The 112,985-nt window shown below is 70.9% G+C and carries 109 protein-coding genes, 1 tRNA gene and 1 pseudogene (1 of these 111 only partly in view); 60 read left to right on the top strand and 51 right to left on the bottom strand.

The features are described from left to right. Positions 1–246: the 3' portion of an ATP-dependent DNA ligase gene (locus NBW76_RS11145; RefSeq protein WP_056554559.1), read on the top strand. The gene continues 843 nt to the left of window position 1, outside the view; the window shows 246 of its 1,089 coding nt (coding positions 844–1,089); its start codon lies off the left edge, out of view; its stop codon occupies positions 244–246. Between the two features lie 42 nt (positions 247–288). Here the strand turns inward: NBW76_RS11145 and NBW76_RS11140 are convergent, their stop codons facing one another. Continuing rightward, positions 289–1,071 (bottom strand): GTP pyrophosphokinase family protein, encoded by a 783-nt coding sequence (locus NBW76_RS11140; protein ID WP_235492961.1) that lies wholly within the window; start codon positions 1,069–1,071, stop codon positions 289–291. Between the two features lie 62 nt (positions 1,072–1,133). Between NBW76_RS11140 and NBW76_RS11135 the strand changes: the two genes are divergently transcribed. Further along, positions 1,134–1,709 carry a YdeI family protein gene (locus tag NBW76_RS11135; protein WP_235492982.1) on the top strand — a complete coding sequence of 192 codons (576 nt, stop codon included), beginning with the start codon at positions 1,134–1,136 and terminating at the stop codon, positions 1,707–1,709. A 697-nt stretch (positions 1,710–2,406) separates the two neighbouring features. Here the strand turns inward: NBW76_RS11135 and NBW76_RS11130 are convergent. After that, positions 2,407–3,495, bottom strand: coding sequence for a DNA polymerase domain-containing protein (locus NBW76_RS11130; protein ID WP_056554565.1), 1,089 nt, complete (start codon positions 3,493–3,495; stop codon positions 2,407–2,409). A gap of 101 nt (positions 3,496–3,596) precedes the next feature. On the opposite strand from NBW76_RS11130, the gene NBW76_RS11125 reads away from it, so the two are divergent. The 9 genes from NBW76_RS11125 to NBW76_RS11085 all read left to right on the top strand — a co-directional run bounded on the left by NBW76_RS11125 (position 3,597) and on the right by NBW76_RS11085 (position 12,024). Further along, positions 3,597–4,295 carry a metalloregulator ArsR/SmtB family transcription factor gene (locus tag NBW76_RS11125; RefSeq protein ID WP_055968055.1) on the top strand — a complete coding sequence of 233 codons (699 nt, stop codon included), beginning with the start codon at positions 3,597–3,599 and terminating at the stop codon, positions 4,293–4,295. Beyond that, positions 4,292–5,716: a Fe-S cluster assembly protein SufB gene (sufB, locus tag NBW76_RS11120; protein ID WP_055968058.1), complete on the top strand. Its 1,425-nt coding sequence runs from the start codon at positions 4,292–4,294 to the stop codon at positions 5,714–5,716. Before NBW76_RS11125 ends, sufB begins: the two co-directional genes overlap by 4 nt. Then, complete coding sequence (gene sufD / locus NBW76_RS11115; RefSeq protein ID WP_056554568.1) at positions 5,713–6,933, top strand: Fe-S cluster assembly protein SufD; 1,221 nt, start codon at positions 5,713–5,715, stop codon at positions 6,931–6,933. Before sufB ends, sufD begins: the two co-directional genes overlap by 4 nt. Positions 6,934–6,937: 4 nt before the next feature. Continuing rightward, on the top strand, positions 6,938–7,291 hold the full coding sequence (locus NBW76_RS11110; protein WP_056554571.1) for a non-heme iron oxygenase ferredoxin subunit: 354 nt from the start codon (positions 6,938–6,940) through the stop codon (positions 7,289–7,291). A 5-nt stretch (positions 7,292–7,296) separates the two neighbouring features. Further along, positions 7,297–8,058, top strand: coding sequence for a Fe-S cluster assembly ATPase SufC (gene sufC, locus NBW76_RS11105; protein WP_055968063.1), 762 nt, complete (start codon positions 7,297–7,299; stop codon positions 8,056–8,058). 8 nt (positions 8,059–8,066) lie between these two features. Then, a complete protein-coding gene (locus NBW76_RS11100) occupies positions 8,067–9,353 on the top strand; it encodes a cysteine desulfurase (RefSeq protein ID WP_304438619.1) in 1,287 nt (428 codons plus the stop codon). A 3-nt stretch (positions 9,354–9,356) separates the two neighbouring features. After that, the gene (gene sufU / locus NBW76_RS11095; RefSeq protein WP_055968068.1) at positions 9,357–9,818 is read left to right on the top strand and encodes a Fe-S cluster assembly sulfur transfer protein SufU; all 462 of its coding nucleotides are present in this window, start codon (positions 9,357–9,359) and stop codon (positions 9,816–9,818) included. Further along, positions 9,815–10,189: a metal-sulfur cluster assembly factor gene (locus tag NBW76_RS11090; RefSeq protein WP_055968071.1), complete on the top strand. Its 375-nt coding sequence runs from the start codon at positions 9,815–9,817 to the stop codon at positions 10,187–10,189. The genes sufU and NBW76_RS11090 overlap by 4 nt, the downstream gene beginning before the upstream one ends. 236 nt (positions 10,190–10,425) lie before the next feature. Continuing rightward, positions 10,426–12,024, top strand: a complete 1,599-nt coding sequence (locus NBW76_RS11085; protein WP_055968076.1) for an ABC-F family ATP-binding cassette domain-containing protein — start codon at positions 10,426–10,428, stop codon at positions 12,022–12,024. Here NBW76_RS11085 and NBW76_RS11080 read toward each other — a convergent pair. Further along, a complete protein-coding gene (locus NBW76_RS11080; RefSeq protein ID WP_056554577.1) occupies positions 11,997–12,767 on the bottom strand; it encodes an SURF1 family protein in 771 nt (256 codons plus the stop codon). The genes NBW76_RS11085 and NBW76_RS11080 overlap by 28 nt on opposite strands. 69 nt (positions 12,768–12,836) lie before the next feature. On the opposite strand from NBW76_RS11080, the gene moaA reads away from it, so the two are divergent. Then, positions 12,837–13,823: a GTP 3',8-cyclase MoaA gene (gene moaA, locus NBW76_RS11075; protein WP_056554580.1), complete on the top strand. Its 987-nt coding sequence runs from the start codon at positions 12,837–12,839 to the stop codon at positions 13,821–13,823. A 30-nt stretch (positions 13,824–13,853) separates the two neighbouring features. On the opposite strand, the gene NBW76_RS11070 is transcribed toward moaA, so the two are convergent. From NBW76_RS11070 to NBW76_RS11060, 3 genes are read right to left on the bottom strand one after another with little or no spacing between them, the layout of a single operon-like run. Next, positions 13,854–14,453, bottom strand: coding sequence for a hypothetical protein (locus NBW76_RS11070; RefSeq protein ID WP_055968086.1), 600 nt, complete (start codon positions 14,451–14,453; stop codon positions 13,854–13,856). A 28-nt stretch (positions 14,454–14,481) separates the two neighbouring features. Further along, positions 14,482–14,691: a hypothetical protein gene (locus NBW76_RS11065; RefSeq protein WP_055968088.1), complete on the bottom strand. Its 210-nt coding sequence runs from the start codon at positions 14,689–14,691 to the stop codon at positions 14,482–14,484. Next, on the bottom strand, positions 14,684–15,070 hold the full coding sequence (locus NBW76_RS11060; protein WP_055968090.1) for a DUF3099 domain-containing protein: 387 nt from the start codon (positions 15,068–15,070) through the stop codon (positions 14,684–14,686). The genes NBW76_RS11065 and NBW76_RS11060 overlap by 8 nt, the downstream gene beginning before the upstream one ends. 53 nt (positions 15,071–15,123) lie before the next feature. Here NBW76_RS11060 and NBW76_RS11055 point away from each other — a divergent pair, with 53 nt between their 5' ends. After that, positions 15,124–15,339 carry a dodecin gene (locus tag NBW76_RS11055; protein WP_055968093.1) on the top strand — a complete coding sequence of 72 codons (216 nt, stop codon included), beginning with the start codon at positions 15,124–15,126 and terminating at the stop codon, positions 15,337–15,339. A gap of 13 nt (positions 15,340–15,352) precedes the next feature. On the opposite strand, the gene serB is transcribed toward NBW76_RS11055, so the two are convergent. Continuing rightward, on the bottom strand, positions 15,353–16,606 hold the full coding sequence (gene serB / locus NBW76_RS11050) for a phosphoserine phosphatase SerB (RefSeq protein ID WP_055968095.1): 1,254 nt from the start codon (positions 16,604–16,606) through the stop codon (positions 15,353–15,355). Positions 16,607–16,732: 126 nt separating this feature from the next. Between serB and NBW76_RS11045 the strand changes: the two genes are divergently transcribed. The 3 genes from NBW76_RS11045 to NBW76_RS11035 all read left to right on the top strand — a co-directional run bounded on the left by NBW76_RS11045 (position 16,733) and on the right by NBW76_RS11035 (position 19,193). Beyond that, the gene (locus NBW76_RS11045; RefSeq protein WP_055968099.1) at positions 16,733–17,539 is read left to right on the top strand and encodes an ABC transporter ATP-binding protein; all 807 of its coding nucleotides are present in this window, start codon (positions 16,733–16,735) and stop codon (positions 17,537–17,539) included. A gap of 89 nt (positions 17,540–17,628) precedes the next feature. Then, entirely contained in the window at positions 17,629–18,084 is a 456-nt protein-coding gene (locus tag NBW76_RS11040; RefSeq protein ID WP_235492963.1) for an NfeD family protein, read from the top strand. Continuing rightward, entirely contained in the window at positions 18,081–19,193 is a 1,113-nt protein-coding gene (locus NBW76_RS11035) for an SPFH domain-containing protein (RefSeq protein WP_055968102.1), read from the top strand. The genes NBW76_RS11040 and NBW76_RS11035 overlap by 4 nt, the downstream gene beginning before the upstream one ends. 60 nt (positions 19,194–19,253) lie before the next feature. Here NBW76_RS11035 and NBW76_RS11030 read toward each other — a convergent pair whose 3' ends face one another. After that, entirely contained in the window at positions 19,254–19,781 is a 528-nt protein-coding gene (locus NBW76_RS11030; RefSeq protein WP_056554583.1) for a YbhB/YbcL family Raf kinase inhibitor-like protein, read from the bottom strand. Positions 19,782–19,866: 85 nt separating this feature from the next. Between NBW76_RS11030 and NBW76_RS11025 the strand changes: the two genes are divergently transcribed. Beyond that, positions 19,867–20,670 (top strand): RNA methyltransferase, encoded by an 804-nt coding sequence (locus tag NBW76_RS11025; RefSeq protein WP_055968106.1) that lies wholly within the window; start codon positions 19,867–19,869, stop codon positions 20,668–20,670. 19 nt (positions 20,671–20,689) lie between these two features. On the opposite strand, the gene def is transcribed toward NBW76_RS11025, so the two are convergent. Next, entirely contained in the window at positions 20,690–21,289 is a 600-nt protein-coding gene (gene def, locus NBW76_RS11020) for a peptide deformylase (protein ID WP_055968109.1), read from the bottom strand. Between the two features lie 211 nt (positions 21,290–21,500). On the opposite strand from def, the gene NBW76_RS11015 reads away from it, so the two are divergent. The 4 genes from NBW76_RS11015 to NBW76_RS11000 all read left to right on the top strand — a co-directional run bounded on the left by NBW76_RS11015 (position 21,501) and on the right by NBW76_RS11000 (position 25,025). Next, positions 21,501–22,808: an acyl-CoA dehydrogenase family protein gene (locus NBW76_RS11015; protein WP_235492964.1), complete on the top strand. Its 1,308-nt coding sequence runs from the start codon at positions 21,501–21,503 to the stop codon at positions 22,806–22,808. 14 nt (positions 22,809–22,822) lie between these two features. After that, a complete protein-coding gene (locus tag NBW76_RS11010; RefSeq protein WP_055968117.1) occupies positions 22,823–24,049 on the top strand; it encodes an acyl-CoA dehydrogenase family protein in 1,227 nt (408 codons plus the stop codon). A gap of 98 nt (positions 24,050–24,147) precedes the next feature. Further along, a complete protein-coding gene (locus NBW76_RS11005) occupies positions 24,148–24,609 on the top strand; it encodes a MarR family winged helix-turn-helix transcriptional regulator (protein ID WP_055968120.1) in 462 nt (153 codons plus the stop codon). Positions 24,610–24,662: 53 nt separating this feature from the next. Next, a complete protein-coding gene (locus tag NBW76_RS11000; protein ID WP_055968123.1) occupies positions 24,663–25,025 on the top strand; it encodes an FKBP-type peptidyl-prolyl cis-trans isomerase in 363 nt (120 codons plus the stop codon). Positions 25,026–25,088: 63 nt separating this feature from the next. Here the strand turns inward: NBW76_RS11000 and hrpA are convergent, their stop codons facing one another. From hrpA to NBW76_RS10985, 3 genes are read right to left on the bottom strand one after another with little or no spacing between them, the layout of a single operon-like run. Further along, positions 25,089–28,694 carry an ATP-dependent RNA helicase HrpA gene (gene hrpA / locus NBW76_RS10995; protein ID WP_056554929.1) on the bottom strand — a complete coding sequence of 1,202 codons (3,606 nt, stop codon included), beginning with the start codon at positions 28,692–28,694 and terminating at the stop codon, positions 25,089–25,091. 23 nt (positions 28,695–28,717) lie between these two features. Then, complete coding sequence (locus NBW76_RS10990; protein ID WP_055968129.1) at positions 28,718–29,476, bottom strand: CPBP family intramembrane glutamic endopeptidase; 759 nt, start codon at positions 29,474–29,476, stop codon at positions 28,718–28,720. Then, positions 29,473–30,372 carry a neutral zinc metallopeptidase gene (locus NBW76_RS10985; protein WP_056554586.1) on the bottom strand — a complete coding sequence of 300 codons (900 nt, stop codon included), beginning with the start codon at positions 30,370–30,372 and terminating at the stop codon, positions 29,473–29,475. Before NBW76_RS10985 ends, NBW76_RS10990 begins: the two co-directional genes overlap by 4 nt. A gap of 79 nt (positions 30,373–30,451) precedes the next feature. On the opposite strand from NBW76_RS10985, the gene NBW76_RS10980 reads away from it, so the two are divergent. Beyond that, positions 30,452–31,729: a DUF445 domain-containing protein gene (locus tag NBW76_RS10980; RefSeq protein ID WP_056554590.1), complete on the top strand. Its 1,278-nt coding sequence runs from the start codon at positions 30,452–30,454 to the stop codon at positions 31,727–31,729. Between the two features lie 76 nt (positions 31,730–31,805). Further along, positions 31,806–31,891, top strand: a tRNA-Leu gene (locus NBW76_RS10975). Positions 31,892–31,960: 69 nt separating this feature from the next. On the opposite strand, the gene NBW76_RS10970 is transcribed toward NBW76_RS10975, so the two are convergent. Further along, positions 31,961–32,755 carry an SDR family oxidoreductase gene (locus tag NBW76_RS10970; RefSeq protein ID WP_056554593.1) on the bottom strand — a complete coding sequence of 265 codons (795 nt, stop codon included), beginning with the start codon at positions 32,753–32,755 and terminating at the stop codon, positions 31,961–31,963. Beyond that, the gene (locus NBW76_RS10965) at positions 32,752–33,699 is read right to left on the bottom strand and encodes an alpha/beta hydrolase (protein ID WP_056554596.1); all 948 of its coding nucleotides are present in this window, start codon (positions 33,697–33,699) and stop codon (positions 32,752–32,754) included. Before NBW76_RS10965 ends, NBW76_RS10970 begins: the two co-directional genes overlap by 4 nt. Positions 33,700–33,788: 89 nt before the next feature. On the opposite strand from NBW76_RS10965, the gene NBW76_RS10960 reads away from it, so the two are divergent. After that, positions 33,789–34,334, top strand: coding sequence for a TetR/AcrR family transcriptional regulator (locus tag NBW76_RS10960; RefSeq protein WP_055968147.1), 546 nt, complete (start codon positions 33,789–33,791; stop codon positions 34,332–34,334). A 37-nt stretch (positions 34,335–34,371) separates the two neighbouring features. Here NBW76_RS10960 and NBW76_RS10955 read toward each other — a convergent pair whose 3' ends face one another. The 8 genes from NBW76_RS10955 to NBW76_RS10920 form a co-directional block, all read right to left on the bottom strand. Beyond that, entirely contained in the window at positions 34,372–35,058 is a 687-nt protein-coding gene (locus NBW76_RS10955; RefSeq protein ID WP_156364789.1) for a GAF and ANTAR domain-containing protein, read from the bottom strand. A gap of 133 nt (positions 35,059–35,191) precedes the next feature. Continuing rightward, entirely contained in the window at positions 35,192–36,142 is a 951-nt protein-coding gene (locus tag NBW76_RS10950) for a class II glutamine amidotransferase (RefSeq protein WP_055968154.1), read from the bottom strand. Positions 36,143–36,314: 172 nt separating this feature from the next. Then, positions 36,315–36,962, bottom strand: coding sequence for a hypothetical protein (locus NBW76_RS10945; RefSeq protein WP_055968157.1), 648 nt, complete (start codon positions 36,960–36,962; stop codon positions 36,315–36,317). A gap of 2 nt (positions 36,963–36,964) precedes the next feature. Beyond that, positions 36,965–37,510 carry a hypothetical protein gene (locus tag NBW76_RS10940; RefSeq protein ID WP_055968160.1) on the bottom strand — a complete coding sequence of 182 codons (546 nt, stop codon included), beginning with the start codon at positions 37,508–37,510 and terminating at the stop codon, positions 36,965–36,967. A 78-nt stretch (positions 37,511–37,588) separates the two neighbouring features. After that, positions 37,589–38,665 (bottom strand): SDR family oxidoreductase, encoded by a 1,077-nt coding sequence (locus NBW76_RS10935; RefSeq protein WP_055968163.1) that lies wholly within the window; start codon positions 38,663–38,665, stop codon positions 37,589–37,591. A 174-nt stretch (positions 38,666–38,839) separates the two neighbouring features. Continuing rightward, on the bottom strand, positions 38,840–41,041 hold the full coding sequence (locus NBW76_RS10930) for a family 16 glycosylhydrolase (protein ID WP_156364790.1): 2,202 nt from the start codon (positions 41,039–41,041) through the stop codon (positions 38,840–38,842). Positions 41,042–41,216: 175 nt separating this feature from the next. Beyond that, on the bottom strand, positions 41,217–42,680 hold the full coding sequence (locus NBW76_RS10925; protein ID WP_082481917.1) for a VWA domain-containing protein: 1,464 nt from the start codon (positions 42,678–42,680) through the stop codon (positions 41,217–41,219). Positions 42,681–42,697: 17 nt separating this feature from the next. Beyond that, positions 42,698–43,573 (bottom strand): MoxR family ATPase, encoded by an 876-nt coding sequence (locus NBW76_RS10920; RefSeq protein ID WP_056554602.1) that lies wholly within the window; start codon positions 43,571–43,573, stop codon positions 42,698–42,700. Positions 43,574–43,609: 36 nt separating this feature from the next. Between NBW76_RS10920 and NBW76_RS10915 the strand changes: the two genes are divergently transcribed. Both NBW76_RS10915 and NBW76_RS10910 read left to right on the top strand, forming a co-directional pair. Beyond that, entirely contained in the window at positions 43,610–44,008 is a 399-nt protein-coding gene (locus NBW76_RS10915; RefSeq protein WP_156364791.1) for an SRPBCC family protein, read from the top strand. Positions 44,009–44,017: 9 nt separating this feature from the next. Further along, positions 44,018–45,328 carry a M20/M25/M40 family metallo-hydrolase gene (locus NBW76_RS10910; RefSeq protein WP_055968175.1) on the top strand — a complete coding sequence of 437 codons (1,311 nt, stop codon included), beginning with the start codon at positions 44,018–44,020 and terminating at the stop codon, positions 45,326–45,328. Between the two features lie 58 nt (positions 45,329–45,386). Here NBW76_RS10910 and NBW76_RS10905 read toward each other — a convergent pair whose 3' ends face one another. Further along, positions 45,387–45,590: a DUF5703 family protein gene (locus NBW76_RS10905; RefSeq protein ID WP_369797013.1), complete on the bottom strand. Its 204-nt coding sequence runs from the start codon at positions 45,588–45,590 to the stop codon at positions 45,387–45,389. 1 nt (position 45,591) lies between these two features. After that, complete coding sequence (locus NBW76_RS10900) at positions 45,592–46,551, bottom strand: aldo/keto reductase (RefSeq protein ID WP_056554606.1); 960 nt, start codon at positions 46,549–46,551, stop codon at positions 45,592–45,594. Between the two features lie 48 nt (positions 46,552–46,599). Here NBW76_RS10900 and NBW76_RS10895 point away from each other — a divergent pair, with 48 nt between their 5' ends. Together NBW76_RS10895 and NBW76_RS10890 are read left to right on the top strand one after the other, a co-directional pair. Further along, complete coding sequence (locus tag NBW76_RS10895; RefSeq protein WP_056554611.1) at positions 46,600–47,439, top strand: undecaprenyl-diphosphate phosphatase; 840 nt, start codon at positions 46,600–46,602, stop codon at positions 47,437–47,439. Positions 47,440–47,449: 10 nt separating this feature from the next. Continuing rightward, positions 47,450–48,142, top strand: coding sequence for an SDR family oxidoreductase (locus NBW76_RS10890; RefSeq protein ID WP_235492965.1), 693 nt, complete (start codon positions 47,450–47,452; stop codon positions 48,140–48,142). A gap of 3 nt (positions 48,143–48,145) precedes the next feature. On the opposite strand, the gene corA is transcribed toward NBW76_RS10890, so the two are convergent. The 3 genes from corA to NBW76_RS10875 form a co-directional block, all read right to left on the bottom strand. After that, positions 48,146–49,105: a magnesium/cobalt transporter CorA gene (gene corA, locus NBW76_RS10885; RefSeq protein WP_055968186.1), complete on the bottom strand. Its 960-nt coding sequence runs from the start codon at positions 49,103–49,105 to the stop codon at positions 48,146–48,148. 78 nt (positions 49,106–49,183) lie between these two features. Continuing rightward, a complete protein-coding gene (locus NBW76_RS10880) occupies positions 49,184–50,017 on the bottom strand; it encodes an FHA domain-containing protein (protein WP_056554617.1) in 834 nt (277 codons plus the stop codon). 1 nt (position 50,018) lies between these two features. Next, positions 50,019–50,288 (bottom strand): hypothetical protein, encoded by a 270-nt coding sequence (locus tag NBW76_RS10875; protein WP_055968192.1) that lies wholly within the window; start codon positions 50,286–50,288, stop codon positions 50,019–50,021. Positions 50,289–50,414: 126 nt separating this feature from the next. Here NBW76_RS10875 and mshC point away from each other — a divergent pair, with 126 nt between their 5' ends. Further along, a complete protein-coding gene (mshC, locus tag NBW76_RS10870; RefSeq protein WP_056554620.1) occupies positions 50,415–51,632 on the top strand; it encodes a cysteine--1-D-myo-inosityl 2-amino-2-deoxy-alpha-D-glucopyranoside ligase in 1,218 nt (405 codons plus the stop codon). 9 nt (positions 51,633–51,641) lie between these two features. Here the strand turns inward: mshC and NBW76_RS10865 are convergent, their stop codons facing one another. The 4 genes from NBW76_RS10865 to NBW76_RS10850 all read right to left on the bottom strand — a co-directional run bounded on the left by NBW76_RS10865 (position 51,642) and on the right by NBW76_RS10850 (position 58,608). After that, positions 51,642–52,349 (bottom strand): DUF2786 domain-containing protein, encoded by a 708-nt coding sequence (locus NBW76_RS10865; protein WP_056554623.1) that lies wholly within the window; start codon positions 52,347–52,349, stop codon positions 51,642–51,644. Between the two features lie 76 nt (positions 52,350–52,425). Further along, positions 52,426–53,271, bottom strand: coding sequence for a PAC2 family protein (locus NBW76_RS10860; RefSeq protein WP_235492966.1), 846 nt, complete (start codon positions 53,269–53,271; stop codon positions 52,426–52,428). Positions 53,272–53,388: 117 nt separating this feature from the next. Beyond that, the gene (gene metH, locus NBW76_RS10855) at positions 53,389–57,036 is read right to left on the bottom strand and encodes a methionine synthase (protein WP_235492986.1); all 3,648 of its coding nucleotides are present in this window, start codon (positions 57,034–57,036) and stop codon (positions 53,389–53,391) included. A gap of 273 nt (positions 57,037–57,309) precedes the next feature. Further along, positions 57,310–58,608, bottom strand: a complete 1,299-nt coding sequence (locus NBW76_RS10850; protein ID WP_082481918.1) for an MFS transporter — start codon at positions 58,606–58,608, stop codon at positions 57,310–57,312. 53 nt (positions 58,609–58,661) lie between these two features. Between NBW76_RS10850 and NBW76_RS10845 the strand changes: the two genes are divergently transcribed. From NBW76_RS10845 to NBW76_RS10825, 5 genes are all read left to right on the top strand, one after another. After that, the gene (locus tag NBW76_RS10845) at positions 58,662–59,309 is read left to right on the top strand and encodes an HAD family phosphatase (protein WP_055968211.1); all 648 of its coding nucleotides are present in this window, start codon (positions 58,662–58,664) and stop codon (positions 59,307–59,309) included. Between the two features lie 28 nt (positions 59,310–59,337). Continuing rightward, the gene (locus NBW76_RS10840; RefSeq protein ID WP_056554626.1) at positions 59,338–60,291 is read left to right on the top strand and encodes a site-2 protease family protein; all 954 of its coding nucleotides are present in this window, start codon (positions 59,338–59,340) and stop codon (positions 60,289–60,291) included. Next, on the top strand, positions 60,288–61,175 hold the full coding sequence (locus NBW76_RS10835; protein ID WP_055968217.1) for a tRNA (adenine-N1)-methyltransferase: 888 nt from the start codon (positions 60,288–60,290) through the stop codon (positions 61,173–61,175). The genes NBW76_RS10840 and NBW76_RS10835 overlap by 4 nt, the downstream gene beginning before the upstream one ends. 109 nt (positions 61,176–61,284) lie before the next feature. Continuing rightward, the gene (gene arc / locus NBW76_RS10830) at positions 61,285–63,006 is read left to right on the top strand and encodes a proteasome ATPase (RefSeq protein ID WP_055968220.1); all 1,722 of its coding nucleotides are present in this window, start codon (positions 61,285–61,287) and stop codon (positions 63,004–63,006) included. An 89-nt stretch (positions 63,007–63,095) separates the two neighbouring features. Then, positions 63,096–63,518, top strand: a complete 423-nt coding sequence (locus tag NBW76_RS10825) for a GNAT family N-acetyltransferase (RefSeq protein ID WP_055968223.1) — start codon at positions 63,096–63,098, stop codon at positions 63,516–63,518. Here NBW76_RS10825 and NBW76_RS10820 read toward each other — a convergent pair. Then, positions 63,508–64,683, bottom strand: coding sequence for a glycosyltransferase family 1 protein (locus tag NBW76_RS10820; RefSeq protein WP_056554629.1), 1,176 nt, complete (start codon positions 64,681–64,683; stop codon positions 63,508–63,510). The genes NBW76_RS10825 and NBW76_RS10820 overlap by 11 nt on opposite strands. 152 nt (positions 64,684–64,835) lie before the next feature. Between NBW76_RS10820 and dop the strand changes: the two genes are divergently transcribed. The 5 genes from dop to NBW76_RS10795 all read left to right on the top strand — a co-directional run bounded on the left by dop (position 64,836) and on the right by NBW76_RS10795 (position 69,928). Continuing rightward, the gene (dop, locus tag NBW76_RS10815) at positions 64,836–66,338 is read left to right on the top strand and encodes a depupylase/deamidase Dop (RefSeq protein WP_056554632.1); all 1,503 of its coding nucleotides are present in this window, start codon (positions 64,836–64,838) and stop codon (positions 66,336–66,338) included. 105 nt (positions 66,339–66,443) lie between these two features. Next, positions 66,444–66,650 carry a ubiquitin-like protein Pup gene (locus tag NBW76_RS10810; RefSeq protein WP_055968231.1) on the top strand — a complete coding sequence of 69 codons (207 nt, stop codon included), beginning with the start codon at positions 66,444–66,446 and terminating at the stop codon, positions 66,648–66,650. Positions 66,651–66,661: 11 nt separating this feature from the next. Then, a complete protein-coding gene (gene prcB / locus NBW76_RS10805; protein WP_055968610.1) occupies positions 66,662–67,477 on the top strand; it encodes a proteasome subunit beta in 816 nt (271 codons plus the stop codon). Between the two features lie 21 nt (positions 67,478–67,498). Continuing rightward, positions 67,499–68,194: a proteasome subunit alpha gene (gene prcA, locus NBW76_RS10800; RefSeq protein WP_056554634.1), complete on the top strand. Its 696-nt coding sequence runs from the start codon at positions 67,499–67,501 to the stop codon at positions 68,192–68,194. A 114-nt stretch (positions 68,195–68,308) separates the two neighbouring features. Next, entirely contained in the window at positions 68,309–69,928 is a 1,620-nt protein-coding gene (locus tag NBW76_RS10795) for an alpha/beta hydrolase (RefSeq protein ID WP_056554637.1), read from the top strand. A 31-nt stretch (positions 69,929–69,959) separates the two neighbouring features. Here NBW76_RS10795 and NBW76_RS10790 read toward each other — a convergent pair whose 3' ends face one another. Beyond that, on the bottom strand, positions 69,960–70,940 hold the full coding sequence (locus NBW76_RS10790; RefSeq protein ID WP_056554640.1) for an aldo/keto reductase: 981 nt from the start codon (positions 70,938–70,940) through the stop codon (positions 69,960–69,962). Between the two features lie 114 nt (positions 70,941–71,054). Between NBW76_RS10790 and pafA the strand changes: the two genes are divergently transcribed. From pafA to NBW76_RS10750, 8 genes are all read left to right on the top strand, one after another. After that, positions 71,055–72,416, top strand: coding sequence for a Pup--protein ligase (pafA, locus tag NBW76_RS10785; protein ID WP_055968239.1), 1,362 nt, complete (start codon positions 71,055–71,057; stop codon positions 72,414–72,416). A gap of 103 nt (positions 72,417–72,519) precedes the next feature. Continuing rightward, positions 72,520–73,440, top strand: a complete 921-nt coding sequence (locus tag NBW76_RS10780; RefSeq protein WP_055968240.1) for an FKBP-type peptidyl-prolyl cis-trans isomerase — start codon at positions 72,520–72,522, stop codon at positions 73,438–73,440. A 20-nt stretch (positions 73,441–73,460) separates the two neighbouring features. Continuing rightward, the gene (locus NBW76_RS10775; RefSeq protein WP_055968242.1) at positions 73,461–74,429 is read left to right on the top strand and encodes a YafY family protein; all 969 of its coding nucleotides are present in this window, start codon (positions 73,461–73,463) and stop codon (positions 74,427–74,429) included. Next, positions 74,426–75,391: a YafY family protein gene (locus tag NBW76_RS10770; RefSeq protein ID WP_235492967.1), complete on the top strand. Its 966-nt coding sequence runs from the start codon at positions 74,426–74,428 to the stop codon at positions 75,389–75,391. Before NBW76_RS10775 ends, NBW76_RS10770 begins: the two co-directional genes overlap by 4 nt. A gap of 25 nt (positions 75,392–75,416) precedes the next feature. After that, positions 75,417–75,695, top strand: a complete 279-nt coding sequence (tatA, locus tag NBW76_RS10765; RefSeq protein WP_055968245.1) for a twin-arginine translocase TatA/TatE family subunit — start codon at positions 75,417–75,419, stop codon at positions 75,693–75,695. A gap of 3 nt (positions 75,696–75,698) precedes the next feature. Continuing rightward, on the top strand, positions 75,699–76,541 hold the full coding sequence (gene tatC / locus NBW76_RS10760) for a twin-arginine translocase subunit TatC (RefSeq protein WP_235492968.1): 843 nt from the start codon (positions 75,699–75,701) through the stop codon (positions 76,539–76,541). A gap of 35 nt (positions 76,542–76,576) precedes the next feature. After that, positions 76,577–77,446 (top strand): YegS/Rv2252/BmrU family lipid kinase, encoded by an 870-nt coding sequence (locus NBW76_RS10755; protein WP_056554643.1) that lies wholly within the window; start codon positions 76,577–76,579, stop codon positions 77,444–77,446. 23 nt (positions 77,447–77,469) lie between these two features. Then, positions 77,470–80,256: an RNA helicase gene (locus NBW76_RS10750; protein WP_056554646.1), complete on the top strand. Its 2,787-nt coding sequence runs from the start codon at positions 77,470–77,472 to the stop codon at positions 80,254–80,256. Here NBW76_RS10750 and NBW76_RS10745 read toward each other — a convergent pair. Continuing rightward, a complete protein-coding gene (locus NBW76_RS10745; protein ID WP_056554650.1) occupies positions 80,246–81,187 on the bottom strand; it encodes a 5'-3' exonuclease in 942 nt (313 codons plus the stop codon). The two genes, NBW76_RS10750 and NBW76_RS10745, sit on opposite strands and share 11 nt — an antisense overlap. 283 nt (positions 81,188–81,470) lie before the next feature. On the opposite strand from NBW76_RS10745, the gene NBW76_RS10740 reads away from it, so the two are divergent. Beyond that, on the top strand, positions 81,471–81,806 hold the full coding sequence (locus NBW76_RS10740) for a hypothetical protein (protein ID WP_156364792.1): 336 nt from the start codon (positions 81,471–81,473) through the stop codon (positions 81,804–81,806). A 414-nt stretch (positions 81,807–82,220) separates the two neighbouring features. Here NBW76_RS10740 and NBW76_RS10735 read toward each other — a convergent pair whose 3' ends face one another. Next, positions 82,221–83,768 (bottom strand): M20/M25/M40 family metallo-hydrolase, encoded by a 1,548-nt coding sequence (locus tag NBW76_RS10735; RefSeq protein ID WP_056554653.1) that lies wholly within the window; start codon positions 83,766–83,768, stop codon positions 82,221–82,223. Between the two features lie 106 nt (positions 83,769–83,874). Between NBW76_RS10735 and NBW76_RS10730 the strand changes: the two genes are divergently transcribed. The 3 genes from NBW76_RS10730 to NBW76_RS10720 are packed head-to-tail and all read left to right on the top strand — an operon-like array spanning position 83,875 to position 87,291. Next, positions 83,875–84,951 (top strand): Xaa-Pro peptidase family protein, encoded by a 1,077-nt coding sequence (locus NBW76_RS10730; RefSeq protein ID WP_056554656.1) that lies wholly within the window; start codon positions 83,875–83,877, stop codon positions 84,949–84,951. Positions 84,952–84,964: 13 nt separating this feature from the next. Further along, complete coding sequence (gene lnt, locus NBW76_RS10725; protein WP_056554659.1) at positions 84,965–86,464, top strand: apolipoprotein N-acyltransferase; 1,500 nt, start codon at positions 84,965–84,967, stop codon at positions 86,462–86,464. Between the two features lie 14 nt (positions 86,465–86,478). Further along, entirely contained in the window at positions 86,479–87,291 is an 813-nt protein-coding gene (locus tag NBW76_RS10720; protein ID WP_082481942.1) for a polyprenol monophosphomannose synthase, read from the top strand. Positions 87,292–87,304: 13 nt separating this feature from the next. Here NBW76_RS10720 and NBW76_RS10715 read toward each other — a convergent pair whose 3' ends face one another. The 6 genes from NBW76_RS10715 to NBW76_RS10690 all read right to left on the bottom strand — a co-directional run bounded on the left by NBW76_RS10715 (position 87,305) and on the right by NBW76_RS10690 (position 93,095). Beyond that, a complete protein-coding gene (locus NBW76_RS10715) occupies positions 87,305–87,679 on the bottom strand; it encodes an RNA polymerase-binding protein RbpA (RefSeq protein WP_055968259.1) in 375 nt (124 codons plus the stop codon). Between the two features lie 62 nt (positions 87,680–87,741). Then, the gene (locus tag NBW76_RS10710) at positions 87,742–89,082 is read right to left on the bottom strand and encodes an MFS transporter (protein ID WP_055968261.1); all 1,341 of its coding nucleotides are present in this window, start codon (positions 89,080–89,082) and stop codon (positions 87,742–87,744) included. Beyond that, on the bottom strand, positions 89,079–89,855 hold the full coding sequence (locus NBW76_RS10705; protein WP_055968618.1) for a glycerophosphodiester phosphodiesterase: 777 nt from the start codon (positions 89,853–89,855) through the stop codon (positions 89,079–89,081). The genes NBW76_RS10710 and NBW76_RS10705 overlap by 4 nt, the downstream gene beginning before the upstream one ends. 44 nt (positions 89,856–89,899) lie before the next feature. Then, on the bottom strand, positions 89,900–91,435 hold the full coding sequence (locus NBW76_RS10700) for a UDP-N-acetylglucosamine 1-carboxyvinyltransferase (RefSeq protein ID WP_056554661.1): 1,536 nt from the start codon (positions 91,433–91,435) through the stop codon (positions 89,900–89,902). Positions 91,436–91,480: 45 nt separating this feature from the next. Then, entirely contained in the window at positions 91,481–92,410 is a 930-nt protein-coding gene (locus NBW76_RS10695) for a DMT family transporter (protein WP_056554938.1), read from the bottom strand. A gap of 25 nt (positions 92,411–92,435) precedes the next feature. Beyond that, positions 92,436–93,095, bottom strand: coding sequence for an MBL fold metallo-hydrolase (locus NBW76_RS10690; protein WP_055968265.1), 660 nt, complete (start codon positions 93,093–93,095; stop codon positions 92,436–92,438). A 55-nt stretch (positions 93,096–93,150) separates the two neighbouring features. Here NBW76_RS10690 and NBW76_RS10685 point away from each other — a divergent pair, with 55 nt between their 5' ends. After that, on the top strand, positions 93,151–94,059 hold the full coding sequence (locus NBW76_RS10685) for an alpha/beta hydrolase (protein ID WP_056554665.1): 909 nt from the start codon (positions 93,151–93,153) through the stop codon (positions 94,057–94,059). A 45-nt stretch (positions 94,060–94,104) separates the two neighbouring features. Next, positions 94,105–94,899 carry an alpha/beta fold hydrolase gene (locus NBW76_RS10680; RefSeq protein WP_056554669.1) on the top strand — a complete coding sequence of 265 codons (795 nt, stop codon included), beginning with the start codon at positions 94,105–94,107 and terminating at the stop codon, positions 94,897–94,899. A 4-nt stretch (positions 94,900–94,903) separates the two neighbouring features. Here NBW76_RS10680 and NBW76_RS10675 read toward each other — a convergent pair whose 3' ends face one another. From NBW76_RS10675 to NBW76_RS10665, 3 genes are read right to left on the bottom strand one after another with little or no spacing between them, the layout of a single operon-like run. Next, positions 94,904–95,290 (bottom strand): low affinity iron permease family protein, encoded by a 387-nt coding sequence (locus NBW76_RS10675; RefSeq protein WP_055968271.1) that lies wholly within the window; start codon positions 95,288–95,290, stop codon positions 94,904–94,906. A gap of 9 nt (positions 95,291–95,299) precedes the next feature. Then, positions 95,300–96,463, bottom strand: a complete 1,164-nt coding sequence (locus NBW76_RS10670; protein ID WP_055968273.1) for an MFS transporter — start codon at positions 96,461–96,463, stop codon at positions 95,300–95,302. Next, positions 96,460–96,888, bottom strand: coding sequence for a hypothetical protein (locus NBW76_RS10665; protein WP_056554675.1), 429 nt, complete (start codon positions 96,886–96,888; stop codon positions 96,460–96,462). The genes NBW76_RS10670 and NBW76_RS10665 overlap by 4 nt, the downstream gene beginning before the upstream one ends. Before the next feature lie 87 nt (positions 96,889–96,975). Between NBW76_RS10665 and NBW76_RS10660 the strand changes: the two genes are divergently transcribed. Together NBW76_RS10660 and NBW76_RS10655 are read left to right on the top strand one after the other, a co-directional pair. Further along, the gene (locus tag NBW76_RS10660; RefSeq protein ID WP_056554677.1) at positions 96,976–99,330 is read left to right on the top strand and encodes an excinuclease ABC subunit UvrA; all 2,355 of its coding nucleotides are present in this window, start codon (positions 96,976–96,978) and stop codon (positions 99,328–99,330) included. Continuing rightward, the gene (locus NBW76_RS10655; protein WP_055968279.1) at positions 99,323–100,276 is read left to right on the top strand and encodes a DMT family transporter; all 954 of its coding nucleotides are present in this window, start codon (positions 99,323–99,325) and stop codon (positions 100,274–100,276) included. The genes NBW76_RS10660 and NBW76_RS10655 overlap by 8 nt, the downstream gene beginning before the upstream one ends. Here NBW76_RS10655 and NBW76_RS10650 read toward each other — a convergent pair. Beyond that, entirely contained in the window at positions 100,260–102,020 is a 1,761-nt protein-coding gene (locus NBW76_RS10650) for a GNAT family N-acetyltransferase (protein WP_056554680.1), read from the bottom strand. The two genes, NBW76_RS10655 and NBW76_RS10650, sit on opposite strands and share 17 nt — an antisense overlap. A gap of 143 nt (positions 102,021–102,163) precedes the next feature. On the opposite strand from NBW76_RS10650, the gene NBW76_RS10645 reads away from it, so the two are divergent. Continuing rightward, the gene (locus tag NBW76_RS10645) at positions 102,164–102,967 is read left to right on the top strand and encodes an alpha/beta fold hydrolase (RefSeq protein ID WP_056554683.1); all 804 of its coding nucleotides are present in this window, start codon (positions 102,164–102,166) and stop codon (positions 102,965–102,967) included. Between the two features lie 525 nt (positions 102,968–103,492). Here the strand turns inward: NBW76_RS10645 and NBW76_RS10640 are convergent. After that, positions 103,493–103,999: pseudogene (locus tag NBW76_RS10640) on the bottom strand (hypothetical protein); the annotation flags it as partial. A gap of 296 nt (positions 104,000–104,295) precedes the next feature. On the opposite strand from NBW76_RS10640, the gene NBW76_RS10635 reads away from it, so the two are divergent. Then, on the top strand, positions 104,296–104,964 hold the full coding sequence (locus NBW76_RS10635; protein WP_055968287.1) for a TetR/AcrR family transcriptional regulator: 669 nt from the start codon (positions 104,296–104,298) through the stop codon (positions 104,962–104,964). 27 nt (positions 104,965–104,991) lie between these two features. On the opposite strand, the gene NBW76_RS10630 is transcribed toward NBW76_RS10635, so the two are convergent. Further along, entirely contained in the window at positions 104,992–105,999 is a 1,008-nt protein-coding gene (locus NBW76_RS10630) for an AraC family transcriptional regulator (protein WP_055968289.1), read from the bottom strand. 89 nt (positions 106,000–106,088) lie between these two features. On the opposite strand from NBW76_RS10630, the gene NBW76_RS10625 reads away from it, so the two are divergent. From NBW76_RS10625 to NBW76_RS10615, 3 genes are read left to right on the top strand one after another with little or no spacing between them, the layout of a single operon-like run. Then, positions 106,089–106,451: a 2Fe-2S iron-sulfur cluster-binding protein gene (locus NBW76_RS10625; protein ID WP_250246797.1), complete on the top strand. Its 363-nt coding sequence runs from the start codon at positions 106,089–106,091 to the stop codon at positions 106,449–106,451. A gap of 25 nt (positions 106,452–106,476) precedes the next feature. Then, positions 106,477–107,865 carry a cytochrome P450 gene (locus NBW76_RS10620; RefSeq protein ID WP_055968293.1) on the top strand — a complete coding sequence of 463 codons (1,389 nt, stop codon included), beginning with the start codon at positions 106,477–106,479 and terminating at the stop codon, positions 107,863–107,865. Next, the gene (locus tag NBW76_RS10615; RefSeq protein WP_055968294.1) at positions 107,862–109,064 is read left to right on the top strand and encodes an NAD(P)/FAD-dependent oxidoreductase; all 1,203 of its coding nucleotides are present in this window, start codon (positions 107,862–107,864) and stop codon (positions 109,062–109,064) included. Before NBW76_RS10620 ends, NBW76_RS10615 begins: the two co-directional genes overlap by 4 nt. A gap of 44 nt (positions 109,065–109,108) precedes the next feature. On the opposite strand, the gene NBW76_RS10610 is transcribed toward NBW76_RS10615, so the two are convergent. The 4 genes from NBW76_RS10610 to NBW76_RS10595 all read right to left on the bottom strand — a co-directional run bounded on the left by NBW76_RS10610 (position 109,109) and on the right by NBW76_RS10595 (position 112,395). Beyond that, positions 109,109–109,714, bottom strand: coding sequence for a 1-acyl-sn-glycerol-3-phosphate acyltransferase (locus NBW76_RS10610; protein WP_256468967.1), 606 nt, complete (start codon positions 109,712–109,714; stop codon positions 109,109–109,111). Positions 109,715–109,820: 106 nt separating this feature from the next. Further along, positions 109,821–110,276 (bottom strand): PaaI family thioesterase, encoded by a 456-nt coding sequence (locus NBW76_RS10605; RefSeq protein ID WP_055968624.1) that lies wholly within the window; start codon positions 110,274–110,276, stop codon positions 109,821–109,823. A 137-nt stretch (positions 110,277–110,413) separates the two neighbouring features. Beyond that, positions 110,414–111,481: a BtrH N-terminal domain-containing protein gene (locus tag NBW76_RS10600; protein WP_055968297.1), complete on the bottom strand. Its 1,068-nt coding sequence runs from the start codon at positions 111,479–111,481 to the stop codon at positions 110,414–110,416. Between the two features lie 188 nt (positions 111,482–111,669). Beyond that, positions 111,670–112,395: a transglutaminase family protein gene (locus tag NBW76_RS10595; RefSeq protein ID WP_055968299.1), complete on the bottom strand. Its 726-nt coding sequence runs from the start codon at positions 112,393–112,395 to the stop codon at positions 111,670–111,672. Between the last annotated feature and the right edge of the window lie 590 nt (positions 112,396–112,985).

The following is a 112,985-nucleotide window of genomic DNA, read 5'->3' as shown; positions in this document are numbered from 1 at the left end:
GCCGACGGACGGCTGCCCGGTGGCCAGAGCCGCTGGACGGGCACCAAGGACCTGTCGTTCGTGCCGTTGCGGCCCGAGCGGGTCGTCGAGGTCGGGTACGAGCACATGGAGGGTCGGGGCGAGCAGGGTCGCTTCCGGCACACCGCGCAGTTCAAGCGGTGGCGCCCCGACCGCGAGCCCGGCTCGTGCACCTACGAGCAGCTCGAGGAGGTCGTGGCCTACGACCTCGGTGACGTCCTGACGTAGCCGCGGTCGTCTGCTGTCGTCCCGGTGTCGAGCCCGACCGGATCAGTCCGCGGCCAGACGGCGCAGCTGCTCGAGCAGCGCCTCCGACGGGACGAGCTCGTCGCCGGTCAGCAGGTCCTCGCGCACCTGACGAGGGAGCGTCTCCACCCCGTCCTCGCCCAGGTGGCGCACCTCGTCGTGGAGTGCCTCCATGCGTGCGTCGAGCGCGTGCGCGGAGTCGGCGGCGTCGCACAGTCGCTCGGCCAGGTCGTCGGGCACGGCGCCGCGGTACTTGTAGTGGATCTTGTGCTCGAGGCTGGCCCAGAAGTCCATCGCGATGGTGCGCAGCTGCACCTCCACCGTCACCGGCACCGGGCCGTCGGACAGGTAGACCGGGACCTCCAGGAGCGTGTGCAGGCTTCGGTAGCCGTTCTTCTTCGGGGCGGCGATGTAGTCGCGGACGTCGAGCACCGTGAGGTCGTCCTGGGAGGTGAGCAGGTCGTGGACGCGGTACACGTCGGAGACGAAGCTGCAGGTGACGCGGACGCCGGCGATGTCGGTGATGGTCTCGCGGATCGAGGCGTAGGTGGGGCGGGTGCCCTTCCGCCGCATCTTCTCGGCCAGGCTGTCGGGCGACTTCAGCCGCGAGGCGATGTGCTCGATCGGGTTCGTGTCGTGCATGAGGTCGAACTCGTCGCGCAGGATCGTCAGCTTGGTGACGACCTCCTCCATGCCGAAGCGGTGGCGGAGCATGAAGCGGCTGAAGTCCTGGCGGAGGAGCTTCGGGTCGCCGACGTGCAGGACGTCGTCGTCCAGGGGCAGGGTGGCTCGGCTGCTCAGCTCCACCCGGTCAGCGTACGTCCACGACCTCGTCGGGCTCCGTGGCTAACCTGTGAGTCGTGGGAGTCATGGACGACGCCGAGCGTCTCGCACCGGGGTCGAGGTCGCGCTGGGGTGCCTGGCTGGCCGACCACCACGCCGACACGCGCGGGGTCTGGCTCGCGGTGCCGGACCGGCTCGCCGACGGTGACGACGCCCTGTCCTACGAGAACGCGGTCTGCGAGGCGCTGTGCTGGGGCTGGATCGACGGCCAGGCCCGCTCCGGCGGTGGCGTCGGCGGCTCGGTCATCTGGTTCTCGCCGCGTCGGCCGGGCAGTCCGTGGGCGGCGTCGAACCGGGCGCGTGTGGAGCGGCTCGAGGCGGAGGGCCGGATGAGACCCCCGGGGCGGGCGCTGGTCGACGGAGCACGGGGCGACGGCTCGTGGACGGTCCTCGTCGGTCCGGAGAACGGTGTGGAGCCCGACGCCCTGCGTCGGGGTCTGGACGCCGACCCCGCGGCCCGGACCTTCTGGGACGCCTTGCCCCGCAGCGCGAGGCTCTACGCCCTCACGCAGGTGGCCACCGCCAAGCGCGAGGAGACACGGCTCTCGCGCATCGAGAAGCTGGTGGCACAGTGCGTCGCGGGGGAGCGGCCGGACCGCTGAGGCGGCGGGATCGTGGGTGGGCTTCGTGCTGCTCTCGCTTCCGTGATCCCTTGATGCCACGTGGGCTCGCTGCTGCGCTGCCTCGGCTGGGTCCGGGCGTGGTCTCCGAGAGGGCCTCGACGGAGCAGCGGGCATCGCCGGCGGCCGAGCACGCCGACTCCGGTCCGGGCGGTGGATCCTCCACCGGATGGGCCACGGCGCGGTGCGTTCTCCACCGTGTGGCGCTGCAATCGGTGGAGAACGCACCGCCCGACCCCATCGGTGGAATCTCAACCGCAGACCCGCTCCTGACGTTGAGGATCCACCGATGCCCCGGCCGGCTCGACCCATCGGTGGAATCTCAACCGCAGGCCGGCTTCTGGCGTTGAGGATCAACCGATGCCCCGCCGGGCTCGACGCATCGGTGGAATCTCAACCGCAGGCCGGCTTCTGACGTTGAGGATCAACCGATGCCCCGCCGGGCTCGACGCATCGGTGGAATCTCAACCGCAGGCCGGCTCCTGAGGTTGAGGATCAACCGATGCCCCGGCCGGCTCGACCCATCGGTGGAATCTCAACCGCAGGCCGGCTCCTGAGGTTGACGATCCACCGATGCCGGCGGCGTGGCTCACCCACGGCGCGTCCGCCCCGTCGAGGCCCCACCCAGACCGCCTCCAGCACCGGCCGGAGCAGCGCAGCGGTGGCTGCAGGGGAGTCGTCAGCCCTGCTTGTTCCGCCTGTCCTTGCTCGGCTGCACGCGCTTGGGCTCGCCCGGCATCTTGGGGTACTCCGGCGGGTAGGGCATGTCGCCGAGCCCGCGCTCGAGGTCGGCGCGCCAGAGGTCGAGCAGGGGCTCGAGGGAGTGTGGCTGGGTGTCGATGTCGGCCCAGGCGTCGCCGCCCTGGGACGCCAGCAGGTCGGGGACGGTCCGGAGCGTGAAGGCCATCGGGTCGTCCACCGCGGCGAGTCCGTCCCACGAGAGCGGGAAGGAGACGGGTGCGCCCTGCTTCGGGCGCAGGCTGTACGCCGAGGCGATCGTGCGGTCGCGGGCGTTCTGGTTGACGTCGACGAAGATGCGGTCGCCGCGCTCCTCCTTCCACCAGGCGGTGGTGAGCCGATCGCTGCGGCGCTCGAGCTCGCGGCCCAGCGCGATCGCGGCGTGGCGCACGTCGGTGAAGGTCCAGCGCGGCTCGATGCGCAGGTACACGTGCACGCCGTTCTTCCCGCTGGTCTTGGGGAACCCGCGCAGGCCCAGCTCCTCCAGCAGGGCCCGCACCTGCTCGGCCTCGCGGACGGCGTCGGCGAAACCGGTGGCGCCGTGCGGGTCGAGGTCGATGCGCAGCTCGTCGGGCCGGTCGACGTCGGCACGACGCACGGGCCAGGGGTGGAACGTGACCGTGCCCATCTGTGCGGCCCAGGCGACCACCGCGACGTGGTCCGGGCACAGCTCGTCGGCGACCCGGCCGGACGGGAAGTGCACCCGGACCGAGCGGGCCCACTCGGGCATGCCGCGCATGAGGCGCTTCTGGTAGAACGCATCACCCTGCGGCCCACGACCGTGGGTGGCGTCGCGCGCGGTGAGCGTCATGCCGGGCAGCACGCCCTTGGGCCAGCGCTCGAGCGCCGTCGGACGGTCCCGCAGTGCTCGCACGATGCCGTCGGCGACCGCGACGTAGTACTCGACGACCTCGCGCTTGGTGATCTCCGGGCCGTGGTCGGAGGCGGGGAAGATCACGCGCTCCGCGCTCGAGACGCGTACCTCTCGTCCGTCCGCGTCGACCATCACGGCCGTGGCCTTCGCTGCCATGCCGGCCAGCCTAGGGCTGGAACGTCACGGATGCGCGGAAGTGAGGTAGACCTTGCTAGAAGTAGGGGAATCATTAACGGCACACTGGTGTTGTGAAATACATGCGTGCGGAGGAGATGTCGGCAGTCGTCGATGACGCCCCCACGCGCGAACGCGTGGCGACGTCGATCCTGGAGCACGGTCCGTCGACCGCTGCGGACCTCGCACGGCGCCTCGGGCTCACGCCCGCAGCCGTACGTCGCCACCTCGACCTCCTCCTGGCCGACGGGGTCGTCGCCCAGCGCCAGCCCCGTGCCACCACGGGCCGTGGGCGAGGTCGTCCGGCCAAGGTCTTCATGATCACCGATGCCGGCCGCGACACGTTCGCGCACGCCTACGACGACCTCGCGGTCGACGCCCTCGGCTTCCTCGCCGAGACCGCCGGTGACGGCGCGGTCGTCGAGTTCGCCGCACGACGTCTACGTGGTCTCACCGAGAAGTACCGCCCCCTCGTCGACGCCGCGCCGGTCGACGAGCGCCCCCGCGTGCTGGCCGAGGCGCTCAGCGCCGACGGCTTCGCCGCGTCGGCCGGCACCACGCCGGCCGGCGCCCAGATCTGCCAGCACCACTGCCCGGTCGCGCACGTGGCCGCGGAGTTCCCCCAGCTGTGCGAGGCCGAGACGGCGATGTTCGCCGAGCTGCTCGGCTCGCACGTGCAGCGGCTCGCCACCATCGCCCACGGCGACGGTGTGTGCACGACCCACCTGCCCCATCCCCCTTCCCAAGCCACTGGTCCCACCACAGAGAGGGTGTCGTCATGACGACCAACTCGATCGAAGAGCTCAACCCCGGGCTCAAGGACGTCGGACGCTACGAGTTCGGCTGGTCCGACGCCGACGACAAGGGCGCGAACGTCCAGCGCGGTCTGTCCGAGGAGGTCGTGCGCAACATCTCCGGCCTCAAGGACGAGCCCGAGTGGATGCTCGCGCAGCGACTCAAGGGCCTGCGCCTGTTCGGCCGCAAGCCCATGCCCGTCTGGGGCGCCGAGCTCGACGGCATCGACTTCGACAACATCAAGTACTTCGTGCGGTCCACGGAGAAGCAGGCCGCCACCTGGGACGACCTGCCCGAGGACATCAAGAACACGTACGACCGGCTCGGCATCCCCGAGGCCGAGAAGCAGCGTCTCGTCTCCGGCGTCGCCGCGCAGTACGAGTCCGAGGTCGTCTACCACTCGATCCGCGAGGACCTCGAGGAGAAGGGCGTCCTCTTCCTCGACACCGACACCGCGCTGAAGGAGCACCCCGAGCTCTTCGAGGAGTACTTCGGCACCGTCATCCCCGTGGGTGACAACAAGTTCTCGGCGCTCAACACGGCCGTGTGGTCCGGCGGCTCGTTCATCTACGTGCCCAAGGGCGTCCACGTCGACATCCCGCTGCAGGCCTACTTCCGGATCAACACCGAGAACATGGGCCAGTTCGAGCGGACGCTGATCATCGCCGACGAGGACTCCTACGTCCACTACGTCGAGGGCTGCACCGCGCCGATCTACTCCAGCGACTCGCTGCACTCGGCCGTCGTGGAGATCGTCGTCAAGAAGGGCGCCCGCGTCCGCTACACGACGATCCAGAACTGGTCGAACAACGTGTACAACCTGGTCACCAAGCGCGCGGTCTGCGAGGCCGGCGCCACGATGGAGTGGGTCGACGGCAACATCGGCTCCAAGGTCACCATGAAGTACCCGGCCGTCTACCTGATGGGCGAGCACGCCCGCGGCGAGACGCTGTCCATCGCCTTCGCCGGCGAGGGTCAGCACCAGGACGCCGGCGCCAAGATGGTGCACGCCGCGCCGCACACGTCGAGCTCGATCCTGAGCAAGTCGGTGGCACGCGGTGGCGGTCGCACCTCCTACCGCGGCCTGCTGCAGGTCATGGAGGGCGCGCACGGCTCGGCCAGCACCGTCAAGTGCGACGCGCTGCTGGTCGACCAGATCAGCCGTTCCGACACCTACCCGTACGTCGACGTCCGTGAGGACGACGTGACGCTCGGGCACGAGGCCACCGTCTCGAAGGTCAGCGACGACCAGCTCTTCTACTTCATGCAGCGTGGCATGGAGGAGGACGAGGCCATGGCGATGATCGTCCGCGGCTTCGTCGAGCCCATCGCGCGCGAGCTCCCCATGGAGTACGCGCTCGAGCTGAACCGTCTCATCGAGCTGCAGATGGAGGGAGCCGTCGGATGACCCTCACCGACACCGACCGCACGGTCGAGAACATCGAGCAGGCGCTGGAGCTCGACCACGTCCAGTCTCACCTGCACCCTGTCCCGTCCTACGACGTCGCCACGCACCCGGTGCCGACGGGTCTCGAGGAGATCTGGCGCTTCACGCCGCTCAAGCGGCTGCGCGGTCTGCTCGAGGGCTCGCCGTCCGACGCGTCGCTCACGTGGGACGAGCAGCTGCCCGAGGGCGTCACGCTCACCCGCATCAGCACGCAGGAGGCGCAGGCGCTCGCCGTGAACGCCCCGTTCGACCGTCTGGGTGCGCTGGCCGTGGCCAACGCCGGGGGAGCGGTGCTGCTCGACGTCCCCGCCGACACCGAGCTCAGCGAGCCGGTGCGTCTGCGGCTCACCGGTGACTCGGTCGAGTCCACGGTGTGGGGCCACGTCGTGGTCCGGGTCGGCGCGCACGCCAGGGCCACGGTCGTCATGGACCACGCCGGCAGCGCCACGTACGACGCGTTCACGCAGGTCGTGGTCGCCGACGGCGGGTCGCTCGACCTCGTCACGGTCAACGACTGGGCCGACGACGCCGTCCACGCCGGCCAGTACAACGTGCGGGTCGGGCGCGACGCCTCGGTGCGCGCCTTCGAGATCTCCCTCGGCGGAGACCTCGTGCGCACCAACGTCAACGTCGACTACGCCGGTCCTGGCGGCAGCGCCGAGCTGCTCGGCGTGTACTTCGCCGACGCCGGTCAGCACATCGAGCACCGCCAGTTCATCGACCACACGGCGCCCCGCACGCGCAGCAACGTCGAGTACAAGGGCGCGCTGCAGGGCCAGGACGCCCACACGGTGTGGGTCGGCAACGTGCTGATCCGCAAGGTCGCCGAGGGCATCGACACCTTCGAGCAGAACGACAACCTCGTCCTGACCGACGGCGCCAAGGCCGACTCCGTGCCGAACCTGGAGATCGAGACCGGTGACATCGCCGGTGCCGGTCACGCCAGCACCACGGGTCGCTTCGACGACAACCACCTGTTCTACCTGCAGAGCCGGGGGATCGAGGAGTCCGAGGCCCGTCGTCTCGTCGTCCACGGGTTCTTCAACGACATCATCCGTCGGATCGGTGTGCCCGAGCTGCAGGAGCGGCTCGTCGCGGCCATCGAGGACGAGCTGTCCGGTGCGGACCTGTCGAAGCTGGACCGCCGCCCGGAGGCCCCGACCGAGGCAGGTGCCTGAGCCGATGAGCGAGCAGCAGACCGACCAGCAGGTCGGCGGACCGCGGTTCGCCGCACCCCTCGACGTCCTCGTCGAGGGGACGGCGACCCCGGTGACCGTCGACGGCGTCGACATCGCCCTCGTGCGCGACGGCGACGACGTCTACGCCATCCGCGACGAGTGCTCGCACGCCGCCATCCCTCTCTCCGAGGGGGAGGTGGAGGGCTGTGAGATTGAGTGCTGGCTGCACGGGTCGCGGTTCGACGTGCGCACCGGCTCGCCCCTGAACCTGCCGGCCACCGAGGCCGTGCCCACCTACCACACGACCATCACCGACGGACGCGTCCTCGTCGACGTCTCCGCCCCCACCAGGAGCTGAACCACATGAGCACCCTCGAGATCAAGAACCTGCACGTCACCGTCAAGACCGAGGAGGGCGACAAGGAGATCCTCCGCGGCGTCGACCTCACGATCAACAGCGGCGAGGTCCACGCCATCATGGGCCCGAACGGCTCGGGCAAGTCCACGCTGGCCTACTCGATCGCCGGTCACCCCAAGTACACCGTCACCGAGGGCGAGGTGCTGCTCGACGGCGAGAACATCCTCGAGCTCAGCGTCGACGAGCGTGCGCGGGCCGGGCTCTTCCTGGCCATGCAGTACCCCGTGGAGGTCCCGGGCGTGTCGGTCGCGAACTTCCTGCGTACCGCCAAGACCGCCATCGACGGCGAGGCTCCCAAGCTGCGCACGTGGGTCAAGGACGTCAACGCCGCCCTGGAGCGCGTCACGCTCGACCCGACGTTCGCGCAGCGCAGCGTCAACGAGGGCTTCTCCGGTGGTGAGAAGAAGCGGCACGAGATCGCCCAGCTGGAGCTGCTCAACCCGAAGTTCGCCGTGCTCGACGAGACCGACTCCGGACTCGACATCGACGCCCTGCGGGTCGTCTCCGACGGCGTCAACCGGTACACCGGCCAGGGCGACCGCGGGCTGCTGCTCATCACGCACTACACGCGCATCCTGCAGTACATCAAGCCCGACCACGTGCACGTCTTCGTCGCCGGCCGCCTGGCCGAGTCCGGCGGCCGCGAGCTGGCCGACCAGCTCGAGGCCGAGGGCTACGACAAGTACGTGAAGGCCGCGGCGGTCTGAGCATGACGGTGAGCACTGCCGTGTCCTCGGTGGCGAACGGTGCGGGCTACGACGTCGAGGCGGTCCGCAAGGACTTCCCGATCCTCGAGCGCACCCTCGCCGGCGGTCTTCCGCTGGTGTACCTCGACAGCGCCAACACGTCGCAGAAGCCGCGCCAGGTCGTCGACGCCATCGAGCAGCACTACCTGCAGCACAACGCCAACGTCGCCCGCGCCATGCACCAGCTGGGTGCCGAGGCGAGCGAGGCGTTCGAGCTCGGCCGCACGAAGGTGGCCGACTTCATCGGTGCGCCCCGCCGCGAGGAGGTCGTGTTCACCAAGAACGCGTCCGAGGCCCTCAACCTGGTGGCGCGCGTGCTCGGCGACGCCGGTCCGGGCCACGAGCACGGTGTCGGGGAGGGCGACGAGGTCGTCATCACCGAGATGGAGCACCACTCCAACATCGTTCCGTGGCAGCAGCTCACCCAGCGCACCGGCGCCACGCTGCGCTGGTTCGGTGTCACCGACGAGGGTCGCCTCGACCTCGACGACCTCGAGTCGCTCGTCACCGAGCGCACCAAGGTCGTCTCGCTCACGTGGGTCTCGAACATGCTCGGCACCATCAACCCCGTCGACCGCGTCGTCGCCCGCGCCCACGAGGTGGGTGCCCTCGTCGTGGTCGACGCCTCGCAGGCGGTGCCGCAGATGCCGGTCGACGTCGCCGCGCTCGGGGCCGACCTCGTGGTCTTCACCGGCCACAAGATGGTCGGGCCCACCGGCATCGGCGTGCTGTGGGGCCGCTACGACCTGCTCGCCTCGCTGCCCCCGTTCCTCGGCGGCGGCGAGATGATCGAGACGGTCACGATGGCCGGCTCGACGTTCGCCGCTCCGCCGCACCGCTTCGAGGCCGGCACGCCGCCGATCGCCCAGGCGGTCGGCCTCGGTGCCGCGGTCGACTACCTGTCGTCCCTCGGCATGGAGAACGTGGCCGCGCACGAGCAGGCGATCACGGCGTACGCGCTGCAGCGGCTGCAGGAGGTCGACGGCCTCACCGTCGTCGGTCCCGCCGAGGCGGTGCAGCGTGGGGGAGCGATCAGCTTCACCCTCGACGACGTGCACCCCCACGACGTCGCCCAGCTGCTCGACTCCCGTGGCGTGGCGGTCCGCGCCGGGCACCACTGCGCCAAGCCGGCGCACCAGAGGTTCGGTGTCCAGTCGACGACCCGCGCGTCGTTCTACCTGTACACGACCGAGGCCGAGGTCGACGCGCTCGTCGACGCGGTCCGGCACACCCAGCGCTACTTCGGAGGGCGGTGACCCATGAGCGACGCCACACAGGTCGACTCGCTGTACCAGGAGATCATCCTCGACCACTACAAGCAGAAGCACGGCGCAGGACTTCGTGACCCGTTCGAGTCCCAGGTGCACCACGTCAACCCCACCTGCGGTGACGAGGTCACGCTGCGGGTCCACCTCGACGGCAGCACCGTCACCGACGTGTCCTACGACGCCGTCGGCTGCTCCATCAGCCAGGCCTCGGCCTCGGTGATGAACGACCTCGTGGTCGGCAAGCCCGTCGACGACGCCCTCGCCGTGCTCGACGCGTTCCAGGCCCTCATGCAGGGCAAGGGTGCCGTCGAGCCCGACGAGGACGTGCTCGAGGACGGCATCGCCTTCGCCGGTGTCGCCCAGTTCCCGGCACGCGTCAAGTGCGCGCTGCTCTCGTGGATGGCGTTCAAGGACGCCACCAGCCAAGCTCTCATCACGCAGGAGGACGCATGAGCGACCCCGTCACCACCCCTGACCACTCCGACCTGCCCGACGTGTCCGCGCCGGCCGGTGCCACCACGGCCGAGGACGTGCTGGAGGCCATGAAGGACGTCGTCGACCCCGAGCTCGGCATCAACGTGGTCGACCTCGGCCTCGTCTACGGCGCCGACGTCGACGAGCACAGCAACACCGTGCTCTCCATGACGCTCACCTCGGCCGCCTGCCCGCTGACCGACGTGATCGAGGACCAGACGCGCGCCGCCCTCGACGGGATCGTCAACGACTTCCGCATCGAGTGGGTCTGGATGCCGCCGTGGGGTCCGGACAAGATCACCGACGACGGCCGCGAGATGCTCCGCGCGCTCGGCTTCAACGTCGGCTGAGGCGCACCGCTCGTTCCTCGCGGCACCGGCGGTTCGTTCGTCACCGCCGCCGGGCTGGCGCCCGGGCGCCAGCCTCGCTTCGCTCGGCCCGTGGTCGGGGTCATGCATGTCACGTCCTCACCATGCCGCAGGGCCGGGCCGACGCCGTAGACTCCTCGGGTGAGCTACTACCAGCGGGAGTGACGACCGGACCATGTCCGGCGTTCTCGCACTCCCTCTGACCTGTAAGGCTCCCCATGATCACCGTCCACGACGTGACGCTGCGCTTCGGCGCCCGCGTCCTCATGCAGAACGTCTCCTTCCGCGTCGACAAGGGCGACAAGGTCGGTCTGGTCGGGCGCAACGGCGCCGGCAAGACCACCCTCACGCGGATGCTCTCGGGTGACGGCCAGCCCGCCGAGGGCTCCATCACCAGCTCCGGGAAGATCGGCTACCTGCCGCAGGACCCGAAGTCCGGCGACCTATCGATCACCGCACGTGACCGCATCCTGGGTGCCCGTGGTCTCGACGAGGCGCTCTCGACGATGCGCAAGGCCGAGCTGGACATGGGTTCGGCCGATCCCGACGTCGCCGAGCGCGCCATGAAGCTCTACGGCCGTGCGCAGGACGTGTTCTCCGCCGGAGGCGGCTACGCGGCCGAGGCGGAGGCTGCGACCATCTCGAACGCGCTCGGCCTTCCCGACCGCGTCCTGGACCAGCAGCTCCAGACCTTGTCGGGCGGTCAGCGTCGACGCATCGAGCTCGCGCGGATCCTGTTCAGCGACGCCGACACCCTGCTGCTGGACGAGCCGACCAACCACCTCGACGCGGACTCCGTCACGTGGCTGCGCGGCTTCCTCAAGACGTTCTCCGGCGGGCTGGTCATCATCAGCCACGACGTCGAGCTGGTCGAGGAGACCGTGAACAAGGTGTTCTACCTCGACGCGAACCGCGCCACGATCGACATCTACAACACCGGGTGGAAGCACTACCTGCGCCAGCGCGAGGCCGACGAGGCCCGTCGCAAGCGGGAGCGCGAGATCACCACCAAGACCGCCGAGCGACTCGTCGCCCAGGGCAACCGGATGCGGGCCAAGGCCAGCAAGGCCACCGCGGCCCAGCAGATGCTGCGCCGCGCCGAGCAGATGATGTCGGGCCTCGACGACGTGCGCCAGGCCGACAAGGTCGCCAAGATCGACTTCCCGAAGCCGGCCGCGTGCGGCAAGACCCCGCTCATGGCCGAGGGGCTCAGCAAGTCCTACGGCGCGCTCGAGATCTTCGCCGGCGTCGACCTGGCGATCGACAAGGGCAGCCGCGTCGTCGTGCTCGGCCTCAACGGTGCCGGCAAGACCACGCTGCTGCGCATGCTCGCCGGGACCCTGGAGTCCGACACCGGCAAGATCCTGCCGGGCCACGGACTGAAGATCGGGTACTTCGCGCAGGAGCACGAGACGCTCGACATGGACCGCACGGTCCTCGAGAACATGCAGCGGACGGCTCCGGAGCTGACCGACACCCAGGCACGCAGCGTGCTGGGCGCCTTCCTGTTCTCCGGCGACGACACCGCGAAGCCCGCCCGGGTCCTGTCCGGTGGCGAGCGGACGCGACTGGCCCTCGCCGGCCTCATCGTCTCGAGCGCCAACGTGCTGCTGCTGGACGAGCCGACGAACAACCTCGACCCCGCGTCCCGCGAGGAGGTGCTCGACGCGATCCGCCGCTACGAGGGCGCGATCGTCCTCGTGTCGCACGACGAGGGTGCCGTCCGCGCGCTCGACCCCGACCGGGTGCTGCTGCTGCCCGACGGCGACGAGGACCTCTGGAACGACGGCTACGCCGAGCTCGTGTCCCTGGCCTGATCGTCGGTCCTGGCATCGGGCCGGCGCCGTTCGAGCCACTCGGCGCGGGCGAACCAGCCGAAGCCGCCGATCGCCAGTGCGGCGAAGAACCACCACTGCAGGCCGTAGAAGAAGTGCGGCCCGCCGCCGAGATCGGGCTCCGGCTCCAGCTCCAGGCCCCCGGTCCCACCGGTCTGGCCGCGCAGGTTCAGGTAGCCCGAGCGGACCGGGTACGGCAGCGTGCTGCCCACGCCGACGCTCGAGATCGACCGGACCTGTCCGTCCACGGGCACCACGGCCTCGTCGCCGGCGCCGTTGTCCGGACGCAGCCAGCCCTCGACCTCCACCCGGCCCGTGGGGGGCGCAGGGACGTCCTCGGGGGCGGCCGAGGTGTTCGCGGTCGGCACCCAGCCGCGGTCGACCAGGACGGCCGTCCCGTCGTCGAGCAGGAGCGGCGTGACGACCTCGGCACCGGGCCGGCCGTCACGGGTGCGGAACTTCACCGTGACCTGGGACGTCGGGTCGTACCGGCCCTCCACGAGGACCCGGGTCCACTCCTGGTCCTTCGCGACCTTCCCACCGGCCGGGACCACCTCGTCGAGCGGGACGGGGTCGATCGCGAGGTGCTTCTCGACGAGCTCGTTGGAGGCGTGGCGCACCTCGCGCTTGTGCCACTGCCAGTCGCCCATGAGCACGCAGACGACCGCGAGAGCCAGCACGGCGAGGAAGAACCCGATCCATCGGGGTGTGAGCAGGAACCGCACGACCCGAACCTAGCCGGGCGGACCGAACGCCCACCGGCAGGGCTGGGCTGCGAACCCTAGGATGGAGCGATGGACCTCGGTGATCGGCACGGACGTGTGGCCACGGACCTGCGCGTCTCGCTCACCGACCGGTGCAACCTGCGCTGCCAGTACTGCATGCCGGCCGAGGGGCTCGACTGGATGCCCACCGCGGAGGTGCTCACCGACGACGAGGTCGTGCGCCTCATCCACGTCGCGGTGACCAGGCTCGGCGTCACCGACGTGCGCTTCACCGGCGGCGAGCCGCTGCTGCGACGCGGCCTCGCCTCGATCATCGCTGCCACCAAGGCCATGCCCGGCTCGCCGCGCACCGCGATCACGACGAACGCGCTCGGCCTGACCCGCACGGCGAAGTCCCTGGCCGCCGCCGGGCTCGACCGGGTCAACGTCAGCCTCGACACCACCGACCCCGAGATGTTCTCGAAGATCACCCTGCGCGACCGGTTCCGCGACGTGGTGGCCGGCCTGGAGGCCGCGGCCGAGGCCGGTCTCGCACCGGTCAAGATCAACGCCGTGCTGCTGCGGGGCCTCAACGAGGACGAGGGTCCCGAGCTGCTCCGCTGGGCCATGGAGCGGAACTACCACCTGCGCTTCATCGAGCAGATGCCGCTGGACGCCCAGCACGGCTGGGACCGCAGCCGGATGATCACGGCCGACGAGATCCTCACACGACTGTCCGAGCACGTCACGCTCACGCCGCTCGACGGACGCGGGAGCGCTCCGGCGGAGCGCTTCCTCGTCGACGGCGGCCCTCACACGGTCGGCATCATCGGCTCGGTCACCCGCCCGTTCTGCTCGGAGTGCAACCGCGTGCGGCTCACGGCCGACGGCCAGGTGCGCACCTGTCTGTTCGCCCGCGAGGAGTCGGACCTGCGGGGCCCGCTGCGCGACGGCGCCGACGACGAGGAGCTGGCGCGGCGGTGGTCGGAGGCCATGTGGGGCAAGCGGCCCGGGCACGGGATCGACGACCCGACCTTCCTGCAGCCGACGCGACCGATGTCGTCGATCGGCGGCTGAAGCAGCACGAGCGACCAGGGATCGGACGACTCAGTCGAAGCCGCGGCCCTTCGTCCAGGTGATCGTGCCGCCCGACCCGTCGAAGTCGACGCGGCTGCCGTCGCCGGCCACCGTCACCGACTCGAAGTCGTCGACGTCGTCGATCGTGCGCACGTCCCACACGTCGGTGACGCCCGCGAGCGCCGCGGCCACGACCTGCTGCGGGGGCTCGCCGTCGTAGCAGTAGAGGCCGAACCCGGCGGTCAGGGCCACCGTGCCGCCGGCCTGCTGCAGCTCGACGCCCTGGCACGGGTCCTCGGACGACTCGACGAGCGTGGCCGGTGCGCTCCAGTCGTCCTGGCCGGCGGGCCGCACCTGGACCACCAGACCGGTCCCAGCGACCAGGTAGGCGGCCACCCGCGCGCCGTCGTCCAGTGCGACCTCGGCGCGGAAGTCCTGCGGGTCCTGCCCCTCGGGAACGACCGGGGAGCCCAGCGGCTCTCCCGCTCCGGGGCTCGAGGTCTGCGACGGAGCGGCGGACGACGTGACAGGCGACGTCGGCGCGGCTGCGGGATCGTCGTCGCCGCCGCACCCGGCGGCGAGGGCGGCGATCAGCAGCAGGGCCGCGGCACGGTGGGGGAGCGGACGCATGCTCCGACCCTAGGCGACGTGCAGCGGGTCACCCGGGGGTGACGTCGTCCTGCAGCGGCAGCGTGTCGCGGTAGAAGTCGCGCGCCGACAGGAACGACCTCAGCGTCGGCTCGTGCTCGTCGCACGCCAACCAGGTCTTGCGCCGGTCCGGCGTGTGGATCTTCGGGTTGTTCCACTCGATCCGGTGCACCGCTGCGGCCGTGCATCCCTTGGACGAGCAGATCAGCTCCTCACTCACGCGGGGCGCCGTCGCCGATCTCGCCGAACGGGGACGGCTTCATCAGGTCGCTCCCGTCGGCCTTGCTGCGCACGCCGGCGTTGGCGAGGATGACCGAGGTGTACGGCAGGAAGACCGCACCGACGAACAATAGGACGCCGAGCCACAGCACGTGGTTCCAGACCAGGACGCCGCCGATGAAGCACAGCGTGCGGAAGCCCATGCTCAGCGCGTACCGCAGCTCGCGTGCGCCGAGCTCGTCGCTGTGGCCCGTGCTCGCCGACGTGATGGAGTAGACCTGCTCACCGCGGCGCTCGGCCGCCTCGTCGCGGCGCTGGGCAGCATCACCGCGGCGCTGTCCTGGGCCTGCTGACGAGGAGTCCGACGGTGTCTGGTTCACTCCTCCAGCGTACGTCGGTCCCGGTCGTCCCGCCGGGCAGGCATGATGTCCCCATGAGCAACCGCACCTACCGCGTGACCGAGATCGTCGGCACCTCCCCGGACGGCGTCACCGAGGCCATCGAGAACGGCATCGAGCGGGCCGGAAGGACGCTGCGCCACCTCGACTGGTTCGAGGTCGAGGGCATCCGCGGCCAGATCACCGACACGTCCGTCTCCCACTACCAGGTGACGATGAAGATCGGGTTCCGGCTCGAGGACGACGAGTAAGGTCCGAGACCCTTCAGGAGCCGTCGGCGTGGTCCTCGTCCGCGTCGGCGGCCTCGACCTCCTCGCGCGTGATGCCGAGCAGGTAGACGATGGAGTCGAGGTACGGCGAGTTGACCGACGTGCGTGCCTGGTCACGCACGACGGGCTTGGCGTTGAACGCGATGCCGAGGCCCGCGGCCGCCAGCATGTCGAGGTCGTTGGCGCCGTCGCCCACGGCGACGGTGTTCTTGATGCCGATCCGCGCCTCCGCGGCGAAGCGTCGCAGTGCCTCGGCCTTCCCGGCGCGGTCGACCACCCGGCCGACGACCCGGCCGGTGAGGCGCCCGTCGACGATCTCGAGCTCGTTGGCCGCCACGTAGTCGATGCCGAGGTCCGCGGCGATCCACTCGATGATCTGCGTGAAGCCGCCGCTCACGAGGGCGAAGCGGTAGCCCAGTCGCTTGAGGCTCCGGATCATCGTGCGCGCGCCCGGCGTGTAGGTGAGCGCGGCGTGGACCTCCTCGAGAGCCGAGGCGGGCACGCCCTCCAGACGCGCGACGCGCTGACGCAGCGACTCCTCGAAGTCGATCTCGCCGCGCATGGCCGACTCGGTGACGGCGGCGACCTCGTCGGCGCACCCCGCGTGCTCGGCCAGCATCTCGATGACCTCACCCTGGATCAGCGTGGAGTCCACGTCCATGACGACCAGCCGTTGGGCATGGCGCAGGATCCCGCGCTCCTCGACCGCGATGTCGACGCCGTGCTCGTACGCAGCGGCCGCCAGGTCGGCCTGCAGCACGTCGGGGTCGGCGCCCGAGACCTCGAGCCGCAGGGCGGTCACCGGGTAGCGGGCGAGGCGCAGGATGCGGTCGATGTTCCCGTCGGCGGCCTTGATCCGGCTGGTCAGGGCCGTCATGGCAGCCGGCCGCAGCGGGTGGCCGAGCACCGTCACCTGGCTTCGCCCGACGCGGCGCGGGCGGTTGTCACCCACCCCGTGCTCGAGCTCGACGTCCATGCCGAGCTCGGCCGCCACCTCACGCAAGGACCGCTCCATAGGTGCGGGGTCCTGTTCCACTGGCTCGTTCCCTGCCGCCTCGCTCGCCAACGAGACGAGGACGCTCAGCACCAGGCGTCCTCGCACGACCAGCTGCTCGACGTCGACGACCTCGACGTCGAACGGCTCCAGGCACGCGAAGAGCCGGGTCGAGACGCCGCTGCGGTCGGGGCCGGTGAGCGTCACGAGCAAGGTCGGCGAGGTCAGGTGCACGGCTGGCACATGGGGCGTCATCGAGCACGAGGCTATCGTCCGGCCGCCGCCTCGGCGCATGGGACGTCGCGATAGGTTGGACGCATCGCGGCCGAGGACGAACGGCCGCGGCCGACCGCCGGCGAGAACAGTGCAGGAGACCCACTCATGGCCACCGCGTTCCAGCTCGACTCGGTGAGCGTGGTGAGGCCTGGCAAGGTCCTGCTCGACGACGTGTCCTGGACGGTGGGCGAGGACGAGCGCTGGGTCGTCCTGGGCCCCAACGGGGCGGGCAAGAGCACGCTCCTGCAGGTCGTCGGCGCCCACCTGCACCCCACCTCCGGCACCGCGGAGATCCTCGGGCAGCGTCTCGGCCAGACCGACGTGTTCGACCTGCGGACCCGCATCGGGCACAGCGCCACGGCGATCGCCGACCGCATTCCTCCCGCCGAGCGCGTCGAGGACGTCGTGGTGTCCGCCGCGCACGCGGTCACCGGCCGGTGGAACGAGTCCTACGACGAGGACGACCTGACCCGCGCGCACCAGATCATGGGCGAGCTCGGCATCACCCGGCTCGCCGACCGCACCTTCGGCACGTTGTCGGAGGGTGAGCGCAAGCGCACGTTGATCGCCCGCGCGCTCATGACCGACCCCGAGCTGCTCCTGCTCGACGAGCCGGGCGCGGGCCTGGACCTCGGAGCGCGCGAGGACCTGCTGGCGAGCCTGGACCTGCTCTCCTCGACCGAGGGCGCGCCCGTGCTCGTCATGGTGTCCCACCACGTGGAGGAGATCCCGCAGGGCTTCACGCACGTGCTGCTGCTGCGCGACGGCAGGATCGTCGACGCCGGCCCGCTCGAGCAGGTCCTCACCGCCGAGTCCCTCGGACACACCTTCGGCATGCGCCTCGAGCTCGACCACGTCGACGGCCGGTACGCCGCGCGTCGCGCCCAGTACGGGCGCCGTGCGTTGCGGTGATTGCACGGCGATCCGACTGGTAGCGTGACGCACCCGGTGGGGGGCCAGGTCCAGGATCGACGGGCCGCCCCGACGACAGGAGGGCACCGATGATCGAGTGGATGACGGACAACGCCTGGGTGACCTGGGTCGGGATCGCGGTGCTGCTCGCCGTGGCCGAGCTGCTCAGCCTCGACCTCGTCCTGCTGATGTTCGCCCTCGGCGCGCTGGCCGCAGCCGTCGCCGCAGCGGTGGGGGCGCCCTTCTGGGTGGCCATGCTGCTGTTCGGTGTCGTGTCCGTCGGGCTGCTCTTCCTGGCCCGGCCGCCGATCGTCGCACGTCTGCACGCCGGGCCCACCCTGACCACGGGCCATCACGCCCTCGTGGGCCGCACCGGCGTCGTGCTCGAGCCGGTCGGCCCGTTCGGCGGTCGCATCACCCTCGCCAGCGAGGTGTGGTCGGCCCGCACCACCGACGACCGGGAGCTCGAGCCGGGCGCCGAGGTCGTCGTGACCAGCATCGACGGTGCCACCGCCGTCATCACCTCGAAGGAGCCCACCGCATGACCGCCTTGACCATCTTCCTGGTCCTGCTGGCGATCCTCGCCGTCGTCGTCGTGTCGATGACGGTCAAGATCGTCCCGCAGGCCCGAGCCGGCATCGTGGAGCGGTTCGGCAAGTACCGCACCACCCTGACGGCCGGCCTCAACATCGTCATGCCCTTCATCGACAAGGTGCGCTACATGATCGACCTGCGTGAGCAGGTCGTGTCGTTCCCGCCGCAGCCGGTCATCACCGAGGACAACCTGACGGTCTCGATCGACACCGTCATCTACTTCCAGGTCACCGACCCGGTGGCCGCGACCTACGAGATCGCCCACTACATCCAGGCCATCGAGCAGCTGACCATGACCACGCTGCGCAACATCATCGGTGGCATGAGCCTGGAGCACGCCCTGACGAGCCGCGACCAGATCAACTCCGGCCTGCGCGGCGAGCTCGACGGCGCCACCGGCAAGTGGGGCATCCGCGTGAACCGCGTGGAGCTCAAGGGCATCGACCCGCCGCCGTCGATCATCGACGCCATGGAGAAGCAGATGCGCGCCGAGCGTGACAAGCGCGCCGCGATCCTGACCGCCGAGGGTGACCGCCAGAGCCGGATCCTGTCGGCCGAGGGCCAGAAGCAGGCCGCCATCCTCACGGCCGAGGGCCAGAAGCAGGCCTCGATCCTCTCGGCCGAGGGCGAGAAGCAGGCGGCCATCCTTACCGCGCAGGGCGAGGGCCGGGCCATCGAGACCGTCTTCCAGGCGATCCACGACGGCAACCCCGACCAGAAGCTGCTCTCGTACCAGTACCTGCAGACCCTGCCGAAGATCGCGAGTGGCGAGAACGCCTCCACCTGGATCATCCCGGCCGAGCTCACCAAGGCGCTCGGCACCCTCGGCGGGACGGTCGGCACCGTGCCCGTCGACGGCGGCGGCAGCAAGAAGCGGGTCGACCTCGACGAGCCGATCGAGACGGGGACCTCGTCCTCGGGCACCGAGGCGGCCGTCCAGGCGGCACTCGAGGCCGCACGGGCCGCCGAGAAGCCCGGCGTCAGCCCGTCCAAGGAGCCCGACGTCCCGACGTTCGGTGGCGACGAGCCCCCGGCGGATCCCCCCACCCCGACGTCCTGACGGACACGCAGCACGACGACGGCCCCGGAGCACCTCGCTCCGGGGCCGTCGTCGTCGGTGTCAGTGCTGGTACGTGCCGTGCAGGATGGCGCGACCAAGCGTCTTGAAGGCCAGGTTGAAGCCGACGACGGCGGGGGAGGCGTCGCCGTCGACGCCCAGAGTCGGCTCACCCACCGCGTGCACCACGAAGTAGTAGCGGTGCGGCTGGTCACCCTCGGGCGGGGCCGCACCCATGAAGGCCTTGGTCCCGCCGTCGTTGCGCACGTGGAAGGCGCCCTCCGGGAGCGAGGCGTCGTCGGCGCCGGCGCCGGCAGGCAGCGACGTGACGTCGGCGGGGACGTCGACGACCGTCCAGTGCCAGAAGCCCGAGACGATCGGCGCGTCGGGGTCGAAGCACGTGACGACGAAGGACTGCGTGCCCTCGGGCGCACCGCTCCACGAGAGCTGGGGCGAGGTGTCGCCGTGCGCGTTGACCTGGTCGTCCTTCAGCGGGGCGCCGTCGGTCACGTCGTCGCTGGTGACGGTGAAGGGCGCGGCGGCCGGGAGCAGCGGGTAGGGGTCGGGGGTGACGGGGCGTTCGAGGCTCATGCCTCCACGCTAGCGACGACCCCCCGGTCGTGCAGGGCGGTCGTGCGGGGCGATCGGGGCGGGGCGCACGGCCTAGGGTGGTGCGGTGGCCAGGATCGAGCACGTCGAGGACCTCGACGACCCCCGTCTCGGCGACTACCTGGACCTGCGGGACGTGCAGATGCGGCTGGCGCACGAGAGCGAGCACGGCATCTACCTCGCGGAGGGGGAGAAGGTCGTGCGCCGAGCCCACGAGGCCGGGCACGAGGCCGCGTCGTTCCTCATGGCACCACGCTGGCTCGACGGTCTCGCCGACGTGCTCGACGCGAGCGACGCGCCGTGCTTCGTCATGGACGAGAAGCGGATCGAGCAGGTCACGGGATTCCACGTGCACCGCGGGGCCCTGGCCGCGATCCGTCGACCCGCACCCCTCTCGCCCGAGGTCGTGCTGGCCGCCGCCCACCGCGTCGTGGTGCTGGAGGACCTCGTCGACCACACCAACGTCGGAGCGGTCTTCCGGGTCGCGGCCGCTCTCGGCTTCGACGCCGTGCTGCTCTCGCCGCGGTGCGCGGACCCGTTCTACCGACGCGCCGTGAAGGTGGCCATGGGTGCGGTGTTCTCGGTGCCCCACGCCCGTGCGGACGACTGGTACGCCACGCCGGCCCTGCTCGCCGAGCACGGCTTCACGACCTACGCCATGACGCTCGCCGACGACGCGGTCTCGCTCGAGGACGTGCACGAGGTGCCCGAACGGCTCGCGCTCGTCGTGGGCTCCGAGGGCCCGGGGCTGACGGCGCACTGGCAGCGCAGCAGCGACGTGCGCGTGACGATCCCGATGGCGGCCGGCATCGACAGCCTGAACGTGGCGACGTCCGTGGCCGTGGCGTGCTGGCACCTGCGCGGTCGGTGACGGACCGACGGGGGAGCGGTCAGTCCTCCTCGATCGACGCCGGGGTGACCGGCCAGTCGTCGGGGTAGGCCTCGGCGAGCTCGTCGTGCCGCTTGTGGAGCTTCTTGCGCGCCTTGGCCGGCACACGGTCGCCGAAGACCGTGCCGAACAGGTGGTCGGTCTCGTGCTGCAGGCAGCGGGCGAGCAGCCCGGTGCCGTGGAACTCCACCGGCCGGCCGGTCTCGTCGAACCCGGTCACGCTCGCGACGTCGGGACGCGAGCACTCCGTGAAGGCTCCCGGGAGCGAGAGACACCCCTCGTCCGCGGTGTCGAGGTTGCGGTCCGCCGTGGCGGGCAGCGTGAGCACCGGGTTCACCACGACGCCCGTGACGCGCACGTCGTCGTCGTCCGGACAGTCGAAGACGAACACCTTGAGGTCGACGCCCACCTGGTTGGCGGCGAGACCGACGCCGTTCGCGGCGTGCATGGTCGCGGTCATGTCGCGCACGAGCGTGGCGAGGGCGTCGTCGAACTCGGTGACGTCCTTCAGCTCGTGGTGCATGACCGGCGTGCCCCACCGGGTGATCGGCAGGACGGTGCCGCCGTCGGGAAGTGGACGGGAAGAGGGGTGCGATGCCACGCGTCACAACGTATCGCGGACCCACTGGCGCCGATGCGTGGACTCCGACCTGTGACGTCGGATACGATCACTACGTCGTACTGCAACTCACAGTTACAGTACGGTCGGACGCAGCACCACCGGCACGACCCCCACCAGCACCATCCCCAGCCGTCCTGGGCGGGAAACCCTCTCGACCCGATCCACCCTTCGTCCCTGTCAAGGAGACCCCGTGGCGAACCGACCAGACCCCATGGGCATCGGTCTTGCGGTGCTCAACCGCATCGCGAGCTCACCGGCCATCGACAAGCTCGGCCTGCGCAAGGCCACCGAGCGCGCCGTCTACCAGGGCGCCAAGTCCGGCTTCCAGGTCGCGGCCAACGCCAACCGCACGTTCAAGCGGGTCAAGGGCTCGGGCAAGCCGAAGCGCCTCGACGCCACGAGCGACAGCGGTCTGTTCGACCTGACGCCCACCGAGGACCAGCAGATGATGGTCGACGTCATCGGCGAGTTCGCGTCCGAGGTCCTGCGCCCCGGTGCCGAGGCCGCCGAGAACGCCGACGACACCCCGAAGGAGGTGCTCGACCAGACCACCGAGTTCGGCCTCACGCTGCTGAACGTCCCCGAGTCCCTCGGCGGGCTCTCCGAGGAGCGCTCGGCCGTCACGGGCGTGCTCGTCAACGAGGCGCTCGCCTACGGCGACATGGGCCAGGCCGTCGCGTGCCTCGCGCCCGCCTCCGTCGCCACGGCCATCTCCCTGTGGGGCACGGATGAGCAGCAGCAGACGTACCTGCCGGCCTTCACCGGCGACGACGTCCCGGCGGCCGCCCTCGCGATCGCCGAGGCGCGCACGCTGTTCGACCCGTTTGAGCTGCAGACGACGGCGACCGCGACCGACGGCGGCTACCGCCTCGACGGCATCAAGTCCGGCGTGGTGCGCGGCACCGAGGCCGAGCTGTTCGTCGTGGGGGCCGTCCTCGACGGCAGTCCGCGGCTGTTCGTCGTGGAGTCCGGCACCAGCGGGATCTCGCTGGCCGCGGACCCCTCCATGGGTCTGCGTGCGGCCGGGCTCACCCGCCTGCGCCTCGACGGCGTCGTCGTCCCCGAGACGGCGCTGCTCGGCTCGACCGACGACTACCGCGAGTGCGTCCGGCTCTCCCGCCTCGCGTGGGCGGCCCTGGCCGTCGGCACCGGACGCGCGGTGCTCGACTACGTCAAGGAGTACGTGAAGACCCGCGAGGCGTTCGGCGAGCCGATCGCCCACCGTCAGGCCGTCGCCTTCATGGTGGCGAACATCGCGATCGAGCTCGAGGGCATGCGCCTCGTGACGCTGAAGGCCGCCTCGCGCGCCGAGCAGGGTCGCGACGCCTCCCGCGAGATCGCCCTCGCCCGCCGCCTGGCGAGCGAGTACGGCATGAAGATCGGCACCGACGGCGTCCAGCTGCTCGGTGGGCACGGCTTCGTCAAGGAGCACCCGGTGGAGCGGTGGTACCGCGACCTGCGGGCCGTCGCAGTCCTGGAAGGAGCAGTCCTCGTCTGAGGGCGGACCACATCATGATCAATCTCGACACTCCCAAGAAGTTCCGCGGGTTCGTCCAGCAGGCCCACGAGGTCGCCGACAACTTCCTGCGCGCCAACTCCCGCAAGTACGACCTCGCCGAGCACTCCTACCCCAAGGAGCTCGACCTGCTCGCCTCGCTGATCGACGGCATGGGCGACTCCGGCCAGGGCCAGGGCGCCGGTGCGGCCGGCGTCCGCCGCACCGAGGACGAGGAGATCAAGGGCAAGGGCAAGAACGCCGTCAAGAACGGCACCAACCTCTCGTCGGTCCTCTCCGTCATCGAGATGTGCTGGGGCGACGTCGGACTCCTGCTGTCGATGCCGCGCCAGGGCCTGGGCAACTCCGCCATCGCCTCCGTCGCGACCGACGAGCAGCTCGAGAAGTTCAAGGGCACGTGGGCGGCCATGGCGATCACCGAGCCGGGCTGCGGATCGGACTCCGCGGCCATCCGCACCACGGCGATCAAGGACGGCGACGAGTACGTCCTCAACGGCGAGAAGATCTACGTGACCTCCGGCGAACGGGCCGACTCCGTGGTCGTGTGGGCCACGCTCGACCCCAAGCTCGGTCGCGCGGCGATCAAGAGCTTCGTGGTGCCGAAGACCCTGCCCGGCATCCGGGTCGAGCGTCTCGAGCACAAGCTCGGCATCCGGGCGTCCGACACGGCCGTCATCGTGCTCGACAACTGCCGTGTGCCGGCCGCGAACATCCTCGGCAACGAGGAGATCGACACCAAGCAGGGCTTCGCCGGTGCGATGGCGACCTTCGACAACACCCGGCCGCTCGTGGCCGGGATGGCCGTCGGCGTCACGCGGGCCGCCTTGGAGCTCACCCGCGAGCTCCTCGAGGATGCGGGCGTGGTCGTCGACTACGACCGTCCCGCGACGTCGCAGTCCTACGCGGCGGCGACCTTCCTGCAGATGGAGGCCGACTACGAGGCGGCGCTGCTCCTGACCCTCGAGGCGGCCTGGCTGGCGGACAACCGCAAGCCGAACTCCATGGAGGCCTCCATGTCCAAGGCCAAGGCCGGTCGGGTCGGCAACGAGATCACGCTGCGCTGCGTCGAGCTCGCCGGCACCCTGGGCTACGGCGAGACCGAGCTGCTCGAGAAGTGGTCGCGCGACTCCAAGATCCTCGACATCTTCGAGGGCACGCAGCAGATCCAGCAGCTCATCGTCGCTCGACGACTGCTGAACCTCACGTCGTCCCAGCTGCGCTGAGACCCGACGTCCCCGGGTCCGAGGCCCCGTCACCGCGGTGACGGGGCCTCGGCGTGTGCGGGGGAGGCCGCGGTAGGACCCCCACCTAGGATGTGCGCATGGATCGGGAGCTGCCGCCGGACTTCGACGTCGACTACCAGCTGACACGGCTGGTACGGCAGGTCCGTGCGCGCTCGCTGCGCAACCTGGCCTCGATCCACGAGGAGCTCGACTACAGCACCTTCGTGCTGCTGCTCGCCGTCGTCGACGCCGGCACGGGCGAGGGCGAGGGGGTGCGAGCCTCCGAGCTCGCGGACTCGCTGCACGTGCACAAGTCGACGGTGAGCCGCGCGGTCCGACTGCTGGAGACGATGCAGCTGGTCGACCGCACGCCGCACCCCGAGGACGGGCGCGCCCACGTGCTGAAGGCGACGCCGGAGGCCACGCGCCGCGTCGACGCCTACCGCGAGAACAGCCACGCCCGCCTCGCGGCCGCTTTGGAGCACTGGGAGCCCACCGAGCTGCGCACCTTCGCACAGCTCCTGGGCCGGCTCAACGACGCCCTCGGCGTGGAGGACTGACCGTCCCACGGGACCGCGCAGCGGCGCTGGCACGGTGTGCGAGGATCGACGGCATGACCTCCAAGCCTGAAGTGGACTTCATCGAGGGCCCCGCGCCCACAGAGCTGCAGATCAAGGACATCGTCGTCGGCGACGGCGCGGAGGCGACGCCCGGCGGCGTCGTCGACGTGCACTACGTCGGCGTCGAGTTCGACACCGGTGAGCAGTTCGACGCCTCCTGGGACCGCGGCCAGTCCGCGCGCTTCCCGCTCACGAGCCTCATCGGCGCCTGGCAGCAGGGCATCCCCGGCATGAAGGTCGGCGGACGCCGCCAGCTCGTGTGCCCGCCCGAGCTCGCCTACGGTCCCGCCGGTGGCGGCCACCGCCTGTCGGGCAAGACCCTCGTGTTCGTCATCGACCTGATGGGCGTCGGCTGACCGCCCGTCCCCACCCGATCCACCACGACGCCCCGCGACCACCTCGGTCGCGGGGCGTCGTCGTCAGACGGCGAGGTCGTCGAGCATGCGCCGCAGCCGCTTGACCGAGACCGGCCGGGACGTCCCGAGGTTCTGCGCCACGACGCTCACGCGCAGCTCCTCGAGCGCCCAGCGCACCTCCTCGACGTCGGCAGCGTGCCGACGCAGGTCGCCGAGCCCGTCGGTCCGGTCGTGGAACTCGGCCTCGAGCTCCTGCACGCGCAGCAGCTGCTCGTTCGCAGGAGTGGCCAGCCGACGCCGTGCTGCCTCGAGGTAGACGTGCAGACGCCGCACCTGGCCGACCCCGAGCTCGCGGACGAACCCCGGGTGGACGAGCCAGCTGAGCTGCACCCGCACGTCCTCCGCGGCCTCGCCCGGACCCTGGGGCTGCACCTGGGCGAGCTTCTCGAGGGCGCGCAGCACGTCGCGGAGCACCGCGGCGGTCGCGTCGTGCACCTCGGACCGGGCCTTCTCGCGCAGCGCCGCGAACGCGGCCTCGTCCCACACCGGGCCACCGTGCCGGGTCACCAGGTCGTCGAGTGCCGCGAGGCGGCAGTCGTCGAGCACGGCCGCGGCGTCCCGGTACGGGGAGGAGGCGAGCAACAGCTTCTGGCGAAGGTCGAGGGTGCGACCGAGCGACGGCGTGGTCGTGGGTGTGCCCAGGGCCAGCAGCCGTGCCTGGGCGCGCACCATGGCCACGTGCTGCTCTGCCTCGGTGTCGAGCACCGTGAGCGTCACCGAGGCACCGGCGTCGACCAGCGCGGGGTAGCCAGTCACCTGGCCCGCGGGAACGGTGCGCTCGATCGTGCCGACGTCCCACGACGTGATGCCCGTGCGCTCGGCCGCGGCGGCCACCTGCTCGAGGTCGCGACGCACGACGTCGCTCAGCTCGGCCCGCAGCGCCTCCAGGTCACGACCCCGCGCGATCTCGGCGCCGTCGTCGACCACGCGGAACGTGACCACCAGGTGCTCGGGGACGGCGGAGAGGTCGAAGTCGTCGGGGGTGACGAGGGTGCCCGTGCGCTGCCGGATGCCGCGCACCAGCTGCTCGAGGAGCGGGCCACCCGAGGGGTCCAGCACCTCGACCAGCGCAGCGGCGTGGTCCGGTACCGGCACGAGCTCGCGGCGCAGACGCTTCGGCAGCGAGCGGACGAGCGCGACCACCAGCTCGGCGCGGTGTCCGGGCACGTTCCACAGGAACTCGGCCGGGTCCACCGACAGCAGCGCGTCGACCGGGACGTCGACGATCACGCCGTCGGTGTCGCTGCCGGGCTCGAAGGCGTAGGACACCTGGTACTCGGCCGACTGCGACGTCCACGTGGTGGGGAAGTCCCGTTCCAGGTCGCCGACGTCGGCCAGGAGCGAGTCCGGGTCGAGGTCGAGCAGGTCCGGGGTCTCGCGCGAGGTCTTCTTCCACCACGCGTCGAAGTGCCGCACGGAGACGACGTCGGCCGGGACCCGTCCGTCGTAGAACGCGAAGAGGGTCTCGTCGTCGACCCGCAGCCCACGCCGACGCACCCGGTCCTCCACGGCCTCCGCGGCCTCGATGCGCTCGGCGTTCCGCTTCACGAACCCGTGCTGCGTGCGCCACTCGCCCTGCACCAGCGCGTGCCGGACGAACAGCTCGCGCGCCAGGACCGGGTCGTGGCGCCCGAGCGGGACCAGCCGATCGACGACGAGCGGGATCCCGTAGAGCGTGACCCGCTCCTTGGCCATGGCCGCGCCGCGGCGTGCCGACCAGTGCGGCTCCGCGTACTGGCGCTTGACCAGGTGCGGTGCGGCCTTCTCCACCCACTCCGGCTCGACGCGGGCCACGGTGCGCCCCCACAGACGTCCGGTCTCGACCAGCTCGCCGGCCACCACCCAGCGCGGGGGCTTGCGCGCGAGCGCGGAGCCCGGGAACACCATGAAGCGTGCGCCGCGTGCGCCGAGGAACTCCTTGGAGTCCTCCTGGCGCACGCCCACGTGGGACAGCAGGCCGGTGAGCAGGGCACGGTGCACGTCGGCGGGGTCGGCGCCCACCTTCCCGGGCTTCATCCCGAGGTCGCGGACGGTGCGGCGCAGCTGGGCGTGCACGTCCTGCCACTCGCGGATCCGCAGGTAGTGCAGCAGCTCGTCGCGGCACAGGCGCCGGAACGCGCTGCTGCTGAGCTCGTCACGTCGCTCGCGCACGTACTCCCAGAGCACGAGCCAGGACAGGAAGTCGGAGTCGGGGCTGCGGAAGCGGGCGTGCAGCTGGTCGGCCCGGGCCTGGTGCTCGGCCGGCCGCTCGCGCGGGTCCTGGATGGACAGCCCGGCGACGATCACCAGCACGTCGGCCAGGCAGCCCTGGCGGTCCGCGGCCAGGAGCATGCGTGCCATGCGAGGGTCGGTCGGCAGGCGCGACATCGTCCGCCCGAGCCGTGACAGGCGCGGGCGTCCGTCCCGGCCCTCCTGCAGCGCGCCGAGCTCGGCCAGCAGCGCGCGTCCGTCCCCGACGGCACGGCGGTCCGGCGGGTCGAGGAACGGGAAGTCCTCGACGTCGCCGAGGTCGAGGGCGGCCATCTGCAGCAGGACGGATGCGAGGTTGGTGCGCAGGATCTCCGGGTCGGTGTACTCGGGCCGCCCGTCGTGGTCGTCCTCGGCGTAGAGCCGGATGCAGATGCCGTCCGCCACACGACCGCACCGTCCGGCGCGCTGGGCCGCGCTGGCCCGCGAGACCGGCTCGATCGGCAGCCGCTGGACCTTCAGCCGCTGGCTGTAGCGGGAGATGCGGGCGTAGCCTGTGTCGACCACGTAGCGGATGCCCGGCACCGTCAGCGACGTCTCCGCCACGTTCGTCGCCAGCACGATGCGACGCCCCGGGTGCGAGGCGAAGATCTTGGCCTGGTCCTGGGCCGCCAGCCGCCCGTAGAGCGGCAGGATCTCCGTCTGGCGCCAGCGCAGACCCTCGAGGTGCGCCGCGGCGTCGCGGATCTCGCGCTCCCCGGACAGGAAGACCAGCACGTCGCCCTCGCGGGGGAGCTCGGAGATGGCCGCGGTGATCCCGTCGAGCATGCCGTCGTCGGGATCGGTGAGGGGGCGGTACCGCACCTCCACCGGGTACGTGCGGCCACTGACCTCGACGACCGGTGCGTCGTCGAACATCGCCGAGAACCGACCGACGTCGATCGTCGCCGAGGTGACCACGACCTTCAGGTCGGGACGACGGGGGAGCAGCTGCTTGAGGTATCCCAGCAGGAAGTCGATGGCGAGGCTGCGCTCGTGGGCCTCGTCGACGATGACGGTGTCGTAGCGGCGCAGGTCACGGTCGTGGTGGATCTCGCTCAGCAGCAGGCCGTCCGTGACCAGCCGGATCTGCGTCTCGCCGCTCGTGCGGTCGTCGAACCGGACGGCGTAGCCCACCTCCTGGCCCAGCTCGACCTCGCACTCCTGCGCGATGCGGGCCGCCACCGAGCGGGCCGCGATCCGTCGGGGCTGCGTGTGCACGATGCGTTCGCGGCCGAGGAGCCGCGCGATCTTCGGCAGCTGCGTGGTCTTGCCCGACCCAGTCTCCCCGGCGACGACCACGACCTGGTGGTCACGCAGGGCCTGGGCGATGTCGTCGGCCCGGTCCGCGATCGGCAGGCCGGGAGCGACCTCGATCTTCATCCCCCCGCCCATCACACCGCCCATCACCGCAGTCCCAGCCGGTCGCCGAGCAGCAGGACACCGACGAAGGCGAACACGTCGAGCAGCGTGTGGGCGACCACGAGGGGCGCGAGGCGGCGGGTCCGGTGGTACCAGTAGCCGAACACCAGACCCATGACGAGGTTGCCGAGGCCCTGGCCGAAGCCCTGGTAGAGGTGGTAGCTGCCACGGATCACGGCGCTCGTCCAGATGACGGCCCAGGGGCCCCAGCCGAGCTGGCGGAGCCGGGTGAAGAGGTAGCCGACCATGACGACCTCCTCCAGCACGCCGTTCTGGAAGGCGGCCAGGACGAGCACGATCGCCGTCCACCAGTACACGTTCTCGGGGACGGTGAGCACCTCGGCGGTCACGCCCAGCGCACGTCCTGCCAGGTAGAGCCCGATGCCGGGGAGCCCGATGACGGCCGTCAGGCCGATGCCCTCGGCCACCACGCGACGTCGGCTGCTGCCGGTGAGCCCCAGCCTGCGCAGCACGCCCGGGCCGTCACCGGCGAGCAGGAAGAGGGCGAGCGCGACGGGGACGAGCGCGAAGCCGATCCCGAGCAGCTGGTAGGTCACGTCCAGCCACTCGCGGTCGCTGCGTGAGGAGTTGAGGGTGGCGGTCGCGTCGCGCAGCGGCCCGCGGGTCAGGGCCGCCACCAGGCTGAGCACCGCGTAGACCGCGGACTGTCCGAGGGACAGCCCCAGGACCAGCCAGACCTCGGCCCGGATGCGCGAGCGGCCCGGGGTGTGCGCCGCGGTCACAGGTCGTCGGTGGCGAAGGTGTCGCACTGGTTGGCGGTACCGCCCTCGTAGCCCCGCAGGAACCAGCGCTGGCGCTGCTCGCTCGAGCCGTGCGTCCAGGAGTCGGGGTTCACCGTGGCGCCCGAGGACTGCTGGATGTGGTCGTCACCGACGGCGGCAGCGGCCGACAGCGCCGACCGGACGTCGGCCTGCGTGAGTGGCTTCAGCAGGGTGTTGCCGTCCGCGTCCTCGGTGGTCGCGGCGTGGTGGGCCCACACCCCGGCGAGGCAGTCGGCCATGAGCTCGACCCGCACCCCGCCACCGGTCGCTCCGCTGCCGTCCTGCGCGCGTCCGAGCAGGCCGAGGACGTGCTGCACGTGGTGGCCGTACTCGTGCGCCACCACGTACTCCTGCGCCAGCGCGCCGTCGTCGGCCCCGAAGCGGCTCGAGAGCAGCTCGAAGAAGGTCGCGTCCATGTAGACGCGCTCGTCGGACGGGCAGTAGAACGGCCCCGTCTGGTTCGAGGCGGTGCCGCACGCGGACTGCGTGCTCCCGGAGTAGATGACCGTCTGCGCCGCTCGGTACTGACGGCCGACGTCGGCGGGGAGGGCGTCGTTCCAGTAGTCCTGGACGCTGTTGACGGTGCCGATGATCCGGCAGGTGTCGTCGCGGTTGGCGTCGGCGCCGGTCCGGCACTGGCTGAAGTCCTCGGTGGACTCCTCGCCCTGGGCGGCGACCTGGCTGGTGTCGAACGGGTTGCTCGACCCTCCCGTGACGCTGCTCAGGTCGACGCCGAAGAAGAGACCGATGAGCAGGACGACGATGCCGCCGACACCCCCGCCGATGACGGCCCCGCCGCGGGCCCGGCCCCCGGTGACCTGGCTGGTGTCGAGGCGAGCGCCCTCGTTGAAGCTCATGGCAGAAGTCTACGCAGCGTGATCAGCGACTCGGCGCTCTCGACCGGCCGACGCCCTCGCGCTCACCTACGCTCGGCCCGTGAGCACCTCCCTGACCGACCCCACCGGACCTGCGTTGTCGTCGGACCCCGCTGCCGACGAGGAGCGCCGTCGTGGCCTGCGCCGGATGCGGGTCGTCGCGACGTCGCTGCTCGTGGTCGCCGCGATCGTGTTCCTGCTGACGCGGGAGCGCGACGGCGCGTGGGGCTACGTGAACGCCGCGTCCGAGGCGGCCATGGTCGGCGCGATCGCCGACTGGTTCGCCGTCACGGCGCTGTTCCGTCACCCGTTGGGGCTGCCGATCCCGCACACGGCGATCATCCCGCGACGCAAGGCGTCGCTCGGGGCCAGCCTGCAGGAGTTCGTCACGGAGAACTTCCTGCGCCCGGAGGTCGTCAAGGAACGACTCGAGTCCGCCGAGCTGACCCGACGCACGGGTGTCTGGCTGGCCGACGGCGACCACGCGGCCCGGCTCGTGCGCGAGGGGTCGAAGATCACGGCCCACGCCCTCACCCGCGTGCGACCGGAGGACGTGGCCGCGCTCGTGGAGGAGGCGATCATCCCGCGTCTCGTCGAGGAGCCGCTCGCGCCGGTCGCCGGCAAGCTGCTGGGTGACGTCCTGGCCGAGCGCGCCCACGTGGGCATGGTCGACCTCGTCCTCGACGAGCTGCACGCGTGGCTGCTCGACAACGCCGACGAGGTGAGCGCGCTCGTGGGGGAGCGGGCACCGTGGTGGACCCCGCAGTGGGTCGACGAGCGCGTGGGCGCCCGCCTGCACCTCGAGGCCGTCTCCTGGGTGAGCGAGATCCGCAGCCAGCCCGACCACCGCGCCCGCCGCGCGTTGGACGGCTGGCTCGGCCGCCTCGCCGACGACCTGGAGGACGACGCCGAGACCCAGCAGAAGTTCGAGCGGCTCAAGACCCGCATGCTCAACCAGCCGCAGGTCACCCGCACGGGCGTCGCCGTGTGGGACGCCCTGCGTCGCGCCCTCATCGACACGCTGCAGGACGAGGAGGGGATGCTGCGGCGCCGCGCTCTGCAGGAGCTGCAGAACCTCGCCGTCCGCCTCCAGGAGGACGAGGCCCTCCAGGCACGCGGCGACCGGGTCGTCTCCGAGGCCGTCGCCTACATGGTCGACCACTACGGAGGCGAGGTCGCGACGATCATCTCCGCCACCGTCGACCGCTGGGACGGTGACGAGACGGCCCGCAAGGTCGAGCTGCACGTGGGTCGCGACCTGCAGTTCATCCGGATCAACGGCACCGTCGTCGGCGGTCTCGCGGGCCTGGTCATCCACACGGTCTCCCACCTCGTCTGAGCGGGGGTGGGGGTGCTGGGCGCTCACGGACCGGCTGGTACAGTTCCTGACTGCACCACGGATCCTCAGGGTCCACGTCCGGGTGGCGGAATTGGTAGACGCGCTAGCTTGAGGTGCTAGTGGCCCGATAGGGCTGTGGGGGTTCAAGTCCCCCCTCGGACACGTTGAAGGGACCGGCCCACTGGGCCGGTCCCTTCGTCGTTCCGCATCCGCCCGGCGCAGACGGCGACCTCAGTGCTTGAACGGGTTGAACGTCCTGCCCAGGACGTACTGGAGGCGGAACGGCACCGGCCGCATGCCGTGGGAGAGGACCTTGTTGACAAGGCCGGGCACGCACACGGGCTTGCCTGCGTTGACCGACGCCCACCCCGCGCGCACGACGGCCTCGGGCTCCTGCCAGAGGACGGACGGAAGCGCGGAGGCGGCCTCCGCGCTTCCCATCGTCTGGTGGAACTCGCTGTGGGTGAACCCGGGACAGAGCGCCGTGACGTGGACGCCGAAGGGCTTGAGCTCCATGTCCAGCGCCTGGGACATGTCGAGGACGTAGCTCTTGATGCCGGTGTAGAGCAGGCTCTCGCCGGGCGGGGCGAAGGCCGCGAGGGAGGACAGGTTGACGATCCGACCCCAGCGCCGCTGCTTCATGCCCGGGACGACGAGGTGCGTCAGCTCGGTCACGGCGGTCACCATCACCTGGAGCTCGGCAGCCAGCGAGTCCCACGGGGTCTCGGCGAAGGCGGTGCTGCCCGACATGCCGGCGTTGTTGACGAGGACGTCGACGACGAGTCCCCGGTCCTCGACGAACGCCATGATCGCCCTCGGCGCGTCCGGGTCGCTCAGGTCCGCGGCGAGGACCTCGCAGCGCACGCCGTGGGCGTCGGTGAGCTCCTGGGCGAGCTCGTCGAGCCTGTCCTTGCGTCGGGCGACGAGGACGAGGTCCAGACCCTCGGCCGCGAGGGTGCGGGCGAAGGTGGCACCGATGCCGGCGGATGCTCCGGTGACGAGTGCGGTACGGGTGGGAACGGTCATGAGGTCTCCTTCGAGCGGGTCGGCGTCGGGGGTACGTGTCGCAGGAGGAAGGCGAGCTGGTCCGAGACGACCGTCTCGAACAGGGGCTCGACGTAGGGATCGAAGTGGCCGCCGTCGTAGACGTGGACGGTGGACCGTCGGATCGTGGCCGCGGCCCGCTCCGCGACACGTCGGGGAGTGATCGCGTCCTGCGAGACGATCTGGACGAGCGCCGGGCACTCGATGCCGGCCGCCCAGCGGCGAGGTGAGTACGCGCCGATGCTCAAAGCGATGCGTGCCGCGACCGTTCGGGGATAGGCGTCCTCCGACAGGCCGGACTCGTGCACGAGCCGGAGCATCCCGGCGTAGGCGTCGGGGGAGGTCATCATCGCGGTGCGGCCCGGGACGTCGACGCTCGCGATGTAGACGGGGTCGCGGCCCAGTCGAGCACCGACGACGTCGCGGACGCCCGGCACGACGGCACGTAGGGCGGCGCGCAGCCCGGTCGACCTGACAGCGGCGGGGCCACTGACGTGGGGGACCTGGGCGATGATCGCCGCCAGAGGCTCTCCCTGCCCGGCGATGGTGATGACGTGGCCACCGGCGAAGGAGGTGCCCCACGCCACGACGCGACTGCGATCGACTCCGTCGAGGGACCTGGCGTGCCCGAGGGCCGCCCGCCAGTCCTGGTGCTGCATGGCGATGTCCAGCACCTGTCGTGGCTCGCCGTCGCTCTCACCGAAGCCGCGGTAGTCGAAGACCACGACGACGTACCCGGCTGCGACAAAGCGCTCGGCGTAGGCGTAGAGCCGGAGCGCACGCACCGACCCGAACCCGTGGGCCATCACCACGACGGGACGCTCCTGCGGAGCGCCGGAGGGTCGGTACACCCGAGCGGCACAGCGGGTGCCGGAGGAGTCGAACCACTCCTCCGACGTCGTGAAGGCGTCGCTGGACGCGACCATGGTGGGCTCCTCGTCTGCGGCGGCTGCTGTCTTGAACAACGATCAAGAACGTACTTGGTTCTTGAACGGCGTGCAAGATACAGTGACGCATGCCTCGGAACCGCCGCCCCCGTGATCGCGAGGAGAAGTCCACCGAGATCGTCGTGGCAGCAGCGACGCTGTTCGCCGACGACGGGTTCGAGAACACGTCGATGGCCAAGGTCGCCCGTGCCGCCGGGGTCACCACCACGACCATCTACTGGTACTTCGAGGACAAGGACGCCCTCCTGGTGGCGGTCCTCGACCATCTCCTGGGGCAGGCGCTCCAGGGCGCGGAGGAGCACGTCGAGCAGCCTTTGACCGATCGGCTCCTGTGGGTCGTCGAGCGCCTCACCAGGCAGAGTCGGCTGGTGACGACCGTGCACTCGCTGGCCACCTCGTCCCCGAGGGTCGAGGCGTGGCACTCCGCTTTCCACGAGCTGACGGACGCCATCCTCGCCGACGGGTTGCGGCACGCAGGCGTTCCCGAGACCCAAGTGCCCGCGATGACGCGTCTGGGGGTCTTTGCCGTCGAGGGACTGCTCATGCATCCGCTGCCGGTCGAGGAGCAGCGCGCCGTCCTCGACGCGTTCTCGAACGGACACCGAGGTCGCTGAGCTCCGGTACCGTCGCGTCGGCGCCGCGGGTCCGGGCTCAGCCCTCGGACCGGGAGCGGATCTCGCTGCGCCGATCGACGATCTCGGCGGCCACCTCGCTGAGCTTGACGTTGCGGCCCTGGGAGAGACGCGTGAGGTAGGCGAACGCGGACTCGGCGTCGATGTCGAAGACCGTCATCAGGACTCCCTGGGCCTGTCCGATGGTGGTGCGGTTGTCGACGGCGCGCATGAGGTGGGCGCGCTCCTGCGCCGCGGCGAGGGCGACGGACGCGTGGGCCCCGAGGACGCTGAGGGCGTCCACGTCGCTGGTGCTGAAGGCGTCGCGGCGCCGGGCGTACACGTTCAAGGAGCCGTAGCGCCGGTCGCCGACGGCCAGGCGAACGCTCAGGGAGCTGGAGTAGCCGCGGTCCTCGGCGTAGACACCCCACTGCGGCCACCGGGGGTCGTGGGCCGCGTCGCCGGTGAAGAGGACGGAGGTGTCGGTGCGCACCACGTCGAGGCACGGTCCCTCGTCCAGCTCGGCCTGTCGGGCGTGCGCCTCGTTCACGACGCGTGAGGTGCTGACCGGAGTCTCGATCCGTCCGCGCGCTCGCAGGAGCAGGATGCCCGAGTCGTCGGCGTCCACGGCCCGACAGGCGTACTGCCCGATGCTCTCGAGAGCCTCCGTGTCGGTCTGCGGACTCAGCTCCACCGCCATCGTGGAGAAGAGCTGCTGGAGTTCCATGGTGTCGACCTCCGCTGGCTGGGTCCAGGGCACCGGGCCCGGCGCCTGGAGGGCGCCCACGAGCGCGGGCACCACCGGGCACGTACCCGGTGAGGACCGGAACTCACGGTGCCGATCGCAGGAGCCTCGTCGCCTACACCGACAGCGCGCGGACGTCCTGGCTGATCCCCTCGTCGGTGGTGCGCAGGAACACGACGTGGCCGAACTCGAGGTGGGACCAGTCGTCCTCGCCGTCGGTCAGGGGCTCGGAGGCGAAGATGGCCGACGTCGCCTCCTCGGGCGAGTACTGCCCGAACCCGTAGGTCCCGGCATCGTGCTCGAAGTCGCGTCCCGCCGACAGGTACATCGGCTCCAGCAGCATCGACAGCGCGAAGTCGTCGGTACCCGGTCCGGCCTTGCGCAGCTCGCGCCAGTCGCCCTCGGGCGCGGTCTCGCCCTGGTGCCCGAGCCCGGCGTTGACGCCGATGATGCGTCCGGGCGCGACGAGCGCCATCTTCAGCTTGGTCAGAGCCGGGAGGTCGAGGGTCTCCATCGCCTTGGCCACGAGCCGCAGCAGCTCCTCCACCGCGAGCTGCACGCCGTCGTCGCTGTCCTCCTTCAGGAGGGAGAGCAGCAGGACGTACAGGAACTCCGTGTCGGTGGTCCCGCGCATCTGGCTGAGGAACTCGTCCTTGCAGTGCTGCAGCAGTTCACGCTGCAGGAGCTGCCAGCCCGGCAGGTCGCCGTTCTGGGCGATGATCCACGGGGCGCCGTCGAACGAGAAGGGATGGCAGTTCTCGTCGGCCAGCACGCAGCTCGCGTCGTAGTTGGCGGCCCGCACGTGGGCCAGCAGCGTGCTGGCCTGCAGGCTGGGGACGATGCCGGGCGCGTTGTCGTCGTAGAACGCCGCCATCGGCCGGTGGTAGAGCAGGGGCTCGTCGGGCTTCAGCAGGTGCTCGCTCCAGATGCCGAACCCCCACCCGGCCAGCTGGAGCTGCGGGTGACGCTCCGGGTCGAGCGACTGGTTGACCAGACTGTTCTCCGGCGTGAGCAGCAGGCTCTCGACGGGGACCTCCGGCCCGATGTAGGCGAGAACTCGGCACATGGGCGTCCCTCACTGGTGGTCGGCTCCGGCGAGAGGTCGCCGCGGATGCGGCGCGTCCGATCGGGCGCGAGCCTCCGAGCCTACGGCTCGGAGCAGATCCTGCACGTCGCTGCGCGCCGCACGCACGAGCGCCCCTGGCGACCGTGGTCTTCAGGGGCGCCCGCGCTCGCGCTCAGTCCTGCGTGCGCTCGTCCTTCTTGGCCTCGACGAGGTCGTCCAGCACCTCGGCGTCGGCGTGCGCCTCGGTGGCGGCCTCCTTGGCCTTCTTCGCCTCGTCCAGGCCGGCCTTGGCCTTCGTCCGGGCCGCCTTCTTCTTGGCCTCCGCCGCGGTGGCGACACGCTTCTTGCGCTGCTCGACGGTCTCGGTGCGGCGCGCGGCGACCTCGTCGGCGGCGACCTTCTTCTCCGACGCCTTGGCCTGGGCCTTCCGTGTGGCCTGCTGCTTGCCCTGCTCCTCCGCCTTCGTCGCCTCGGTGGCGCCGGTGGCGACGCGCTCGGCGGCCGCCTGACGCTTCCGCTCGGCCTCGCGGCGACCGTCTGCGGCGACGCGCTCGGCCGCCGCGCGACGCTCGTCGGCCTGCTTCTGGAGGCGGGCGGCCTCGACGAGGGCGTCGACCCGCTCGATGCGGGCGGTCCCGCGCGCGGCGAGGGCGTCGTGGTGCAGGAGCGTCCCGGCCGCGCGGTCAGCGGTGCCGATCGTGCGGTCCACCGTCAGGCGAACGGCCGACGACTCCGGCAGGCGCGACGTCAGTCCCCGGTCGATCACGGTGAGGGGCAGTCGTGCTGCTGCGTAGGGCAGGGCGATGAGGGTGCTGATCATGGTCATCCTTGGCTCGGGTCCTGGTCGCGCAGCTGCGCGGCCTGTCGTGCGGCGGCGTCGGCCTCGCGCTCGAGACGCGCTCGGTCCTCGGCGGCCTGACGCTCGGTGGTGGCGGCGTCGGCGGCCAGCGCCTCGGCGTCGCCCACGGCCGTCTCGGCCAGGTCCTCGGCGCGCTGCTCGGCGGCCTGACGCCCGACCGCCTCCTGCTGCGCCGCCTCGTGCTCGGCGGCGACGTGCTGCTCCTGGCGCTCACGGTCGACGGCACGCTGGGCGGCGTCGGCCTGGTCGTTCGCGGCCTCCTGGTGCGCCGCAGCCTCGTGGTTCGTCTCCCGGAGCTCGCGAGCGGCCTCCTCGCGCTTGGCGTCGGCGACGGCCTTCTCGGCCACGGCGTCCTTGCGGTGGGCGGCCTCGGCCTGCTGGAGCTGGCCCTCCTCGGCGAGGTCGTCACGGCCCGTCACCGCACCGACGACCTCCTTGGCCTTGCCGGCGATGTTGTCCAGCAGGCCCTCGCGGGCCTCGGCTGCTGTGTCGTCCTTGTCGTGGGTCATGGGGACGACGTGCCCACCCCGCCCCGAACCATGCAGTCCTTCACGTGTGACCTCGCACTCAGGGCCGCCGGGACGGGCTCAGGGGATGATCCGGGCCTCGCGGTAGCGCTCGAGGTGGTGGAAGAAGCTCTCACGGGTGTCACGGAACCCCAGGAAGCCGGCCGCGCGGCTCTTGTTCATGTCGGTCACGCACTCGATCGAGCGTCCCAGGTCGCCGTCGGTGTGCCACCAGGAGGCCACACGGCCGAGGTCGGGCTCCGCCAGGCCGTGCTTCTCCGCGAGGTCGCGCCATGCGTCCTCCATGCCGGCCATGGCCACCTCCAGCGGGCGCGGCTCGACCTCGAAGCCCTCCCACGGGACGCCGAAGTGCTCCGCGATGCGCGGCCACAGGGTCCGCCACCGGAAGACGTCACCGTTGGCGATGTTGAACGCCTGGTCCCGACCCGCGTCGTGGGTCGCCGCCCAGACGATCTGCTCCGCGAGCAGGTCCGCGTCGGTCACGTCGGTGAGACCGTCCCACTGCTGCTGCGACCCGGGGAAGACGAAGGTCAGCCCCAGCTCGCGGCACAAGGCGGCGTAGGCCGCGACCGTGAGCGTGAGGTTCATGGCGTTGCCGGTGGCGAAGCCGAGGACGGTGTGCGAGCGGTGGACGCTCCACGTGAAGCCGTCGCGCTCGGCCGCCGCGAAGAGCTCGTCCTCCTGGGCGTAGTAGAAGTTGGGGTGGTCCAGGCGCGGCTCCTCCTCGCGGAAGGGGGTGTCCGGGACCTCGCCCGTCCCGTAGGCCTCGAACGGGCCGAGGTAGTGCTTGAGCCCCGTCATGAGGGCCACGTGCTGCACGGAGCCGGACGGCGCGAGGGCAGCCAGCAGGTGTCGCACGGCACCCGCGTTCACCCGGATGTTCTCCTCCTCGGTGTCCTGTCGCGTCCACGCCGTGATGGCGACGAGCTGCGGGTCGACGCCCTCCAGCGCTCGCACCAGGCCGTCGGGATCGCCGAGGTCGGCAGCCACCGGCGTGACGCCGTCGGGCGCACGGCCACTGCGCGAGAGGCCGAAGGTCTGCCAGCCATCGGCCGCCAGCGTCGCGGCGAGGGTCTGGCCGACGATGCCGGAGGCACCGACGACGAGGGCACGGCGGGCAGGAGCGTCAGTGGTCACGGAGATCCTTCGGTGGGGGAGGACCCGACGCGGAGGCGGACGGGCCCATCGCCATCGTGCGTGGTCGCTCCACACGGCGCGCGTCGTCCGCTCCGGACGCGGCGCGTCGACCCTCCCGGACCGAGAGGGTCGACGCACGCCGCCGGGCGGCGGGACCTGGGCTGCCGAGGCCGCTCAGGGGTTCATGCGGTACACCTTCACGCTGTCGACCACGTAGTCGAAGGCGTCCTTGGTGTACTGCTGGTCGGGCATGCCCCAGTAGGACGAGCCGACCTGCATGTTCAGACGGATGTTGAACGGGCTGTCGAACGCGCTCTCGGCCCAGGGCACCTCCTCGACCGGGATGGTCGACAGCACCTGGCCGTCGTACGTGAACTGCATGCAGTCGGGCGTCCAGTTGAAGCCGTAGGTGTGGAAGTCCGAGTACACGCCGGGCGACTTCGACGCCCAGTTCGTGTGGGCCCAGGAGTACCACTCGCCTCGCTGCTTGCCGAGGTTGGTGTCCTCCCACAGGGTCGTCGTGTACGAGCCCGCGGGGTTCCAGCGCTGGATGGACTCGCCTCCGTACGCCTCCATGATGTCGATCTCGCCGTTGGTCCTGTCGCCGCGGAGCCAGAAGGCCGGCCAGACACCGCGCGTCATCGTGTGGCCGGTCGGCAGCTTCGCGCGCATCTCCCAGCGGCCGTACTTCTGCGAGAACTTGCCGATCGTGTCGATGTAGCCGGTGTCGTACCAGCGTTCCCTGATGCCGGTGCTCACCGTCGCGGCGCTGCTGCGACGTCGGCCCTCGATCGTCATCGTGCCGTCCGAGACGTCGATCGCGTCCTTCGTCAGGTACGCGGCGTCGAAGGACAGGTGGGTCTTGTCCCGCACCCGCCACTTGCCGGGATCGAGACTCGTGCCGGTGAACTCGTCGGAGAACGCGAGCGTCCGCTTGCTCGGGACGTTGAGGTCGTTGCACGTCTGCGTCGAGGTGCTCGGCGGAGGCGTCGGCTCAGGTGTCGGGGTCGGCGTCGGGGTGGGTGTCGGGGTGGGTGACGGCGTCGGGGTCGGGGTGGGTGACGGCGTCGGGGTGGACGTCGGCGTCGGGGTGGGCGTCGGAGTCGGAGTGGGTGACGGAGTCGGAGTGGGTGACGGCGTCGGAGTGGGTGACGGCGTCGGAGTGGGTGACGGCGTCGGGGTGGGTGACGGCGTCGGGGTGGGTGACGGCGTCGGCGTCGGGGTGGGCGTCGGCGTCGGGGTGGGCGTCGGCGTCGGAGTGGGCTTGGGTGTTGGTGACGCCGTCGGCGTGGGGGTGGGCGTGGGCGTCGTTGCCGGATCGGTGACCGTCACCGTGGCGCGCCGGAAGCGCAGGGCCTCGCCGGCCGCGAGGCCGTCGCCCCGGTACACGACGCGGATGCGGCTGCCGGCGCGCTCGGTGCGCAGCTGCGCGCCGAGCCACACCCACGCACCGGCGGAGTCGCGGACACCGGCGAACGACTGGAGGATCGAGCCGTCCGGGGCGACCTCCTGCAGCGTCATCCGCACCGGTCTCACGGACCCGGCGACGTCGACCTGGCTCGCCACGTGCACCAGCGAGCCCGCCGACCTGACCGACTCGGTCGAGGTCCGCGACGTCGCCGTCACGTCGTCACCGGACGACCGGGTCTGCACCTGGCACGCGGGCTCGGCGCCTGAGAGCGCGGTGACGCTGGCATTGACCGACGGGGTCCACCCCGTGGCGCCGGACGTGCAGCCCGGGTTGGGGATCCACTCGCCCGGCTTCGCGGGCGGCTCGACCACGGTCACCTTCAGGGAGCGGACGAAGAGGTGCTGGCGGCCCTTGGCCTTCAGGTTGAACGCCCGCACCGTGATGCGGCTGTCGTCACGCCCGATCGTGAGGGTGGTCGTCAGGGTCCGGTAGCGCACCGAGCTCTTCACGAGCGGGCTGGTCCGCCAGCGAGGGGCCGACGCGACGGCGGCGTGCTCCTGGGCGCGGAGGGCGATCCGGCCGGCGCTGCTGCTGGCGCGCACCTGGGCCGAGACCGTGACCCGGGTGCCGGCGGCGAAGGTCGTGGGGCTCACGCCGCTGCGCACGTTGATCGACTTCGTGCGGCGCGAGGTGTTGGTGACCGCGAGCGACCTGGCCGACCCCGACGAGCCCACGCTCAGACGAGCCCCCGCGTTGGGGTACCAGTACGCGCGGCCCTGCCGGAAGTCGTGGTTGCGGACGACGTCCGCCGTCGTGGGGGTCCAGACGGTCGCCGACGTCGGCGCCTCGCTGGTCTGACCGCCCACCGCGGGGGTGCCGAGCACCCCCACGGTGACGATCCCCGAGATCAGCACGACGCATCCCCGTCGTGCTGCGGACATCCCGGTGACGGTGCGTTCTCCCATGGCATGCCACCTCGTGTGTGTTGTTGTTCTCTCCCAGACGCGGTGCTGCGGTCTCCCATCCGCCCACCACGCTGCGCCGACTCAACCACACTTCGGGACTTTAGTCCCGACAAAGTTCAGAATTGATCGGAAAAGGACCCGGATAAACCCGGGCGAGTTTCTCGAGGTCGAGAACTCAGGCCGGAAGAAGTCGGCCGATGAAGGACTCGAGCTGCTCGATCGTGCTGCAGGCGTGCATCGGCACGACCTCGGCGTACTCGGGCGCCACGGAGTCGCCGAGGCCCCAGCGGGACGCGTGCTCGGGGTTGAGCCAGAAGGTGCGTCGCGCGCGGTCCACCACGGCGGCCAGGGCCGGAAGTCCCAAGGGCTGGTTGTTGTTGCGGGCGTCTCCCAGGATGAGCACGCTCGTCCGTGGTCCGACGGCTTCGAGGTGGGTCGTGGCGAAGTCGGCGAACGCCTCGCCGTAGTCGCTGGAGGTGTGCCACGAGGTCACGCGTGCCTCCTGCGCGATGCGATCGGCAAGGTCTCCGCCGTCCTTGACGATGTCGGTGACCTCCGCCGTGGCGTTCACGAAGGCGAACACCCTGATCTTGCTGAACTGGTCGCTCAGTGCGCGGACCAGCAGCATCGTGAAGGCGGAGAAGCCGGCCACCGACCCGGAGACGTCGCACAGCAGCACCAGCTCCGGACGACCCGGGTGGGGCCGCGCGTGCACGGGGACGATCGGCACGCCACCGGTGCCCATGGCGCGCCGCATGGTGCGCCGGACGTCGATCCGACCTCGGCGCGCGGCTCGGCGACGAGCGGACAGCCGGGTGGCGAGCCGCCGGGCCAGGGGGCCGACGGCCGAGCGCAGGTCCTCCAGCTGCTGACGGTTGGCACTCAGGAAGTCGATGTGGTCGCTCGTGGCGCGCACCGCGTGCCGGGTCACGACGTCACGCCCCCGCGACTCGGCCGTGCGTCGCCGTGCCTCCGCGGCCACCATCTGGCGGAACGCCTCGACCAGTCGGCGCACCTCGTCGCGCTCGAGCCGGTCGGTGAACGGCGCCTCGGCCGGCGCCTGGGGCGGCGCCGCCGAGCCCTGACCGGTCCCGGACCCACGTGCGGACCCGCTCCCCGGCCCCCCGGACCCGCGGAGCCCGAGCGCCGCGGCGATCGTCGTCTGCGGTGCCAGCCGGTCGAGGGTCTGAAACGCCGACCATCCCTCGGTCCGCGTGCCGGCGCTGCCCACGACGCCGAGGGCGTCCACCGCCAGCTCGGCCACCTGCTCCAGCGTCCGCAGGTCGCCGTCGGCCAGGGCCATGGCCAGGAGGTCGCGCAGGTCCTGGGCGTCCACGGGACCCTCGTGCTCCTCGACGGCGGCCGAGACACCCACCCCGGCGGGGAAGTACAGGTCGAAGGTCATGTCGAACACCTCGCGCTGGCCGCTGCGCCGCATCAGGGCCGCGGCGAGCCCCTCCCGCAGGAGCGTCCGGTCCTGCAGCCCCAGCACCGTGGCCACCTGGCCGGCATCCACCACCTCGCTGGTCCCGATGCGCAGCCCCTTCGACCGCAGGGCGCCGGCGAAGGCCACCAGGCGGGCGGCCAGGTCCTCCCCGGCGGCCAGACCGGCGGTCGCTCCCGACTCGTCGTTCGACACGGCTGTCCCGGGCCCGCTCAGGCCTCGAGGACCGCGCGGACGTCGAGCGCGTCGCGCGCCTTGTCGATGTCCTCGCGATGCTTGAGCACCACGCCGAGGGTCTGGTCGACCGCCTCGTCGTCGAGCCGGCCACCGAGCGCCAGCAGCGTCTGCGCCCAGTCGATCGTCTCCGAGACCGACGGCGCCTTGCGCAGCGGCAGCGCGCGCAGGGCGTTGACGACCCGCACGAGGGACTCCGAGACGGCGTCGTCGAGGCCGGGCGCCTTGAGCGCGACGATGCGCCGCTCGAGCGCGGCGTCGGGGAAGTCCACGTGCAGGAACAGGCAGCGTCGGCGCAGCGCCTCGGACAGCTCCCGGGTCGCGTTGGACGTGAGCACCACGAACGGTCGTCGCGTGGCACGGATCGTCCCGAGCTCCGGCACGGTGACCTGGAAGTCACCCAGGACCTCGAGGAGCAGACCCTCGATCTCGACGTCGGCCTTGTCGGTCTCGTCCACGAGCAGGACCGTGGGCTCCGTCCGTCGGATCGCCGTGAGCAGCGGCCGGGGGAGGAGGAACTCCTCGCTGAAGACGTCCGTGCGCGCCTCGTCCCACGACTCGTCGCGCCCGGCCGTGATGCGCAGCAGCTGCTTGGCGTGGTTCCACTCGTAGAGGGCACGCGCCTCGTCGACGCCCTCGTAGCACTGCAGGCGCACCAGCTCCGCGCCCTGCGACTCGGCCACGGCACGCGCCAGGTCGGTCTTCCCGACGCCCGCCGGACCCTCGACCAGCAGCGGCTTGCCGAGCACCGACGCGAGGTAGACGGTCGTGGACACCGCGTCCGAGGCGAGGTAGCCGACCTCGGCCAGACGTTCGGTGACGTCCTGGACCGAGCTGAAGTTCGTGGTGGCCATCGTGCCCCTTCCGGCATTGGTGCCTACCATCGTGCCGTGGGAGCTTTCGAGGTCGTCCGCGAGGTACCGATGGCACCGCCCGACGTGTTCGCGCGGCTCACCGACTGGGAACGTCATGGCGAGGTCGTCCCGCTCACACGGATCAGGCCGAGCGACACGGGGTTCGTGGCGCGCACGGCCGTGGGACCGGTCGGCTTCGACGACGTCATGGACATCGTGACGTGGGAGCCGCCGACCTTCTGCCGCATCGAGAAGCGTGGCCGGGTGGTCAAGGGCTGGGCCGAGCTGTCGGTCGAGCCGACGACGTCGGGATCGCGTGTCCGGTGGCGCGAGGAGGCGCACTGGCTCGGCGTCCCGCGGTTCGCCGCCGGCGTCGAGGAGGCCGCCGGTCGTGCGCTGTTCGGCCGCGTGGTCGACCATCTGCTGCGCACCTAGGATCGACGCATGGGGACTCCTGAAGCGCCGTACGCCGTCGACACCGAGGTGCTCGACATCTGCCGCGACCTGATCCGGCTCGACACGTCGAACTACGGCGACGGGAAGGGCCCCGGGGAGCGCAAGGCCGCCGAGCACGTCGCCACGCTGCTCGCCGAGGTGGGCATCGAGTCCGAGATCATCGAGGCCGCGCCCGGTCGCGCCAGCCTCGTGGCCCGGTGGGGCGACCAGACGTCGAGCCGCGACGGACTCCTCGTGCACGGGCACCTCGACGTCGTGCCCGCGCAGGCCGACGACTGGTCGGTCGATCCCTTCGCCGGAGAGGTCAAGGACGGCTACCTGTGGGGACGCGGCGCCGTCGACATGAAGGACTTCGACGCCATGCTGCTGTCGGTGGTGCGGGCACGTCAGCGTGCGGGCGCCGTCCCGGACCGTCCCATCACGCTCGTGTTCACCTCCGACGAGGAGGCGGGCGGACGGGAAGGGGCCCACTGGCTCGTGGAGCACCGCCCCGACCTGTTCGAGGGGTGCACCGAGGCCATCGGCGAGGTCGGCGGCTTCTCGATCGAGGTCGGCGGCCAGCGCCTCTACCTGATCGAGTCCGGGGAGAAGGGCATCAGCTGGATGCGCCTGACGGCCAGGGGCACGGCCGGGCACGGGTCCATGCGCCAGCCCGACAACGCGATCACCCACCTCGCCCACGCGCTCGTGGCCATCGGGGAGCACGCGTGGCCGGCGACTCCCGGACCGTCCATGGAGCTGCTCCTGGCGAAGATCGCCGAGCTCACCGGAGACGACGCGAACGACCCCGACGCGCTCCTGGCGCACGTCGGTCCGGCGATCCGCATGCTGGGCGCCGGGCTGCGCAACTCCACCAACGCCTCGATGCTGCAGGCCGGCTACAAGCACAACGTGGTCCCGGGGGAGGCTGTCGCCTACGTGGACGGCCGGTACCTGCCCGGCCACGCGGAGTCCTTCATGCCCGCCGTGCAGGAGATCGTCGGCGACCGGGTCAGCGTGGAGCCCTACATCCTCGACCGCGCCCTGGAGTACCCGTTCCGCGGCGACCTGGTCGACGCCATGACGGTCGCGCTGCACGCCGAGGACCCCGACGCACACATCGCGCCCTACCTGATGTCCGGCGGCACCGACGCGAAGGCGTGGGACAAGATCGGCATCACGTCGTACGGCTTCACGCCGCTTCGCCTGCCGGGTGACCTGGACTTCACGGCCTTGTTCCACGGCGTCGACGAAAGAGTTCCGGTCGACGCGCTGGAATTCGGCTCCCGGGTCTTCGACCGCTTTCTCGACCTGGTCTGACCGCGCTCCCGGAGCACGAAAAGAATGTGCTGATCTTGCAATATCAGCAATAAATCAATTAGATGGTGGCGCGCACGCGGATGATCTTGCGCCGCAGCCTGATGGTGCGCCGCCCCGAGGGGTCCTTGCGGAGCCGGTCGAGCTCCCAGCCCTGGAACTCGGCCGCGTCGGTGAGCAGCCGACAGACCGCCGAGCGCGACTGCGTCCGCGGCAGCGCGAAGTCCCAGAACTCGTACTCCACCGTCGCGTTGCGCAGGGCCACGTCAGTCCTCCCAGGCGTGGGGTGCGGAGACGTCGTCGAGGGCCGAGACGATCTCCGCGGGCAGGTCGAGGGTCTCGGACGCGAGCAGCGTCCGCAGCTGGGCCGTCGTCCGGGCGCCGAGCAGCGTGGTGGCGACCGTCGGCCGTTCCCGCACCCAGGCCAGGGCCACGTGGGCGGGGGAGACGTCGAGTCCCTCGGCGGCCCTGACGACGGACTCGACGACGGGGGCGCACTCGGGCGACAGGTACGGCGCCATGAAGTGCTCCCACTGCGGGACCGCGGCGCGGGAGTCCGAGGGGACGCCGGAGCGGTACTTGCCGGTCAGCACCCCGCGGGCCAACGGGGACCAGGCGATCGTGCCGAGCCCGAGGTGCTGTGCGGCGGGGACGACCTCGTCCTCGATCGTGCGGTTGAGCAACGAGTACTCGACCTGGTGTGAGACGAGCAGCGGACCGAGCGCACGCGTGGCCGAGGTCCGGGCCACGCCGACCTGCCACCCGGAGAAGTTCGACACGCCGACGTACCGCACGCGACCGCTCGAGACGGCGTGCTCCAGTGCCGCGAGGGTCTCCTCCCACGGCGTGAGCGGGTCCCAGGCGTGCAGCTGCCACAGGTCGAGGTGGTCTGTCCGCAGCGCACGCAGGGAGGCGTCGAGCTGGGCGAGCACGTGGCCGTGAGAGGCGTCGGAGACCACCTGGCCGCGGCGCAGGCCCACGACGGCCTTGCTGGCGAGCACCACGTCGTCGCGCACACCGCGCTTGGCGAGCAGGTCGCCCACGAGTGCCTCGGCCCGACCCTCGCCGTAGACGGGAGCGGTGTCGACGAAGGTCCCGCCGGCCTCGAGGAACGCGGTGAGCTGGTCCTCGGCCTCGAGCTCGTCGACCTGGGACCCGAACGTCATGGTTCCCAGGCCCAGTCGCGAGACCTGCAGACCGGAGTGACCGACGTGACGCTCCTGCATGGCAGCACCCTAGTCGGGCCCCTGGCGCCCGGCGTCTAGGCTCGCAGGGTGGATGTCCTGCGATCTGTCGTGCTCGGCCTCGTCCAGGGGCTGACGGAGTTCCTGCCCATCTCGAGCAGTGCCCACCTGGCGATCATCCCGCGGTTCCTCGGGTGGGAGGATCCCGGGGCCGCCTACACCGCCGTCGTGCAGATCGGCACCGAGCTGGCGGTGGTCCTCTACTTCTGGCGCGACATCTGGACGATCGGCACGGGCTGGTTCAAGGGTCTCGTCTCGGCCGACGCGCGGGCCCTGCCTGAGTGGCGCATGGGCTGGTTCGTCATCATCGGGTCCCTGCCGATCGTGCTCGTCGGTCTCGCCCTCGAGGACCTCATCGACCGCGACTTCCGCAACCTCTGGGTCATCGCGACCATGCTCGTCGCCCTCGGCATCGTGCTCGGCATCGCCGAACGGGTCGGACGACGCACCCGGCCCATCGAGTCCCTGACCCTGACCCACGCCATCGCCCTCGGCCTGGCGCAGGCCGCCGCGGTGGTCCCCGGGGTCTCCCGCTCGGGCGCGACCATCAGCATGGGCCTGGTCCTCGGCTACGAGCGGGCCGCGGCCACGCGCTACGCCTTCCTGCTGGCCATCCCGGCCGTCGTGGGCGCCGGCGTCTACAAGCTGAAGGACGTGCCCGGCGGCGAGAACGCCTACGGGTGGGGCCCGACACTCGTGGGCACGGTCGTCTCGTTCGTGGTGGGGCTGGCCGTCATCCACTGGCTGCTGCAGTACGTGAGCAAGCACTCCTACGCCCCGTTCGTCGTCTACCGGATCGCGCTCGGCACCCTCGTGCTCGCCCTGCTGGCCTTCGGCGTCATCGGTGCCGGCGTCTCGACGTCGGCCTGAGGTGGTCGACGTGAGCCGCCCCACCGCCCTCGTCACCGGAGCCTCGCGCGGCATCGGCCTCGCGGTCGCCGAGGATCTCGCCCGCACCCACGACGTCGTGCTGGTCGGCCGCAGCGGCGAGAGCCTGCAGCGGGTCGCCCACGACCTTCCGGGTGCGTCGGTGCTCGTCCTCGACGTCGCGGACGAGCACGCGGTGGACTACGCCGTCCTGCCGGACCGTCTGGACGTCCTCGTGCACGCGGCCGGCATCTCGGAGCACGGCACGGTCGAGGAGGTCTCGCGCGGCGACTGGCGCCAGGTGTTCGAGACCAACGTCTTCGGCGTGGCGCACCTCACGGCTCGCGCCCTCCCAGCACTCCGTGGCGCGAGCGGCACGGTCGTGCTGGTCAACTCCGGTGCCGGCCTGTTCTCCACCCCCGGGAACAGCGTGTACTCGGCCTCGAAGTTCGCGCTGCGCACGTTCGGCGACTGCCTGCGCGAGGAGGAGCGCGAGAACGGCGTGCGGGTGGTGTCGATCCACCCCGGCATCGTCGACACCGACATGGGCCGCGCTGTCCTCGAACGTCGTGAGGGCGGTCGCCCCGAGCGGATGATCGCTCCCGAGACGATCGCGGCCGCGGTCCGCACCGCCGTCGACGCACCGCCCGAGGCCCAGTTCGAGACCGTCTCGATCCGTCCCACGCTCGACCCGAAGGGTCCCTGAGCGCTACAGCCAGCCCGACTTCTTGAACCGGCGGTAGATGTAGAGGCAGAGGCCGCCGATGAGGGCGAGGCAGAGCGGGTAGCCGTAGGTCCACGTGAGCTCGGGCATGTGCTCGAAGTTCATGCCGTAGATCCCGGCGATCGCGGTGGGGACGGCGAAGATCGTGGCGCCCGCGGTGAGCTTGCGCATGTCCTCGTTCTGCTGGACCGAGAGCTGCGCCAGGTGGGCGTTGAGCGCGTTGTCGAGCAGGTGGTCGATCGCGTCGATCGCCTCGGCCGCCCTCGCGAGGTGGTCGGCGATGTCGCGGAAGTAGGGGCGGGCGTCCTCCGGGACGGCCACGCTCGCGAACCGCTGCACCGGCTCGCGCAGCGGCAGCACCGCGCGACGGAACTCGAGCGTCTCGCGCTTGAGCCGGTAGATGCGCGTCGAGTCGCTCGTCCGCTCGGTGGAGAAGACCGAGCTCTCGACCTCCTCCACGTCCTGCTCGAGCTCGCGGGCGACGTCCTCGTAGTGGTCGACGATGGTGTCGATGACGGCGTGGAAGGCTGCTGTCGGCCCGTGGGACATCGCGTCGCTGACGGCCTCGGCACGCTTGCGGGCCTCGCGCAGCGACTCGCCACCGTGGCGGACGGTCAGCAGGAAGTGCCCGCCGAGGAACAGGTTCACCTCGTGCGTACGGATGTCGTCGTCGCTGTAGGTGACGCTGCGCAGCGACGCGAACAGGTGGTCGGAGTACCGCTCGACCTTTGGGCGCTGGTGCGCCTCGAGGGCATCCTCCACGGCGAGCGGGTGCAGGTCGAGGGCGCTGGCGACCCGGCTCAGCTCGTCGGCACGGGGATTGGCCATGCCGATCCAGATGAACTCGCCCGCACCGAGGGTCGCGAGGGTCTCGCGCAGGGCGTCCGCGTCGTGGGAGGTGTCCTGACGGGCACCGTCGCGGTAGGTGGCGCAGTCGACGATCACGTGCTCATTCTGGCCCCACGAGGCCGATCCGCTTCGCGACGTGCCGCACGGCCCGCCGCGGATCACCTCGGGGAGGGTTCAGCGCTGGTAGCGAGGCGGGTCCTGCGGACGCTGGTGACCGAGCTCCCCGCCGATGCGTCCGCCGAAGGGGCGACCGTGGTCGGCGAACTCGTCGCGCACGTAGGTCAGGCGCCACGGGCCCATCTCGATGCGACACCCCGTCCGCAGCGTCTGCACGGGGAGCTCGCGACCGTTGACGAAGGTCGGAGTCTGGCGTCCGCGGGCACCGATCACGTACTCGTCGGTGTCGGTGCGCGTGATGACGGCCTGCAGGTCGCTGACACCGTCCAGGCACAGGTCGGCGTCCGCGGTCGACCCGACCGTCGTCTCGCCCAGGGCCAGGTGGTGGACCCGCACCTCGCGGCCCGTGGCCGGGACGCGGGTGTCGGACAGGTACAGACGAGGGTGTCCGCCGCCGTACGGGTCGTGGGTGGTCGTGACGCGTCGCCGCGCCCACGGCGCCGTCGGCAGGTCGGGCCACGCGATCGGGGGCGGGAGCGCGAGAGCGTCGCCGGCGCCGGTGACCGCGCGTGCCTTGAGCCGGGCCGCGGCGCGCCAGCGCACGATCTGCACGTGGGAGGTGCCGGTGGCCAGCCTGTGCCAGAAGCGCTCGCGGACGGCGCCGAGACGCAGGATCGGGCCGACCTCGTCGGCGATCTCCAGGACGACGTCGGACTCGGCCAGGCGACGTGCGACCGTCCGGAAGTCACCTCCGGTCCGCCCGGCGGCGAAGGCACCCAGGTCGGCGGTGCGGAACGAGACGCGTCGGCCCACGGCCGTGACCTGGGCCGTCACCGGCGTGCCCGCGGGCGTGGCGACCTCGACGTCGACGAGAGCGCGCAGGCCGCTCACGTCAGCCCCGCGCCGGGTCCGCGCCGGGCATCTCGTCGTCGCTCGTGGTCACCCTGACGGTGCCGTTGAACTTCCAGAGGGCGCGCGGGGCGTCCGGGCCGGTGTCGCGCGGCACCTCGACCTCGAGGTCCTTGAGCTCGTAGCTCACGGCAGCGCCGCGCCCGGTCAGGTACTCCCACATCTCCCGCCCGAGGTCGGTCCAGTCGGTGACGGGCTGGGGGCCGGACGTCTGGCCACTGAGGTCGCGGGGCGAGGACGGTGTGCTGGTCATCGGGGGCTCCTTCGAAGCGGGTCCCTCCAGGGTGACGAGGCTCACACTCGACGGCAACTCGAACGGGGACGTCCCGCTCGAGGACGCGACGGGCGAGCGTCGTGCCCCGACGGATACGCTCGACCCATGCGTGCCTGGACCGGTCCCGAGATCCCCACGATCGATCCAGCGGCCCGGGACGAGATGCCCACGCTGCGTCTGCACGACACCCGGTCGGGCTCGCTCGTGGACTCCGTTCCCGAGGGCACGGCCCGGCTGTACGTCTGCGGCATCACGCCGTACGACGCCACCCACCTCGGGCACGCCGCCACCTACCTGACGTTCGACCTGCTGCAGCGCCAGTGGCTGGCCCGCGGGCTCGACGTCGTCTACACGCAGAACGTCACGGACGTCGACGACCCGCTGCTCGAGCGGGCCGAGGCCACCGGGGAGGACTGGCAGGCGCTGGCCGAGCGGGAGACCGAGCTGTTCCGCACCGACATGACCGCCCTGCGCATGCGGGCCCCGCAGCACTACGTGGGCGCGGTGGAGTCCATCGACCTCGTCACCGACCTGGTCGCCCGCCTCGGCGAGTCCGTCTACCGGGTCGACGACGACCTCTACTTCGACGTGCATGCCGACGCCGCCTTCGGATCGGTCTCGAACCTCGACGAGGAGGCCATGCGGGCCGTCTTCGGCGAGCGCGGGGGAGACCCTGACCGCGCGGGCAAGCGCGACCCCCTCGACTGCCTCGTGTGGCAGGCCCCCCGCCCGGGGGAGCCGTCGTGGGAGTCCCCCCTCGGGCCGGGGCGTCCGGGCTGGCACATCGAGTGCGCCGCCATCGCCCTGCAGCACCTCGGGACGGACTTCGACGTGCAGGGCGGAGGCTCCGACCTCGCCTTCCCGCACCACGAGATGTCGGCCTCGGAGGCTCGCGTGGCCACGGGCGAGGAGTTCGCCCGCGCCTTCGTGCACGCCGGCATGGTCGGCCTCGACGGCGAGAAGATGTCCAAGAGCAAGGGCAACCTCGTGCTCGTCTCGGCACTGCGCGAAGCCGGCACCGACCCCATGGCCGTCCGGCTCGCCCTGCTGGCCCACCACTACCGCAGCGACTGGGAGTGGTTCGACACCGACCTCACGCAGGCCGAGGACCGGCTGCGCCGCTGGCGCACGGCCGTCGAGCGTCCGACCGGGGCTCCGGCCGGCGCGCTCGTCGCCGACCTGGCAGCAGCGCTGTCGGACGACCTCGACGCGCCCCGTGCCCTCGAGGCCGTCGACGCTTGGGCCGAACTCGACGGCACCGACACCGAGGCGTCGCAGGGGGTCCGGGCCGCGGTCGACGCCCTGCTCGGCGTGGCGCTCTGAGCCCTGCGGTCAGTCGCGGGTCGTGAGCGACGTGCCGCGGCCCAGGTCGGCCCGCTCACCGCTGGCGTAGCCGTGGTCGATGCCGGTGCCGCTCAGGCGTCGACGGGGTGCCCGGCGCAACGATCCGTAGCGTTCGTGCATGACCTGCTCGACCTCGTGGCTGCGGTCGGCGAGCACCATCTCGACCGACGGCTCGCCGTCGTCGCGCCCGGCCTGTGCCTGCGCTCGTGCGTCGTCCTCGACGGTCCGCAGCCGCACGTAGACCGCCTGGGAGAACCCCTGCCACCAGGACCGCTTGAATGCGGCGACGTGCTCGCCGCGCGGGATCTCGACCCGCGCGAGCTCGTGGGCGGCCTGGAGCAGCAGGCTGGTGACCAGGATCTCGGTGCACCGGACGTCGGCCTCGAGCCCGAACACGTGCACCGAGATGCAGGGCTCGGCACCCACCAGCACCGACTGGCAGCGCATCGCGTGGGCCACGTGCACGGCGAGGGTGGCCTTGTCGCGCACGTACGGCGCGTCGAGGCGGACGAAGGCGTCGACGATCCCGACGGCGCGATGCCCGTCCTTGGCCAGCAGCGCGGCGTCGATGCCGTACTGGGCCATGAGCCGCTCGGCCTTGTCGCGGCACGCCTGCGCCTCGGCCGGCGTCGCCCCGGGGTCCTCGGCCAGCACCAGCAGCTGACGGATCTTGCGGAGCTTGGCGTCCTCGCTCACCTCGGCACTCCCCTGGAAGAAGCACGATGGGGGAGCACCGGCGTGAGGTGCTCAGGGTTCGCTCGCTGGCGCTCGCTCACGGGCCGCCGTCGACGTTGCGCCGACGCAGGTACCGCTCGAACTCGCGCGCGATCGCGTCGCCGCTGGCCTCGGGCAGCTCGTCGGTGGTGTGCTCGCTCTCCAGCTCCGCGACGTACTCGGCGATCTCGGGATCCTGGCCCATGAGGTCGTCGGCGCCGTGCTGCCACGCCTGCGCCATCTCCTCCAGCGACCCCTGGGGGAGCGCGACACCGACCGCGTCCTCCAGGGCGCCGAGCAGCGCGAGGGTGGCCTTGGGGCAGGGCGGGTCGGCCACGTAGTGCGGCACCGCCGCCCACAACGAGATGGCGGGGAGGCCCTCGGCCGAGGCCACGTCGCCCAGGACCGCGTTGATGCCGACCGGTCCGACGTAGCTGGACGGGCGGAGGGAGAGACGCTCGGCGAGGACCGGGTCGATGGTGGAGCCGCTCACCGGCACCGGCCGCGTGTGCGGGGTGTCGGCCAGCAGGGCACCGAGCGTGACCACCTCGGTGACCCCGGCCAGCCTCGCCAGGCCGAGCACGGTCGAGCAGAAGCCCTTCCAGCGGAAGTTCGGCTCGGGCGCCTTGAAGAGCAGCACGTCACGGTCCGACGACCGGGGGCGGGCGTGGAACAGCGTCGGCGTGGGCCAGTGCAGCACCCGCGCGCCGTCCTCGTCGGGGTGGACGATCGGGCGCGAGACCTGGAAGTCGTAGTAGTCCTCCGGGTCGAGCTCGGCCAGGACCTGCGCGTCCCACTCGTCGACGAGGTGGTCGACGACGGACGACGCGGCGTCACCGGCGTCGTTCCAACCCTCGAACGCCGCCACCATCCAGGGATCGTTCAGAGGGGGGATCGACTGCACGTCACCACCCTACGGGCCCGGCGGGGGTGCCGGGCCCGGGGCGGCATACAGCCCGGCGGGAGTGCCGGGCCGTGGGCGGCGAACAGCACCGGCGGGGGTGCCGGGCCGCCACGTGCCCTACTCGCTGTCGGGGCGGTAGCCGAGGTTCGGCGAGAGCCAGCGCTCGGCCTCCTCGACGGTCCAGCCCTTGCGCTCGGCGTAGTCGGCCACCTGGTCGCGCCCCAGTCGCCCGACCACGAAGTACTGCGACTGCGGGTGCGCGAAGTACCAGCCGCTCACCGAGGCGCCCGGCCACATGGCCATGCTCTCGGTGAGCTCGATGCCGGTGTGCTTCTCGACCTCGAGCAGGTCCCACAGGGTGCTCTTCTCGGTGTGCTCGGGGCAGGCCGGGTAGCCGGGCGCCGGGCGGATGCCGACGTACTTCTCGGCGATGAGGGCGTCGCTGTCGAGCGACTCCTGCGGCTGGTAGCCCCAGATCTCGCGACGCACCCGCTCGTGCAGGCGCTCGGCGAAGGCCTCCGCGAGACGGTCGGCGAGCGCCTCGAGCAGGATGGCGCTGTAGTCGTCGAGCGCCTCCTTGAACTCGGTGATCTTGTCGCCGATCCCGTGGCCGGCCGTCACCGCGAAGGCGCCGACGTGGTCGCGGAGACCGGTCTCCACCGGTGCCACGAAGTCGGCCAGGCTCTTGTGCGAGACGCCGGCGCGGTGCTCGGTCTGCTGGCGCAGGTGGTGCAGGGTCGCGGCGACCTCCTCACGTTGCTCGTCGGCGTACACGACGGTGTCGTCGCCCGACCCGTTCGCCGGGAAGATCCCGACGACTCCGCGGGCGGTGATCCAGCGCTCCTCGATGATCCGGTCGAGCATCTCCTGGGCGTCCGCGTACAGCTTGGAGGCCACCTCGCCCGTGGCCGGGTTGTGCAGGATGTCGGGGAAGCGTCCCTTCATCTCCCACGCGTTGAAGAACGGCTGCCAGTCGATGTACTCGCGCAGCTCCGCGAGCGGGTAGTCGTCGAGCACGTGCGGGACACCCACCTCCCACTGCGGCTCGGCGGGGGAGTACTCCGACCAGTCGACGACCGTGCGGGCGGCGCGGGCGTCGGCGATCGACAGGAGCTTGCGGGTGTCCTGACGGGCGGCGTGGCGCTCGCGCAGGCCGTCGTAGTCGTCCTTGAGCGCCTCGAGGAACGGCGGGCGCTGCTCGTCGGAGAGCAGCGACGCGACGACCGGCACCGAGCGGGACGCATCCTTCACCCACACGACCGGGCCGTGGTACCGCTCGTCGACCTTGACGGCGGTGTGCGCACGCGAGGTCGTGGCACCCCCGATCAGCAACGGCACGTCGAAGCCCTGCCGCTCCATCTCGCCGGCCACGGTGACCATCTCGTCGAGGGACGGCGTGATGAGGCCGGACAGGCCGATCGCGTCGGCGTCGTGCTCGCGCGCGGCGTCGAGGATCTTCTGGACGGGCACCATGACCCCGAGGTCGATCACGTCGTAGTTGTTGCACTGCAGGACCACGCCGACGATGTTCTTGCCGATGTCGTGGACGTCGCCCTTGACCGTGGCCATGATGACGGTGCCGTTGCTGCGACCCTGGTCCGCGGCGTCCTTGGTCGCCTCGATGTAGGGGATCAGGTAGGCGACGGCCTTCTTCATGACCCGGGCCGACTTGACCACCTGGGGCAGGAACATCTTGCCGGCCCCGAACAGGTCGCCGACGACGTTCATGCCGGACATCAGCGGCCCCTCGATGACCTCGATGGGCTTGCCGCCGCGCTCCTCGATGAGGGCGCGCAGCTCCTCGGTGTCGGCCTCGACGTGCGCGTCGATGCCCTTGACGAGGGCGTGGGTGATCCGCTCGCCGATGGGCAGGGAGCGCCACTCCTCGCTGGCGGCCTCGGCCTTCTCACCGGTGCCGGCGAAGTCCTGCGCGATCTCGAGCAGGCGCTCGGTGGCGTCGTCGCGTCGGTTGAGGATCACGTCCTCGATCCGCTCGCGGAGCTTCTCGTCCACCTGGTCGTAGACCACCAGGGCACCGGCGTTGACGATGCCCATGTCCATGCCCGCCTGGATGGCGTGGAACAGGAACACGGCGTGGATGGCCTCGCGCACCGCGTTGTTGCCGCGGAACGAGAACGACACGTTGGACACGCCACCGGAGACCAGGGCCCCGGGCAGGTTCTGCTTGATCCAGCGGGTGCCCTCGATGAAGTCGATCCCGTACTCGGCGTGCTCCTCGATGCCCGTGGCGACCGCGAAGACGTTCGGGTCGAAGATGATGTCCTCGGCCGGGAAGCCGACCTCGTCGACGAGGATCCGGTACGCCCGCTCGCAGATCTGCTTGCGGCGCTCGAGGTTGTCGGCCTGACCGTCCTCGTCGAAGGCCATCACGACCACGGCCGCGCCGTACTTGCGGCACAGCCGCGCGTGCTCGCGGAACGGTTCCTCGCCCTCCTTGAGCGAGATCGAGTTCACGATCGACTTGCCCTGCAGGACCCGCAGCCCGGCCTCGATGACCTCCCACTTGGAGGAGTCGACCATGACCGGGACGCGACAGATGTCGGGTTCGGCGGCCACCAGCTTGAGGAAGCGGTCCATGGCCGCGACCCCGTCGATCATGCCCTCGTCCATGTTGACGTCGATCACCTGTGCGCCGTTCTCCACCTGCTGGAGGGCGACCGCCAGCGCCGTGTCGTAGTCACCGTCGCGGATCAGGTTGCGGAAGCGTGCCGACCCCGTGATGTTGGTGCGCTCACCGACGTTGACGAACAGCGACTCCGGGGTCACGACGAGCGGCTCGAGCCCGGAGAGCCGCAGCGCGGGATCGACCGTCGTGGGCACCCGCGGGGGCAGGCCCTCGACCGTCGCCGCGATGTGCGCGATGTGGTCGGGCGTCGTGCCGCAGCACCCACCCACGAGGTTGTAGAGACCGGCCTCGGCGAACTCGCGCAGGACGGCGGCCGTCTGGTCCGGCGTCTCGTCGTACTCGCCGAAGGCGTTGGGCAGCCCGGCGTTCGGGTAGCAGGAGACGAAGCAGTCGGCCAGGCGCGAGAGCTCGGCCACGTAGGGGCGCATCTCCTCGGCGCCGAGGGCACAGTTGAGGCCGACCAGGAGCGGCTTCGCGTGCCGGACGGAGTACCAGAAGGCCTCCGTGGTCTGCCCGGACAGCGTGCGTCCCGAGGCATCGGTGATGGTGCCGGAGATGACGATGGGCCACCGGCGGTCGTACTCCTCGAACACGGTCTCGACCGCGAAGATCGCGGCACGTGCGTTCAACGTGTCGAAGATGGTCTCGATGAAGACGAGGTCGCTGCCGCCGTCGAGCAGGGCGCGGGTCGCCTCGGCGTAGGCGTCGACCAGCTCGGCGTAGGAGACGTTGCGGGCGCCGGGGTCGTTGACGTCGGGCGAGATGGACGCGGTCCGCGTGGTCGGCCCGAGGGCGCCGGCGACGTAGCGGGGCCGACCCGTGGCCTCGGCGACGGCGTCGGCCTCGCGACGCGCGAGCGCGGCGGCCTCGTAGTTGAGCTCGTAGGCGAGCTCGACCATGTCGTAGTCACGCAACGAGATCGCGTTGGCGTTGAACGTGTTGGTCTCGATGATGTCCGCGCCGGCCTCGAGGTACTCGCGGTGGATGCCGGCGACGATGTCGGGCTGGGTGAGCGTCAGGAGGTCGTTGTTGCCGACCACGTCGCTCGGCCAGTCCTTGAAGCGCTCACCGCGGTACCCGGCCTCGTCGGGACGGTCGCGCTGGATCGCGGTGCCCATGGCGCCGTCGAGCACCAGGATGCGCTCGCTCAGTCGAGCGGTCAGGTCCGCGGTGGCGTCGGGGCGCCACGCCTGGGGTCGGGTCACACGCTGCTCCACGGTCGGCTCTGTCCTCCACGATCGACACTGCGAGACTCCGTCGTCCGCAGGGAGCGGAGTCGGGTCCTTCGGGTGATGGTGGGAATCCCCAGCCGGCGGCGGGCTCGCGTGGACCTTCGCGGAGATTCGCACCCATCCTCCCACGAGAACGCAAGGGTCCGTGGGAGGTCACGGTCAGAGCGGGTGGGCGATCTCGTCGGCGGGCATCCGGGCCCACACGATCGCGACCGCGGCCACGACGAGCGGCACGGCGGCGGCGACCAGGAACACCTCGCGCAGACCCACCGCCTCCGCCGTGGGACCGGCGATCGCGACCGATGCGGGCACCAGCAGCAGCGAGACGAAGAAGTCGAGGCTGGAGGCCCGGCCGAGCAGCTCGGGCGGCACGCGACGCTGCAGCAACGTGCCCCAGATCACCATCGGCGCGGAGATGAGCACCCCGACGACGAACAGGGCGACGGCGATGAGCGGCACCGACGACGTGAAGCCGACGACCACGAGCGGCAGGCACCCGACGCCCCACATGAGGTTCATGACCGTGAGGTAGCGACGTGGCATGCGCAGCATGCTCATGCCGAGCGACGCGAGCGCGCTGCCGGCGCCGTAGGCCGCGAGGATCCACGCGTGCCCCGTGGCGTCGCCTCCGCCCTCCTTGACCACGAACGGGATGAGGACGTCCATCGGTCCGATGACCAGCAGGAGCATGAGGCACGCGAACAGCAGCGTGGCCAGGAACCACGGCGTGGTGACCATGTAGCGCAGCCCGATCCGCAGGTCGGCGAGAGCACCCCGCACGGGATGGCCACCGAGGCTGGCCGGGTCGCGGCGCAGCGGGACCGGGCGGAGCAGCAGCAGGGTGAGCAGGCAGCCGAGCTGGCAGACGGCCACGAGCAGCAGGGCCCACGCCGGCGAGGCGAACGCGACCACGACGCTGCCGAGCGCGGGGCCGCCCGCGTGCTGGAGCGTGGGCCGCAGGAACCCCTCCACGCCGTTGGCGGCGAGCAGGTCGTCGGACTCGACGATCGAGGGGAGCAGGGCGCTGTAGGCCGGGAAGTAGAAGCCGACAGCCATGCCCAGCACGGTGCCCCCGACCGTGAGGTGCCAGATCTCGAGCCCGCCCCCGAGCGCCAGGGCCGCGACGCCCAGGAGCACGACCATGCGGGTCGTGGCGGTGGCCATGAGGATGCGACGCTGCGGCACGCGGTCGGCGACGACGCCGCCGACCAGCACGGTGGCCACCATGCCGAGGGAGTAGCCCGTGATGGCGAGCGACAGGGCACCGGGGCCGCCCCCGAGCGCGATGACCTGCCACACGACCGCGATGACCCAGACGCCCTCGCCGAGCAGCTCGAAGGCCGCCGCACCGATCAGCGGTCGGTACTGCGGATGGCGGAACGGGCGCAGCGGTCCGCGGGCCCAGGTGCGCACGGCGTCGGCCCCGTGGGTGGGCGGGCGGGGCGTGAGCTCGGTCATGACGGGTCCAACCTAGGCGTGGAGTCCGACGGAGCGTCTTCTAGGCTCGTGCGGTGACCTTCCCCGCCGCCGTCCTGTGGGACCTCGACGGCACCATCGTCGACACCGAGCCGCTCTGGATGGCCGCCGAGACCGCCCTGGCGGCCCGGCACGGGGCCACCTGGACCGAGGAGGACGGCCTCGCCCTCGTCGGGAGCGACCTGCTCGAGGCCGCGCACCGGATCGAGGCCCACATCGGCTCCGGGCTCCACCCCGAGCAGATCGTCGACCACCTCGTGAACGAGCTCGGCGAGGCGATGCGGCGCGACCAGCCCTGGCGTCCGGGCGCTCCCGAGCTGGTGCGGGCCCTCGCCGAGGCCGGTGTTCCCCAGGCCCTCGTGACGATGTCGTACCGCTCGATCGCCGCGCCGGTCGTCGAGGCGCTGCCCTTCGACGCCGTCGTCACCGGCGACGAGGTCAGCCGCGGCAAGCCGCACCCCGAGCCCTACCTGGCGGCCGCCCGGATGCTGGGGGTGGACCCGGCCGACTGCCTGGCCGTCGAGGACTCCGCGACCGGAGCCGCCTCGGCGGACGCCGCCGGCTGCGTCGTCCTCGTCGTGCCGCACATGGTCACGGTGCCGGACGGTCCGCGCCGCCTGGTGCGGCCCAGCCTGGCCGGCCTCGACGTCTCGATGCTGAGGGAGCTCTGGGCCACCGCGTGACGCCTGGACCGCCCGCTAGGTTGGCGTCGTGAGCGTCCCGTCCAGCCCGCGTCCTGCAGGCACCGTCCGGTTCGGCCGGCTGGCGGGTGCTGACCTGCTCGCCCGGCCCTCGCTGCTGCTCATGGGCGTGGTGCTCGTCGTGCTGTTCGCGCCCCGCTTCGCCGTCGAGGCCAGCACGAACGCCTACGTGGTCGCCGCGTCGTTCGTCCTGGCGCTCTACGTCTCGGTCCTCGTGCACGAGCTCGCGCACCTCGCCGTCGCCCGGTCGTTCGGCATGCGGGTCCCGACGGTCACGCTGCACCTCCTCGGCGGCGAGACCGCCATCGAGGGCGAGAGCCGCACGCCGTGGCAGGAGCTGGTCACGTCGGTCGTCGGTCCCCTCGCCTCGCTCGCGATCGGTCTGCTCGCCCACGGGATCGCGGACGGCTCCACCGGCGTCGCCCGTGACCTGTGGTGGTCGATCGGCTGGGTCAACCTGCTGGTCGCCGCCTTCAACATGCTCCCGGGTCTCCCGCTCGACGGTGGCCGGGTCCTGCGCGCGATCATCTGGCAGCTCACCGGGTCCGAACGTCGGGGTGTCGTGGTGACCGCGTGGATCGGACGTCTGGCGGCCCTCGCCCTGGGCGTCCTCGTGGTCGTGCGGGCCGTCCAGGGCGCCGCCTGGGGCGCCCGCTGGTGGATCGACGTGCTGCTCGTCGGCTTCGTCGCCTTCTTCCTCTGGACGGGAGCCACGGCCGCGCTGCGCGGTGCCGACCGCGGGGCACGCATGAACGCGCTGCGCGCCGACGAGCTCGGCCGCGCCTTGGGCGACGACGTGTCGCCGGAGTGGCCGCGCCTCAGCGTGCGGGCCCGGGGCACCACGCTGCTGCGGGCGATGACCGCCCACCCCGCCGACGTGTACCTGCTCGTCGACGACGACGACCGCCCGGTGGGGATCCTGCTGGCGGCGGACGTCGACACGGCCTACCGAAGGGAATCATGACCACCTGGATGCGCAGTGGACCGTTCGTCGAGGGGGAGTGGGTACGACTCTCCGACGCGAAGGGGCGCAAGCACAACATCCGGCTCGAGGTCGGGCGTGAGTTCTCGACCAAGAAGGGCCAGCTCCGCCACGACGACATCATCGGCGAGCCCGAGGGCATCGTCGTCACGTCCACGCTCGACGGGCAGTACCAGGTGTTCCGTCCACTGCTGTCGGAGTACGTGGTCTCGATGCCCCGCGGCGCCGCGATCATCTACCCCAAGGACGCCGCCCACATCGTCACGATGGCCGACATCTTCCCGGGCGCGCGGGTCGTGGAGGCCGGAGCCGGCTCCGGCAGCCTGACCGCCTACCTCCTGAGGGCGATCGGACCCGACGGGCACCTGGGCTCGTACGAGATCCGTGAGGAGTTCGCCGAGACGGCCCGCCAGAACGTCGAGCAGATCGTCGGGCCGGACCTTCCGCAGTGGACGCTCACCGTCGGTGACGTGCGCGAGGTCATGGCCGAGCCGGAGATCGACCGGCTCGTGCTCGACATGGTGGACCCGTGGTCGTGCGTCCCGCTCGCGGCCGAGCGCCTGGTCCCCGGTGGTCTCGTGTGCGCCTACGTGGCCACCACCACGCAGCTGTCGCGCTTCGTGGAGACCCTGCGTGCCGACGGTGGCTTCACCGAGCCGACGGCGTGGGAGACGATGCAGCGCGGCTGGCACCTCGAGGGACTCGCCGTGCGCCCCGACCACCGCATGGTCGGGCACACCGCCTTCCTGGTCACCGCGCGGCGCATGGCACCCGGACACCCGGCGCTGGAGAAGACCCGTCGCCCCGCCCCGGGGGCCTACGGACCCGACTACGACGGGCCCCGACCGGCGGGCATGTCCGACTGATCACCTCGGGCACCGCAGGCACGGCGAAACCGGATCGTCATCCGGCGCGCGCTCGGTCGACCCTTGGTGCAACCTGATCTCGGCTAGGGTCGAACTCGACGAGCAGGAGGTGGCGATCGTGAACGAGAACCCCGGTGGATCGGAACACGAGCTGGCGTACCTGCGCGCGGAGGTCGAGCACCTCCGGCGCCGGTTGGGCTCGGAGGGTTCCCTCGACTCCAGGCTGTCCGACCTCGAGGCCCGACTGTCCTCGACCAACGCGCAGAACGAGCGGCTCACGTCCACGCTGCGCGAGGCACGTGACCAGATCGTCACGCTCAAGGAGGAGGTCGACCGGCTCGCCCAGCCGCCGACCGGCTTCGGCACGTTCCTGCAGCTCAACGCCGACGAGACGGTCGACGTGTTCACCGGTGGCCGCAAGCTGCGCGTCACCGTGAGCCCGGCCGTGGACAGGGACGAGCTCCGCAAGGGCCAGGAGGTCATCCTCAACGAGGCCATGAACGTGGTCGCGGCGCTGGACTTCGAGACGACCGGCGAGGTCGTCATGCTCAAGGAGATCCTGGCCGACGGCGAGCGCGCCCTGGTCCTCGGCAACGCCGACGAGGAGAAGATCGTCCGGCTCGCCGACTCGCTGCTGGGGATGAAGCTGCGTGCGGGCGACTCGTTGCTGCTCGACGGCCGCGCCGGGTACGTGTACGAGCGGATCCCGAAGAGCGAGGTCGAGGAGCTCGTCCTCGAGGAGGTCCCCGACATCGACTACGAGTCGATCGGTGGCCTGCGCAGCCAGATCGAGTCGATCCGCGACGCCGTCGAGCTCCCGTACCTGCACCCCGAGGTCTTCATCGAGCACGAGCTCAAGCCGCCGAAGGGCGTGCTGCTGTACGGGCCGCCCGGCTGCGGCAAGACCATGATCGCCAAGGCGGTCGCGGCGAGCCTGGCCAAGAAGGTCTCCGAGCGCACCGGCGAGGAAGGACGTTCCTTCTTCCTCAACATCAAGGGCCCCGAGCTGCTCAACAAGTACGTCGGCGAGACCGAGCGGCACATCCGGCTCGTCTTCCAGCGTGCCCGCGAGAAGGCCAGCGAGGGCACGCCGGTCATCGTCTTCTTCGACGAGATGGACTCGTTGTTCCGCACCCGCGGCTCGGGCGTGTCCTCCGACGTCGAGAACACGATCGTCCCGCAGCTGCTCAGCGAGATCGACGGTGTCGAGGGCCTCGAGAACGTGCTCGTGATCGGCGCCTCCAACCGCGAGGACATGATCGACCCGGCCATCCTGCGCCCGGGACGCCTCGACGTGAAGATCAAGATCGAGCGACCCGACGCCGAGTCCGCCCGCGACATCTTCAGCAAGTACCTGACGCCCACGCTGCCGCTGCACCCCGACGACCTGGCCGAGTGGGGCGGTGACCGCACGGCCACGACGCAGGGCATGATCCAGCGCACCGTCGAGGCCATGTACACCGAGTCCGAGGACAACCAGTTCCTCGAGGTCACGTACGCCAACGGCGACAAGGAGGTCCTGTACTTCAAGGACTTCAACTCCGGGGCGATGATCCAGAACATCGTGGACCGCGCCAAGAAGATGGCGATCAAGGACCTGCTCGAGACCGGCCAGAAGGGCCTGCGCGTCCAGCACATGCTGCAGGCGTGCCTCGACGAGTTCAAGGAGAACGAGGACCTCCCGAACACGACGAACCCCGATGACTGGGCACGCATCTCGGGCAAGAAGGGCGAGCGCATCGTCTTCATCCGCACCCTCATCACGGGCAAGGGTGGCAACGAGCCGGGTCGCTCGATCGACACGGTCGCGAACACGGGGCAGTACCTCTGAGCGCACGACCCGGGGAGCGCAGCGCGGCCGGTCCCTCGGACCGGCCGCTGCTGCGTCGTGCCCGGTACGTCGACCCCGACGTCGTCGCGATGACCACCGAGGTCCAGGCCGAGTACGGCCGGCTGTACGGCGGCAGCGGCGACATCTCACCGATCGAGGACCAGCACTTCGTGCCCCCGCACGGGCTCTTCCTGGTGCTGGAGGTCGACGGCGCAGCAGCCGCGATGGGCGGCTGGCGACGCGGCGGACCGCAGGGGGAGTCCGACGCGGAGATCAAGCGGATGTTCGTGCGCGAGGCGTTCCGTCGGCGGGGTCTGGCACGCGTCGTGCTGACCGAGCTGGAGCGCACCGCGGCCGAGGCGGGGCTGCGTCGGCTCGTGCTGGAGACCGGCACGCAGCAGCCCGAGGCGATCGCCCTGTACCGGTCGGCCGGGTACGTCGACGAGCCGGCGTTCGGCTTCTACGCGGCCTACGACGACAGCGTCCACCTGGCGAAGGTGCTCAGCTCCTGACCATGCGTCGGGTCGTCCAGTGCAGACGCCCGATGTCGTGGGGTCCGGTGCCGCGGTGCTGCTCGATCGCGGCGGCGTAGTGGCCGACCAGCTCGGAGCACACCGCCTGCCAGCTCCGGCCCTCCACGGAGCGACGGGCCGCCCTGCCGAACGCCGCTCGCTTGGCGTCGTCGCCGGTCAGGTCCCGCACCCGCGCCGCGAGTCCGCCGAGGTCGCCCGGCTCGTAGAGCCAGCCGGTGCGGCTGTGGTCGACGAGGTCGACCGGACCTCCGACGCCGGAGGCGACGACCGGGACGCCGGAGGCGAGGCCCTCCTGGACCACCTGGCAGAAGGTCTCGGTCTCGCTCGTGCTGACCAGCACGTCCAGCCCGGCCACCGCGGTCGCCAGCGCCGTGCCGTGGAGCATGCCGGTGAAGTGGGCGCCGGGCAGCAACCGCTCGAGGCGGGCACGCTCCGGCCCGTCGCCCACCACGACGATCCGGGTCCCGGGCAGGTCCTGCAGGGCCGCCAGGTCCTGGACCTGCTTCTCGGGTGCGAGTCGGCCCACGTACCCCACGAGACGCTCGCCCTCGGGTGCGAGCCGGCGTCGCCACGACTCGTCACGCCGCGCAGGGGAGAAGCGGTCGGTGTCGACCCCACGCCGCCACAGGCGCAGCCGTTCCACCCCGCGCTCCTCGAGGGTCCGGATGGTGGCCGTCGACGGCGCGAGCGTGAGGTCGGCCCGGCCGTGCAGGTCGCGGACCCGCTTCCACAGCAGGTTCTCCACGCCTCGCACCCCGTACCGACCCGCGTAGGTCGGGACGTCGGTCTGGTACACGGCGACCACGGGCAGGTCCAGCGCCGCGGCGGCCAGGGCCGCTCGCCAGCCCAGGGCGAACGGCGACGCGAGGTGCACCACGTCGGGACCGAAGTCCCGCAGGAACGCGGTGAGCGGGGAGACCCGTCCGGTGGCGACCCGCACGTCGGCGTACCCCGGGAACGACCAGGCCGGCACGGTCACCACGCGGGCCCCGGCCACGGTGGCGGGCACGTCCGGTCCGGCGTCGGGTGCGACGACCAGCACGTCGTCCCCGCGGGCCGCGAGGTGGTCCAGGACGCGGAGCACCGAGTGCACGACGCCGTTGGTCTGGGGGAGGAAGGACTCTGCGACGATCACGATCCTCATGCCGCGAGCCTCGCGGGCGCCGACGACGCCACGGTCACCGCGAGGTGGCCGACGGTTGAAGGGTGGGCGACGAGCGTGCGCACGGTCCGGTCGTCGTACCCACCGGGCGCCGGACGTCGGGGGAGTGGGGCGGGGACGCCTACGCTGGGGCCATGACGGTGAGACGCGTGCAAGGCAGCGAGGTCGAGTACGGCATCGCCGTCCAGGGACAGCCGAACGCCAACCCGATGGTGGCGTCCACGCACGTCGTGAACAGCTACGCCGCCGCCCACGGGCTCACCCGGCGCGCCCGCTGGGACTTCGAGGAGGAGAGCCCGCTGCGCGACGCGCGCGGGTTCGACCTGAGCCGGGAGGTCGCCGACCCGACCCAGCTCACCGACGAGGACCTGGGTCTGGCCAACATCATCCTGACCAACGGCGCCCGCCTGTACGTCGACCACGCGCACCCCGAGTACTCCTCGCCGGAGGTCACGTCGCCCCGCGACGTCGTCGTCTGGGAGAAGGCCGGCGAGCTCGTGATGCGGCGCGGCGCCGAGCTCGCCGCCCAGGTGCCCGGCGCGGGCTCGATCGTGCTCTACAAGAACAACATCGACAACAAGGGCGCGTCCTACGGCTCGCACGAGAACTACCTCGTGGACCGGGCGGTCCCGTTCGACGCGATCGTCGCGCAGCTGACGCCGTTCTTCGTCTCGCGCCCCGTCGTCTGCGGCGCCGGCCGGGTCGGGCAGCGCCAGGACGGCAGCGTGCACGCCTACCAGCTCTCGCAGCGCGCCGACTACATGGAGGTCGGCGTGGGTCTGGAGACCACGCTCAAGCGACCGATCGTCAACACGCGCGACGAGCCGCACGCCGACCCGAAGAAGTACCGACGTCTGCACGTGATCATCGGTGACGCGAACCTGGCCGAGACGTCGATCTACCTCAAGCACGGCACCACCTCGATCGTCCTCGCCATGCTCGAGGCGGGGTTCCTGACCCCGCCTCCCGCCCTGGCGCAGCCGGTCAAGGCCCTGCACGACATCTCCCACGACACGACCCTCACCACGCTCGTCGAGCTGCAGGACGGCACCACCGCGACCGCCCTGGACCTGCAGTGGCACTACCTGGAGCAGGCACGGGCCTTCGTGGCCCGCGAGGGGTCCGACGAGCAGACCGACGACGTGCTGCAGCGCTGGGAGAGCGTGCTCACCCGGCTCGCCCGCGACCCGATGGAGTGCGTCCGCGAGCTCGACTGGGTGGCCAAGCTGTCGCTGCTGGAGTCCTACCGGGACCGCGACGGCCTCGACTGGGACCACGCCAAGCTCCACCTCGTCGACCTGCAGTACCACGACGTCCGTGCCGAGCGCGGCATCTACCACCGGCTCGTGCACTCCGGACGGATCGACCGGATCGTCAGCGACGCCGAGGTGGTGCGCGCCGTCGAGGAGCCGCCGCACGACACCCGCGCCTTCTTCCGCGGCCGCTGCCTGAGCACCTTCGCCTCCGAGGTCGCCGCAGCCTCCTGGGACTCGGTGATCCTGGACCTGCCGGCCTACGAGTCCCTCCAGCGGATCCCGACCATGGAGCCCCTCCGCGGCACCGCCGACCACGTGGGTGCGCTCTTCGAGTCCAGCGCCGACGCCACGGCGCTGTTCCGGGCGATCACCGGCCGCTGAGTCCCGCGCCCGCAGGCGACGCATCGGTCCGGCCGCGAAAAGCACCCGCCAGCGACAGGCCCGAACTCGAGCGGCGTGTGGGTCGCAGGGGGATAGGCTGACGGCATGGCCGAGCAGCAGCACAGGAACACGCGGAAGTCCTCCGACGACGAGGAGCAGGTCGAGACGTCGCACGTCGACGCAGCCCAGGACACGGAGCGCAAGGAGAAGCTCGACGACGACGTCGACTCGATCCTCGGCGACATCGACGACGTCCTGGAGGAGAACGCCGAGGAGTTCGTGCGGAGCTTCGTCCAGAAGGGCGGCCAGTGAGCGGCCCCGTGATGCTTCCCGACGGCTACCGGTCCGTGGGAGGCACCTCGTTCGCCGACCTCCTGGCCTCGCAGTCGCCCGAGATGCTCCCCGGTGCGGCCGGCGCCGCCTCCGGTGAGCTCGCCGGCGTCGCGCACGGCACCACGATCGTGGCCGCCACGTTCGCGGGCGGTGTGGTCATGGCCGGCGACCGCCGCGCGACGATGGGCAACGTCATCGCGCAGCGCGACATCCAGAAGGTCTTCCCCACCGACGAGTTCTCGTGCGTCGGCATCGCGGGCACGGCGGGCATCGCCATCGAGATGACCCGCCTGTTCCAGGTCGAGCTCGAGCACTACGAGAAGATCGAGGGCGCCACGCTCTCCACCGACGGCAAGGCCAACCGGCTCGCCGCCCTCATCCGCGGCAACCTCGGCATGGCGATGCAGGGTCTGGCGGTCGTGCCGCTCTTCGCCGCCTTCGACCTGGTGCAGCAGTGCGGCCGCATCTTCGCCTTCGACGTGACGGGCAACAAGAACGAGGAGCGCACCTTCCACTCGGTCGGCTCGGGCTCGACGTTCGCCCGCGGCTCGCTCAAGAAGCTGTACTCGCCCGACATGGACGAGCGCTCCGCGGTCACCGCCGTCATCCAGGCGCTCTACGACGCCGCGGACGACGACACCGCCACGGGCGGGCCCGACCTGACCCGGCGGATCTTCCCGCTGGTCAGCGTGATCACCGCCGACGGCTACCGCGCCTGGGACGAGACCGAGACCGCCGCCGTGGCCGACGCGGTCATCGGGGGCCGCATGACGCGCCCCGACGGGCCCTCGGCCCCCCTCACCTGAACGCCCATCCGGAGGAGCAGCATGACCGCACCGTTCTACGTCTCGCCCGAGCAGCTGATGAAGGATCGGGCCGACTTCGCGCGCAAGGGCATCGCCCGGGGCCGCAGCGTGGTCGTCCTGCAGTACGCCGACGGCATCCTGCTCGTGGCCGAGAACCCGTCGCGCGCGCTGCACAAGATCAGCGAGATCTACGACCGGATCGGATTCGCCGCGGTCGGGCGGTACAACGAGTTCGAGAACCTGCGCATCGCGGGGGTCCGTCTCGCCGACATGCGCGGCTACGCCTACGACCGCCGCGACGTCACCGGCCGTGGCCTGGCCAACGCCTACGCCCAGACCCTCGGCACCATCTTCTCCTCCGGCGGCGAGAAGCCCTACGAGGTGGAGATCTTCGTCGCCGAGGTGGGCGACTCGGTCGAGACCGACACCATCTACCGGCTCATGTACGACGGCTCCGTGGCCGACGTCCAGGGCCACGCCGTGATGGGCGGCCAGAGCGACCAGGTCGACGAGCACCTCACCCAGCACTTCACGGCCGGGCTCGACCTCGCCGGGGCCGTGCGCCTCGCCACCCAGGCCCTGGCCTCCGACGCCGACCCCGCCCGCTCGATCGCCGCCGGCGACCTCGAGGCCGCGGTCCTCGACCGCACCCGTGCGCAGCCGCGCAAGTTCAAGCGACTCGACGAGGCGACGATCGCCACGGCCCTCGCCGGCTGACGCCTCCGCTCCGCCGGAGGGAGGAGGCGGCATCGGCCGCGCGACCGATGCGCCGACCCGACCGCGACGCCTAGCGTCGTGAGGGTCACGTCATCGATCCCTCGGGGGGAACCCATGCGACGTCTCCTGTCGTGCGTCACCGCGGCCACGCTGGCCGCCGGCCTGCTGGCCACCACCACCACACCCGCCCAGGCCCGCAGCGGCTCGGAGCAGGAGCGGCTCGACCGCATCGCCACGCCCTCGCTGGACTGGGGGGCCTGCAGCGCGGGCGCGCCGGCGGGCTTCGAGTGCGCCACCGTGGAGCTGCCCACCGACTACGACCGGCCCCGCGGCCCCACCACCACCGTCGCGCTCACCCGGCTCCCGGCGAGCGACCCGGAGTCGCGGAAGGGCAGCCTGTTCTTCAACTTCGGGGGCCCCGGTGGCGAGGGTGTCTCGACCCTGCACCAGATCTCCGACCTCGTCGTCACGCCCGAGGTGCGCGAGCGCTACGACCTCGTCGGGTTCGACCCGCGCGGTGTCGGTCTGTCCGACCCCGCGCTCTGCTATGACGACGCCGCGGACGAGGCGGCCGCGTTCGAGGGGCTCCCGGCGTTCCCGGTCACCCGGGCCGAGGAGCGCGCCTTCGTCCGCCAGTCGGCACGGATCGCTCGCGCCTGCCGCGACGAGGCCGGCGACGTCATCCGCCACGCGTCCACCGCGAACGTGGCGCGCGACCTCGAGCTCCTGCGTCGTGCCGCGGGCGATGACACGCTCGCCTACCAGGGCTACTCCTACGGCACCTACCTCGGCGCGACCTATGCCCGGCTGTTCCCGGACCGGGTCGGCTCGATGGTGCTCGACGGCACCGTCGACGTGGACGCCTACTCCGGCGCGAACCGCGACCCGCGCTCGGTCGGCGCACGTCTCGCCCAGGGTCCGGCCGCGGAGGAGGCGTTCGACGCGTTCCTCGAGCAGTGCCGCCTGGCAGGTGAGCGCTGCTCCCTGAACGCGTTGGGTGATCCCTCGGACGTCGTCGGCGAGCTCCTGGAGCGGCTGAGGACGCAGCCCGTGACGCTCGACGTCCAGGGGACCGCTGTCGAGTACACCTACTCGCTGGCCATCTCGTCGATCTTCCTCCAGCTCTACTCGCCGAGCTCGTTCGCCGGGCTCTCGGACTTCCTCATGCTCCTCGCCCAGGGCGGCGGCGAGCCGTCGACGACGCTGCAGCGGCAGCTGGCCCCGGCCCAGGAGCGCTACACCTCGCTCGGCAGCTCGTTGGCCCAGCTCTGCGTCGACTCCCGCTCGATCCTCCCGCCCGCCGCGTACCCCGCGCTCGCCGACCGCGAGGACCGGCTCGCGCCGCGGTTCGGACGCTTCCGCAGCTGGGTCGGCGTCCAGTGCCCGCAGATCGGTCTGCGGGACGGCGACGCCTTCACCGGGCCGTGGACGCAGACGACCGACGCGAGCGTCCTGGTGATCGGCACACGCCTCGACCCGGCGACGCCGTACGCGAACACCCGACCCTTCGCCGAGAACTTCGCGGACGCTCGCGTGCTGACGGTCGAGGGATACGGCCACACGACGCTCGGGGTCAGCGCGTGCGCCGACTCCGTCGTCGCGCGCTACCTGGTGGACGGGGACGCGCCGACCGACGGAGCGACCTGCGCGCAGGACCGTGCCCCGTTCGCGGCGCAGCCCGCCACCCGGCGCGCCCCGGCGCCCGCACTGCCGGCACCGCTGCCCGGGCTCTGAGCCGCCGCCCGACGTCCGCCCCCGCCGGTGCTCACCAGCGGGGGTGAACGGCCTCGCGCAGGTGGGTGTCGTAGATGCGCCGGACGCCCTCGAGCAGCTCGGGCCGGACGTCGACCGCGGCGGCGCGCGCGTTGGCGCGGGCCTGCTCGGGGGAGCGGGCACCTGGGATGACCGTGCTCACGCCCTCCTGGGCGACCACCCAGGCGACGGCGGCCTGGGCGGAGGTGACGCCCTGGGGCACCAGGTCGGTGAACTCGCGCGCTGCCTGCACACCGACCTCGTAGTCGACGCCCGAGAAGGTCTCGCCGACGTCGAACGCCTCGCCCTTGCGGTTGTACGAGCGGTGGTCGTCCTCGGCGAACGTGGTCTCGACCGTGTAGCGGCCGCTCAGCAGGCCGCTGGCCAGCGGCACCCGCGCGATGATCCCGACGCCGGCCGCCTGCGCGGCGGGGAGGACCTCGTCGAGCGGCTTGAGCCGGAAGGCGTTGAGGATGATCTGCACCGTCGCGACGCCCGGTCGCGCGATCGCCGCGAGTGCCTGGTCGCACGTCTCGACGCTCACGCCGTAGGCGGACATGACGCCCTCGGAGACGAGCGTGTCGAGGGCGTCGTACACCTCGTCGTCGGTCACGACCGCGCTCGGGGGGCAGTGCAGCTGGACGAGGTCCAGCGTGTCGACGCCGAGGTTGCTGCGCGACCGGTCGGTCCAGGCACGGAAGTTGTCCATGACGTAGTTCTCGGGCACCTGGTCGAGGCGGCGGCCCATCTTGGTGGCCACCGTGAGGTCGAGGGCCGGACGCGCACGCCGGAAGTCCGCGATGGCCTGCTCGCTGCGGCCGTCGCCGTACACGTCGGCCGTGTCGAGGAACGTCACGCCGGAGTCCACGGCGGCGTCCAGCACGGCCCGGGCGTCGTCGCGGCTCACGTCGCCCCAGTCCGCTCCGAGCTGCCACGTGCCGAGGCCGACGACCGAGGCCTCGCGGCCGGTCCTTCCGAGGGTCCTGTGCTCCATGGTCCCGACCCTACGGGCCGCCTGCGCGCCCGCGCCCCGAACGGTGCCGCGCGCACCGCGCCTCGACCGGCGCTTCGACCGACGGGGCCGGCGTCGCCGGACTAGGCTGACGACATGGACCGGCGGATCTTCGGGATCGAGAACGAGTACGGCGTCACCTGCTCGTTCAAGGGTCAGCGTCGTCTGTCGCCCGACGAGGTCGCCCGCTACCTCTTCCGCCGGGTCGTGTCGTGGGGGCGCAGCAGCAACGTGTTCCTGCGCAACGGCGCGCGGCTCTACCTCGACGTCGGCAGCCACCCCGAGTACGCCACGCCCGAGTGCGACGACCTGGTCGACCTGGTCACGCACGACCGCGCGGGGGAGCGGATCCTCGAGGGCCTCATGCTCGACGCCCAGCAGCGCCTGGCCGACGACGGCGTCGACGGCGACATCTACCTGTTCAAGAACAACACCGACTCCGCCGGCAACTCCTACGGCTGCCACGAGAACTACCTCGTCGGACGAGGCGGCGAGTTCAGCCGGTTGGCCGACGTGCTCATCCCGTTCCTCGTCTCGCGACAGATCATCTGCGGCGCGGGCAAGGTCCAGCAGACGCCCCGCGGCACGATCTTCTCGGTCAGCCAGCGCGCCGAGCACATCTGGGAGGGCGTCTCGAGCGCCACCACCCGGTCGCGACCGATCATCAACACCCGCGACGAGCCGCACGCCGACGCCGAGCGCTTCCGCAGGCTGCACGTCATCGTCGGCGACTCCAACATGAGCGAGACCACCACCTTGCTCAAGGTCGCCACCACGGACCTGGTCCTGCGCATGATCGAGGCGGGCGTCACGATGCGCGACATGACGCTGGAGAACCCGATCCGGGCGATCCGCGAGATCTCCCACGACATGACCGGACGGCGCAAGGTCCAGCTCGCCAACGGCCGCGAGCTCTCCGCCCTGGAGATCCAGGCCGAGTACTTCGGCAAGGCCGCCGAGTTCGTCGACCGGCACGGCCTGCACACCCCCACCATCGACCGCACGATGGACCTGTGGGAGCGCACCCTCAAGGCCGTGGAGTCCGAGGACCTCTCCCTCGTCGAGCGCGAGATCGACTGGGTCATCAAGTTCCGTCTGCTCGACCGCTACCGCACGGCGCACGGCATGAGCTGGGCCGATCCGCGGATCGCGCAGCTCGACCTGGCCTACCACGACATCCGGCGTGACCGCGGCATCTTCTACCTGCTGCAGAACCGCGGAGCGGTCGCGCGGGTGACGACCGACCTGGGGGTCTTCCAGGCCAAGTCGGTGCCACCGCAGACCACCCGGGCCCGGCTGCGCGGCGACTTCATCAAGCGTGCCCAGGAGCGCCGGCGCGACTTCACCGTCGACTGGGTGCACCTCAAGCTCAACGACCAGGCCCAGCGCACGGTGCTCTGCAAGGACCCGTTCCGCTCCGCCGACGACCGCGTGCAGCGGCTCATCGACGGCATGTGACGCAGCGTCGTGACCCCACGGCCGATGCACGGTCGCCGCTCAGGATCCTCTTGGGCGCCCGGGCTACGGTGATCGAGGCCATCACCCCGACGAAAGTGCTCCCGTGCGTCGAAACCTTGCGATCGTCCTGACCTCCGCCCTCGTCCTCGTCGGCTGCGGCTCCGGCTCCGGTGGAGGACTCGACGCCGTCGAGGTCGGCTCGAGCAAGAACCCGAGCGTCACGGTGCCGGAGGACTTCACCACCGACTCCACCGAGACGCGGGTCGTCAACGAGGGCAGCGGCGACGAGGTCCAGGACGGCGACACCGTCAAGCTCAACTACGTGGCCGTGAACGGTCGCACGGGCAAGCAGTTCGACAACTCGTTCAAGGCCGAGAGCCCGCTCACGACGCAGCTCACCGAGGGGAGCGTGCTGACCGGGTTCGTGAAGGGCCTGACCGGGCAGAAGGTCGGCAGCCGCGTGCTGGTCGCCATCCCGCCGAAGGACGGCTTCGCCGAGGGCCAGGCGCGCGACCAGGCCGAGCAGACGCTGGGCGTCAAGGCCGACGACACCATGGTCTTCCTGTTCGACATCGTCGCCAAGGTCCCCACCGAGGCGAAGGGTGCGGCCGAGAAGCTGCCCGAGACCGTCCCCTCGATCACCCTGAAGGACGACAAGCCGGCCGGGTTCAAGACCAGTGGCGACGTCACGAAGGACCCCGAGAAGGCGGCTGCGTACGTCGCGATCAAGGGCGACGGAGAGAAGGTCGCCAAGGGGGCCAGCATCACGGCGCACTACGTCGGCCAGGTCTACCCCGACGGCAAGGTGTTCGACAGCAGCTGGGACCGCGGAACACCGTCGACGTTCTCGCTCGACCAGGTCATCGCCTGCTGGAAGGACCTCCTGCCCGGCCAGACGATCGGCAGCCGCGTGGTCCTGGTGTGTCCCGCCGACTCCGCCTACGGCGACAGCCCGCAGGAGGGCAGCGGCATCGAGCCCGGCGACACGCTGACCTTCGCGATCGACCTGCTGGACGCCTCCTGACCGTCTGACATGCTGGGGGCGTGGCCGACCGCAAGACCGAGAGGTTGATGAACCTCATCTTCACCCTGCTCGTCACCCGTCAGTACCTGTCCAAGGAACAGATCCGCCAGGCGATCGCGGACTACCGCGCCTCGACCCAGGTGGCCTTCGAGCGCAAGTTCGAGCGCGACAAGGAGGAGCTGCGCGAGCTCGGCATCGCCGTCGAGACCGGCACCAACGACAAGTACTTCGACGACGAGCCCGGGTACCGGATCCGACGCGACGCCGCCGAGCTGCCCGACCTCGACCTCACCCGCGAGGAGGCCGCCGTGCTGGGGCTGGCCGCGCAGGTGTGGGAGCACGCCGGCCTGGCCACCAGCTCCACGTCGGCCCTCGTCAAGCTCAAGGCCGCCGGCGTCGCGGTCGACACCGACGTGCTGCGCATGGCCGAGCCCAAGCTGTCGGCGCACGAGCCGGCCTTCGAGGCGGCCCTCGACGCCGCCACCCGTCGTATCCCCGTGCGCTTCGAGTACCGGCGCCCCGGCGCCGAGGCCACGCAGCGGCGGGTCCTGCCGTGGCGGATCCTGTCCTGGCGTGGCCGCTGGTACCTCGTCGGCCACGACGTCGACCGCGACGCGCCGCGCATGTTCCGCCTCTCCCGCGTCGTCGGCGACCTGGAGCACGACGGCGAGCCCGGCGCGTTCGAGCGCCCGGCCGAGGAGGTCGTCTCCGCGGCCGCCACGGCCCTCTTCCCCCGTCCGTCCGACCGCACCGCGCGCCTCAGCGTCGCGACGGCCCGGGCCAACGCCCTGCGCCGCAGCGCCGCCTCCGTCACTCCGGGCGACGACGGTCGCGACGAGCTCGTCGTCCCGTTCTCCACCGGCTGGGACCTGGCCGCCGAGATCGCCTCGTACGGGCCCGACGTCGTCGTCCTCGACCCGCCGGAGCTCCGTGACCAGGTGATCGGCCGCCTGCGCGCCGTGCTCGAGGCCACGGGGGCGGCGTCGTGAGCCGACCGACGAACCGCTCCGCGCAGCAGGTCGTACGGATGCTCGCGCTCGTGCCGTACCTGCAGGGCAACGACGGGGTGCCGGTCCACGACGTCGCCCGCGAGTTCGGTGTCCCGCCCAAGCAGATCCGTGACGACCTGCGCCTGCTCATGTTCACCGGGGTGGGGGAGTACGCCGGTGAGCTCATCGACGTCGACCTCGCCGCGCTCGAGGGCGACGACGTCATCCACATCCGCGACGCCGAGTTCCTGTCCCGACCCCTGCGCCTGACCGCCGACGAGGGCATCGCGCTCGTCGCCGCGCTGCGCACCCTGCGCGCGTCGGCCGCCGGTCCTCAGCTGCCGATCGTCGACGCCGCCCTGGCCAAGCTGGAGACCGCCGTGGCCGGCGACACCGCCGTGGAGGCCGTCGACGTGCACGTCGCCGAGGTCGATCCCGCCATCCGCGACACCGTGGCGGCCGCGTTGGCCGACGGCCGCCGGCTCGAGCTGGACTACGCCACCGACTCCCGCGACGACGTCACGACCCGCCAGGTCGACCCGCAGCAGCTGTTCGCCCGGCAGGGCCACACCTACCTCGAGGCCTACTGCCTGCGCGCCGAGGACGTCCGGTTCTTCCGGCTCGACCGCATCACGCGCGCCGTCGACACCGGCCAGGCGGTCGAGCGCCACGACGCCACCGCCCGCGACCTCGGCGACGAGCTGTTCTCCGTGAGCGACCAGACCCCGTCCGCCGTCCTCGACCTCGACCCGGCTGCGCACTGGCTCACCGAGTACTACCAGGTCGAGGAGCTCGGCGAGGTCGACGGCCGTCGCCGCGTGCGCCTGTACGGGGGCGACGAGGCCTGGCTGCGTCGGCTCGTGCTGCGCAACGGCGGCACGGTGCACGTCGTCGAGCCACGCACACTTCGCGGACAGGTGATGGACACGGCACGTTCAGCACTCGCCGCGTACGATGGTTGAGACCGCACCCGACGAAAGAGACATCATGTTCAGGCAGATCGGCCCTACGGAGATCCTCCTCATCCTCGGCGTGGTCCTGCTGCTGTTCGGCGGCCGCAAGCTTCCCGAGCTCGCGCGCGGGTCCGGACGTGCCCTGCGGATCTTCAAGTCCGAGGTCAAGGAGCTGAACGACGGCGACGACAAGCGCGACGACGCCGACGTGGCCGCCGCCTCCGACCCGACGGTGCGCCCCGACCAGGTCGCCGACGACCTCACGGTGCGCCCCGAGCCGGTGCGCCGCGACTCCACCCCCGAGCAGGGCTAAGGCTTGGCCGCGATCAGCGGCACGCCGTCCGGGGCCACCGGCGGCACCATGCCGCTCGTGGAGCACCTCCGCGAGCTCCGGACGCGCCTCACGCGTGCCGTGCTCGCGATCCTCGTCTTCACGATCCTGGGGTTCGTCTTCTACGGCCCGATCCTGGACTTCCTCACCCAGCCGTACAACGACATGCGGCCGATCCTGCAGACGCAGGGCATCGAGTCCGAGCTGGTCATCACCGGCGTCGGCGGCGCGTTCCAGTTCCAGCTGAAGATCTCGCTCGTGTTCGGCCTGCTGGCCTCGAGCCCGCTGTGGCTGTGGCAGCTGTGGGCGTTCATCCTGCCGGCGATGCACCGGCACGAGAAGAAGTGGGCGGCCATCCTCGCCGGCACCGGCGCCCCGCTGTTCGTCGGTGGCGCCGCCCTGGCCTACGTCGTCCTGCCGAAGGCGATGGAGATCCTCATCGGGTTCGTGCCCGACGGGTTCGGGAGCCTCGTGACCGGAGCCGAGTACTTCGACTTCATCATCAAGATGCTGCTGGTCTTCGGCGTCGCCGCCGAGATCCCGCTCGTCGTGGTCATGCTGAACCGGCTCGGGATCGTGTCGGCGAAGCAGCTGGCGTCGGCACGGCCCTGGACCATCATCGGCATCTTCGTGTTCGCCGCGATCGCGACGCCCACCACCGACCCGCTCACCATGCTCTTCCTGGCCGCGCCCATGACGGTGCTCTACCTCATCGCCGAGATCATCACCAAGATCACCGATCGGCGGCGCGGACGTGAGCGCGTCGACGCGACCGCCGACGACGACGCCTCCCCGCTCGACGGACCGTCACGCCTCGACGAGGACTGACCATCCTGCGACTGCGCGGGGTCTAGGCTGCGGCCATGCTCGTGACGCTCGTCGTGAACCCGGTCTCGGGCAAGCAGCGGGGCGAGCAGATCGCGCGGGAGGCGGGGGACCGCCTGACCCGCGCCGGTCACGACGTGGTGCGGGTGCACAGCGCCGACGGCGCCCAGGCGCGCGCTGCCGTCGCGGCCGAGGTCGACGCGGGATCGGAGCTGGTGCTCGTCGTCGGAGGTGACGGCCTGCTGCACGACGTGCTGCCGGCGCTCACCGCGCGCGACGTCACCGTCGGCCTGCTGCCCGCCGGCACCGGCAACGACACCGCACGGTCGCTCGGGATCCCCGTGGGGGACCCCGACGCCGCGCTCGACGTCGTCCTGTCGGGCCGCACGCGCACGATCGACCTCGCCGACACCGACCACGGGCCGGTCGTCACCGTCGTGGCGTCGGGCTTCGACTCCAAGGTGAACGAGCGCGCCAACGCCATGCGCTGGCCCCGCGGCAACATGCGCTACAACCTCGCGATCCTCGCCGAGCTCCGCGCGTTCTCCCCGCTGTCGTTCACGCTGACCCTCGACGGCGTCCGGCTCGACACCGAGGCCATGCTCGTGGCCGTGGGCAACGGACCGTCGTTCGGCGGGGGACTGAGGATCGCCGAGGGAGCGGTGCTCGACGACGGCCTGCTCGACGTCTGCATCATCAGGCCGGTCAGCAAGACGAAGCTCGTCCGCGTGTTCCCGCGGCTGTACCGCGGGACGCACGTGGACCTCCCGGAGTTCGAGCGGCACCTGGTCCGCGAGGCCGTCCTGGAGTGCCCGGGCATCGTCGCGTACGGCGACGGCGAGCGTCTCGGCCCTCTTCCGATGACGACGCGTGTGCGCCCCGCCGCGTTGCGCGTCCTCGTTCCGTAGCCGCGATCCGTAGGCTGGGGAGCATGACGAGCCCGGCCGAGAAGTTCGCCCAGGCCACGGCCTCGCGTCGCCACCCCCACCTCGCCGAGTTCCGTGGTCTCTACGGCTTCACGCTCGACCCCTTCCAGGTCGAGGCGTGCCACGAGGTCGAGGACGGGCGCGGGGTGCTGGTCGCGGCTCCGACGGGCTCCGGCAAGACGCTCGTCGGTGAGTTCGCGGTGCACCTCGCCCTCGCGACCGGGCGCAAGTGCTTCTACACCACGCCGATCAAGGCGCTGTCGAACCAGAAGTTCCACGACCTGGTCGAGCGCTACGGCGCCGACCGTGTGGGGCTGCTGACCGGCGACAGCACCGTCAACGGGGAGGCTCCGGTGGTCGTCATGACCACCGAGGTGCTGCGCAACATGCTCTACGCGGGCTCGCGCACCCTCGACGGGCTCGGCTTCGTCGTCATGGACGAGGTGCACTACCTCGCGGACCGGTTCCGCGGGGCGGTGTGGGAAGAGGTCATCATCGGGCTGCCCGAGCCCGTCAGCGTGATCTCGCTGTCGGCCACGGTCTCCAACGCCGAGGAGTTCGGCGACTGGCTCAGCGAGGTCCGGGGCTCCACCACCACGATCGTCGAGGAGCGGCGCCCGGTCCCTCTGCACCAGCACGTGCTGGTGGGTCGCAAGCTGTTCCCGCTGTTCGAGGACGACACGGCCGAGACCCGACCCGGCTCGAGCGGGTCGTCCGACGAGGGCCCCCGCGTCAACCGCCAGCTCGAGAGCATGGCGCGCCAGGACTGGCAGCTGGACCGCGCACGCAAGGGCGGCGGTCGCGGCCGGCCGGCCAAGGGCGGCAAGCGGCCGCAGAGCCGGCACCGCACGCCCAGCCGGGTGGAGGTCGTCGAGAAGCTCGCGGCCGAGGGCCTGCTGCCCGCCATCGTCTTCGTCTTCAGCCGGGCCGGGTGCGCTGCCGCCGTCCAGCAGGTGCTCGACGCGCGCATCATGCTGACCACGCCCGACGAGCGCAAGGAGATCGAGGCGCGGGTCGACGAGGCGTGCGCGCACCTGCCCGACGAGGACCTGCACGTCCTCGGCTTCCACGAGCTGCGCGACGGTCTGGGGCGAGGAGTCGCCGCGCACCACGCGGGCATGCTGCCCGCGTTCAAGGAGGTCGTGGAGCAGCTGTTCAGCGACGGGCTCGTCAAGGTCGTGTTCGCCACCGAGACGTTGGCGCTCGGCATCAACATGCCCGCACGCTCGGTCGTCATCGAACGGCTGACGAAGTGGAACGGAGAGGCCCACGTCAACGTCTCGCCGGGGGAGTACACGCAGCTCACCGGGCGGGCCGGACGACGCGGGATCGACGTCGAGGGGCACGGTGTCGTGCTCTGGCAGCCCCAGCTCGACCCCCGGCAGGTCGCCGGTCTCGCCTCCACCCGCACCTACCCGCTCAACTCCTCGTTCCGGCCCTCCTACAACATGGCGGTCAACCTGGTCGACCAGATGGGCCGCCGGCCGGCACGCGAGCTGCTCGAGCAGTCGTTCGCCCAGTTCCAGGCCGATCGCGCCGTGGTGGGGATGGTCCGCCAGATCCGCAAGGCCGACGACGCGCTCGACGGCTACCGCGAGGCCGCCCAGTGCCACCTCGGAGACTTCCTGGAGTACGCGGCGCTGCGCCGCGAGCTGAGCGACGTCGAGTCCTCCGGAGCACGCCAGCGCAAGGCGGACCGCCGCCAGGAGGCCGTCGCGTCGATGGCGGCGCTCAAGGTCGGCGACGTCATCAACGTGCCCGGGGGCAAGTTCGCCGGGCTCGCCGTCGTGCTCGACCCCGGTGTCAGCGGGTCTCCGGAGGCTCCTCGTCCGCTCGTGCTCACGGCGAGCCGCCACTCGCGGCGTCTCGGGACGATCGACTTCCCGGTGCCGGTGGAGCCCATCACGCGGATGCGGATCCCCAAGTCGTTCAACGCGCGCAATGCCCAGGCGCGCCGCGACCTCGCGTCCTCGCTGCGGGACCGCGCCGAGGGCCTGCGCTGGCACAACGACACCGGCTACCACGCCGACCGCCCGACCGAGCGGGTCGCGGACGAGCGCACCGACCCGCGTGTGGCCGAGCTGCGGCGGGCGATGAAGGAGCACCCGTGCCACGCGTGCCCCGATCGCGAGGCGCACGCCCGATGGGCCGAGCGCTACACCAAGCTCGAGCGCGACACCGCCAACCAGCGGCGCCGCATCGAGCAGCGCACCAACACCGTGGCGCGCCAGTTCGACCACGTGTGCGAGGTCCTCGACGAGCTCGGCTATCTCGACGGCGACGAGGTCACCACCGACGGCCGTCGCCTGCAGCGGCTGTACAGCGAGCTGGACCTGCTCGTCAGCGAGTGCCTGCGGCAGGGGGTCTGGGACGGTCTGGACGCTGGCCAGCTGGGTGCCGTGCTGTCGGGCCTCACCTTCGAGAGCAGGATCGACGACCCGCCCGCCCCTCGGTTCCCGGACCGACGCACGCTCGACGTCTCGGAGACGATGCTCGCGCTGTGCGCCGACCTGCAGGCCCTGGAGCGTCGGAACCGGGTCCGCTTCCTGTCCACGCCCGACTTCGGGTTCGCGGAGACCGCGTCGGCCTGGGTCGGTGGAGCACCGCTCGACGAGGTCCTGCGCACCACGGGCATGGCCGCCGGTGACTTCGTGCGCGCCATGAAGCAGCTCATCGACCTCGTCGCGCAGGTCGCCGACGCCGCCGGCCCCGGACCGTTGCGCACGACCGCCCGGCAGACGCTCGACGGCCTGCGACGCGGTGTGGTGGCCTACTCCTCGCTCAGCGGCTGAGCGCCTTCACGAGACGCTCCGGCACGCCACCGAGGCCCCACCGCGCCCCGAACGCCTCGAGGGCGTCGCGCTGCTCGGGGGACAGCGGCGCCAGCGGCCGCACGACGTCGGTGCCGCACACGTCGTCGCGCACCCGCACGACCTGACGCATGACGTCGATCAGGTCGCGGGTGTCCAGCAGCGACTGCCGGACCCGCGGCTTGATCGAGGAGTCCGGGTCCTGGGCGGCCGCGACGATGCCGTCGAGGTCGTGGAACTCGCCCAGCAGCGTCGCGGCGGTCTTCTCGCCGATGCCGGCGACGCCGGGGATGCCGTCGGACGTGTCGCCGCGCATGGTGGCGAAGTCGGCGTACTGCTGCGGCTCCACGCCGTACTTGGCGCGGATCCACGCGGCGTCGACCACGTCGGCCGACGAGACCCCTCGCGCGGTGTAGAGCACGCGCACCTGCGCGTCGTCGTCGACGAGCTGGAAGAGGTCGCGGTCGCCGGTGACCACGTCGACCGGCCCGTCCCACGCCTGCGCGAGCGTGCCGATGACGTCGTCGGCCTCGGCGCCCTGCCTGCCGACCACGGGGATCCCGAGGATGCCCAGCGCCTCGGCGATGAGCGGGACCTGCGGGCTCAGCAGCTCCGGCGACTCCTCCGCGACCAGCTCGCCCGAGGTCGGGTCGGCGACCTCGGCCACCCGGTGGGTCTTGTAGGAGGGCAGCAGGTCGACCCGCCACTGCGGACGCCAGTCGTCGTCCCAGCACGCGACCACGGCGTCGGGGGAGTGCTGGTCGACGAGGGTCGAGACGAAGTCGAGCAGCCCGCGCAACGCGTTCACCACCGTCCCGTCGGGCGCCTTGAACGAGTCGGGCACGCCGTAGAACGCGCGGAAGTACAGGCTGGCGGAGTCGAGGAGGAGAAGCTTTTCAGCGCCGACGGTCATGTACTGACCCTATGGCGCGAGCGCGGCGCTGCAATTGTCCGCTACTCGCTTCTCAACGTGGCTTGCCGAATACGTAGGTCCGAGCAAGGTCTACGGTTGGCGCATGCCCTTCTGGCAACTGTTGATCCTCGCTCTCGTCCCGTCAGCGGCTGCAGTTGGCGCCGCACTCGTGGGCTTCCGTGACCTAGGCTTGCGGAGGCGTCTGGAGACTTCACGGCAGTTCGTCACACTGTTTGCCACAGCACATGGAAGACCGGTCGAGCCCCGTCCCCATCCTGTTGGCGTGGGTGAGCAGGTCGCGACTATCCATCTCATTGCGGACTTCGCGCTCAAAGAGCCCGTTCTTCTGAATGCCGCCGTAGCGGGTCTTCGAAATCTGGAATCGTGGGACGATCCGGAGCTCTCAGTCCCACCCAAAATCGACTTGGGCGGGATGGACGCTGAGATGCCAACGGGGGTAGTGAAGGCACTGGAAGAAGGCATGGCAAAAGCGCTATCGAAGTCCAATACTGAATCCTCGGACAAGATTGCGGAAGCCGCGAGAGCAGCGCTGGCGCGTCTAGAGCCGCGCGTAAAGGCAGGTCATCAACTGAGCGTGCCGCGCCCTTCCAAGCTGTAGCCGCGCACTCAGCGGAACGACAAATGGCCTAAACCTCGACAGCCGACGTCACGCCGCAGCGCGACGTGCCCGTGAGTGAGAGTGGTTCGACGTGGTCCGTCAAGTCAACCCTCTTCGATGTCGAGGCCATTCGAACGGCAGGTCCGCAGACTCGCCGGCCCAGGCTACGAGGAATCCATAGACCCAGAGACTCAAGCTTGATCGCCACTGTGAACTACGTCGACCAATCATCGATGCCGAGCTTCGAGAGCAGCCCCAGACATCGACCTTGGCGGTACCGAGGTGACGGTCACGGGGCGCAGGAATTCGCTCACGTGAATCCTCCTACTCCAGGTCTCGGAACACCTTTGCCCTTTCGGCGGGGCCGAAAGGGCAAAGGTGTTCCGACACGCGGCGATTACGACCGCCGCGTCGTCAACGCTGGGCCTGCGGCCCCTGGGTGACGGCCGGAGCCTTCTTGGCGCTCGTGCGGACCTTGGCCCGCGCGGCGTCGCCGTAAAGACCCTTCTTCGACAGCGCCAACGTCGCCGTCGCGTGCGCCGCACCGTCGCTCAGCTGGCCGAGCACTGTCGTGTTGATGTTGGTGATGTCGTCGGCGGCCGAGTGGTAGTTCTGGTCGAGCGTCTCGCCCGCCGTCCCACCGTAGATCGCAGCCTGCTCGGGCGTCTTGACGTCGTCGGCACCGCTGAACAGGCCGCCTGCCGGGATGCCGTACTGGATGAACGGTCCGTAGTCGGACCGGCCGTCGAACGCGGTGGGATCGGTCTCGAGGCCCGAGCCGTCGAAGTAGTCGGTGAAGACCTTCTCGATCTGGCCCGACCCGGCGGGACCGGCAGCGCCGAACGCGGACCCGTCCCCGTCGTAGACCAGCCGGACGAAGTTGGGCGAGCCCAGCATGTCGAAGTTCAGGTTCGCGTAGATCTTCGACCGGTTCGCGTCGGACAGCGTGTCGACGTAGTGCTGCGAGCCGAGCAGGCCCAGCTCCTCGGCACCCCAGAAGGCGAAGCGGACGGGGCGCTGTGCCTTCTTGGTGTAGCCGGTCCTGGCCATCTGCTCGGCGATCTCGAGGATCGCCGCGGTGCCGGTGCCGTTGTCGTTGATGCCCGCGCCCTCCGGGACTGAGTCCAGGTGGGCACCGACCACGACGACCTGGTCGTCGTTCTTCGTGCGCTTCGGCCAGTCGGCGATCAGGTTGTGCGTCTCACGCTCGAGGTCGGTCACCGTGTCCGTCGTGACCCTCGCCGTGGCGCCGCCGGAGCGTGCGTCCTGGACGAGGGCGACGGCGTCGTCGTAGGACAGGCCCACGACCGGGACGTCGATCGGGGTGCCGAGCGTGCCCACGGCGAGCTCGGTGCGCTCGGGGTTGCCCTCGTTGAAGATGATCACGGCGTCGTAGCCGGCGGCCTTCGCGTTGGCCGCCTTGACGCCGAAGTCGCAGGTGCCGCGCTGGACCAGCGCGATCGCGGGATCCGCGGGGGCTGCCTCGAAGTCCGACGCCTCGCACCCGGAGGTGCTGCTCGGCGCGGGCGTGGCCGGGATGACGACGTCCTTCGTCGGCACGACCGTGCCGGTGACCGAGCCCGACCCGGAGTACGTGAACACGGCCGTCTCGAGCGTCTTCTCACCCGGCGTGAGCTGGGTCAGCGTGGCCGGGCTGTTCTCGGCGAAGAACGGGAAGGTGAACGTCTGCTTGCGCACGGTGTAGCCCGCCGCACGCAGCGTCTTGGCGACGTAGGCCGACGACGCGTCGTAGCCGGGCAGTCCGGACGCGCGGTTGCCGCCGTTGCGGTTGGCGATGGTCTGCAGCTGGCGCAGGTGCTGGAGCACCCCGTTGACCTGCACCGCCTTGGTCAGCTTGGTGGTATCGACCTCGCCCTTCGAGCCGCCGGCGATTGCCGGTGACGCGGAGACGAGCCCGGCGGACAGGACGACGGCTGCGGTGGCAGCGACGATCTTGCGCATGGGACCCCCCGATCCTTCGATGTGATGTACGCCTCACCCTAGGTGACGATGGCCGTCGTGGCACCTGTCGAAGGTCCTGCGTTGGCCCACGACGTAGGCTCGCCGGGTGACTTCTCGCTGGATCCGCGCCCAAGAGCTCGCTCGTGCCCAGTCCGTCGGAGCCGTGCTCGTCACGCCCGGCGCCGACCTGCGCTACCTGACCGGCTACCACGCCAAGCCGCTCGAGCGTCTGACCTGCCTGGTGGTGCCCGCCGACGGGCCCGCGACCCTCGTGGTGCCCGCGCTCGAGCGGGCGGCCGCCGAGGCCGCCGGGGTCGACGTGGAGATCGCCACCTGGGGCGAGACCGACGACCCCTACGCCCTCGTCGCCTCGCTCCTGCCCTCCGACGCCACCGTGGCGGTCGACAACCAGATGTGGGCCGAGCGCGTCCTGGCCCTGCAGGACCGGTTCGCCCGGGTCAGCCTCGCCGGCCCCCTGCTCACCCAGCTGCGCATGCGCAAGGACACCGACGAGATCGCGGCACTGCGCGACGCGGGCGCCGCCATCGACCGCGTGCACGCCCGCATGGGGGAGTGGCTCCGTCCGGGACGCACCGAGCGCGAGGTCGGCGCCGACATCGCCCGCGCGATCGTCGACGAGGGGCACGCGCAGGTCGACTTCGTCATCGTCGGCTCCGGCCCCAACGGTGCGTCGCCCCACCACGAGGTCTCCGACCGCACGATCGAGCTGGGTGACCCCGTGGTCGTCGACATCGGCGGCACGACGGCGGCCGGCTACTGCTCGGACTCGACCCGCAACTACCTCGCCGGCGGCAGCGCCCCGGCGGAGTACCTCGAGGCGTACGCCGTGCTGGAGGAGGCCCAGCGCGTACAGCGCGAGCACGCACGACCGGGTGTCACCGCGGAGTCCGTCGACGCCGTGGGCCGCCAGGTACTCGTCGACGCCGGCCTCGGCGACCTGTTCATCCACCGCACCGGGCACGGCATCGGCACCGAGACGCACGAGGAGCCCTACATCGTGGAGGGCAACGACCTCGTGCTGGAGCCCGGCATGGCGTTCTCCATCGAGCCCGGCGTGTACCTCGAGGGGCGCTTCGGCGCCCGCATCGAGGACATCGCGGTCTGCACCGACGACGGCCTCGAGGTCCTCAACCACGCACCGCGCGCGCTCACGGTCCTGTGAGACGGTCACCCCGATGAGGTGGTACCTGGCCGCCGTGCTGGCGGCCGTCTCCGGACTGCTCAGCGCGGCAGCCTTCGACCCGTGGTCCGTGCCGTACACGATGGTCGTCGGCGTGGCCCTGCTCGTCTGGGTGCTGCGCCGCCAGGCGGAGGCTCGCGTGGTCGCGGTCATGACCACGGGCGCGGTCTACGGACTCGCCTTCATGGCGCCGCTCATCTGGTGGATGAACGCGGTCAGCAGCGGGGCCTACGTCGCGCTCGTGGTCGCCCAGACCGTGCTGCTGGCCGTCATCGCCCTGCCGCTCCGCGCGGCGCTGCGGCTGCCCTGGTGGCCCGTGTGGGGCGCCGCCGCCTGGGTGCTGGGCGAGCAGGTGCGCGGCGGCTTCCCGTTCTCCGGGTTCCCGTGGGGACGCCTGGCCCACACGTCCATCGACACCCCGCTCGCCCCGTACGCGCGCCTCGTCGGGATGCCCGGCACGTCCGCCCTGCTGTTCGTGCTCGCGGCGATGCTGGTCGTGCTGGCCGGTTCCGGCGTCCTGCGTCGGACCGCGGCCGTCGCCGTCGTCGTCGCCGTCATCCTGGGCGGGCTGTTCCTGCCCACGGGGCTCGCGGACCCGGGTCCGGAGCGGCGCGTCGCCGCGATCCAGGGCAACACGCCGGGCGCCTTCCTGACCTGGCCCCGCGGCGAGATCGGCGAGCTGCACCTCGCCGAGACGAGCAGGTTGGCGACGGCCGTGGAGTCCGGGCGGACCCAGGCACCGGACCTCGTCATCTGGCCGGAGAACGCGCTCGACGTCGACCCCTTCGCCGACGAGGCGCTTGCCGCCCGCATCGAGTCCCTGGTGCAACGGATCGGTGCGCCGATCCTCGTGGGCGCCATCCTCGACGGCCCCACGAACGACACCGCCTACAACGCCGGTGTGGTCTGGAACGGCGACGGCCCCGGCGAGGTCTACGTGAAGCGCAGGCTCGTGCCGTACGGCGAGTACGTGCCGTTCCGTCGCGAGCTGGGTGGGCTGGTCCCGCGCTTCGACCGCGACATCCCGCGCGACATGCTGCCGGGGGACCGGGCGGGCGACCTGCAGGCCGGGTCCGTCGTCGTCGGCGACACCATCTGCTGGGACATCGCCTACGACGGCATCGTCGAGGACGCGGTGCGCGGCGGGGCCGAGATGCTCGTGGTCCAGACCAGCAACGCCAGCTTCACCGGCACGTCGCAGCCCGCGCAGCAGTTCAAGATCTCGCGGCTCCGCGCGATCGAGACCGGCCGCTGGGTCGTCGTGCCGTCGACGAACGGCATCAGCGGCATCGTCGACGCCGACGGGCGCGTGGTCCAGCAGGCGCCCACCGAGGAGCCCGCCACGCTGGTCGCCGACGTCGGCACGGCCACCGGGACGACCCCGGCCACCGCCGCGGGCCGCTGGCCCGCCGTGGCGCTGGTGTCGATCGGTCTGCTGGGCTGGGTCCTCGGCATCCTGCACCGCCGTCGCGCGGTCCGGAGGACGTCGTCGTGACCGTCCTGGTGATCATGCCGACCTACGACGAGGCGGAGAGCCTGCCCGGCACCCTCGAGCGGCTCCGCAGCTGCGTCCCCGACGCCGACGTCCTCGTGGTCGACGACGCCTCGCCCGACGGCACCGGCCGGCTCGCCGACGAGCGAGCGCTGCGCGACCCCGCCGTCCACGTGCTCCACCGCACGGGCAAGGACGGGCTCGGAGCCGCCTACCGGGCCGGCTTCGCCTGGGGCCTGGACCGCGGCTACGACGTCCTGGTGGAGATGGACGCCGACGGCTCCCACCTGCCCGAGGAGCTGCCCGACCTCCTGGCCGCCGTCGCGTCGGCCGACCTCGTCATCGGCTCGCGCTGGGTCCCGGGGGGCTCGGTGGTCAACTGGCCGTGGCACCGACGGATGATCTCGCGGGGCGGCACGATGTACGCCCGCCTCGCGCTCGGCCTGCCCGTGCACGACACCACCGCCGGCTTCCGTGCCTTCCGGGCCGACACGCTGCGCCGGATCGCCTTCGCGGGCGTCGCCTCGCAGGGGTACTGCTTCCAGATCGACATGACGCGCCGGGTCCACGCGTCAGGACTGCGGATCGTGGAGGTGCCGGTCACCTTCGTCGAGCGCGCTCTCGGGCGGTCCAAGATGAGCTCGGCGATCGTGCGCGAGGCGCTGTGGCGCGTGACCCTCTGGGGCCTCGCGCGCCGGGTGCCCCGCCGGCTGCGGGTGGGACCGCTCGCCCGGGCCGCGCTGCCCCGCCCCGGTGACGCCGGACCCGGACAGCACGAGACCCCGGTGCAGGACCGGGGTCTCGGGGCGGGCTCGGACGGGTCGGGCTAAGCCCGACGGGCCGTCAGGCCGTCTTGCGCTTGCGACGGTGCAGGTGCGGCGGGCCGATCTCGCCGGAGCGCAACAGCTCCAGGCGCTCGGTGAGGATCTCCTCGAGCTCGGACTCCGAGCGTCGCTCCAGCAGCATGTCCCAGTGGGTACGCGCCGCCTTCTCCTCCTTCTTCGCCGGCTCCGCGACGTCGGCCTGCTTGCCGATGCGGCCGGTCTTCGGGTCCTCCCACTCGTAGGGGACCTCGGCCTCGACCGACATGGTCACCGTGAAGGTGTGTCCGTCGTCGCAGACGTACTCGATCTCCTGACGAGGGGCCATCTCGACCCCGCGCTCGTCCTCGAAGCTCTGGGCACCCAGCCGGGCCCCGCGCAGTGCTCGTTCAGCCATGGGTCACTCCTCTCATCGGTACCAACGTAGGGCACCCCCTTGAGATTCCCCTGAGTACGTCGTCACCGCACCTCGAGTGCGCGGTCGCGGACCTGGGGAGCGACCAGGAAGAGGGCCGCGAGCCCGGCGGCGAGGACCACGAGGATGCCGACGATGCCCCACCGGTCGTCACCGCCGATGAAGGCGAAGAGCCCGAAGAGGGCGGGGGAGAGGAACGACGCGGCACGCCCCGTCATGGCGTAGAGGCCGAAGTTCTGGCCCTCCTTGCCGACCGCCGTGAGGCGCACCAGGTAGGTGCGGGACGCCGACTGGGCCGGACCGACGAACAGGCACAGCAGCAGCCCGAAGATCCAGAATCCCGTGCTGCCCTCGACGAACAGCAGCACCGTGCCCACGACCATCATCGACACGAGCGAGAACACCACCACGCGACGCGGCCCTCCACGGTCGTCGAAACGACCGGCCAGGATCGCACCGCCCGCCGCGGCCACGTTGGCCACGATGCCGAACGGGATCACGGTCTCGTCGGTGAAGCCGTACACGGACACGGCGATGACCGCACCGAAGGTGAACACCCCGGCCAGACCGTCGCGGTAGAGGGCGCTGGCGATGAGGAACTTGAGGGTCTCGCGGTCGTCGCGCCACATGGTCCGCACCTCGGCGAACAGCACGCGGTACGAGTCGACGAAGCCGGTGCGGGGCAGCGGGCTCGCCTCGGCCGGGAGCTCGGGGACGAACAGCAGCACGGGCAGCGCGAACACGAGGAACCAGACGGCGGACACGATCGCCACGAGCCGGATGTTGAGCCCGTCGTCGGTGGTCACGCCGAGGAGGCCACCGTCGCCGCTGATCAGCCCGACGAACACGATGATCAGCAGCACGATGCCGCCCAGGTAGCCGAAGCCCCAGCCGAGCCCGGACACCCGGCCGACCGTCTCGGGCGTGGACACCTGGCGGAGCATGGCGAAGTAGGGGACCTGGGCCAGCTCGAACAGCACGATGCCCAGCGAGATCAGGAGCAGGCCGAGCCACAGGTAGTGGTAGTCGTCCTTCACGAAGAACATGAGGGCCATCAGGACGACGACGGCGCCCGTGAGCAGGGCCAGGGAGCGCTTGCGCCGCCCGCCCGCGTCGGACCGCTGGCCCAGGACGGGGGCGAGGACGGCGATCACGAGGGAGCCGGCCGCGATCGACCACGCCAGCCACGTGCTGGCCGAGACCGGTCCGGGCAGGTCCTTGCCGACGCCGTCGGTGAGGTAGACCGAGAACACGAACGTGACGATCACGGCGTTGAACGCGGCCGAGCCCCAGTCCCAGAAGGACCAGGCCAGGACCTGGCCCCGGCTGGTGCTGCGGGCGACCGCCCCGCCGCCGTCAGCGTGACTCGTACGTCCGGTGCTCATCGTGGCCAGGCTCCTCGTTCGGTCAGCACGTCGCGCAGGACGTCGGGACGGTCGGTGACGATGCCGTCGACGCCGATGTCGAGCAACCATCGCATCTCGTCGGGGTCATCGACGGTCCACACGTGCACCTGCAGGCCGGTCGCGTGCGCGTGGCGGACGAATCGTGGCGTCACGACCGTCACGGGGCCCCTGCGCACCGGCACCTGCAGGCAGTGGACACCGCGCCGGGCGGCGTACCGGCGGATCGCCGCGACGGGACCCAGCCGCAGCGCCGCGACCTCCAGCGGCCCGGCCGAGCGGGCGGCCTCGGGGCAGATCCGGCGGAGGTGAGCCAGGCGACGGCCGGAGAACGAGGCGAGGCAGACCCGCTCCTGCGCCCCGGCAGCACGGATGACCTCGACCGTCGGGACGACGGCGGCGTCGGACTTCACGTCGATGTTGAACCGCGCGTGCGGGAAGGCCTCCAGCAACGTCGCCAGGCGCGGCACCGGTTCCTTGCCGACCACCCGCACGGCGTCGACCTCCTCGGCCGTCAGGTCGGCCAGGGGCGTGTCGACCCCGGTCAGGCGACCCAGGTGCTCGTCGTGGAACGCGTAGACGACGCCGTCCCGCGAGGCGTGCACGTCGGTCTCGAGGTAGCGGAACCCGAGCGCCACCGCGTTCGTGAACGCTGCCAACGTGTTCTCCAGGCCCCCGTTCACCGGCAGCAGGGCGCCACCGCGGTGGGCCAGGGCCAGGGGGAGGGGCGCGTCGAGGTACGGGTGGCTGGACACCACCTCACGCTAGCGCCCGCAGGGTCCGCGGGACGCCCTCGTCGTCAGATGTCGCGGAAGGTCTCGATCTGCGCACCGAGGGCGTTCAGCCGCTCGGCCAGGTCCTCGTAGCCACGGTTGATGACGTACACGCTGCGCAGCACGGAGGTGCCCTTGGCGGCGAGCATGGCCAGCAGGATGACGACGGCCGGGCGCAGCGCCGGCGGGCACACGATCTCGGTCCCGCTCCAGTGCGTCGGTCCGTCGACCAGGACCCGGTGCGGGTCGAGCAGCTTGACCCGCGCGCCCAGCTTGTTGAGCTCGGTCAGGTAGATCGCCCGGTTCTCGTAGACCCAGTCGTGCAGCAGGGTCTGACCCTCGGCCGTGGCGGCGATGACCGCGAAGAACGGCAGGTTGTCGATGTTGAGGCCCGGGAACGGCATCGGGTGCACCTTGTCGATCGGTGCCCGCAACGACGAGGGGTGCGTGGTGATGTCGACGAGCCTGGTCTGGCCGTTCTCGGCCGGGTACTCCTCGCTGCGGTCGTAGTGCAGTCCCATCTCCTCCAGGAGGGCGAGCTCGATCTCCATGAACTCGATCGGGACGCGGCGCACGGTGATGCTGGACTGCGTGACGATCGCGGCGGCGATGAGGCTCATCGCCTCGATCGGGTCCTCGCTCGGCGCGTAGTCGACGTCGGTGTTGATCTTCGGCTTGCCGGTGACCCGCAGGGTCGTCGTGCCGATGCCCTCGATGCCCACGCCGAGCTTCTCGAGGAAGAAGCAGAGGTCCTGGACCATGTAGTTGGGGCTCGCGTTGCGGATCACGGTCACGCCGTCGAAGCGGGCGGCGGCCAGCAGCGCGTTCTCGGTGACGGTGTCGCCGCGCTCGGTGAGCACGATCGGCCGATCCGGCCCGACGCCGCGGGCGGCGTCGACGTGGTAGCTGCCCTCGGTGGCCACGACCTTGAGCCCGAACGGGCGCAGTGCCGTCATGTGGGGCTCGACGGTGCGCGTGCCGAGGTCGCAGCCGCCGGCGTAGGGCAGCTCGAACTGCTCCACGCGGTGCATGAGCGGACCGAGGAACATGATGATGCTGCGGGTGCGCCGGGCCGCGGCCTCGTCCATCGCGGCGAGGTCCAGCTCGGCCGGGACGACCAGCTCGAGGTCGCCGTCGTCACCCAGCCAGCGGGTGCGCACGCCGATGGAGGACAGCACCTCCAGGAGCCGGTTGACCTCCTCGATCCGCGCGACCTTGCGCAGGATCGTCGTTCCCTCGTTGAGCAGGGACGCGCAGAGCAGCGCCACACCGGCGTTCTTGCTGGACTTGACGTCGATCGAGCCCGAGAGCCGCGTGCCGCCCTTGACCCGCAGGTGGCTCGGGCCGGACGTGCCGACGCTGACGATCTCGGAGTCGAGCGCCGTGCCGATGCGCGCGATCATCTCGAGGGTCAGGTTCTGCTGGCCCTTCTCGATCCGGTTGACCGCGCTCTGGCTGGTGCGCAGCTGCGTGGCCAGCTCGGTCTGCGTGAGACCGCTGTGCTGACGCGCGTCGCGGATGAGGGTGCCGATGCGGGCGAGGTAGTCGTCTCGTGAAGTCACCTGACCACACTATCTCAGTTGTGAGATAAGACAACGACGGTCAGGTCACGTCCGCGGGGGCCGACGTGCGACGAGCGCCACGACCACGCCGAGCACGGCCAGGACCCCGCCGAGCAGGCCCAGAGGGGACACCGCGACGTCGGGATCGACCACCTCGACGACCTCCGCCGCGACGACCTGGCCGGCGATCGAGCACAGCCCCAGCACGAGGACACCGTGGATCTGCACGGCCACGGCGGAGATCGCGATGAAGCCGACCCCGAGGACGCCGCCGACGTAGTACCACCACTGCGTGGGGAAGCCGTCGATCCGGCCGGGGAGGGCCAGGCTCACCACGAGCAGCACCAGGAGAGCGGCCGTGCCGACGACGAAGTTGTTCCACGTCGTCGCGAGAGGACCGCCGATCGCCGAGACCCGACCGTTCAGCGCCTGCTGCACCGCCTGCAGGCACCCGGCCACCAGCGCCAGGGACGCCAGCAGCAGGGAGAGCCCGAGCTCGGTGCCGTCGAGGTCGCCGAGCACCTTGACCGTGACCGCGGCGACGGCGAACAGGGCGGCGATCGCCCGCGGTCGGGACGCGGCCTGCCGGCCGCCCGGTCCGAGCCCCACGTGGTCGACCACGAGCGACGCCACCGACTGACCGGCCGTGAACGCCACGATGAACAGAGCCACCCCGATGATGCCGACGGCGATGCCTTGGCTCGCCACGAAGAAGGCCCCGCCGAGGCCGCCGAGCAGCTCGACCGGCCGCAGCCTGCGGAGCCGCAGGGCGTCGCGCACCCGCAGCAGCCCGGCCCGTCGGCGCGGGTGCGACAGGACCACCAGCGTGAGCAGGAGGAAACCACTGCCGAAGCTCACGACCGCGGCCAGGGCGCCGGCCCGCAGACCGTCACCGAGCTGGCCGGCGAGCGAGCCGTTGACACGCGACTGCAGCGTGACGAGCGCACCGACCAGCAGCATCAGCGGGACCGTCATGGCCCGCAGGAGGGGGCGTTCCACCTCAGGCGTCGAGGGTGTCGCCGGGGGCGAGGCGGTGCGCCTGCTCGGCGTCGACCCCGCCGTGGTTCACGGCGTGGTTCCAGTACAGGTCGTAGGCGACGTCGGCGATGGTCGCGTCGTGGATGGGCAGGAAGCCGCGCGGCGCGACGCCGGACAGGAAGGCCACCGTGTCGCTGATCCTCGCCCAGGGGGCGCTGAGGGGCAGCGCCAGCAGGTCGACACCGGCCGGGGTCGACTCGTAGGAGTCGCCGGGGTGGAAGAGCGTGGTCGTCCCGCCGTCGCTGCTCGGGCCCTCCACGAGCACGCCGACGTTCGCGACCACCGGGATCGAGGGCAGGATCGTGGCGTGCCGGGCACCGACGCCGGTGAGGGTGATGTCGCCGACCTGCGTGACCACGCCGTCGGCGTGCGCGCGCCACGGTCCGCCCTGCTGCTCGGCCGTCTCGGGATCGGCCAGGAAGACCGCCCCCGGGCTGGCGGCCACGACCTCGGCGGCGCGCGCCGGGTGCAGGTGGTCCGGGTGCTGGTGGGTGACGACCACGGCGTCCAGGTCGCTCAGCTCGAAGGCGGCGTCGAGGCTGAACGCGCCCGGATCGACGAGCACCCTCGCCCCCGACGTCTCGAGCAGGAGGGCGGCGTGTCCGAGTCTCGTGATCCTCACACGCCCATGATGCACCTGCGCCGATCCGGACGCAGCGCGGTGTCGAATGGCACACATGGGCTGGTACGCGGACGCCACGGCGCTCCTGATGAACCTCACCGCACCGCTGACGGTGCGCTACGGCGACGCCCTGCAGATCTCCGGCGCCGACGTCGAGGACCCCGAGACCTGGCGGGTGCCGACCCGGCACGGGACCGTCCGCTGCTACGTCTACCGACCCACGGCGGGCCGGCACGCGGCGCGCTCCGTGGACGCCCCCTCGGCGCCAGGCGTCTACGTGCACCTCCACGGTGGGGCCTTCCTCATGCGGCACGCGGCGATGGACGACTTCTTCGCCCGGCACGTCGTCGCCACGACCGGTGCGGCCGTGGTGAACGTGGACTACGACGTGGCGCCGAGACACCGGTACCCGGTGGCGCACCACCAGGCGCACGACGTGGTCGAGTGGGTCGCCCAGAACGCCGGGACGCAGGGCCTCGACGGACGCCGCCTGGTGGTCGGCGGCTTCAGTGCAGGCGGGAACCTCGCCGCGTCGGTCTGCCTGCAGGCCCGGGACCAGGGGCACCAGCCGGCGCGTCTGCAGCTGCTCGGCGTGCCGTCGCTCGACGTCTCGACCACCCACAAGCCCGCCACGGTCCCGCGACCGATGATCAGCGAACGGACGGTCCGGCTCGTCCGCGCGACGTACTTCAAGGACGCCTCACGCCGCAGCGAGCCGTACGCGTCACCCCTGCTCGCCGACGACCTGCACGGGCTGCCACCGGCGCTCGTCGTCACCGCCGAGCACGACGCGCTGCGGGCTGAGGGGGACGCCTACGCGCGGCGTCTCGCCGACGTGGGCATCCCGGTGGAGCACCACGTCGTCCCCGGTCAGGACCACTACTTCCTCGACCCGGCGGACCTGCGCCAGGCGCGTCGCTGGATGGACCTCATGGCCGACGCGATCGCACGGGCACTCGTCTAGGACGGCACGTGCGGACGGTCCTCACCGCCGATCTACCCTGGGTCCGTGACCGACGCCATCTACGCCCGCGAGGTCGGCGACACGGGGGAGCGGGTCGTCTTCCTGCACGGACTCTTCGGCCAGGGCCGCAACTTCACGCAGGCCGCCAAGGCGCTGCAGCCCGAGCTGCGCTCGCTCCTCGTCGACCTGCCCAACCACGGCCACTCCGCGTGGACCGACTCCGTCGACTACGTGGACGTGGCCGACCAGGTGGCGGCGTTCCTGAGCGAGCGGTGGGCGTCGGGGGGTCGCACCCACGTCGTGGGGCACTCCATGGGCGGCAAGGTCGCCATGGTGCTGGCCCTGCGTCACCCGGACCTCGTGGACCGACTCGTCGTGGTGGACATCGCCCCTGCTCCGAGCGACGGCGCCGGGGAGTTCGAGCACCTGCTGGACAGCCTGGCCTCGCTCGACCTCGACACGCTCGCGCGGCGCGGCGACGCCGACGAGCAGCTGCGCGAGCGGATCGACAACGACACGGTGCGCGGGTTCCTCCTGCAGAACCTGCGATCGATCCCCCCGAGCGAGGGCGGAGGGTTTCGCTGGATGGCGAACCTCGCCCTCCTGCGCCGGGACCTGCCGGTCATCGGCGGCTTCCCCGAGATCGACGGGACCTTCGACAGGCCCGTCCTCTGGCTCGCGGGGGAGCGGTCGGACTACGTCGGCGACGACGACGCCCACCACATGCGCACCCTGTTCCCCCGCACCCGCCTCGTGACCGTGAAGGGCGCCGGCCACTGGGTCCACTCGGAGAAGCCGGACGCCTTCGCCTCGGCGCTACGGACCTTCCTCCTGGCCTGAGCCGTCAGTGCCGGTCCTCGAGACCGACCGCGTCGCGCAGGCGCTGCACCGACTCGCCCAGCCGTTCGTCGTCGCGCGCCCGTGACTCCATCAGGTCGGCCAGCGCCTCGGCGATCACGTTGAGCTTCTCCTGCGACGCCTCCTCGGCCCGCCGCCCGGCGTTCTCCAGCAGGGCGAGCAGGAACAGCGACTGGACGCTCGCGACGGTGTGGATCGCGACCTGCCACGCCTTCAGGTCGGCCCAGAGCGGCAGGCTGACCGCCCACGCCACCACGATGCCGGCGCACACCAGGAAGAACGGAGCCCGGGTGACCACCGACTCCGCCGACTCCACGAAGCGGTCGAAGACGGACCGGTCGTCGCCGCCGCGGGCGGCCTCCTCAGTACCCATGACGGCACGCTAGGGCGTGCGGCGCTCCCGCGCAGCAGGAACGACGAGCGCGGACGGGACCAGCAGGGCGGCCACCACGAGCAGCGCCTGGAGCGTGCCGGAGTGCTCGCCGACGAAGCCGACCAGGGGCGGGCCGGCCAGGAAGGCGGTGTACCCGATCGTGGAGACCACGCTGACCCGGGCCGCGGCGCGGCGTGGGTCGTCGGCGGCGGCGCTCATGCCGACGGGGAACCCCAGCGAGGCGCCCAGGCCCCAGAGCAGGATGCCGACGACCGCGAGCTCGGGGACGGGCGCCAGCACGGTGAGCAGCACGCCGACGAAGGCCAGTCCCATCGTCGACCAGAGCACCGTCACCCGACCGTGGCGGTCGAGCAGCGCCGGGCCCACGACCCGGCCCAGCGTCATCGCCGTGACGAAGGCGCCGAAGCCGAGAGCACCGGCCCAGTCCGGCACGTCGTAGCCGTCGACCAGGGCCACCGCCAACCAGTCGTTGGCCGTGCCCTCGGTGAAGGCGAGAGCCAGCACCATCAGGCCGATGAGCAGCGTGCGCGGCTCCGTCCAGGCCGACGCGGACCGTGCGCCCTGCGGATCCTCGCCGTGGTCCTCGTGGCCGGGCAGGAACGCCCGGACCGCCGCGAGCGCGCCCACGAGACCGATCGTGCTGGTGGCCGCGAGATGGACGCGCAGGTCGAGGTCCAGCGCCGCGGCACCGGCGCCCAGCCCCGCACCGACCACGGTGCCGAGGCTGAAGCCTGCGTGGAAGCGGGGCATCACCGTACGGCCCATGTGCTGCTCGACACGAGCGCCGTGCAAGTTCATCGCCACGTCCCACGCACCGATGCCGAAGCCCATGAAGGCCATCGGCACCGCGGCGGCGAGCGCGACGCCCGACTCCGCTCCGGCGGCCGCGGCGGTCTGCGCCAGGGCGACGACGACCGCGGACACGGCGACCACGCGGGCGGCGCCGAACCGGTCGCACAGGGCTCCGGCGAGCGGGAGGCCGGTCAGCGACCCGGCGGAGATCGCGAGCAGGAGCAGGCCGAGCTGGGCAGGGGACAGCCCGAGCGCGTCACGGACCGCGGGGAGCCGCGCCATCCAGCTGGCGAACATGAACCCGTTGAGGGCGAAGACGACGGCGACGGCGTTGCGCGCCGCTCGGACGGCGGGCGTCACGTGTCGCGCCCCGGGCGGGGTCGCGCCGCGCGGGGCCACGCTCCGCAGGACCACAGCGCCCAGAGCACGAGCAGCGGCTGGAAGAGAAGGCGGACGAGCCGCGCGCGGTCCGTGTCGAGGCCGAACGCGTCGACCCCCTCCACGTACTGCGCGACGTTGCCCGGGAAGACCAGGACGAACAGGGTCGCGACGAGCAGCCCGACGAGCGCCCGCCGTGCCGCCGGTGCCAGCAGCACCGCCAGACCGAGGACCAGCTCCACCGCACCCGACGCGAGCACGGTGAGGTCCTCGTCGACCGGGAACCACGACGGAACCTGCGCACGGAACTCCTCGCGCGCCACGACGTGCGCCACCCCGGCGAGGACGAGGAAGGCGCCGAGCAGCACGCGGGCGACGTGCTGGACCACACGGTGGGGAGTGCTCACCGCACGAGGATGCCAGGTGGCTCGCCACGGCTCCGATGCTGGGCGCGGACGGCAACCGGCGGTCCCGCGGATCGCTAGCCTGGGCCCATGGCCCACACCGCCGACACCCATGACGTCATCCGCGTGCAGGGCGCCCGCGAGAACAACCTCCAGGACGTGAGCGTCGACCTGCCCAAGCGTCGGCTCACCGTGTTCACGGGGGTGTCGGGCTCGGGCAAGAGCTCGCTCGTGTTCGGCACGATCGCCGCGGAGTCCCAGCGCCTCATCAACGAGACCTACAGCGCGTTCCTGCAGGGCTTCATGCCGTCGCTCGCGCGGCCCGAGGTGGACCACCTCGAGGGGCTCACGACGGCGATCATCGTCGACCAGGAACGCATGGGCGCCAACCCGCGATCCACCGTCGGCACCGCCACCGACGCCAACGCGATGCTGCGGATCCTGTTCAGCCGCCTCGGCGACCCCTTCGTCGGCCCGCCGACCGCCTTCGCGTTCAACGTGCCCACCCGCACCGCCAGCGGCGTCATGCAGACCGAGAAGGGCGGCCGGGTCGAGAAGCGCGTGGCGCGCAAGGAGGTCTACCTCGGCGGCATGTGCCCACGCTGCGAGGGGATGGGGTCGGTCAACGACTTCGACCTCACGGCCATCTACGACGCCGGCAAGACCCTCGCCGACGGCGCGCTGCTCGTCCCGGGCTACAGCATGGACGGCTGGTACGGCCGCATCTTCGCCGGCGCCGGCCTGCCGATGGACACGCCCGTGGGGGAGTTCACCCAGGACCAGCTGCAGACGCTCCTGCACGGCGAGCCCACCAAGATCAAGGTCGACGGGGTGAACCTCACCTACGAGGGCGTCCTGACCAAGGTCAAGAAGTCGATGCTGAGCAAGGACCTCGAGGCCATGCAGCCGCACGTGCGTCGGTTCGTGGAGCGTGCGGTCACGTTCACGACCTGCCCCGACTGCGACGGCACCCGCCTCACGCCCGAGGCGCTCTCGTCCCGCATCCGGGGCAGGAACATCGCCGACCTCTGCTCCATGCAGGTCAGCGACCTGGCCGAGTGGCTGCGCGAGCTCGACGAGCCGTCGGTCGCACCGCTGCTCAAGGGCCTGCAGCACCTGCTCGACTCCTTCACCGACATCGGCCTGGGCTACCTCTCCCTGGAGCGCCCCGCCGGGACGCTGTCGGGCGGCGAGGCGCAGCGGACCAAGATGATCCGGCACCTCGGGTCGTCGCTGACCGACGTCACCTACGTCTTCGACGAGCCCACCATCGGCCTGCACCCCCACGACATCGAGCGGATGAACCGGCTGCTCGTGCAGCTGCGCGACAAGGGCAACACCGTGCTCGTCGTCGAGCACAAGCCCGAGACGATCGCCATCGCCGACCACGTCGTCGACCTCGGACCCGGAGCCGGCTCCGGCGGAGGGACCATCTGCTTCGAGGGCGACGTCGCCGGACTGCGGGCCAGCGACACCGTGACGGGTCACCACCTCGACGACCGCACCCGGGTCAAGGACACCGTCCGCCGGCCCTCCGGCCACCTGGAGATCCGCGGCGCCGACACCCACAACCTGCAGGGCGTCGACGTCGACGTGCCACTGGGCGTGCTCTGCGCGGTGACCGGCGTGGCCGGCTCGGGCAAGAGCTCGCTCGTGCACGGCTCGATCACCGGGCGTGACGGGGTCGTCGTCATCGACCAGGGCGCCATCAAGGGGTCCCGACGCAGCAACCCCGCCACCTACACGGGCCTGCTCGAGCCGATCCGCAAGGCGTTCGCCAAGGCCAACGGGGTGAAGCCGGCGCTGTTCAGCTCCAACTCCGAGGGCGGCTGCCCCACGTGCAACGGCGCCGGCGTGATCATCACCGAGCTGGGCGTCATGGCGACCGTCGAGTCGCCGTGCGAGGAGTGCGGCGGCCGTCGGTTCCGCGCGGAGGTGCTCGAGCACACCCTCGGGGGCAAGGACATCGCCGAGGTGCACGAGATGTCGATCATCGAGGCGGAGGCGTTCTTCGCCGAGGGGGAGGGGCGCGTCCCCGCTGCCCAGAAGATCCTCGCGCGCCTCGTCGACGTGGGCCTGGGCTACCTGACGCTCGGGCAGCCGCTCTCCACCCTCTCCGGCGGTGAGCGCCAGCGGCTGAAGCTGGCCGCGCAGATGTCGGACGCCGGCGAGGTGTACGTGCTCGACGAGCCCACCACCGGCCTGCACCTCGCCGACGTCGAGAACCTGCTCGGGCTGCTCGACCGGCTCGTCGACGACGGTCGCTCGGTCGTCGTGATCGAGCACCACCAGGCCGTGATGGCCCACGCCGACTGGATCATCGACCTCGGTCCGGGCGCGGGCCACGAGGGCGGCCGCGTGGTCTTCGAGGGAACCCCGGCCGAGCTGGTCGCCGCCCGCGCCGGTCTCACCGGGGAGCACCTGGCCGGCTACGTCGATGCCTGACGGCGCACCCCGAGGGCGGGCCGTCGGCGCGATCGTCCTCGCCGCGCTGTGCTTCGCGACCACCGGGACCGCGCAGGAGCTGGCTGACGTGGCCGGGTCGCCCGTCGCCGTGGGGCTGGCCCGCATCGCCCTGGGCGGCACCCTCCTGGCCCTGGGAGCGACGTGGCTGTCCCGGGGCCGGGCGACCGGCGTCGCTCCACCGTCTCCCGCCGGCGCGAGGATGCCCGCCTGGGTGGTCGTCGCCGTCGGCGCCGGAGGAGTCGTGGCCTACCAGCCCACGTTCTTCGAGGGCACGGCCCGCAACGGCGTCGCCGTGGGCACCGTCGTGGCGCTCGGGTCCGCACCGGTCGTGACGGGCGCGCTCGAGGCGGTGCTGCGCCGTCGCGTGCCCGGCGTCCGGTGGGGCGTGGCGACGACCCTCGGCATCGTGGGCGTGGTGCTGGTGTCGGGCCTCGCGTCGGGGTCGGCGGTCGCGGGCTCCGCGGTGGGGTGGTCCGTCGGAGCCGGCGCCTCCTACGCGCTGTACACGCTCGCGGCGAAGGAGCTGCTCGGCCGCGGCTGGTCGTCGGGCCGGACCATGGGGGTCCTGTTCGGCACGGCCGGCGTCGTCAGCCTCCCCGCCCTCGTGCTGCTGGCCGGTCCATGGCTCTGGAGCGGGCCCGGGCTCCTGCTGGTGCTGTGGCTCGGCGTGGTCACCACCGCGGTCGCGTACCTGCTGTTCGGCTGGGGGCTGGCACGCCTGCCCGCCGCCGACGTCGCCACGCTGACGCTCGCCGAGCCGCTCTGCGCCACGGTGCTGGGTGTCGTCGTGCTGGGGGAGCGGGTCGGCGCCGTCGCGGGCCTCGGCCTCGTCGTGCTGGCGTGCGGCCTCGCGGTGCTCGCCACGGCACGCACCGACCCGTCACGCCCCACCCGGGGCCGGTCCGGTCTCAGAGCGGACGCTTGAGCCCCAGGTGGCTCGCCTCGTATCCGAGGCGCTCGTAGAACCGGCGGGCGTCGACGCGCGACGTGTCGGTCGTCAGCTGGCTCAGCACGGCACCGCGGGCACGTCCGTGCTCGTGCGCCCACTCCAGCAGGGCACCACCGAGCCCTCGGCCGCGCCACGCTGACGCCACCCGCACGGCCTCGATCTGCAGCCGTGTGGCGCCGCCCCGTGACAGCCCGGGGATGACGGTCAGCTGCGCGGTGGCCGCCACCGTGTCGCCGTCGCGCACGACCACGAGCAGCTGGGACGGATCGCGCACCAGGGCGTCGTAGGCGTCCTCGTAGGCGGTCGCGTCGGCCAGCTCGCGTGTCGCGCCGATCGGGTCGTCCGCGAGCAGCGCGAGGATCGCCGGCACGTCGTGCCGCTCGGCCCGTCCCACCTGGAGCAGCGCACCGTCGACCTCCAGCGTCGCCCCGGCGTCGCGCGCAGCGCGGCGGATCTCGTCGACGACCTCGTCCAGCCACCCTCCGACGCTCGCCCGCGCCTGCTCGGTGTCGGGGTAGCGGCACCGCAGGTGCATCCCCGCCTCGTCGAGCACGAACCAGACCATGACGCCGTCGGTGCGCCCGGCCGCGCTCACGTACTGGGCCTCGAGCCCCACGTGGTCGACGTGCACCGGCAGCCGCCGCAGGTCCAGCCACGAGATCGCGAACATCCCCGGCGACTGCGGCATGCCGCCCCAAGGCGCGAACACGTCCTCGAGCGGCCACGAACCGAGTCCGATGGCCTCCTTCACGGCCGCGGCGCACGCCACGGGGTCGGCGTCGGGGGAGTCGAGGACGGCGTTGGTGATGAACCACCCGACCGAGTCGTGCCACGTGTCCTCGTACCGGCTGTGGACCGGGAACACGGCGCGCAGGGGAGCGTCGGCCAGGTCGCGGGTGACCTGGGTCAGGGCCGAGGTCACGAGCGCGAGCGTCGACACGGTACGGGCGCGCGCCCCTCGCGACAGCCAGGCGAGGGCGTCGACGTCGAGCACGTCGCGCAGCTCGACCCGCTCGGGAACCGGTCGCTCCACGTCGCCCAGCGGGAGCGGGAAGCGCGGCATGGTGTCGCCGCACGCCTCGATGACCTCGTTCCATCGCTCGCGCACCGACTGCGGTGCGCGCTCACGCTCGACGAGCGCGGCGGTGTGGTCGGCGAACGGTCGCGCCGGAGCCGCGTCGTCGAGGGTTCCGGCGAGCGCGCGCTGCAGGTCCCGCACGACGACCAGCAACGACCACATGTCGACGTGTGCGTGGTCCGCGGCGACCACGACGGTGGGCCGGTCATGCGACTCGACCACGCACAGCCGGTGCGAGGGCGACGAGAACGGCGTGCAGTGCTCGTCGAGCACCCCGCGGATCGCGTCGCTGAGCCGAGTGCCGGGACCCACCGCGTGCTCCCGCCACCGCCCGGGCCCCAGCTCGACCTCGTGCAGCGTGGGACCCGCGTCGGGCTCGTCGGAGGTGGCGGGGGAGAAGACCGAGCGAAGCGTGCCGTGGCGCCGGACCACCGACAGCCAGGCCGCGGCCAGCGTGTCGCGGTCCACGTCGGGCGGGCGGAAGGTGATCGCCATCCACGACCCGGCGCGGTCGCCCAGGCCCACGTGGCGAGCCTGGTCGAACGAGATCGGCAGCTGCTCGCCGACGGGTCCGACGTCGAGGTCGTAGCCCACGATGCGACCGAACGGCAGCCGGAGGTGGGCCACATGGGTCAGCCGCATGCGGCTCACTCTAGGCCGCTCGAGCCACCGGTCAGGGCAGGGCCGTGTCGGCTCGGTCACACGTGGGGTCGCGCAGGCGCTCGGAGCGTCCCGGTCGTCGTAGCCTGGGCCGTCAGGGGAGCCGAGCACGAGGAGCAGCCACCGTGTCGTCGTTCGCGGTACCAGGGGCCACGCTCGACTTCGACGTGACCGGTGCGGACGGGCCTGCGGTGGTGGCGCTGCACGGCCTCACGTCGAGCCGGCGCCGCGAGGCGGTCCTGGGGCTCGACGTCGCGGGTGGGCTCGAGGGCGTGCGACTCCTTCGCTACGACGCCCGCGGGCACGGTCGGTCCACCGGCCGCGACCGCATCGGCGACTACTGCTGGCCGCACCTGGCCGAGGACCTCCACCTGCTCGTCGAACACGTGTTCGGTGGGGAAGTGGTGCACGGAATCGGGGCCTCCATGGGCACGGGGACGCTCCTGTACGCCGCCCTCGGCGACCCGGCCAGGTTCGCGACCCTCACGCTGATGATCCCACCGACCGGCTGGCGGACCCGCGCGTCGAAGGCGTCGGAGTACGAGTGGGCGGCGCGGCTCGTCGAGTCCAGCGGCGTGGCGGCCTGGATGGCCGCCGGCGCAGGCGCTCCGCAGCCTCCGGCGACCCGCGGGCGTCCCGACACCCTGCCCGACGTGCCACCGAGCCTGCTCCCGACGGTGCTGCGCGGCGCGGCGTCGTCGGACCTGCCGTCCAGGTCGTCCCTGACGACGCTGGACGTCCCGACACTGGTGCTGGCGTGGACGGCCGACCCGGCGCACCCGCTGGAGACCGCCGACGAGCTCGGTGCCGTCCTGCCGCACTGTCGCAGCGTCGTGGCGGAGGATCCGGACGACGTGCGCCGGTGGGCGAGCGAGCTCGCCGACCACGTCGGCGCAGTGGCCCCGACAGGCCCCTCTCGCCCACGCTGACGACGCTCCGATAATGCACATTATGTCAAGTAGTGGAGATCGTGGCACGCCTCACGGCGCCCAGTGCTGTCAGTTGTCAGGAAAGGTGTCATTTTGCCAAGTTGGTTGTCATCTTTTGCCAACTAGTTGTCATGTGCGATTCGCTCTGAGCGTCGACGGCTGATCTCGATCAAGGATCTCGGCATGTCGAGAACATTCCGCACCGACGCTCAGCTGGCCTTGGACGTCGCGGCGCACACCGCCCGCCAGAACGCCGATCGCGGCGCGTGGTCCGATCCCCGAGCCGACGCACACATGCCCGATCCCCCGTTCCCAGATCCGGACAATCCGGTCCTGGACTACTTGGTCCGGACGGCCGAGGCATCCCTACGTCGCGGCGAGAACATTCAACTCACCCTGGTCCACCTGGCTGTGCACGCTTGGTTTGAAGGCGGTGTCGCAGGATACGACCGAGGACGCGGCGACACGGCGCACGACCCAGATAGCGCTTGACGTGGGACCGCCGCTCCCCCATCAAACCCGCCGCTATGGTTGAACCAACGACTCTCGACAGTTCTGTCTTCGACCTTTGCCCCGCATATGACGTGCCGACGATGTGGTGGAACAGCACGCCAGTGCGTGCCAGGCGCACAGGCCCTCGATCCCGACCTGCGCCGCGGTGTACCGCTCGAGCCAGTCGCGAGCCTCGTCGACGCCGGCGGTCTGGGGCACAAGCTGGATCGGCGGCCGCACATCGGCCAAAAGCTCCTTGAGCACGTGCCGGCGATCGCGCAGGATGTGCGCGCGCCGGTCGACGCCATCGCTCTGCAGGACGTCGAACGCCATGAACGTCGCTGGCGGCCGAGACCCGACACGACGGGTGGCGCCGCGTGAGGCGAGCTGGCGCTGCAGCTCGCCGAAGTCGAGCGCCCCATCACCCCACACGACGAGTTCACCGTCCAGGACCGTGCCGGCCGGCAACATCGCGGCCGCCGCGTCCGCGACGTCGGGGAAGCCGCTCGTAATGTCGTGACCGCGTCGCGACTGAATCCGGCACCGCCCGCCCGGGTACCTATCCGGTGTCGGTCGTGGCGCCGCGCTCGGTGGTCGTCTCGGGGTTCAACAGCGCAGCCTCGGGGCGGCGCTCACCCAAGTCCGTAATCGGTCCTTTGCGGCGTTCGGCACCGAAGGGAGTCGGTAACCCGCGCCAGAACCGTTCGAGGTTTCAGGGGCCGAAAGTTTCGGCGCTAGGTTTTCGGACACACCAGTGTCTTCGAATGACCATCGATGCATCGCTAGTTTCCGCTCGAGTCACTGTCGACGGATGAACAATCGCCTAGGATTTGTCCATGCCCACGCCGCTTCGGGAGTCGTACCGAGCCCATCTGCGGAGACGTGCTTTGGAGGCGGCGTACGTCGAGACCGTGGCAAAGGGCTGGGACAAGGTCCGGGTGGGACACATTGCGATCCTGATCGGTGCCCCGCGCGCCATGTTGTACAAGGAGTTCGGCGACAAGCAGGCGCTGGGTGAAGCGCTGGTCCTTCACGAGGCCGACCGTTTCCTTGCGGGGATCAAGAATCTTCTGGCGTCGTACCCGACCGACGCCGCGGGCGGCATCCAGGCGGCGGTTCAGTACACCTTGACCGAGGCGGAGAGGAGCCCGTTGTTGCGGGCAGTCCTCGTCTCACACCGCGATCCGGCGCTGGAGACCAGCGCTCTCGACGCCCGCAAGGGCATGCTGCCCCTCATCACGACCTCAGGGCGTCTGCTCGACGTCGCAAGCGATGCCCTGGCGGCTTGGATGCATCAGCAGTTTCCTCAGCTTGACGTCGTCGACGTCCAGAACGCGACCGACGCCCTCGTCCGACTTGCCGTCAGCCACCTCGCCCTCCCGGGCGCGGATGCCGAGGCCACGGGCCAGCAGATCTCCGAGGTGGCACTTCGGTACCTCGGACTGCGTCGATCGGAGCCCGCCGACGCGCCCCGACGTGTCGACCCCACCGTCACCGTCCGCTGACCAGACATATCCGGCAGGGCCCGGGTATCACCGAACTCCCTGCTCGCGCTGGAACTGACGCGGAGACTTCCCGGTCCATCGCTTGAACGCGTGCGAAAAGTTGGCAAGGTCGCTGTAGCCAAGGTCGCTGGCAATCTCGCTCACCGTCGCCGTTCGCTCCAGCAGACGCAGTACCGCCCGCTCTCGCAGGGAGGTCTCGCGCAGCTCACGGAAGGTGGTTCCCTCACCGGCAAGTCGCCGCTTGAAAGTGCTGGCCGACATCGACAGCTCATCGGCGACCGATCGGCTGCTTCTCAGGACGTCGCCCTCATCCACCAGAAGCCTCACGGTCCGTGAGAACGACAGAGGCCCATTCCGGAGCTCGAGAGCCTTCTCGAGCTCGGCGATCGCGTGCCGGTAGGCGATCGGATCGGAGAACCGACAAACCTCGCTCAGGGTCTCAGCAGGTACCCGGAGGAATGAGATCGGGGCATCGAAAGCCAGCTGGCCACTCAGCACATCCGGATGACCGGCCAGGTCTGCAGGCGCCGACCAAGCCAGGTGCAGCGTGACGGCCGACATGTCACCGACGAGCAGCTTCAGCAGTCGCACGAGTGCCGATCCGCAATAAGTGATCACCAACCGATCCAGGTCCGGATCACCGGTATGTCCGGTGAAACCGACGGTCAGACCGTGATCGGAGTGATGCAGCTGAGGACTGAGAGCGGTCGAAATCAACGGCAGGTAGGTCAGCAGCTCCACGATCTCCGCGACCGAGCCTGCACTGACCAACGGCAGGCTCAGTGGCCCGAAGGTGGTCAATTGAGCCTGCGCCGCGCACGCACGTCCGAGATGGGTGGCTTGGGCGGAGTCAAGTGCCGGATACACCTCTCGAAACCAGCGCAGCGGCGCCTGGACATCGCGTTCGACCATCGTCGACTCGCTGACTCCCTCGCGAGCCATGACGCGGCGAAACCGCGCGACGGCGTCCGGCTCCAGCGCTTCGCCCGCGAGCAGCTGCACGAATGCAAGCGGCGGCACGCACGGCTCGACCATGTTCACCCTCTCGTCTCTTCGTGAGCCGAAATCACAAGGTATTGACTTCGGTGACCATAGCCACCGCTGTCGGACCCGGCAACACTCTTATGAAGTTCATCACGCCCGGGACAGTTCTTCAGGAGACTCACATGGCAGTTGTCACCTTCGTGTCGCACGACGGCGAGAAGTACGAAGCCCCGCTGGAGGAGGGCCAGTCGTTGATGCAGGTCGCGGTCAACGAGGCAATCCCGGGCATCGACGGGGACTGCGGCGGAGAGGCTGCCTGCGGGACCTGTCACGTGGTCGTCGACCCCCAGTGGTCCGAGCAGGTCGGCCTGTCCGGAGCTGAAGAAGAAGCAATGCTCGCGATGAACCCCGAGCGGCAGCCGACTTCCCGGCTCGCGTGCCAGATGTCGGTCTGCCCCTCGTGGGACGGCTTGACCGTCAAACTGCCCGAATTTCAGCTGTGACGACGAGAGAGACGGAAGCCACGCCATGAAGATCTCAGAAGCCATCTCCACCAGGGTCCAGTCGACCATCCCGGTCGACCGCCAGATCCAGGGTGCGCACCTCTACGACAAGACCCGCCGTTGGGTGACCGGCACGAACGGCCAGAAGATGTTCGTCGAGGAGCCGATCCCCCCGGTGGAGGACGTGGAGCTGACCGACATCGACGTCAGCAACCCGTTCATGTACCGCCAGGGACGCTGGCTCTCCTACTTCGAGCGGCTGCGCAAGGAGGCTCCGGTTCACTACCAGGCGAACAGCCCGTTCGGACCGTTCTGGTCCGTCACCCGCCACGCCGACATCGTGGCTGTCGACAAGAACCACGACGCCTTCTCCGCCGAGCCGTTCATCATCATCGGCACGCCGCCGCGTTTTCTCGACGTCGAGATGTTCATCGCGATGGACCCTCCCCGACACGACCTCCAGCGAGCAGCTGTCCAAGGTGTCGTCGCCCCGAAGAATCTTCGCGAGATGGAGGGGCTCATCCGATCACGCGTCCAGGAGGTCCTTGACGAGTTGCCCGTGGACCAACCGTTCGACTGGGTCAGCAACGTCTCGGTCGAGCTCACCGCGCGGATGCTTGCCACGCTGCTGGACTTTCCCTACGAGCAGCGCCACAAGCTGGTCGAATGGTCAGACCTCGCGTCCTCGATGGAGCAGGCCAACGGTGGCCCCTCCGACAACGACAAGGTGTTTCGCGGCATGCGGGACGCGGCGCTCGGTTTGAGCGCCCTCTGGCGCGACAAGGCCGCGCGGACTGCCGCTGGCGAAGCTCCCGGCTTCGACCTGATCACGATGCTGCAGAGCAACGAGGACACCAAGGACCTGATCGATCGCCCAATGGAATTCCTTGGCAACCTCACGCTGCTGATCGTCGGCGGCAACGACACCACCCGGAACTCGATGAGCGGAGGAGTCCTGGCGCTCAACCGATTCCCCGACCAGTTCGAGAAGCTGAAGGCGAATCCCGACCTGATTCCCAACATGGTCTCGGAGATCATCCGCTGGCAGACCCCGCTCGCGTACATGCGCCGTATCGCCAAGAAGGACGTCGTGCTCAACGGCCAGTTCATCCGCAAGGGCGACAAGGTCGTCATGTGGTACGCCTCCGGAAACCGCGACGAGGCGCTGTTCGACCGCGCCGACGACCTGATCATCGACCGAGCCAACGCGCGCAACCACATCTCGTTCGGCTTCGGCGTCCACCGCTGCATGGGGAACCGGTTGGCCGAGCTGCAGCTGAAGATCCTCTGGGAGGAGCTGCTGCCGCGCTTCGAGAACATCCAGGTCGTCGGCGAACCGGAATATGTGCAGTCGAACTTCGTGCGAGGCATCAGCAAGCTGATGGTCCAGCTCACACCGAAGACCAGCACATGACACTGCCCCGAGCGGTGATCGTCGGGGCGAGCCACGCCGGAGCACAGCTCGCGGCCAGTCTGCGCCAGGAGAAGTGGGACGGAGAGATCATCCTCATCGGCAACGAGTCGGCGTTGCCCTACCAACGACCCCCATTGTCGAAGGCCTACCTCTCCGGCAGGAGCACGCTCGAAGACCTAGCGATCCGAAGCTCCGAGTTCTACGCCAAGCAGGACATCAAGCTGATGGACGTCACGGTCGAGGCGATCGACCGTTCGGCGGGACAGCTTGGGCTGAGCAACGGGCAGACCCTGACCTTCGACAAGCTCGCGCTGTGCCTCGGCGCTCGCGCCCGGCGACTTCCGGCGCCAGGGGCCGATCTGGCGGGAGTCTTCTACCTGCGCACAGCCGCCGATGTCGAACTGATCCGGGACGCCGCCACCACTGCCCGTCGCGCAGTCATCGTCGGAGGCGGCTACATCGGACTCGAGACGGCCGCCTCGCTTCGGACCCTCGGTCTGGAGGTGACCGTCTTGGAGGCCACCGAGCGGGTCCTCGAGCGCGTCACGGCGCCCGCAGTCTCGGCGTTCTTCGATCGCATCCACCGCGAAGAGGGGGTCACCATCCGGACCGGAGCTCTCGTCCACGCACTCGCCGGCGACGTCCAGGTCCGCGAGGTGGTCCTGTCCACGGGCGAATCGATCCCCGCCGACCTGGTCATCGTCGGAATCGGTGTCGAACCGAACGTCGAGCTTGCCGCAGCAGCAGGCCTGACCGTGGACAACGGCATCCTGATCGACTCGCAAGCACGCACGAGCGATCCGGACATCGTGGCCGCTGGCGACTGCGCCAGCGGCGACATTGCCCGATACGGCCGCCGGATTCGTCTGGAGTCAGTGTCGAGCGCGGGCGAGCAGGCCAAGGTGGCCGCGGCGACGATGTGCGGCAAATCCAAGGAGATCGCCGCTCTGCCATGGTTCTGGTCGGATCAGTACGATCTCAAGCTCCAGATCGCCGGCCTCAACACTGGGTATGACGAGGTGATCCTGAGCGGCGACCCGGCGTGCGACCGCGACTTCGCCTGCTTCTACCTGCGCGAGGGCGAGCTCATCGCCGCCGACTGCGTCAACCGGCCGCGCGACTTCATGTTCAGCAAACGAGCCATCACTCAGCGAACTCCCGTGCATCGGGAGGAGCTCCTCGGCCTGTCCGTCGGTTGAGGTGGCGCCCCGACGTTCAGCGGCCAGACGCCCGCCAAAGGGCTTCACACGGGGCGCCGACCTCGCACGAGATCCTCGATCATGGTCGTCAGGATGTTCGTCAAGCGGCGGGTCCCGATTTGCACGACTTCCGGCCCGGATCCGCGCCTGCGAAGGTTGTCCAACCCCAGAGGCTGACCGACGTCGATCGTGACCACGGGCCGCTTGAGAAGCCGCGGCCGTCGACTGTATGCCGGGAGGACTTGCTGAGCTCCGAGCTGCGCCACCGGAATCAGCGGTGCACCTGACTCGAGCGCGAGTCGCACGGCTCCCGACTTCAGCCCCATCAGACGGCCGTCGTTGTTCTTGGTGATCGACCCCTCCGGGTACACCACGACGAGAGTGCCCGCGCGAAGCGCCTCCAGGGCGGCATCGAATCCGCCGCGACCATGGTCGCGGTCTACCTGGACGTGCCCGGCGGCTCGGAACCACCGACCCACGATCGCGCTGTCGAACAAGCTGCTCTTGGCCAGGAAAGCCGGAGTCCGTCCCGTGGCGAGCACCGCTTCAGCCACGAGCAACGGATCGAGTTCCGAGACGTGATTGACGGCGAGCACCACGCCTCCCTCTTGGGGGATGTTGTCGAGGCCGCGCCAGTCCCGACGACGCACCACCAGTAGCACGGGCTTACAGACCAGGAACGCGGTCCACCACGCTGCACCCCACCGCGGAGGGAACCGTGGACCGAACGATCGAGTCACCACAGCCCGGCCGGCGTTAATCGACTTCTCCGTCAGGCCGCTGCCCGCCTGAGGCGAAGTGACCAGCACCGACCACCACGAAGGTCGCCGTGGCCGAACCCGCCATACGTCCAACGTTGTCCCACGCTTCAGCGTGCAGGAGAAGCCGTCGACCGTTCCGCTCTCTCAACTGCGCGCGGAACGTGTACGGGTGGTGGAGACGGAAAGGCGCCTGGTACTCGACCGTGATGCTGCGGGTGACTGCAAGTGCACCGACGGTGTAGAGGGTGAAGCCGAACAGGTCGTCGAAAGCGAGCGCGACAGCGCCTCCGTGGGCGATGCCAGGTGCACCGACGTGAGCGTCAGAAAAGCTGTGGACCGCCTCAACCCCGTCCGCCGTGCGCACCACCTGCAGGCCGAGACCTGCAGGATTGGCTGGTCCGCACCCGACGCATTCCTGCGAATGAGGAGGCAGCGTCTGGCCGATAGCCACGGCCTCCTGAGCTGCGAGATGGGATGTCCACTGCGCGAAGAGCTCCGCGTCCGCTCTTCGGATCTCAGCGTCGCTACTCAGGGTCGGGTCACTGCCACCAGGGCGCCGCACGTCCATCTCGCCTGTCACCTCAACACTCAACGATCCGCAGCCGCCAAGGATTCGGCGGCCGCTTCCAGTGACTCGACCACCTTCGCCTCGAGGTCGGGCAAGGCGCTGGCTGCCTCGGCGACCGCCTCGGCGCGAGCTCGGGTGTCGACGTCGCGCTGCACTGCGGCGCGCGCAGTCTGCGTCCACGCCTGCGCGCACCGGCTGGCCGCTTCGGCAAGGTCAGCGGTTGCAGCGTCTCCGGTCAATCGGGCGACGTCCTCACAACCGTCGGCGAGCAAGCGGCGGAACAGTCCGCCCCCGGTCCCGGCCTTCTCGACGAACGCGCTCAGGCTGAACAGCAGCACCTCGAGCTCGTCGGCCGGAAGGTCGACCCAGGTCTGCACATCGGAGGCCAGCAGCGCCACCCCGGCGAGGCCTTCGGCGCCGTGGCCTGCCGCCGCGAGATCGATGATCCCCGGACCCGACGGGTGGCTCATCCGCGATGCGGACTGCTGGAACGCTTCGGCCGCGACCTCCGAAAGCTCGGGCAGCACTTCAGGCCAAGTGATCCGGTACGTGCAGTGGCGCGTCGGCTCAGGGAAGGACTTCGACGACCGCGCACGCGCCAGGGCCTCGAGTGGGACTTCTTGAACGTCGGCCCGGTCGTTGTCCACCACATACGCCACGCGCTGGCGTTCGTCGTAGCCGATCACCACGATGTCGTGACGGCTCATCTGGAGCTTGACCCGCAGGTACGGGAGCTCGGCAATGTCACCCCAGACAAGACTGGGACGGCCGGCGTCGACCTCGTCGCGGACCCACGTCCATCCCTCCTCGGGATCGTCCGTCGTCAGGACCTTGACCTTCCCTCCCAGGCGCACGGGGAGATCGACCTCGAAGTCTGAGCCCCGACCCACCAGGTAGACCGGAGGCATCAGGCCACTCGATCGCACGTACGACAAACCCAGAGCACCGCCGAGCGCAAAGACCAGGCCCTCGCGTGGCGGGCCCTCCCATCCCAGCCCGTTCCAGTGCAGCAGGTCGCGCAGAGCACCAGAGCCACAGTGGCCGCCCATCTGGTGGGGGTAGTCCTGGATGAGCGCGGTGTCTGACATGTGACGTCCTTTGGCAGATCTCGGTAGGTCAGGGGCAGAAGGAGGCGGCTCAGGCTTCGCGGCGAAGAGGTGCCGCGGGCCTCACATTCAGCTGAGCCGCGGACTGGGCATGACGGATGGGGTGGCGGGGTCCTTGCGCCGAGTGACCCGGCGGCGGTCGTGGCCGAGCAACCCGGCAGCGGTCGTGCTCATCGGCGATCTGCCGGCGAGTCAAGAGGACGTGAACTGTCATCGGACGACGCGCTCGTGGCTGGAGGATCGGTGAACTCATCCGTCACGCGCTCCGCGGAGGCGACCATCAGCGACCCGTAGGAACGACGAAGCTCCGTCAGGATGTCGGTCAGCGGCAGGTCGTCGAAGACGCCGCGATCCTGGACGTACTCCATGTGCTGGGTTCCATCGGCGGTGAAGGCGTGCATCAGCGCGTCGTGCTCGCCGTCGAACTCGACCGGGGGAACTCCGAATCGGGCGCACAGCTCGGTGTTGAACGCCGGCGTCGCCTTGACCCACCTGCCGTCGATGAACAGTGAACTGTAACCGTGATAGACGAACAAGTCCGACCCGCTCATGAGGCTGCGCAGCGAGTCAGTCTGCAGATGATTACGGACGTCGGCGAAGCCAAGCCGAGCCGGGATCCCGGCGGCCCGGCACACCGCGGTCAGCAGCACCGCCTTCGGAACGCAATAGGCACGCCCTGCTTCTAGGACGAAGCTCGCTCGGTAGTGAGCAGGGTCTTCCGACGCCGAGTAGGGGTCGTACCAAATCTGATCGCGGACTGCGGTGAAGAGGCGAACCGACTTCTCACGGTCGGTTCTCGCGCCCTCGATCGAAGCTGCAGTGAACTCGCGGACAGCTGCGTGCTCGATATCGAGGAACTCCGTCGCGTCGAGAAAGGCTGCCGGCGACTGACTCATCTGTGTTCCGCACTGCTCATGGGCCCGACGGCCGTGACGGATGAGTACGTGACCGAGGCCAGGTCATCGTCGCGCAAGCCTCGTCGACGGACAGGAGCAACGCGAACGCCGCTCACCGACGGGAGGCTCGGCATCAGGTGTCCTTTCGCCGCGGTCCAGGTCGCTGCTGCCACTCGCCCCCGGACGTCTAGCTTCCGAGAGGACAGGTCGCACCAACACGAGATTGGGTTTGACAGTGCGATGCCCAGTTGTCTGCACATCAGCACACCCTTGCCATGGTGTGACAACTTACAGTTTTTGTCAACGAAGCGACATAGCTTTGATTCTGTTCCGGTCGCAGCGGCCCGCGCCAGCGCTCCGCACAACGCGAACCGCCGCGCGTACGGCCCGCTCTCCTCTCCGCGCATGTCGGAAGACCGCGCTCGCGTCACGCTCTGGGGCAGGGCGCGTCGCAAACGGCCATGCGATCGATCGTTTCATCGGCGTCAAGGGCATCGAGTAAGCGGTGCCCCCTGCTGGGACTAGCGCGCAGCGACGCCCAGGAGCCATCGCGAGGGCTCAGGACGCGAACTATGCCGCCAAACGCGGCA

The sequence above is a fragment of the Aeromicrobium sp. Leaf245 genome (assembly GCF_942548115.1).
GTDB lineage: Bacteria > Actinomycetota > Actinomycetes > Propionibacteriales > Nocardioidaceae > Aeromicrobium.
This window is presented reverse-complemented; position numbering and strand designations above follow the sequence as displayed.

Excerpts from the sequence above, each read along its gene's own strand:
- mshC (WP_056554620.1), top strand. The coding sequence starts at position 50,415 with ATGCGTGCCTGGACCGGTCCCGAGATCCCCACGATCGATCCAGCGGCC.
- NBW76_RS10930 (WP_156364790.1), bottom strand. The coding sequence starts at position 41,041 with ATGGGAGAACGCACCGTCACCGGGATGTCCGCAGCACGACGGGGATGC.
- NBW76_RS10615 (WP_055968294.1), top strand. The coding sequence starts at position 107,862 with ATGACACTGCCCCGAGCGGTGATCGTCGGGGCGAGCCACGCCGGAGCA.
- sufC (WP_055968063.1), top strand. The coding sequence starts at position 7,297 with ATGAGCACCCTCGAGATCAAGAACCTGCACGTCACCGTCAAGACCGAG.
- NBW76_RS10675 (WP_055968271.1), bottom strand. The coding sequence starts at position 95,290 with ATGGGTACTGAGGAGGCCGCCCGCGGCGGCGACGACCGGTCCGTCTTC.
- NBW76_RS10850 (WP_082481918.1), bottom strand. The coding sequence starts at position 58,608 with ATGACCGAGCTCACGCCCCGCCCGCCCACCCACGGGGCCGACGCCGTG.
- dop (WP_056554632.1), top strand. The coding sequence starts at position 64,836 with ATGACGGTGAGACGCGTGCAAGGCAGCGAGGTCGAGTACGGCATCGCC.
- NBW76_RS10720 (WP_082481942.1), top strand. The coding sequence starts at position 86,479 with ATGCCGACCTACGACGAGGCGGAGAGCCTGCCCGGCACCCTCGAGCGG.
- moaA (WP_056554580.1), top strand. The coding sequence starts at position 12,837 with ATGGACCTCGGTGATCGGCACGGACGTGTGGCCACGGACCTGCGCGTC.
- NBW76_RS10650 (WP_056554680.1), bottom strand. The coding sequence starts at position 102,020 with ATGCGGCTGACCCATGTGGCCCACCTCCGGCTGCCGTTCGGTCGCATC.
- NBW76_RS10910 (WP_055968175.1), top strand. The coding sequence starts at position 44,018 with ATGGGGACTCCTGAAGCGCCGTACGCCGTCGACACCGAGGTGCTCGAC.
- NBW76_RS10810 (WP_055968231.1), top strand. The coding sequence starts at position 66,444 with ATGGCCGAGCAGCAGCACAGGAACACGCGGAAGTCCTCCGACGACGAG.
- NBW76_RS10755 (WP_056554643.1), top strand. The coding sequence starts at position 76,577 with ATGCTCGTGACGCTCGTCGTGAACCCGGTCTCGGGCAAGCAGCGGGGC.
- NBW76_RS11135 (WP_235492982.1), top strand. The coding sequence starts at position 1,134 with ATGGACGACGCCGAGCGTCTCGCACCGGGGTCGAGGTCGCGCTGGGGT.
- NBW76_RS10945 (WP_055968157.1), bottom strand. The coding sequence starts at position 36,962 with ATGATCAGCACCCTCATCGCCCTGCCCTACGCAGCAGCACGACTGCCC.
- NBW76_RS10685 (WP_056554665.1), top strand. The coding sequence starts at position 93,151 with ATGGGCTGGTACGCGGACGCCACGGCGCTCCTGATGAACCTCACCGCA.
- NBW76_RS11010 (WP_055968117.1), top strand. The coding sequence starts at position 22,823 with ATGATCAATCTCGACACTCCCAAGAAGTTCCGCGGGTTCGTCCAGCAG.
- lnt (WP_056554659.1), top strand. The coding sequence starts at position 84,965 with ATGAGGTGGTACCTGGCCGCCGTGCTGGCGGCCGTCTCCGGACTGCTC.
- NBW76_RS10630 (WP_055968289.1), bottom strand. The coding sequence starts at position 105,999 with ATGGTCGAGCCGTGCGTGCCGCCGCTTGCATTCGTGCAGCTGCTCGCG.
- NBW76_RS10715 (WP_055968259.1), bottom strand. The coding sequence starts at position 87,679 with ATGGCTGAACGAGCACTGCGCGGGGCCCGGCTGGGTGCCCAGAGCTTC.
- NBW76_RS10875 (WP_055968192.1), bottom strand. The coding sequence starts at position 50,288 with ATGACCAGCACACCGTCCTCGCCCCGCGACCTCAGTGGCCAGACGTCC.
- NBW76_RS11040 (WP_235492963.1), top strand. The coding sequence starts at position 17,629 with ATGATCGAGTGGATGACGGACAACGCCTGGGTGACCTGGGTCGGGATC.
- NBW76_RS10735 (WP_056554653.1), bottom strand. The coding sequence starts at position 83,768 with ATGCGCAAGATCGTCGCTGCCACCGCAGCCGTCGTCCTGTCCGCCGGG.
- NBW76_RS10600 (WP_055968297.1), bottom strand. The coding sequence starts at position 111,481 with ATGTCAGACACCGCGCTCATCCAGGACTACCCCCACCAGATGGGCGGC.
- NBW76_RS10660 (WP_056554677.1), top strand. The coding sequence starts at position 96,976 with ATGGCCCACACCGCCGACACCCATGACGTCATCCGCGTGCAGGGCGCC.
- NBW76_RS10750 (WP_056554646.1), top strand. The coding sequence starts at position 77,470 with ATGACGAGCCCGGCCGAGAAGTTCGCCCAGGCCACGGCCTCGCGTCGC.
- NBW76_RS11125 (WP_055968055.1), top strand. The coding sequence starts at position 3,597 with ATGCGTGCGGAGGAGATGTCGGCAGTCGTCGATGACGCCCCCACGCGC.
- NBW76_RS10985 (WP_056554586.1), bottom strand. The coding sequence starts at position 30,372 with ATGAGCTTCAACGAGGGCGCTCGCCTCGACACCAGCCAGGTCACCGGG.
- NBW76_RS10745 (WP_056554650.1), bottom strand. The coding sequence starts at position 81,187 with ATGACCGTCGGCGCTGAAAAGCTTCTCCTCCTCGACTCCGCCAGCCTG.
- NBW76_RS10940 (WP_055968160.1), bottom strand. The coding sequence starts at position 37,510 with ATGACCCACGACAAGGACGACACAGCAGCCGAGGCCCGCGAGGGCCTG.
- NBW76_RS11070 (WP_055968086.1), bottom strand. The coding sequence starts at position 14,453 with ATGCGTCCGCTCCCCCACCGTGCCGCGGCCCTGCTGCTGATCGCCGCC.
- NBW76_RS11055 (WP_055968093.1), top strand. The coding sequence starts at position 15,124 with ATGAGCAACCGCACCTACCGCGTGACCGAGATCGTCGGCACCTCCCCG.
- NBW76_RS10595 (WP_055968299.1), bottom strand. The coding sequence starts at position 112,395 with ATGAGTCAGTCGCCGGCAGCCTTTCTCGACGCGACGGAGTTCCTCGAT.
- NBW76_RS10655 (WP_055968279.1), top strand. The coding sequence starts at position 99,323 with ATGCCTGACGGCGCACCCCGAGGGCGGGCCGTCGGCGCGATCGTCCTC.
- sufB (WP_055968058.1), top strand. The coding sequence starts at position 4,292 with ATGACGACCAACTCGATCGAAGAGCTCAACCCCGGGCTCAAGGACGTC.
- NBW76_RS11130 (WP_056554565.1), bottom strand. The coding sequence starts at position 3,495 with ATGGCAGCGAAGGCCACGGCCGTGATGGTCGACGCGGACGGACGAGAG.
- NBW76_RS10635 (WP_055968287.1), top strand. The coding sequence starts at position 104,296 with ATGCCCACGCCGCTTCGGGAGTCGTACCGAGCCCATCTGCGGAGACGT.
- NBW76_RS11035 (WP_055968102.1), top strand. The coding sequence starts at position 18,081 with ATGACCGCCTTGACCATCTTCCTGGTCCTGCTGGCGATCCTCGCCGTC.
- NBW76_RS11000 (WP_055968123.1), top strand. The coding sequence starts at position 24,663 with ATGACCTCCAAGCCTGAAGTGGACTTCATCGAGGGCCCCGCGCCCACA.
- NBW76_RS10960 (WP_055968147.1), top strand. The coding sequence starts at position 33,789 with ATGCCTCGGAACCGCCGCCCCCGTGATCGCGAGGAGAAGTCCACCGAG.
- NBW76_RS10795 (WP_056554637.1), top strand. The coding sequence starts at position 68,309 with ATGCGACGTCTCCTGTCGTGCGTCACCGCGGCCACGCTGGCCGCCGGC.
- NBW76_RS11090 (WP_055968071.1), top strand. The coding sequence starts at position 9,815 with ATGAGCGACCCCGTCACCACCCCTGACCACTCCGACCTGCCCGACGTG.
- NBW76_RS10900 (WP_056554606.1), bottom strand. The coding sequence starts at position 46,551 with ATGCAGGAGCGTCACGTCGGTCACTCCGGTCTGCAGGTCTCGCGACTG.
- sufD (WP_056554568.1), top strand. The coding sequence starts at position 5,713 with ATGACCCTCACCGACACCGACCGCACGGTCGAGAACATCGAGCAGGCG.
- NBW76_RS11110 (WP_056554571.1), top strand. The coding sequence starts at position 6,938 with ATGAGCGAGCAGCAGACCGACCAGCAGGTCGGCGGACCGCGGTTCGCC.
- NBW76_RS11045 (WP_055968099.1), top strand. The coding sequence starts at position 16,733 with ATGGCCACCGCGTTCCAGCTCGACTCGGTGAGCGTGGTGAGGCCTGGC.
- pafA (WP_055968239.1), top strand. The coding sequence starts at position 71,055 with ATGGACCGGCGGATCTTCGGGATCGAGAACGAGTACGGCGTCACCTGC.
- NBW76_RS10950 (WP_055968154.1), bottom strand. The coding sequence starts at position 36,142 with ATGTGCCGAGTTCTCGCCTACATCGGGCCGGAGGTCCCCGTCGAGAGC.
- NBW76_RS10790 (WP_056554640.1), bottom strand. The coding sequence starts at position 70,940 with ATGGAGCACAGGACCCTCGGAAGGACCGGCCGCGAGGCCTCGGTCGTC.
- sufU (WP_055968068.1), top strand. The coding sequence starts at position 9,357 with ATGAGCGACGCCACACAGGTCGACTCGCTGTACCAGGAGATCATCCTC.
- NBW76_RS10835 (WP_055968217.1), top strand. The coding sequence starts at position 60,288 with ATGACCACCTGGATGCGCAGTGGACCGTTCGTCGAGGGGGAGTGGGTA.
- NBW76_RS11085 (WP_055968076.1), top strand. The coding sequence starts at position 10,426 with ATGATCACCGTCCACGACGTGACGCTGCGCTTCGGCGCCCGCGTCCTC.
- metH (WP_235492986.1), bottom strand. The coding sequence starts at position 57,036 with ATGGGCACCGCGATCCAGCGCGACCGTCCCGACGAGGCCGGGTACCGC.
- NBW76_RS11030 (WP_056554583.1), bottom strand. The coding sequence starts at position 19,781 with ATGAGCCTCGAACGCCCCGTCACCCCCGACCCCTACCCGCTGCTCCCG.
- NBW76_RS10920 (WP_056554602.1), bottom strand. The coding sequence starts at position 43,573 with ATGGCCACCACGAACTTCAGCTCGGTCCAGGACGTCACCGAACGTCTG.
- NBW76_RS10695 (WP_056554938.1), bottom strand. The coding sequence starts at position 92,410 with ATGACGGTCCCGCTGATGCTGCTGGTCGGTGCGCTCGTCACGCTGCAG.
- NBW76_RS10965 (WP_056554596.1), bottom strand. The coding sequence starts at position 33,699 with ATGGTCGCGTCCAGCGACGCCTTCACGACGTCGGAGGAGTGGTTCGAC.
- NBW76_RS10710 (WP_055968261.1), bottom strand. The coding sequence starts at position 89,082 with ATGAGCACCGGACGTACGAGTCACGCTGACGGCGGCGGGGCGGTCGCC.
- NBW76_RS10820 (WP_056554629.1), bottom strand. The coding sequence starts at position 64,683 with ATGAGGATCGTGATCGTCGCAGAGTCCTTCCTCCCCCAGACCAACGGC.
- NBW76_RS10625 (WP_250246797.1), top strand. The coding sequence starts at position 106,089 with ATGAAGTTCATCACGCCCGGGACAGTTCTTCAGGAGACTCACATGGCA.
- NBW76_RS10620 (WP_055968293.1), top strand. The coding sequence starts at position 106,477 with ATGAAGATCTCAGAAGCCATCTCCACCAGGGTCCAGTCGACCATCCCG.
- NBW76_RS10955 (WP_156364789.1), bottom strand. The coding sequence starts at position 35,058 with ATGGAACTCCAGCAGCTCTTCTCCACGATGGCGGTGGAGCTGAGTCCG.
- serB (WP_055968095.1), bottom strand. The coding sequence starts at position 16,606 with ATGACGCCCCATGTGCCAGCCGTGCACCTGACCTCGCCGACCTTGCTC.
- NBW76_RS10825 (WP_055968223.1), top strand. The coding sequence starts at position 63,096 with ATGACCACCGAGGTCCAGGCCGAGTACGGCCGGCTGTACGGCGGCAGC.
- hrpA (WP_056554929.1), bottom strand. The coding sequence starts at position 28,694 with ATGAAGATCGAGGTCGCTCCCGGCCTGCCGATCGCGGACCGGGCCGAC.
- tatA (WP_055968245.1), top strand. The coding sequence starts at position 75,417 with ATGTTCAGGCAGATCGGCCCTACGGAGATCCTCCTCATCCTCGGCGTG.
- prcA (WP_056554634.1), top strand. The coding sequence starts at position 67,499 with ATGACCGCACCGTTCTACGTCTCGCCCGAGCAGCTGATGAAGGATCGG.
- NBW76_RS11005 (WP_055968120.1), top strand. The coding sequence starts at position 24,148 with ATGGATCGGGAGCTGCCGCCGGACTTCGACGTCGACTACCAGCTGACA.
- prcB (WP_055968610.1), top strand. The coding sequence starts at position 66,662 with ATGCTTCCCGACGGCTACCGGTCCGTGGGAGGCACCTCGTTCGCCGAC.
- NBW76_RS10970 (WP_056554593.1), bottom strand. The coding sequence starts at position 32,755 with ATGACCGTTCCCACCCGTACCGCACTCGTCACCGGAGCATCCGCCGGC.